The 115343-nt window shown below is 73.8% G+C and carries 96 protein-coding genes, 2 pseudogenes and 1 riboswitch (1 of these 99 running past the window's edge); of the genes and pseudogenes, 52 read left to right on the forward strand and 46 right to left on the reverse strand.

Annotation, left to right across the window (positions count from 1 at the left end; translation table 11 throughout):
* Nucleotides 1-238 precede the first annotated feature (238 nt).
* Nucleotides 239-1417, reverse strand: coding sequence for an endo-1,4-beta-xylanase (locus ACFFHU_RS20490; RefSeq protein ID WP_377341258.1), 1179 nt, complete (start codon nt 1415-1417; stop codon nt 239-241).
* A gap of 415 nt (nt 1418-1832) precedes the next feature.
* On the opposite strand from ACFFHU_RS20490, the gene ACFFHU_RS20495 reads away from it, so the two are divergent.
* From ACFFHU_RS20495 to trxA, 9 genes and pseudogenes are all read left to right on the forward strand, one after another.
* On the forward strand, nt 1833-2807 hold the full coding sequence (locus tag ACFFHU_RS20495) for a zinc-dependent alcohol dehydrogenase (protein ID WP_377341260.1): 975 nt from the start codon (nt 1833-1835) through the stop codon (nt 2805-2807).
* A gap of 4 nt (nt 2808-2811) precedes the next feature.
* On the forward strand, nt 2812-3210 hold the full coding sequence (locus ACFFHU_RS20500) for a 6-pyruvoyl trahydropterin synthase family protein (protein ID WP_377341262.1): 399 nt from the start codon (nt 2812-2814) through the stop codon (nt 3208-3210).
* Nucleotides 3211-3278: 68 nt separating this feature from the next.
* Nucleotides 3279-4364, forward strand: a pseudogene (locus tag ACFFHU_RS20505) (glycosyltransferase family 4 protein); the annotation flags it as partial.
* An 80-nt stretch (nt 4365-4444) separates the two neighbouring features.
* Nucleotides 4445-5263: a methyltransferase domain-containing protein gene (locus tag ACFFHU_RS20510; RefSeq protein ID WP_377341264.1), complete on the forward strand. Its 819-nt coding sequence runs from the start codon at nt 4445-4447 to the stop codon at nt 5261-5263.
* Nucleotides 5264-5381: 118 nt separating this feature from the next.
* Nucleotides 5382-6329: a lysylphosphatidylglycerol synthase transmembrane domain-containing protein gene (locus ACFFHU_RS20515; RefSeq protein WP_377341842.1), complete on the forward strand. Its 948-nt coding sequence runs from the start codon at nt 5382-5384 to the stop codon at nt 6327-6329.
* A gap of 117 nt (nt 6330-6446) precedes the next feature.
* Nucleotides 6447-7094 carry a GTP cyclohydrolase II gene (locus ACFFHU_RS20520; protein ID WP_377341266.1) on the forward strand — a complete coding sequence of 216 codons (648 nt, stop codon included), beginning with the start codon at nt 6447-6449 and terminating at the stop codon, nt 7092-7094.
* An 11-nt stretch (nt 7095-7105) separates the two neighbouring features.
* Entirely contained in the window at nt 7106-7801 is a 696-nt protein-coding gene (locus ACFFHU_RS20525) for a RibD family protein (RefSeq protein ID WP_377341268.1), read from the forward strand.
* 41 nt (nt 7802-7842) lie between these two features.
* A complete protein-coding gene (locus tag ACFFHU_RS20530) occupies nt 7843-8301 on the forward strand; it encodes a MerR family transcriptional regulator (protein WP_377341270.1) in 459 nt (152 codons plus the stop codon).
* Complete coding sequence (gene trxA, locus ACFFHU_RS20535; RefSeq protein ID WP_377341272.1) at nt 8235-8576, forward strand: thioredoxin; 342 nt, start codon at nt 8235-8237, stop codon at nt 8574-8576. Before ACFFHU_RS20530 ends, trxA begins: the two co-directional genes overlap by 67 nt.
* A 134-nt stretch (nt 8577-8710) precedes the next feature.
* Here trxA and ACFFHU_RS20540 read toward each other — a convergent pair whose 3' ends face one another.
* Both ACFFHU_RS20540 and pgi read right to left on the reverse strand, forming a co-directional pair.
* Nucleotides 8711-10456 (reverse strand): serine/threonine-protein kinase, encoded by a 1746-nt coding sequence (locus tag ACFFHU_RS20540; RefSeq protein WP_377341274.1) that lies wholly within the window; start codon nt 10454-10456, stop codon nt 8711-8713.
* Nucleotides 10457-10592: 136 nt separating this feature from the next.
* A complete protein-coding gene (pgi, locus tag ACFFHU_RS20545) occupies nt 10593-12218 on the reverse strand; it encodes a glucose-6-phosphate isomerase (protein ID WP_377341276.1) in 1626 nt (541 codons plus the stop codon).
* A 189-nt stretch (nt 12219-12407) separates the two neighbouring features.
* Here pgi and ACFFHU_RS20550 point away from each other — a divergent pair, with 189 nt between their 5' ends.
* Entirely contained in the window at nt 12408-13361 is a 954-nt protein-coding gene (locus ACFFHU_RS20550) for an NAD-dependent epimerase/dehydratase family protein (RefSeq protein WP_377341278.1), read from the forward strand.
* A 210-nt stretch (nt 13362-13571) separates the two neighbouring features.
* Here the strand turns inward: ACFFHU_RS20550 and ACFFHU_RS20555 are convergent, their stop codons facing one another.
* Complete coding sequence (locus ACFFHU_RS20555) at nt 13572-14597, reverse strand: adenosine deaminase (RefSeq protein WP_377341280.1); 1026 nt, start codon at nt 14595-14597, stop codon at nt 13572-13574.
* A 379-nt stretch (nt 14598-14976) separates the two neighbouring features.
* Between ACFFHU_RS20555 and ACFFHU_RS20560 the strand changes: the two genes are divergently transcribed.
* The 9 genes from ACFFHU_RS20560 (at nt 14977) to ACFFHU_RS20600 (ending at nt 26567) form a co-directional block, all read left to right on the forward strand.
* A complete protein-coding gene (locus ACFFHU_RS20560; protein WP_377341282.1) occupies nt 14977-16293 on the forward strand; it encodes an extracellular solute-binding protein in 1317 nt (438 codons plus the stop codon).
* Complete coding sequence (locus ACFFHU_RS20565; protein ID WP_377341284.1) at nt 16290-17258, forward strand: carbohydrate ABC transporter permease; 969 nt, start codon at nt 16290-16292, stop codon at nt 17256-17258. Before ACFFHU_RS20560 ends, ACFFHU_RS20565 begins: the two co-directional genes overlap by 4 nt.
* Nucleotides 17259-18098 (forward strand): carbohydrate ABC transporter permease, encoded by an 840-nt coding sequence (locus ACFFHU_RS20570; protein WP_377341286.1) that lies wholly within the window; start codon nt 17259-17261, stop codon nt 18096-18098.
* A 32-nt stretch (nt 18099-18130) separates the two neighbouring features.
* Nucleotides 18131-19258 (forward strand): glycoside hydrolase family 172 protein, encoded by a 1128-nt coding sequence (locus ACFFHU_RS20575; protein WP_377341288.1) that lies wholly within the window; start codon nt 18131-18133, stop codon nt 19256-19258.
* Nucleotides 19259-19298: 40 nt separating this feature from the next.
* Entirely contained in the window at nt 19299-20333 is a 1035-nt protein-coding gene (locus ACFFHU_RS20580; RefSeq protein ID WP_377341291.1) for a LacI family DNA-binding transcriptional regulator, read from the forward strand.
* 181 nt (nt 20334-20514) lie between these two features.
* The gene (locus ACFFHU_RS20585) at nt 20515-21630 is read left to right on the forward strand and encodes a glycoside hydrolase family protein (protein WP_377341293.1); all 1116 of its coding nucleotides are present in this window, start codon (nt 20515-20517) and stop codon (nt 21628-21630) included.
* Entirely contained in the window at nt 21630-22571 is a 942-nt protein-coding gene (locus tag ACFFHU_RS20590) for a carbohydrate kinase family protein (protein ID WP_377341294.1), read from the forward strand. Before ACFFHU_RS20585 ends, ACFFHU_RS20590 begins: the two co-directional genes overlap by 1 nt.
* A 243-nt stretch (nt 22572-22814) precedes the next feature.
* Nucleotides 22815-24476 carry a serine/threonine-protein kinase gene (locus tag ACFFHU_RS20595; protein WP_377341296.1) on the forward strand — a complete coding sequence of 554 codons (1662 nt, stop codon included), beginning with the start codon at nt 22815-22817 and terminating at the stop codon, nt 24474-24476.
* 21 nt (nt 24477-24497) lie between these two features.
* Nucleotides 24498-26567 (forward strand): hypothetical protein, encoded by a 2070-nt coding sequence (locus ACFFHU_RS20600; RefSeq protein WP_377341298.1) that lies wholly within the window; start codon nt 24498-24500, stop codon nt 26565-26567.
* A gap of 343 nt (nt 26568-26910) precedes the next feature.
* On the opposite strand, the gene ACFFHU_RS20605 is transcribed toward ACFFHU_RS20600, so the two are convergent.
* Nucleotides 26911-27237, reverse strand: a complete 327-nt coding sequence (locus ACFFHU_RS20605) for a putative quinol monooxygenase (protein ID WP_377341300.1) — start codon at nt 27235-27237, stop codon at nt 26911-26913.
* 211 nt (nt 27238-27448) lie between these two features.
* On the opposite strand from ACFFHU_RS20605, the gene ACFFHU_RS20610 reads away from it, so the two are divergent.
* Complete coding sequence (locus ACFFHU_RS20610) at nt 27449-28414, forward strand: methyltransferase domain-containing protein (RefSeq protein WP_377341302.1); 966 nt, start codon at nt 27449-27451, stop codon at nt 28412-28414.
* Between the two features lie 222 nt (nt 28415-28636).
* Here the strand turns inward: ACFFHU_RS20610 and ACFFHU_RS20615 are convergent, their stop codons facing one another.
* The 3 genes from ACFFHU_RS20615 to ACFFHU_RS20625 form a co-directional block, all read right to left on the reverse strand.
* A complete protein-coding gene (locus ACFFHU_RS20615) occupies nt 28637-29146 on the reverse strand; it encodes an LURP-one-related/scramblase family protein (RefSeq protein ID WP_377341303.1) in 510 nt (169 codons plus the stop codon).
* Between the two features lie 69 nt (nt 29147-29215).
* Nucleotides 29216-29527 carry a GlsB/YeaQ/YmgE family stress response membrane protein gene (locus ACFFHU_RS20620; RefSeq protein ID WP_377341305.1) on the reverse strand — a complete coding sequence of 104 codons (312 nt, stop codon included), beginning with the start codon at nt 29525-29527 and terminating at the stop codon, nt 29216-29218.
* A gap of 158 nt (nt 29528-29685) precedes the next feature.
* Nucleotides 29686-31206 (reverse strand): CehA/McbA family metallohydrolase, encoded by a 1521-nt coding sequence (locus ACFFHU_RS20625; protein ID WP_377341306.1) that lies wholly within the window; start codon nt 31204-31206, stop codon nt 29686-29688.
* A 251-nt stretch (nt 31207-31457) separates the two neighbouring features.
* On the opposite strand from ACFFHU_RS20625, the gene ACFFHU_RS20630 reads away from it, so the two are divergent.
* Complete coding sequence (locus ACFFHU_RS20630) at nt 31458-32522, forward strand: hypothetical protein (RefSeq protein ID WP_377341307.1); 1065 nt, start codon at nt 31458-31460, stop codon at nt 32520-32522.
* 51 nt (nt 32523-32573) lie between these two features.
* Here the strand turns inward: ACFFHU_RS20630 and ACFFHU_RS20635 are convergent, their stop codons facing one another.
* Genes ACFFHU_RS20635 through ACFFHU_RS20645 form a run of 3 tightly spaced genes read right to left on the reverse strand, consistent with a single transcriptional unit; the run spans nt 32574 to nt 34659 of the window.
* Nucleotides 32574-33326, reverse strand: a complete 753-nt coding sequence (locus ACFFHU_RS20635) for a PIG-L deacetylase family protein (protein ID WP_377341309.1) — start codon at nt 33324-33326, stop codon at nt 32574-32576.
* An 11-nt stretch (nt 33327-33337) separates the two neighbouring features.
* Nucleotides 33338-34420 carry a LacI family DNA-binding transcriptional regulator gene (locus ACFFHU_RS20640; protein WP_377341311.1) on the reverse strand — a complete coding sequence of 361 codons (1083 nt, stop codon included), beginning with the start codon at nt 34418-34420 and terminating at the stop codon, nt 33338-33340.
* 35 nt (nt 34421-34455) lie between these two features.
* Nucleotides 34456-34659: a hypothetical protein gene (locus ACFFHU_RS20645; RefSeq protein ID WP_377341313.1), complete on the reverse strand. Its 204-nt coding sequence runs from the start codon at nt 34657-34659 to the stop codon at nt 34456-34458.
* 175 nt (nt 34660-34834) lie between these two features.
* Between ACFFHU_RS20645 and ACFFHU_RS20650 the strand changes: the two genes are divergently transcribed.
* The gene (locus ACFFHU_RS20650) at nt 34835-35821 is read left to right on the forward strand and encodes an acetylxylan esterase (RefSeq protein ID WP_377341315.1); all 987 of its coding nucleotides are present in this window, start codon (nt 34835-34837) and stop codon (nt 35819-35821) included.
* Between the two features lie 151 nt (nt 35822-35972).
* Here ACFFHU_RS20650 and ACFFHU_RS20655 read toward each other — a convergent pair whose 3' ends face one another.
* Nucleotides 35973-36488, reverse strand: coding sequence for a 2'-5' RNA ligase family protein (locus tag ACFFHU_RS20655; protein WP_377341317.1), 516 nt, complete (start codon nt 36486-36488; stop codon nt 35973-35975).
* A gap of 209 nt (nt 36489-36697) precedes the next feature.
* Between ACFFHU_RS20655 and ACFFHU_RS20660 the strand changes: the two genes are divergently transcribed.
* The 3 genes from ACFFHU_RS20660 to ACFFHU_RS20670 all read left to right on the forward strand — a co-directional run bounded on the left by ACFFHU_RS20660 (nt 36698) and on the right by ACFFHU_RS20670 (nt 39183).
* A complete protein-coding gene (locus ACFFHU_RS20660; protein ID WP_377341319.1) occupies nt 36698-37207 on the forward strand; it encodes a mycothiol transferase in 510 nt (169 codons plus the stop codon).
* Nucleotides 37204-38271 carry a glycoside hydrolase family 88 protein gene (locus tag ACFFHU_RS20665; protein WP_377341321.1) on the forward strand — a complete coding sequence of 356 codons (1068 nt, stop codon included), beginning with the start codon at nt 37204-37206 and terminating at the stop codon, nt 38269-38271. The genes ACFFHU_RS20660 and ACFFHU_RS20665 overlap by 4 nt, the downstream gene beginning before the upstream one ends.
* Before the next feature lie 69 nt (nt 38272-38340).
* Nucleotides 38341-39183, forward strand: coding sequence for an SAM-dependent methyltransferase (locus tag ACFFHU_RS20670; RefSeq protein WP_377341322.1), 843 nt, complete (start codon nt 38341-38343; stop codon nt 39181-39183).
* 31 nt (nt 39184-39214) lie between these two features.
* Here the strand turns inward: ACFFHU_RS20670 and ACFFHU_RS20675 are convergent, their stop codons facing one another.
* From ACFFHU_RS20675 to ACFFHU_RS20690, 4 genes are all read right to left on the reverse strand, one after another.
* Nucleotides 39215-39919, reverse strand: a complete 705-nt coding sequence (locus tag ACFFHU_RS20675) for a CBS domain-containing protein (RefSeq protein ID WP_377341324.1) — start codon at nt 39917-39919, stop codon at nt 39215-39217.
* 32 nt (nt 39920-39951) lie between these two features.
* Nucleotides 39952-40992 carry a zinc-dependent alcohol dehydrogenase family protein gene (locus tag ACFFHU_RS20680; RefSeq protein WP_377341325.1) on the reverse strand — a complete coding sequence of 347 codons (1041 nt, stop codon included), beginning with the start codon at nt 40990-40992 and terminating at the stop codon, nt 39952-39954.
* Between the two features lie 303 nt (nt 40993-41295).
* Nucleotides 41296-43185, reverse strand: coding sequence for a gamma-glutamyltransferase (gene ggt / locus ACFFHU_RS20685; protein ID WP_377341327.1), 1890 nt, complete (start codon nt 43183-43185; stop codon nt 41296-41298).
* Between the two features lie 177 nt (nt 43186-43362).
* The gene (locus tag ACFFHU_RS20690) at nt 43363-43872 is read right to left on the reverse strand and encodes a DinB family protein (protein WP_377341328.1); all 510 of its coding nucleotides are present in this window, start codon (nt 43870-43872) and stop codon (nt 43363-43365) included.
* Nucleotides 43873-43965: 93 nt separating this feature from the next.
* On the opposite strand from ACFFHU_RS20690, the gene ACFFHU_RS20695 reads away from it, so the two are divergent.
* Nucleotides 43966-44556, forward strand: a complete 591-nt coding sequence (locus ACFFHU_RS20695) for an MOSC domain-containing protein (RefSeq protein WP_377341330.1) — start codon at nt 43966-43968, stop codon at nt 44554-44556.
* Between the two features lie 24 nt (nt 44557-44580).
* Here ACFFHU_RS20695 and ACFFHU_RS20700 read toward each other — a convergent pair whose 3' ends face one another.
* Complete coding sequence (locus ACFFHU_RS20700; protein ID WP_377341332.1) at nt 44581-45312, reverse strand: hypothetical protein; 732 nt, start codon at nt 45310-45312, stop codon at nt 44581-44583.
* Between the two features lie 147 nt (nt 45313-45459).
* Here ACFFHU_RS20700 and ACFFHU_RS20705 point away from each other — a divergent pair, with 147 nt between their 5' ends.
* Nucleotides 45460-45684, forward strand: a complete 225-nt coding sequence (locus ACFFHU_RS20705; RefSeq protein WP_377341334.1) for a ferredoxin — start codon at nt 45460-45462, stop codon at nt 45682-45684.
* 72 nt (nt 45685-45756) lie between these two features.
* Here ACFFHU_RS20705 and ACFFHU_RS20710 read toward each other — a convergent pair whose 3' ends face one another.
* From ACFFHU_RS20710 to ACFFHU_RS20760, 11 genes are all read right to left on the reverse strand, one after another.
* Nucleotides 45757-48045 carry an ABC transporter permease gene (locus ACFFHU_RS20710; RefSeq protein WP_377341336.1) on the reverse strand — a complete coding sequence of 763 codons (2289 nt, stop codon included), beginning with the start codon at nt 48043-48045 and terminating at the stop codon, nt 45757-45759.
* Nucleotides 48042-48800, reverse strand: coding sequence for an ABC transporter ATP-binding protein (locus ACFFHU_RS20715; RefSeq protein WP_377341338.1), 759 nt, complete (start codon nt 48798-48800; stop codon nt 48042-48044). The genes ACFFHU_RS20710 and ACFFHU_RS20715 overlap by 4 nt, the downstream gene beginning before the upstream one ends.
* Nucleotides 48797-49321 carry a PadR family transcriptional regulator gene (locus tag ACFFHU_RS20720; protein WP_377341340.1) on the reverse strand — a complete coding sequence of 175 codons (525 nt, stop codon included), beginning with the start codon at nt 49319-49321 and terminating at the stop codon, nt 48797-48799. The genes ACFFHU_RS20715 and ACFFHU_RS20720 overlap by 4 nt, the downstream gene beginning before the upstream one ends.
* A 76-nt stretch (nt 49322-49397) precedes the next feature.
* Nucleotides 49398-50753 (reverse strand): uracil-xanthine permease family protein, encoded by a 1356-nt coding sequence (locus ACFFHU_RS20725; protein WP_377341342.1) that lies wholly within the window; start codon nt 50751-50753, stop codon nt 49398-49400.
* Between the two features lie 61 nt (nt 50754-50814).
* On the reverse strand, nt 50815-51648 hold the full coding sequence (locus ACFFHU_RS20730) for a LutC/YkgG family protein (protein ID WP_377341344.1): 834 nt from the start codon (nt 51646-51648) through the stop codon (nt 50815-50817).
* Nucleotides 51645-53063, reverse strand: coding sequence for a lactate utilization protein B (locus ACFFHU_RS20735; protein ID WP_377341843.1), 1419 nt, complete (start codon nt 53061-53063; stop codon nt 51645-51647). The genes ACFFHU_RS20730 and ACFFHU_RS20735 overlap by 4 nt, the downstream gene beginning before the upstream one ends.
* Nucleotides 53064-53170: 107 nt before the next feature.
* Entirely contained in the window at nt 53171-53899 is a 729-nt protein-coding gene (locus tag ACFFHU_RS20740) for a (Fe-S)-binding protein (RefSeq protein ID WP_377341346.1), read from the reverse strand.
* Nucleotides 53900-53949: 50 nt separating this feature from the next.
* Nucleotides 53950-55899: an APC family permease gene (locus tag ACFFHU_RS20745; RefSeq protein ID WP_377341348.1), complete on the reverse strand. Its 1950-nt coding sequence runs from the start codon at nt 55897-55899 to the stop codon at nt 53950-53952.
* A 206-nt stretch (nt 55900-56105) separates the two neighbouring features.
* Nucleotides 56106-56705 carry a DUF6114 domain-containing protein gene (locus tag ACFFHU_RS20750; protein WP_377341349.1) on the reverse strand — a complete coding sequence of 200 codons (600 nt, stop codon included), beginning with the start codon at nt 56703-56705 and terminating at the stop codon, nt 56106-56108.
* A complete protein-coding gene (locus ACFFHU_RS20755; protein WP_377341351.1) occupies nt 56695-57498 on the reverse strand; it encodes a DUF6230 family protein in 804 nt (267 codons plus the stop codon). The genes ACFFHU_RS20750 and ACFFHU_RS20755 overlap by 11 nt, the downstream gene beginning before the upstream one ends.
* A gap of 49 nt (nt 57499-57547) precedes the next feature.
* Nucleotides 57548-58303, reverse strand: a complete 756-nt coding sequence (locus ACFFHU_RS20760) for a TetR/AcrR family transcriptional regulator (RefSeq protein ID WP_377341353.1) — start codon at nt 58301-58303, stop codon at nt 57548-57550.
* 659 nt (nt 58304-58962) lie between these two features.
* On the opposite strand from ACFFHU_RS20760, the gene ACFFHU_RS20765 reads away from it, so the two are divergent.
* The gene (locus tag ACFFHU_RS20765) at nt 58963-59649 is read left to right on the forward strand and encodes a Tat pathway signal sequence domain protein (RefSeq protein WP_377341354.1); all 687 of its coding nucleotides are present in this window, start codon (nt 58963-58965) and stop codon (nt 59647-59649) included.
* Here ACFFHU_RS20765 and ACFFHU_RS20770 read toward each other — a convergent pair.
* The gene (locus ACFFHU_RS20770) at nt 59642-60211 is read right to left on the reverse strand and encodes a hypothetical protein (protein ID WP_377341356.1); all 570 of its coding nucleotides are present in this window, start codon (nt 60209-60211) and stop codon (nt 59642-59644) included. The genes ACFFHU_RS20765 and ACFFHU_RS20770 overlap by 8 nt on opposite strands.
* A 187-nt stretch (nt 60212-60398) precedes the next feature.
* On the opposite strand from ACFFHU_RS20770, the gene ACFFHU_RS20775 reads away from it, so the two are divergent.
* The 3 genes from ACFFHU_RS20775 to ACFFHU_RS20785 all read left to right on the forward strand — a co-directional run bounded on the left by ACFFHU_RS20775 (nt 60399) and on the right by ACFFHU_RS20785 (nt 66028).
* Nucleotides 60399-61907, forward strand: coding sequence for an MFS transporter (locus tag ACFFHU_RS20775; RefSeq protein WP_377341357.1), 1509 nt, complete (start codon nt 60399-60401; stop codon nt 61905-61907).
* 254 nt (nt 61908-62161) lie between these two features.
* Nucleotides 62162-64567: a glycoside hydrolase family 3 protein gene (locus ACFFHU_RS20780; protein WP_377341359.1), complete on the forward strand. Its 2406-nt coding sequence runs from the start codon at nt 62162-62164 to the stop codon at nt 64565-64567.
* 123 nt (nt 64568-64690) lie between these two features.
* On the forward strand, nt 64691-66028 hold the full coding sequence (locus ACFFHU_RS20785) for an acyltransferase family protein (RefSeq protein ID WP_377341361.1): 1338 nt from the start codon (nt 64691-64693) through the stop codon (nt 66026-66028).
* A 221-nt stretch (nt 66029-66249) separates the two neighbouring features.
* Here the strand turns inward: ACFFHU_RS20785 and ACFFHU_RS20790 are convergent, their stop codons facing one another.
* Complete coding sequence (locus tag ACFFHU_RS20790; RefSeq protein WP_377341362.1) at nt 66250-67002, reverse strand: lysozyme; 753 nt, start codon at nt 67000-67002, stop codon at nt 66250-66252.
* A gap of 222 nt (nt 67003-67224) precedes the next feature.
* On the opposite strand from ACFFHU_RS20790, the gene ACFFHU_RS20795 reads away from it, so the two are divergent.
* Nucleotides 67225-67860, forward strand: coding sequence for a hypothetical protein (locus ACFFHU_RS20795; RefSeq protein ID WP_377341364.1), 636 nt, complete (start codon nt 67225-67227; stop codon nt 67858-67860).
* Between the two features lie 394 nt (nt 67861-68254).
* A complete protein-coding gene (locus ACFFHU_RS20800) occupies nt 68255-69040 on the forward strand; it encodes a hypothetical protein (RefSeq protein WP_377341366.1) in 786 nt (261 codons plus the stop codon).
* A gap of 300 nt (nt 69041-69340) precedes the next feature.
* Here ACFFHU_RS20800 and ACFFHU_RS20805 read toward each other — a convergent pair whose 3' ends face one another.
* The gene (locus ACFFHU_RS20805; RefSeq protein ID WP_377341367.1) at nt 69341-69826 is read right to left on the reverse strand and encodes a hypothetical protein; all 486 of its coding nucleotides are present in this window, start codon (nt 69824-69826) and stop codon (nt 69341-69343) included.
* A 393-nt stretch (nt 69827-70219) separates the two neighbouring features.
* A riboswitch (cyclic di-AMP (ydaO/yuaA leader) is annotated at nt 70220-70359 on the forward strand.
* Nucleotides 70360-70715: 356 nt separating this feature from the next.
* Between ACFFHU_RS20805 and ACFFHU_RS20810 the strand changes: the two genes are divergently transcribed.
* The 3 genes from ACFFHU_RS20810 to ACFFHU_RS20820 all read left to right on the forward strand — a co-directional run bounded on the left by ACFFHU_RS20810 (nt 70716) and on the right by ACFFHU_RS20820 (nt 73548).
* A complete protein-coding gene (locus tag ACFFHU_RS20810) occupies nt 70716-71540 on the forward strand; it encodes a C39 family peptidase (protein WP_377341368.1) in 825 nt (274 codons plus the stop codon).
* A 264-nt stretch (nt 71541-71804) separates the two neighbouring features.
* Complete coding sequence (locus ACFFHU_RS20815) at nt 71805-72377, forward strand: hypothetical protein (protein WP_377341370.1); 573 nt, start codon at nt 71805-71807, stop codon at nt 72375-72377.
* 124 nt (nt 72378-72501) lie between these two features.
* Complete coding sequence (locus tag ACFFHU_RS20820; protein ID WP_377341372.1) at nt 72502-73548, forward strand: App1 family protein phosphatidate phosphatase; 1047 nt, start codon at nt 72502-72504, stop codon at nt 73546-73548.
* 89 nt (nt 73549-73637) lie between these two features.
* Here ACFFHU_RS20820 and ACFFHU_RS20825 read toward each other — a convergent pair whose 3' ends face one another.
* The 7 genes and pseudogenes from ACFFHU_RS20825 to ACFFHU_RS20855 all read right to left on the reverse strand — a co-directional run bounded on the left by ACFFHU_RS20825 (nt 73638) and on the right by ACFFHU_RS20855 (nt 83971).
* On the reverse strand, nt 73638-74138 hold the full coding sequence (locus ACFFHU_RS20825) for a YfbM family protein (RefSeq protein WP_377341374.1): 501 nt from the start codon (nt 74136-74138) through the stop codon (nt 73638-73640).
* Between the two features lie 27 nt (nt 74139-74165).
* Nucleotides 74166-76310 carry an MMPL family transporter gene (locus ACFFHU_RS20830; protein WP_377341375.1) on the reverse strand — a complete coding sequence of 715 codons (2145 nt, stop codon included), beginning with the start codon at nt 76308-76310 and terminating at the stop codon, nt 74166-74168.
* Between the two features lie 69 nt (nt 76311-76379).
* Entirely contained in the window at nt 76380-77072 is a 693-nt protein-coding gene (locus tag ACFFHU_RS20835) for a response regulator (protein WP_377341845.1), read from the reverse strand.
* Nucleotides 77069-78238, reverse strand: coding sequence for a sensor histidine kinase (locus tag ACFFHU_RS20840; RefSeq protein ID WP_377341377.1), 1170 nt, complete (start codon nt 78236-78238; stop codon nt 77069-77071). The genes ACFFHU_RS20835 and ACFFHU_RS20840 overlap by 4 nt, the downstream gene beginning before the upstream one ends.
* Before the next feature lie 67 nt (nt 78239-78305).
* Nucleotides 78306-80420 (reverse strand): 1,4-alpha-glucan branching protein GlgB, encoded by a 2115-nt coding sequence (gene glgB / locus ACFFHU_RS20845; RefSeq protein ID WP_377341378.1) that lies wholly within the window; start codon nt 80418-80420, stop codon nt 78306-78308.
* 479 nt (nt 80421-80899) lie between these two features.
* Nucleotides 80900-82999, reverse strand: a pseudogene (locus ACFFHU_RS20850) (alpha-1,4-glucan--maltose-1-phosphate maltosyltransferase); the annotation flags it as partial.
* A 105-nt stretch (nt 83000-83104) separates the two neighbouring features.
* The gene (locus tag ACFFHU_RS20855) at nt 83105-83971 is read right to left on the reverse strand and encodes an FkbM family methyltransferase (protein WP_377341380.1); all 867 of its coding nucleotides are present in this window, start codon (nt 83969-83971) and stop codon (nt 83105-83107) included.
* 176 nt (nt 83972-84147) lie between these two features.
* On the opposite strand from ACFFHU_RS20855, the gene ACFFHU_RS20860 reads away from it, so the two are divergent.
* Nucleotides 84148-85386, forward strand: a complete 1239-nt coding sequence (locus ACFFHU_RS20860; RefSeq protein WP_377341382.1) for a glycosyltransferase — start codon at nt 84148-84150, stop codon at nt 85384-85386.
* Here the strand turns inward: ACFFHU_RS20860 and glgA are convergent.
* Nucleotides 85365-86579, reverse strand: coding sequence for a glycogen synthase (gene glgA, locus ACFFHU_RS20865; protein WP_377341384.1), 1215 nt, complete (start codon nt 86577-86579; stop codon nt 85365-85367). The two genes, ACFFHU_RS20860 and glgA, sit on opposite strands and share 22 nt — an antisense overlap.
* 119 nt (nt 86580-86698) lie before the next feature.
* Between glgA and glgC the strand changes: the two genes are divergently transcribed.
* From glgC to ACFFHU_RS20880, 3 genes are all read left to right on the forward strand, one after another.
* Nucleotides 86699-87931, forward strand: a complete 1233-nt coding sequence (gene glgC / locus ACFFHU_RS20870; RefSeq protein WP_377341385.1) for a glucose-1-phosphate adenylyltransferase — start codon at nt 86699-86701, stop codon at nt 87929-87931.
* Nucleotides 87932-88071: 140 nt separating this feature from the next.
* Complete coding sequence (gene pgm / locus ACFFHU_RS20875; protein WP_377341387.1) at nt 88072-89715, forward strand: phosphoglucomutase (alpha-D-glucose-1,6-bisphosphate-dependent); 1644 nt, start codon at nt 88072-88074, stop codon at nt 89713-89715.
* Nucleotides 89716-89892: 177 nt separating this feature from the next.
* Nucleotides 89893-90864, forward strand: coding sequence for a CgeB family protein (locus ACFFHU_RS20880; RefSeq protein ID WP_377341389.1), 972 nt, complete (start codon nt 89893-89895; stop codon nt 90862-90864).
* A gap of 25 nt (nt 90865-90889) precedes the next feature.
* On the opposite strand, the gene ACFFHU_RS20885 is transcribed toward ACFFHU_RS20880, so the two are convergent.
* From ACFFHU_RS20885 to ACFFHU_RS20895, 3 genes are all read right to left on the reverse strand, one after another.
* Entirely contained in the window at nt 90890-91819 is a 930-nt protein-coding gene (locus ACFFHU_RS20885; protein WP_377341391.1) for an NAD(+)/NADH kinase, read from the reverse strand.
* Nucleotides 91820-91933: 114 nt separating this feature from the next.
* Entirely contained in the window at nt 91934-93787 is a 1854-nt protein-coding gene (asnB, locus tag ACFFHU_RS20890; RefSeq protein ID WP_377341393.1) for an asparagine synthase (glutamine-hydrolyzing), read from the reverse strand.
* 69 nt (nt 93788-93856) lie between these two features.
* A complete protein-coding gene (locus ACFFHU_RS20895; protein ID WP_377341395.1) occupies nt 93857-94621 on the reverse strand; it encodes a class I SAM-dependent methyltransferase in 765 nt (254 codons plus the stop codon).
* A 257-nt stretch (nt 94622-94878) separates the two neighbouring features.
* Here ACFFHU_RS20895 and ACFFHU_RS20900 point away from each other — a divergent pair, with 257 nt between their 5' ends.
* Nucleotides 94879-95595, forward strand: coding sequence for a hypothetical protein (locus ACFFHU_RS20900; RefSeq protein WP_377341397.1), 717 nt, complete (start codon nt 94879-94881; stop codon nt 95593-95595).
* A 69-nt stretch (nt 95596-95664) separates the two neighbouring features.
* Here ACFFHU_RS20900 and ACFFHU_RS20905 read toward each other — a convergent pair whose 3' ends face one another.
* Nucleotides 95665-96720 carry a glycosyltransferase gene (locus tag ACFFHU_RS20905; RefSeq protein WP_377341398.1) on the reverse strand — a complete coding sequence of 352 codons (1056 nt, stop codon included), beginning with the start codon at nt 96718-96720 and terminating at the stop codon, nt 95665-95667.
* A 256-nt stretch (nt 96721-96976) separates the two neighbouring features.
* Here ACFFHU_RS20905 and ACFFHU_RS20910 point away from each other — a divergent pair, with 256 nt between their 5' ends.
* From ACFFHU_RS20910 to wecB, 7 genes are all read left to right on the forward strand, one after another.
* Nucleotides 96977-98239, forward strand: coding sequence for a glycosyltransferase family 4 protein (locus ACFFHU_RS20910; RefSeq protein WP_377341400.1), 1263 nt, complete (start codon nt 96977-96979; stop codon nt 98237-98239).
* 164 nt (nt 98240-98403) lie between these two features.
* Nucleotides 98404-99261 carry an FkbM family methyltransferase gene (locus tag ACFFHU_RS20915; RefSeq protein ID WP_377341402.1) on the forward strand — a complete coding sequence of 286 codons (858 nt, stop codon included), beginning with the start codon at nt 98404-98406 and terminating at the stop codon, nt 99259-99261.
* 143 nt (nt 99262-99404) lie between these two features.
* The gene (locus ACFFHU_RS20920) at nt 99405-100619 is read left to right on the forward strand and encodes an oligosaccharide flippase family protein (protein WP_377341847.1); all 1215 of its coding nucleotides are present in this window, start codon (nt 99405-99407) and stop codon (nt 100617-100619) included.
* A gap of 208 nt (nt 100620-100827) precedes the next feature.
* Nucleotides 100828-102423, forward strand: coding sequence for a DUF8712 domain-containing protein (locus ACFFHU_RS20925; protein ID WP_512699506.1), 1596 nt, complete (start codon nt 100828-100830; stop codon nt 102421-102423).
* Between the two features lie 138 nt (nt 102424-102561).
* Nucleotides 102562-103599, forward strand: coding sequence for a polysaccharide biosynthesis protein (locus ACFFHU_RS20930; RefSeq protein WP_377341406.1), 1038 nt, complete (start codon nt 102562-102564; stop codon nt 103597-103599).
* Nucleotides 103596-104720 carry a polysaccharide biosynthesis C-terminal domain-containing protein gene (locus tag ACFFHU_RS20935; RefSeq protein ID WP_377341408.1) on the forward strand — a complete coding sequence of 375 codons (1125 nt, stop codon included), beginning with the start codon at nt 103596-103598 and terminating at the stop codon, nt 104718-104720. Before ACFFHU_RS20930 ends, ACFFHU_RS20935 begins: the two co-directional genes overlap by 4 nt.
* Nucleotides 104717-105844, forward strand: coding sequence for a non-hydrolyzing UDP-N-acetylglucosamine 2-epimerase (gene wecB / locus ACFFHU_RS20940; RefSeq protein ID WP_377341410.1), 1128 nt, complete (start codon nt 104717-104719; stop codon nt 105842-105844). Before ACFFHU_RS20935 ends, wecB begins: the two co-directional genes overlap by 4 nt.
* 27 nt (nt 105845-105871) lie before the next feature.
* Here wecB and ACFFHU_RS20945 read toward each other — a convergent pair whose 3' ends face one another.
* The gene (locus ACFFHU_RS20945; protein ID WP_377341411.1) at nt 105872-106498 is read right to left on the reverse strand and encodes a GNAT family N-acetyltransferase; all 627 of its coding nucleotides are present in this window, start codon (nt 106496-106498) and stop codon (nt 105872-105874) included.
* A complete protein-coding gene (locus ACFFHU_RS20950; protein ID WP_377341412.1) occupies nt 106495-107736 on the reverse strand; it encodes a glycosyltransferase family 4 protein in 1242 nt (413 codons plus the stop codon). The genes ACFFHU_RS20945 and ACFFHU_RS20950 overlap by 4 nt, the downstream gene beginning before the upstream one ends.
* A gap of 159 nt (nt 107737-107895) precedes the next feature.
* On the opposite strand from ACFFHU_RS20950, the gene ACFFHU_RS20955 reads away from it, so the two are divergent.
* Genes ACFFHU_RS20955 through ACFFHU_RS20965 form a run of 3 tightly spaced genes read left to right on the forward strand, consistent with a single transcriptional unit; the run spans nt 107896 to nt 110718 of the window.
* A complete protein-coding gene (locus ACFFHU_RS20955; RefSeq protein ID WP_377341413.1) occupies nt 107896-109014 on the forward strand; it encodes a DegT/DnrJ/EryC1/StrS family aminotransferase in 1119 nt (372 codons plus the stop codon).
* A complete protein-coding gene (locus ACFFHU_RS20960; RefSeq protein ID WP_377341414.1) occupies nt 109011-109661 on the forward strand; it encodes a sugar transferase in 651 nt (216 codons plus the stop codon). Before ACFFHU_RS20955 ends, ACFFHU_RS20960 begins: the two co-directional genes overlap by 4 nt.
* 49 nt (nt 109662-109710) lie before the next feature.
* A complete protein-coding gene (locus ACFFHU_RS20965) occupies nt 109711-110718 on the forward strand; it encodes a DUF389 domain-containing protein (RefSeq protein ID WP_377341416.1) in 1008 nt (335 codons plus the stop codon).
* Nucleotides 110719-110858: 140 nt separating this feature from the next.
* Here the strand turns inward: ACFFHU_RS20965 and ACFFHU_RS20970 are convergent, their stop codons facing one another.
* The gene (locus ACFFHU_RS20970; RefSeq protein WP_377341418.1) at nt 110859-113408 is read right to left on the reverse strand and encodes a Tex family protein; all 2550 of its coding nucleotides are present in this window, start codon (nt 113406-113408) and stop codon (nt 110859-110861) included.
* A gap of 191 nt (nt 113409-113599) precedes the next feature.
* Here ACFFHU_RS20970 and ACFFHU_RS20975 point away from each other — a divergent pair, with 191 nt between their 5' ends.
* Nucleotides 113600-115343 carry the 5' portion of a primary-amine oxidase gene (locus ACFFHU_RS20975; protein ID WP_377341419.1) on the forward strand. It continues 236 nt past the right edge of the window, so the window shows 1744 of its 1980 coding nt (coding positions 1-1744); it begins with the start codon at nt 113600-113602; its stop codon lies off the right edge, out of view.

Genomic DNA, 115343 nt, shown 5'->3' on the forward strand with positions numbered 1-115343 from the left:
TGACCCGCCAAGGCTACGGCTACCACAACCCACAAGCCCTCATCACCATGGCCATGCTCCGCCGAGGAGGCCTCTGCCCACCCCTACCCGGACGACCATGAACCCACGACAACGTCAGTAGACCCGTTTTTTGTATAGGAGGGGGCCCTTCCTAACGCCGGGACCGGGGGGCCTAACGCCGGGACCGGGGTCGGGGGTCGGGGACGAGCCGGGCCGGGCGCGGGGGACGCCGCGGGGCCTACCGGCGCGGCTTCTGCGGCACGCGCGGCAGGACGTACGGCGGGCCGGCGTAGATCAGGTCACCCCGCAGCACGTTGTACGCGCGCTTCGGCTGGTAGTTCTCGTCGTAGATGTTGGCCAGGCCCTCGTTCGTGAAGGTGCCCGGCACCCAGGAGTGCTTGTCGGTGAAGCCCCAGACGGTGAACGACAGGCAGTGCCGGTCCGCCAGGCAGGCCTGCAGCAGGACGTGGTAGTTGGCGGCCGACGCCTGCAGTCGGGGGTTGATCTCGTTGGACCCCATCCCCTCGGTGACCTCGCTGCGCACGTCGACCTCGGTGAACGCCGTCGCCAGCCCCAGCGCGGAGAACTTCTTGAGCGCCGCGACCACCTGCAGGGTGTCGTAGTTGCCGTACTGGGTGCCGAGGTGGCCCTGGCTGCCGATGCCGTCGATCGGCACGCCCCGGGCCAGCAGACCCTTGGCCATGTCGTACACGAACTGGGTCTTGTCGTTGGCCGGATCACCCGAGCCGAACGCCTCGATGTTGTAGTCGTTGTAGAACAGCAGGGCCTTGGGGTCGGCCGCGCGGGCCCACCGGAAGGCGTCGGCGATGTAGTCGGGGCCGAGGTGCTCGGCCCAGAAGCCCTTGTAGTGCAGGGTCGGCGGGGTGTCCCACGGGTCGCTCACCGCCTCGTTGACCACGTCCCACTGCCAGATCTTGCCCCGGAAGTGCGTGACCACGTCGGTGATGTGCTTGTGCAGCAGGTCCCGCAGCTGCGCGTTGGAGATGGACCCGTCGGCCACGCCGTCGGTCAGCCACTTGGGGAGCTGGTTCTGCCAGGCCAGCACGTGCCCGCGGACCCGCTGGTCGTGCTGGCGGGCGAACGTCACCAGCTCGTCGGCCGCCGCCCAGTCGTAGCTGCCGCGGGTGGGCTCGAGGCTCTCCCACTTCATCACGTTCTCAGCGGTGACGGTGGAGAACTCGGAGCCGACGATCTGCCGGTACCTCGGGTCGGCGGGGTCGTCCAGCGCGGCCATGTCGACCGCGGTGCCGAGGTACAGGTTGTGCCGCAGGCCCAGGTTGCGCAGGCTCTGGTCGGTCGGGTCGTACTGGCGGCCGGCGGCGGCCGGCAGCGTGTTGAGGGTGGCGACGGTCGCCACGGCGACCGCGGCGGTGGCTACCCACCGGCTCAGCTTCATGTGCGTTCCTTCCGCCGGTACGCCGTCGACGGCTCGCGACGGGGCCCGGACAACGAGCGACGCTCCTCGAGTGGTCGAAAGTTTCGAGAAGTTTCCGAGATGTTCTCGAAACACTACGAGCGTCGATCTGCCTGGTCAACCGGCGGCCGGCAAGGGAACCGCCGGCGGATACGCGGCAGCTCCGTCATCCAGCCGAGGACCAAGCGACGGGCGGCGGATGCGGAATCCCACGTTTGACCGGTTCGAACCGGGGACCGGCCACCCGCGTGGCTATGATCAGCGACCCGGCCGGTCGTGCCGGTGGGCCGGGTCATGATGGCCGGGCCGGTGCCGGGCGGTCGAGCCGCCCGACCGGGTGATCGGGTACGAGGTGGGTCGGCCACGGAAGCCGGCGCTGCGGAACGGAGGAGGCGGCATGGGTGAGGCGTCCGCCTTCTGGCTGCGTGCGCCGGGCCAGGGGGAGATCCGCCCGGTGCCGCTGCCGGCGCCCGGCCGCGACGAGGTCCTCGTCCGCACCCGTTACAGCGGGGTCAGCCGGGGGACCGAGACACTGGTCTTCACGGGCCGCGTCCCGGAGAGCCAGTACGCGGCCATGCGCGCGCCGTTCCAGGAGGGCGACTTCCCGGCCCCGGTGAAGTACGGCTACCTCAGCGTGGGCGTCGTCGAGGCCGGGCCGGCACGGCTGCTCGGGCGTACCGTCTTCTGCCTGCACCCGCACCAGACCGCGTACGTGGTGCCGGCCGACGCGGTGGTCCCGGTGCCCGACGGCGTCCCGGCGGAACGGGCGGTGCTGGCCGGCACCGTGGAGACCGCGGTGAACGCGCTCTGGGACTGCCCGCCGCTGGTGGGCGACCGGGTGACCGTGGTGGGCGCCGGGATGGTCGGCTGCAGCGTGGCGGCTCTGCTGGCCCGGTTCCCCGGGGTCCGGGTGGAGCTGGTGGACACCGATCCCGACCGCGCGGGCGTGGCCGCCGCCCTCGGGGTGGGCTTCGCGGCCCCGGACGCGGCGGCCGGCGGCCGCGACCTGGTCGTGCACGCCAGCGCCAGCGCGGCCGGGCTGCAACGCTCGCTCGAACTGCTCGCGCCGGAGGGGACGGTGCTGGAGCTGAGCTGGTACGGCGACCGGACGGTCGAGTTGGCGCTGGGCGGGGCGTTCCACTCGGGTCGGCTCACCATCCGGGGCAGCCAGGTCGGCACGGTGGCGCCCCGGCGGGCCAGCCGGACCTTCGCCGACCGGCTGGCCCTGGCGCTGGACCTGCTCACCGATCCGCGGTTCGACGCGCTGCTCACCGGGCGGTCCCGGTACGCCGAACTGCCCGACACGCTCGCCCGGCTCGCCTCGGGCGACCTGCCCGCCCTCTGCCATCTCATCACCTATGACGGGAAGTGATCGCGTGTTCAGCGTGACGGTCCGCGACTCAATGATGGTCGCCCACAGTTTCCGCGGCGACGTGTTCGGGCCGGCACAGCGCCTGCACGGCGCCACCTTCGTGGTGGACGCGACGTTCCGGCGGCCCGACCTGGACGCCGACGGGATCGTCGTGGACATCGGCCTGGCCACCGAGCAACTGCACGCGGTGCTGGCCGAGCTGACGTACCGCAACCTCGACGACGAGCCGGCGTTCGCCGGGGTGAACACCACGACCGAGGTGCTGGCCCGGACGGTGGCCGACCGGCTCGCCGACCGGGTGCACGCGGGCGACCTCGGCGAGTCGGCGCGCGGGCTGGCCGGGATCACCGTCACGCTGCACGAGTCGCACATCGCCTGGGCGAGCTACGAGCGGACCCTCTGAGCGTGCCCACGGCCACCCCGGCCGGCGGACCGGGCGGGACCGGAGGACCGGGCGGGACCGGAGGACCGGTGGGAACCGGGGCCGGGGGCCGCCGACCGGCCGGCGTGCCGGCCGGGACCGTGCACGTGGTGCTGCCCGGCGACATCGACGATCCCGCCACCCCGAGCGGCGGCAACAGGTACGACCGGCGGGTCTGTGCCGGGCTCGCGGCCGCCGGCTGGACCGTTCACGAACACGCCGTGCCCGGGTCCTGGCCCCGGCCGACCGGGCCGGACCGGGCCGGGCTGGCCGGGTTGCTGGCCGGGCTGCCCGACGGCGTACCCGTGCTGGTCGACGGGCTGGTCGGGTCGGCCGTGCCGGAGGTGCTGGCACCGCACGCGGACCGGTTACGGCTGGTGCTGCTGGTGCACATGCCGCTGTCCTCGGCGGTCGACGCCGCGCCGGCGGACCCGCTCACCGAGGCGGCCGCGCTGCGCACGGCCGCCGTCGTGGTGGCCGTCAGCGAGTGGACCAGGGCCAACCTGATCGACCGGTACGGGCTGCCCGCGGATCGGGTCCGGGTGGCCGCGCCCGGGGTGGATCCGGGACCGCTCGCGCCGGGGTCGGCGACCGGCGACCGGCTGCTCTGCGTGGCCGCCGTCACTCCGCAGAAGGGCCACGACGTCCTCGTCGAGGCGCTCGCCCGGGTGCCCGACCCGGCCTGGCGCTGCGACTGCGTGGGCTCGCTCAGCCGGGCCCCGGACTTCGCCGAGCGGATCCGCGCCCGGGCTCGGGAGCGCGGCCTGGCCGATCGCTTCCGGCTCACCGGCCCGCTCACCGGGCCCGCGCTGGCCGGCGCGTACGCCGAGGCCGATCTGCTGGTGCTGGCGTCCCGCGGCGAGACGTACGGCATGGTGGTGACCGAGGCGCTGGCCCGGGGCATCCCGGTGCTGGCCACCGCGGCCGGCGGGCTGGCCGAGGCCCTGGGCCGGGCGCCGGACGGCGGCCGGCCGGGCCTGCTGGTGCGGCCGGACGACCCGGCCGCGCTGGCCGCGGCCCTGCGCCGCTGGCTCGGCGACGCCGAGCTGCGGCGGCGGTTGCGCCGCTCCGCCCGGGACCGCCGGGACACCCTGCCGGGCTGGACCGACACCGCGGACCGGGTGGCGGCCGCGCTCACCGCGGCCGCGCCGGCCGCGTCAACCGGGCCGAACGCCGCCGCGCCGGCCGCGGCCGCGCCGACGAAGGAGAATCCCGCATGACGACCTCGCTCCCGCCCGACTTCGCGGCCTGGCTGCGGCTCCGGGAACCCGCCGACGCCGCGGCCCGCTCGACGGAGCTGGTGGCCGACCTGCGCGACCGGTTCGCCGGCCGGGGACCGATCACGATCCACGACCTGGGCACCGGCACCGGTTCGATGGGCCGCTGGCTGGCCCCGCGACTGCCCGGACCGCAGCACTGGGTGCTCTATGACCAGGACGCCGGGCTGCTGGCGCGCGCGGCCGCGCAGATGGTGGACCGGGCCGCCGACGGCGCCGCGGTCACCGCCGAGGTCCGGCAGCGGGACATCAGCCGGCTCGAGCCCGCCGACCTGGCCGGCGCCGCCCTGGTCACCAACTCGGCGCTGCTGGACATGCTCACGGCCGAGGAGGTACGCCGGGTGGCGGCGGCCTGCGCCGGCGCCGGCTGCCCCGCCCTGTTCATGATCACCGTCACCGGCGGGGTGGCGTTCGACCCGGTCGACCCGCTGGACGCGGAGATCGACGCGGCGTTCAACGAGCACCAGCGCCGCACGGTGGCCGGCCGTGACCTGCTGGGACCCGACGCGGCGCGGGTCTGCGCCGAGGCGTTCGCCGGGCACGGCGTGCCGGTGCGGCGCCGGCCCAGCCCGTGGCGGCTCGGCCCGGCCGAAGCCCCGCTGATCGCCGAATGGTTCACCGGCTGGCTGGCGGCCGCCGTCGAGCAGCGTCCGGACCTGCGCGGACCGGCGACCGCGTACGCGGAACGCCGCCTCGCGGCCGCAACCGCCGGCCAACTGCGCGTGACGGTCCCGCACACCGACCTCCTGGCCGGCTGAGGGAAGGGTCCCTTCGCAACGGCGTGCCTGCCCGGAATGAACCCGAACGGCGTCCGCTGCGTACAGGCGGGGGGACGTTCTTGCAGGGAGGATCCGGGTGCGAAACGGTACGGGCACACTGTTCAGGCCGGCGGTCGGCATGGCTCGGCGGATCTGGCCATGGGCCAGGACCCTCAGTGGGCTGGGAATGCTCGGCGTGCTGCTGTGGTGGCTCGGCACCGGACCCTTCCTGACCGGCCTCCGGCTGATCAACGGCCCGGCGCTGGCCGCGGCGCTCGGCATCGGCGCGCTCACCACGGTCTGCTGCGCCTGGCGCTGGAGCCTGGTGGCCGGCGGCCTCGGCGTACGCCTGCCGCTCGGCACGGCCGTGGCGCACTGCTACCGGTCGGTGTTTCTGAACGCCACGCTGCCCGGCGGCGTCATGGGGGACGTGCACCGCGCGGTGCGGCACGGCCGGGACGTCGGCGACGTGGGCCGCGGGATCCGGGCCGTGGTGTGGGAGCGGACGGCCGGGCAGCTCGTTCAGGTCGTGCTCTCGGTGGTGATTTTGCTCGCGTTCCCGTCACCGGTCCGCCGGTACCTGCCGGTCGTGCTGGCCGTGGCCCTGGCCGGCGTGCTGGTCTGCGCGGTCGTGGCCCGGGCGCTGCCCCGGCCCGGCACGGCCCGCTGGGCGCGGCCGCTGCGGACCGTGGTGGCGGACGTCCGCGCCGGGCTGCTGGCCCGGCGCACCTGGCTGGGCGTCCTGCTGGCCTCAGCCGTGGTGGTGGCCGGCCATCTGGCCACGTTCCTGGTCGCCGCCCGGACGGCCGGCGCCACCGCCCCGCTGTCCCGGCTGGTGCCGCTGACGCTGCTGGCCCTGGTCGCCATGGGCCTACCGCTGAACATCGGCGGCTTCGGCCCGCGGGAGGGGGTGGCGGCCTGGGCGTTCGCCGCCGCCGGCCTCACCGCCGACCAGGGCGTGGCCACCGCCATGGTGTACGGGGCGCTGGTGCTGGTCTCCAGCCTGCCCGGCGCGGCCGTGCTGGTGGCGCGGCGGCTGCGGGTGCCGGTCCCGGCCACCCCGTAGCGCTGGGTGTCACCTCCCTAACCCCGGGCGTCTGTCACAGTCGCACCCGCACCACGGGCGCCCGTCACACCCACGCAATAGGGTGGAACGGCATTACCCCTCAAGGTCAGGAGCCACATGTCCGACGCACTGCCGATCGCCTCGATCCGGACGCAGGTCACGGTGCCCCTCCAGTTCCCCGACGGATACGCCACCGAGGCGCGGGTCTTCTCCTTCGACGGTCTGGTGGACGGCCGTGAACACCTGGCGCTCGGCCTGGGTGAGTGGCGGGCGGCGCTGGACCGGCAGGCGGACGAGGCGCCCCTGGTCCGGCCGCATAGCGAATGCCTCACCGGGGACGTTTTCGGCAGCCAACGCTGCGACTGCGGTCCGCAGCTGCGCGAGGGCGTGGAGCGGATCGCCGACGCCGGCGGCTTCCTGCTCTACCTGCGCCAGGAGGGGCGGGGGATCGGGCTCTACCCGAAGCTCGACGCGTATGCGCTGCAGGACACCGGGCTGGACACCTACCAGGCCAACCTGGCGCTGGGCCACCGCGCGGACGAGCGGGACTACACCACCGCCGCGCAGATGCTCACGGCGCTGGGCGCGCAGCGGGTCCGGCTGCTGACCAACAATCCGGACAAGGCGGAGCAGCTGACCCGGCTGGGCGTGAGCGTCGTCGGGTGCGTCCCGACCGGCATCTACCTGTCCGAGGCCAACGCGGGCTACCTGGCGGCCAAGGCCAGCCACCACGCCCGCCCGTCCGACGTGCCGTCGGCGCGCTGAAGCGGCCCGACGTGCCGGCGACCGCCAGGCCGTACGTCCTGCTCAGCTGCGCCACCTCGATCGACGGCTACATCGACGACGCCAGTGAGCAGCGGTTGATGCTGTCCAACGCCGACGACCTGGACCGGATCGACGAGGTCCGGGCGGGATGCGACGCCATCCTGGTCGGCGCGGCGACCGTGCGCCGGGACAACCCCCGGTTGTTGATCCGCGATCCGGACCGGCGCGCCACCCGGGTGGCGCGCGGCCTGCCGGCCTCGCCCGCCAAGGTGACGCTCACCGCCCGGGGCGACCTCGACCCGGCGGCCAGGTTCTTCACCGAGGGCGAGGCCGAGCGGCTGGTCTACTGCCCGCCGGCGGTCGCCGAGCGGACCCGCGACCGGCTGGCCGGCCTGGCCACCGTGGTGGCGGCCGGTGACCCCGTCGACCCGGCCGCCGTGCTCGCCGACCTCGGCAACCGGGGCGTACGCCGGTTGATGGTCGAGGGCGGCGGCCGCGTGCACGCCCAGTTCCTGATGGCGGGGCTGGCCGACGAGCTGCACCTGGTGGTGGCCCCCTTCTTCGTGGGCGACGGCCGGGCGCCCCGGTTCGTCCGGGACGGCCGGTTCCCGTGGCATTCGGAGCGGCGGGCCCGGCTGACCGAGGTCCGGCAGATCGGCGATGTGGTGCTGCTCCGCTACGGGCTCTCCGACCGCTGCGGCGACTGACCCCGGGCACGCTTGCCTTGACACCGGCGACAAGGTTTAGCGTGACTGGCGAGCGCGGCGAGGGGGAGCGGATGCGGATCGGTGAGCTGGCCGAGCGGGCCGGCACCAGCACCAGGGCGCTGCGGTACTACGAGTCGCAGGGACTGCTGCGGGCCAACCGCACGACCAACGGCTACCGCCGGTACGACGACGCGGAGCTGCGGATCGTCACCGAGATCCGGGCGCTGCTCGCCGTCGGCTTCGACCTCGACGACATCCGCCCGTTCGTCGCCTGCCTGCGGGCCGGCCACACCTCCGGGGACGTCTGCCCGGACTCGGTGGCCATGCTGCGGCGCAAGCTGGCCGAGGTGGACGCCTGCCTCGATCGGCTGGACGGGGTCCGGCGACGGTTGCGGACCCAGCTCGACCATGCCATCGCGTACCGGGAGGACCCATGCCGAACCGAACCGACACCGCCATCCCCGTCGTCACCGACGACTCCTTCGGCGCGGAGGTGCTGAACAGCGAGCTGCCGGTCCTGGTGGACTTCTGGGCGGACTGGTGCCCGCCGTGCAAGGCGATCTCGGCGAGCCTCACCGAGCTTGCCGGAGAGTTCTCCGGCCGGGTCCGGGTGGTGACCCTCAACTCCGACGAGAACCCGGCGGCGACCCGGGCGTACGGCGTGATGTCGCTGCCCACCCTGCTGGTGTTCCGCGAGGGCGAGGTCGTCGGGTCGCTGGTGGGCGCGCGGCCGAAGAGCCACCTGCGGAACTTCCTGGACCGGTACGCCGGCTGACCGGCCGCCCGGCCGGGCGCCGCTACCCGGCGTCACCCGACCGGAGGCGACAAAAAGGTCGGTCCTGGGTCTGGTCGATGCTGGGTCTGGCCGGTCCTTGATCTGGTCGGGCGCGGGTCTGGCCGGTCGCGGGTCTAGCCGGCGCCGGCGGCGCGGCCGGCCGCGGCGATCCCATCCAGGCCCGAGTCGAGCTGCTGGACGAAGCGGTCGCTGATCGCTCCCTCGCGGCTCCGGTCGGCGACCTTCTGCCGTAGGTTGCGCACCCCGGCGTCCACGTCCGTGGAGGTGCCCGTGCCGAGCGGGGCGGCCACCTGGGCCAGATCCTGCCCAGCGTCGCCGCGGATGCCGCCCCGGGCCACCCCGACGGCCACCAGGTCGGTGAACGCCCGGACGGCCGCGGGCACGTCTCCCCGGACTGCGGCATCGGTGGGGGCCGGCGCAAAGGGCGCCGACCGTTCCGCCGGCGGGACGGCGCCGGTCGGGTCGGTCGACGCCGGTCCGCCGGTGGCCGCCGGCTCGCCGGTCCCGCCGGTGGCCGCCGGCCCGCCAGTCCCGCCGGTGGCCGCCGGATCGGGCGCCGGCCCGGGACTCGCCGTGCCGGCGCCGGCGCTGGACGGCCCACCCGGGCCCGCCACCGGCGGATCGGGGTCGAGTCGCGGGGCCAGCAGCGCCAGTCCCAGCGCCGTGAGCACCGCTACGGCGGCGCCGGCCGCCATCGCCAGTCGCCGCCGCCCGTTCGGCGCTCCGCCGGCCCGCGCGGCGGGAGCGCCCGAGGTATCGCCCCCCGCCGGCGGATCCGACGCGACCGGCACGGCCGCCTGGCCCGCGGCGGGGTCCGCCCGGCCCGCGCCCAGCGCGCCGGCAAGGTCCGTCCGACCGCCGAGGCCCGCCGCGCCGGACCGAGCGCCGGATCCGGGCACCGGGCCGGAGCCATCCGCCGCCCCGGATCGAGCGCCGGACCCGGCCACCGGGCCGGAGCCATCCGCCGCGCCGGGCGTGCTCGCTCCGCCGGCTGCCGCCATTACCGCGGGGGCGGTGTCCGGCACCGGGTAGCCGGCCGGCAGGTGCGAGCGGAGCACCCCGGCCACCTGCTGGGCGGCGAGCCGCGCGTACGGATCCCGGGACAGGCAGATCCGGCACGCGTCCGCCACCGCGGGCGGCAGCCCGGGCACCGACAGCGGCGGCGCCGGCCGGTCCAGCGCGGCGGCCAGCTCGTCCCAGGTGTCGGCGGGGTGCGGGACCCGGCCGGTGAGCGTCTCGTACAGCAGCACCCCGAAGGAGTACATGTCGCCGGTGGGGCGGGCGGGCCGGCCGTCCAGGCGTTCCGGGGCCACGTACGCCGGGGTGCCGAAGGTTTCGCCCGTGTCGTCGTCGTCCGGCGCGTCGACCCGGGTGGCGATGCCGAAGTCCAGCATCTTGGCACCCACGGCCGTCAGCATCACGTTCCCCGGCGTCACGTCCCGGTGCACGATGCCCAACCGGTGCGCGGCCGCCAGCGCCTCCGCCACCTCGGCGCACACCCGGACGGCCTCCGGCCAGGGTAGTGGCCCGGCGGTGAGCCGGGCCTCCAGGCTCTCCCCGGACAGCAGCTCAAGCACCACGAACGCGACGACCGAGCCGTCGGCGGCCACCGTCTCGCCGTAGTCGTGCACGGCCGTGACGTGCGGGTGGACGAGCTGGGCGGCCGAGCGGGCCTCGGCGCGCACCATGGCCCGGAACCGCGCGTCCGCGGCCAGCGCCGCGGCCAGCACCTTGACCGCCACGAGCCGGTCGAGCACCTCGTCGTGGGCCCGCCAGATCACCGACATGCCGCCGGCGCCGACCGGATCGATCAGACGGTAACGACGGGCCAGCAGGTCGCCCGCGCGCAGAGCCTTCATCGTGAAGCCACCACCTGTCCGGGGCGGGGGTCCCCTCGCCGGTTGCGGATGCGCAGAGGTCTGTCGATCCGATGCTACCCGCCGTCGAGCTGCCCGAACCCACGCCGGAGCCGGCGCGGGTTCGGTGGCAGGACGATCACCGCCGATGGCGCTCGCGGCGATACCGATCGATCAGCGTGGCCGTGGAGGAATCCAGGTCGCCGAGGTCGCCGTCGCCGGTGAGCAGCGGCGCCAGCTGGTTGGCCATCACCTTGCCCAGCTCCACGCCCCACTGGTCGAAGGAGTTGATGTCCCAGATCGCGCCCTCGGTGAACACGATGTGCTCGTACAGCGCCACCAGCTGGCCGAAGGTGGCCGGGGTGAGCTTCGGGCCGATGATCGTGGTGGTCGGATGGTTGCCCGGCATCACCCGGTGCGGCACGATCTCCGCGGCCGTGCCCTCGGCCTCCACCTGCTCCTTCGTCCGGCCGAATGCCAGGGCCGCGGTCTGGGCGAAGAAGTTCGACATGAACAGGTCGTGCATGCCGTCGAGGTCGTGGTTGGGCTCGCTGAAGCCGATGAAGTCGGCCGGGATCAGCTTCGTCCCCTGGTGGATGAGCTGGTAGAAGGCGTGCTGCCCGTTGGTGCCGGGCTCACCCCAGAAGACCTCGCCGGTGGAGTACGACACCCGGGTGCCGTCCCGGGTCACCGACTTGCCGTTGCTCTCCATGGTCAGCTGCTGCAGGTACGCCGGGAAGCGGTGCAGATACTGCGAGTACGGCAGCACGGCGTGCGACTGCGCGCCGAGGAAGTTGTTGTACCAGACGTTCAGCAGGCCCAGCAGCGCCGGCACGTTCCGCTCGATCGGGGTGGTCCGGAAGTGCTCGTCGACCGCGTGGTAGCCGGCCAGCATCTCCCCGAACCGCTCCGGCCCGATGGCCACCATCACCGTCAGCCCGACCGCGGACGGCAGCGAGTATCGGCCACCGACCCAGTCCCAGAAGCCGAACATGTTCTCCGGGTCGATGCCGAAGTCGCGGACCCGCTGCTCGTTCGTGCTCACCGCCACGAAGTGCTTGGCCACCGCGCTGTCGTCACCGCCCAATCCGGACAGCAACCAGTCGCGCGCCTGCGCCGCGTTGGTCAGCGTCTCCTGGGTGCCGAACGTCTTCGAGACCACCACGAACAGCGTGCTGGCCGGGTCGAGGTCGACGGTCGTCTCGTACAGGTCGGTGGGGTCGATGTTGGAGACGAACCGGCAGGTGATCTCGCGGTCCGCGTACGCCCGCAGCGCCTCGTACGCCATCACCGGGCCGAGGTCGGAGCCGCCGATGCCGATGTTGACCACCGTGCGGATCCGCTCGCCGGTGTGGCCGCGCCACTGGCCGGACCGCACCCGGTCGGCGAACGCGGCCATCCGGTCGAGCACGCCGTGCACCTCGGCGGCCACGTCCTGGCCGTCAACCTCGAGCGACGCGTTCCGGGGCAGTCGGAGCGCGGTGTGCAGCACGGCCCGGTCCTCGGTCGAGTTGATGTGCCGGCCGGCGAACATGTCGGCGATCCGGTCGGCCAGCCCGACCCGCTCGGCCAGCCCGGTGAGCAGCCCGAGCGTCTCGTCGGTGACGAGGTTCTTGCTGTAGTCCACGTACAGGTCGGCCAGCTGCGCCGCGAGCCGCTCCCCGCGCCGCGGATCGGCGTCGAACAGCTCCCGCAGGTGTACGTCGCGGGTGCTGTCGGCGTGCTTGCGCAGGGCCTGCCACTCGGCCGTGGTGGTGACGTCCATCCGGGCGCTCTCCTGGGTCTCGGGGTCCTTCTCGCACCGTACCGGCCGCCGCGGCAAGCCGTCCCGGTGAGCCTTACCCCGGTCCGGCCGATCAAACGCCGTCCCGTGGTCCCATGATCGACACGGGCGGGGTGGGTGGGGTGGCCGGGGTCACCGTCACGTTGGGGGCTGGCGGGGCGTCCGGGTGGCATGAGCGCTAACCAGGGAGCCGACACGGGCCCCGAGCTGACCATCATCCTCGCCGGGGGCACCGGCGTCTTCGGCCGGCATGTCACCCGGGCCCTGACCGGGGCCGGGCATCGGGTGATGTCCCTTGGCCGGGGCGCCGGCAACGACATCGTGGCGGACATTCTCGATCGCAACGCCCTGCTGCGGGCCGTGGACGGGCGGCACGCCGACGCGGTCGTGCACGCGGCCACGGCGCTGCGGAAACCTCCGATCCGGCACCGCGACATGTACCCGACCGACGACCTGCGGACCGCCGGCACCACCAACCTGGTGGCGGCGGCGCGGGTGGTCGGCGCCCACCGCTTCGTCGCGGAGAACATGGTCTTCGGCTACGGGTACGGCGATCTGGGCGACCGACCGCTCACCGAAGACGCGCCCTTCGGGCGGCCGCATCCGGACCCGGCGTTCGACCGTCACCTGGCCGGCATGCGGGCCAAGGAGGACCTGATCTTCGATGTGCCGGAGCTGGCCGGCGTGTCCCTGCGGTTCGGGCTGTTCTACGGGCCCGGCGGGGCCACCGAGGCCATCCTGGACATGCTGCGTGGCCGCCGGATCCCGGTCATCCCGGACGACGGCCGGGTCGTCCCCTGGGTGCACCTGGCCGACGCGGCCGACGCGGTGCTGGCGGCGGTCGAGCGGGGCCGGCCCGGCGCGGCGTACAACATCGCCGACGGGTCGCGGGTCGGGTTCAACGAGGCGATGGTACGGACGGCCGCCGCCTTCGGGCTGCCCCGGCCGCCGCGGGTGCCCGGCTGGCTGTTCGGCGCCGTCCCGTACGCCCGCGCGGTGATGCGGATGAACCTGCGGGTGTCGACCGAGCGGGCCGCCCGGGAACTCGGCTGGCGACCGCGGTTCCGCACCCTCGATGAGGGCCTGCGGGCGATGGCCGCGGCCCGGGTCGGCGCGGCCCGCTGACCACGGCCTGCGGGCGGTGGCCGCGGCCCGGGTCGGCGCGGCCCGCTGACCACGGCCTGCGGGCGGTGGCCGCGGCCCGGGTCGGCCCGGCCCGCTGACCGCGGCCGTCCGCCGGGCCGCTGACCGCGGCCGTCCGCCGGGCCGCTGACCGCGGCCGTCCGCCGGGCCGCTGACCGCGGCCTACCGCCGGACCGTTGACCGCGGCGCCCGCTACCCGGCGGTCGCGGTGTACGCGTCGATCTCGGCGATCAGCTCGGCCTTGCGGGCATCGGGCAGGAACGCGTACCGGACGCCGGTACGGGCCAGCTCGGCCACGCCGGCGCGGTCCAGCCCGAGCAGCTCGGCGGCCACCGCGTACTCCCGGTTGAGGGTGGTGGAGAACATCGGCGGATCATCCGAGTTGATCGTGACCGGCACGCCGGCCGCCACCAGGGCCGGCAGCGGGTGCTCGGCCAGCGACGGCACCGAGCGGGTGCACACGTTCGAGGTCGGGCACACCTCCAGCGCGATGTCCCGGTCGCGCAGCTCGGCCAGCAGCCCCGGGTCGCGGGCCGCCGCGATGCCGTGGCCGATGCGTTCGGCGCCGAGGTGGCGCAGCGCGTCCCAGACCGTTTCCGGACCGGTGGACTCGCCGGCGTGCGGGGCGCTGCGCAGCCCGGCCGCGCGGGCCGCGGCGAAGTGTTCGGCGAACGCGCCGCGCGGCACGCCGATCTCGGGACCGCCGAGCCCGAAGCTCACCAGGCCGTCCGGCCGCAGCCGCAGCGCCACGTCCAGGGTGACGTCGCCGGCCGGCACCCCGGCCTCGCCGGGAATGTCGAAGCACCAGCGCAGCTCGATGCCGTGCTCGCGGGCCGCCTTCGCGCGGGCGTCCTCCACGGCCTCGCAGAACGCCTCGGCCGCCATGCCGCGGGCGATCGACGAGTACGGCGTGAGCGTCAGTTCGGCGTACCGCACCTGCTGGCCGGCCAGCTCGCTGGCCACCTCGTACGTCAGCGTGGCCACGTCCTCGGGGTCGCGGATCAGGTCGACCACGCTCAGGTAGACCTCGACGAAGTGCGCGAAGTCGGTGAACGTGAAGTATTCGGCGAGCTTGTCGACGTCCGCCGGCACCGGGGTGGACCCCGCGTGCCGCTCGGCCAGCCGGGCCACGGTGGCCGGGGTGGCGGACCCGACGTGGTGTACGTGCAGCTCGGCCTTGGGCAGGCCGGCGATGAAGGCGGTGAGGTCGGCGTCCATCGTTCCCTCCTGACTGTCCGGGGAGGGGGCCCGGGAACCGGCCGCCGCGCGGGCGCCGTACCGAGGGTCGCCTCCCGATCGTGTGGGAGGCGCCCTTCTGCGATCACGGGCTGGTCGAGCGTGGCGGATGGTGATCCGTCGCAGCGCCTCTCGGCCAGCCCAACGCCGCGAGATTCCAGCGTTCCCGCGACCGTAACAGCACCTCCGGCGGCCGGACAATCCCGGCGGCCGTGGCCGCGCCGTCACCGAATTGGTACTTGACCAGCATCCGAGGACGTTCCTAGGCTACGCCAAAACCTTTTGCCAAAAGGTTTTGTCACCCCCGAGCGCCCGGTTCCCCCGGCCCCGGCGCACCCCGTGAAAGCGAACGGAGCAGTCGATGGACTCCCTTCGAATCCCCGCCGTCAACCGCCGCCGATTCCTCGGCCTCACCGCCGGCGCCGGTGGCGCCCTGCTGGCCAGTGCCGCCTGTGGCGCCGGTGGCGGCGGTAGCACCAGCGCGAGCGGCGCCGACAAGTCGCTGACCGTCGTCTGTGAGGGCGGCGGCAAGATCGAACTCCAGCCGATCGTCGACAAGTTCAAGCAGGACACCGGCGCCACGGTCAACCTGGTCGAGCTGCCGTACGAGGGCCTGTTCAACCGGCTCAGCAGCGAGCTCGCGAGCGGCCGGCCGTCGTTCGACGTCTGCGCCATCGACGCGGTCTGGATCCCGCTGCTCGCCCCGAAGCTCGCCGCGCTGGACGCGCTGTTCACCCCCGAGGTCCGGGCCGACCTGTTTCCGGCCCTGGTCAAGGAGCCACAGGTGAGCGGCAAGTTCATCGGCATGCCGGTGTGGACGAACAGCGAGATCCTGCTCTACCGCACTGACCTGTTCGGCGACGCCAAGGAGAAGGCCGCCTTCCAGAAGAGGTACGGCTACCCGCTGGCCCCGCCCACCAACTGGCAGCAGTTCACCGACGTCGCCCAGTTCTTCACCCGGCCCGGGCAGAAGCTCTATGGCACCGACGTCAAGGGCGGCGTGGAGACCGAGTGGCTGGCCCACGTGCTGCAGGCCGGCTCGCCCGGCGTCGTGCTCGACGACTCCGGCGCGGTGATCATCGACAACGCCCAGCACCTCGCGGCGCTGACCTTCTATGCCGACCTCAACAACAAGCACAAGGTCGCCCCGGCCGGCGCCGCGCAGACCGACTGGAACGCCGCGCAGAACCTGTTCAACCAGGGCCAGACGGCGATGACCCGGTTCTGGGCGCACGCCTACCGGCAGATCCCCAAGGACGCCAAGGTGGCCGGCAAGGTCGGCACCGCGCCGATGATCGGCGGCACAGCGGGGGTGGCCGGCATCCCGGGCCCGTGGTACCTGTCGGCGCCCGCCGGCGGCGCCAAGAACGAGCTGGCCACCCAGTTCATCAAGGCCGCGTACGACAACAACGCGCTGAGCCTGGACACCAGCCTGGGCCTGGCGGCCCGCAAGTCGGCGTACCAGCAGGACGCCGACAAGCCCGGCTTCGAGTCGTTCGGCCCGCTGCTGACCACCCTCAACGCCGGCGCCACCCGGGCCCGGCCGGCCAACCCGCACTGGCAGCAGATCGTGGACAAGGCGCTGGTCCCGATGCTGCAGAAGGCGCTCACCCCGGGCGCCGACTACGCCGCGCTGCTCAAGTCGGCCCGTACCCAGATCGAGGGCATCATCAAGTGAGCCCGACAGCGCAGGCGGCGCCACCGCGGACGGGCCCGGCGCCGTCGCGGACCGGCGCCGCCCGCCGGCCGCGGGCCCGTCGCCGGCTGTCCGACCGGGGGTACGCCACCCTGCTGGCCGCCCCGGCCGCGGTGGTGCTGCTCGCGCTGGTCGGCTGGCCGCTGGTCAGGCTCGCGGTGGACAGCCTCTACACCGGCTCGGGGCTGGGCGATGGCCGGCGCTTCGCCGGGTTGGCCAACTACGTGACCGCGCTGACCGATCCGGCCATCCGCGCGGCGGGCGGCCGGACCCTGGCGTACACGGTGATCGTGGTGACGGCGGAGCTGGTGCTCGGCCTGGCCGTGGCGCTGCTGTTCCACCGGCTCGGGCCGCGGGCCCGGCTGCTGCAGACGTTGTTCCTGTATCCGCTGATGATCGCGCCGGTGGTGGCCGGCCTGCTCTGGCGGTTCCTGATGATCGACAACGTGGGCATCGTCAACGAGCTGCTCGCCCGCGTCGGCATCCTGGACAGCCCCGGCGACATCTCCTGGCTGAGCGACCCGCGCCTGGTGCTCTGGTCGGTGGCCCTGCCGGACATCTGGCTGACCACGTCGTTCATGACCCTGGTGCTGTACGCCGGGCTCCAGGCCATCCCGCCGGACCTGTACGAGGCGGCCCGGCTGGACGGCGCGGGCGGGCTGCGGATGCTGTTCCGGATCACCCTGCCGCTGCTGCGCCCGATCATCGCGGTCGCGCTGATCATCCGGGGGGTGGACGCGGCGCGCGCCTTCGACGTGATCCTCATCCAGACCGACGGTGGACCGCAGTCGGCGTCGGAGACGTTGAGCCTGACCATCTACAAGACGATGGTCAGCTACAACGAGCCGGGGACGGCCGCCGCCACCAGCACGATCTTCATGATCATCATGATGGCGGTCGCCATGGTCGCGGTGCTGACCATCTGGCGACCCGGTAGGGAGTCCTAGATGGCCGGCCGTCGTCCCGGCGAACGGGCGCGGACCGCACTGCTCTGGGCCGCCGCCGTGGCGGTCGTGGTGGTGTACGGGTTCCCCTTCGTCTACCTCGTGCTCACCTCGGTCAAGCCGGCCGTGGACGCCATCGCCGTACCACCGACCGTGCTGCCGCAGCGGTTCAGCCTGGACAACTACGTCACGGCGCTGAGCCGGCCGGGGGTGACCGCGTCCTTCATCAACAGCGTGACCACCGCGGTGCTCACCACGTTGCTGTCGATGCTGCTGGCCATCCCGGCGGCCTGGGGGATCACCCGCTACCGCAGCCGGACCGGCCGGCTGCTGATGGCCGGCTCGCTGCTGGTCCGGATGACCCCGGCGGTGGCCCTGGGCGTCCCGCTGGTCACCATCCTCGGCGCGCTCCGGCTCACCGACACCCCGACCGGACTCGCGCTGGCGCAGACCACCGTGGCGCTGCCGCTGTCCATCTGGCTGCTGGCCAGCTTCTTCGAGGGCGTGCCTCGGGAACTGGAGGAGGCCGCGCTGGTCGACGGGTGCGGCCGGTTCCGCGCCCTGCGCTCGGTGATCCTGCCGGTGGTGGCCGGCGGCGTCGCGGTGACCGCCATCTTCGCCTTCCTCGCCTCGTGGAACGAGTTCCTGTTCGCGCTGCTGCTCACCTCGATCCGCGCGCAGACCACGCCGATCGCCATCGCCAACTTCCAGAGCCAGTTCGGCCTCGACTGGGGACCGATGACCGCGCTGGCCACCCTCTATTCGATCCCCGCGGTCGTGCTGACCCTGCTGCTGCAGCGCCGCATCGTCGCCGGGCTCAGCCTCGGCGCCGTCAAGGGCTGACCGCCCGTTCCGTCCGTCAAGAAAGGATCTCCATGTCGTTCTGGCGACCCACCAGCCCACTCGGCGGCCTCGCCCGGGTCAAGCCCGGCCGGTCCCGGCGCGAGTCCAGCTGGGACCGCACCGGCGGCAACCGGGACTTCGCGGTCGTGCCGCCCGGTGCGACGCACGTGCTGGCCGACATCACCGGCAACGGGGTGATCGAGCACATCTGGCTGACCACCCGCTGCTACTCGCCGATGTACCTGCGCAAGCTGGTCATCGAGATGTACTGGGACGGCGAGGACACCCCGAGCGTCCGCAGCCCGCTCGGCGACTTCTTCGGCGTCGGCCACGCCACCTGTACGCACTACGTCTCGCTCCCGCTGAGCATGGTGTTCGGGCCGCGCCGCGGACCCAAGGGGCCGTTCGCGGCCGCCATGAACTCGTACTTCCCGATGCCGTTCGCGACCGGCGCGAAGATCGTGATCCGCAACGAGAGCGATCAGCCGATCGAGAACCTGTTCTACTACGTCGACTACGAGCTGACCGACGAGCCGGTCCCGGACGACATGGGCCGGTTCCACGCGTACTACCGGCAGGAGAAGCCGTGCCAGCCGGTCGCCACCGGGCTGGCGCCGGGGGAGAAGCCGGCCCCGTGGGACCTGCCCGGGGTGAACCTGACGGGCGACGACAACTACGTCATCCTGGACACCGAGGGCGGTGCCGGGCACTACGTCGGGTGCATCCTGTCCATCGACAACCACAACGCGTCGAACCAGCCGTACAGCTGGCCCGGTGAGGGCGACGACATGATCTTCATCGACGGTGAGCAGTGGCCGCCGTCCCTGCACGGCACCGGCACCGAGGACTACTTCAACGCGGCCTGGGGCTTCCCGAGCGGCGCGTACGCCGGTCCGTATCACGGGATCAGCCTGGCCAGCAGCCCGCAGGAGCACTTCGGTCTGTGGAGCATGTACCGGTTCCACATCGAGGACCCGGTACGGTTCTCCAAATCGATCAGGGTCACCATCGAACACGGTCACGCGAACGACCAGGGGAACGACTACTCCAGCGTCGCGTACTGGTACCAGCTAAACCGGCACACGCCGCTCGCCGAGCTGCCGCCGGTCGCCGACCGGCTGCCGCGGCGCTGGCCGGAACACGGGCTCTGGGACGAGTGACGGTCGTGGCGGTCGGTGGCGAGGACGGGAGGGGGCGGCGATGGCCCGCAGGGTCAGCATCCGGGACGTGGCGGCCGCGGCCGGCGTGTCGGTGACGACCGTGTCGCACGTGCTCAACCGCGTCGACGGCACCCGGGTCAGCCCGCAGACCCGGGAACGCGTCGAGGGCGCCGCCCGCCGGCTCGGGTACGCGGCCAACGGCCTGGCGCGCGGGCTGCGCCTGCAACGGTCGCAGACCCTCGGCCTGCTCAGCGACCGGATCGCCACCACCCCGTACGCGGGACGGATCATCCTGGGCGCCCAGGAGACCGCGTCGAAGCACGGCCTCGTGCTGTTGCTGCTGCACACCGGCGACGATCCGCGGGTCGAGCAGCGCGAGATCCGTGCCCTCGCGCAGCACCGGGTCGACGGGGTGCTGTACGCCACCATGTACCACCGCCGGGTCGAGCTGCCCGCCGAGCTGCGCGGCCAGCCGGTCGTGCTGCTCGACGCCAGCTCCGCCGACGACACCGTGCCCTCGGTGGTTCCCGACGAGCGGGCCGGCGCCGCGGCGGCGGTCGGCGAGCTGCTCCGGCACGGCCACCGGCGGATCGGCTTCTGCACCAACCGGGACGACATCCCGGCCACCACCGGCCGGCTCGCCGGCTACCGGGACGCGCTGGCCGGCGCCGGTCAGCCGTACCGGGAGGACCTGATCGTGGTGGAGGAGTCCGACACCGCCGGTGGGCACCGGGCGGCCCGCCGGCTGCTGGACTCCACCGACCGGCCCACCGCGCTGTTCTGCTTCAACGACCGGATGGCGATGGGCGCCTACCGGGCCGCGGCCGAACTCGGGCTGCGGATCCCGGAGGATCTCTCGGTCGTCGGCTTCGACAATCAGGAGATCATCGCCGAGGGCCTGCACCCCGGGCTCACCACGATGGCGCTGCCGCACTACGAAATGGGCGCCTGGGCCGTGCAAACCATGGTGGAGCTGCTCGCCCGGCCGGCGGACGCCCCGCCGCAACCCGCGGCGCACGTCGTGATGCCGTGCCCGCTGATCCGGCGCGCCTCGGTCGCCCCGGCCCCGGGCTGAGCCCGGCCCGGTGCCCGGCGCCGGGCTACCGCCCACGCCGGTCCAGCGCCCGTACCGGTCCACCCACCAGCCGGTCCACCCCACCACGCCGGTCCTCCGCACCACGCCGGTCCTCCGCCGACGGCCGGTCCGACAACCACCGGACCGGCGCCCCCGCACATCCACGATCGAAGGGCTTGCCGTGTTTCGCCTCGCCGACGCCTGGACCTGGGACTTCTGGTTCGCCCAGCAGGATGACACCTACCACCTGTTCTTCCTGCGCGCCTCGCGGGCGCTGCTGGACCCCGATCGGCGGCACTGGCGGGCCGGTGTCGGCCACGCGATCTCCACCGACCTGCGCGAGTGGCGGCTGACCGCGGACGCCCTCGTCACCGCCGACCGGCCGGCCTTCGACGACGTCGCCACCTGGACCGGATCGGTGCTGCGGGGTCCGGACGGGCGGTGGCGGATGTTCTACACCGGCGCCGGCAGCGCGGAGCGTGGCCTGGTGCAGCGGATCGGCCTGGCCGTCTCGGACGACCTCACCGTCTGGCACCGCCACGCCGACGGTCCGGTGCTGGAGGCGGACGGCCGGTGGTACGAACGGCTCGGCGACTCCAGCTGGCCGGATCAGGCGTGGCGCGACCCGTGGGTGTTCCCGGATCCGGCCGGCGACGGCTGGCACATGCTGGTCACGGCGCGGGCCAACGAGGGCCCGGTGGACGATCGGGGGGTGATCGGGCACGCCCGCTCGGCCGACCTCGTGCGCTGGGAGGCGCAACCGCCGCTCACCCCGCCCGGATCCGGCTTCGGGCATCTGGAGGTGCCGCAGGTGGAGCTGGTGGAGGGCAGGGCGGTGCTGCTCTTCTCCTGCCTGCGTAACGAGCTGGCCGACCGGCGGCGCGCCCCCGGAGTGACCGGCGGTGTGTGGGCCGTGACGGGGGACTCGATGCTCGGCCCGTTCGACCCGGCCGACGCCGTACCGCTGACCGACCACGGCCTCTACAGTGGTCGGCTGATCCGTGATCCGGCGGGCCGGTGGGTGATGCTGGCCTTCCGCAACGACGACGGGGCGGGCGGCTTCGTCGGCGAGCTGAGCGACCCCATGCCGCTGACGCTGGACGCGACCGGGCGGCCCCGGCTGTCCGGCGGACAAGCTCCGGTCCGGCCGGCGCCCGACCGCGCCGACGCGTCGGTTGCGGCCCGTGGTGCTGGGCCGGTCCGCGACCCCGGCGGCGTGCCGGCTCCGGGCGGCGTGCCGGCTCCCGGCGGCCAGACCCGGCCGGTCGCCGATCCCGCTCCGGCCCCGGGCCGCTGATGTTCACCGTGCTCGGCGAGACGGTCGTCGACCTGCTGCCCGACGGACCGGACCGGTACGCGGCGCGCCCGGGCGGCAGCCCGCTGAACGTGGCCGTGGCGCTGGCCCGGCTCGGGCAGCCGGCCGCGCTGCTGGCCCGGCTGTCCGCGGGGCCGCTGGGCCGGCGGATCCGGGACCACGCGCTGGCCAACGGCGTCGACCTCGCCGGCTGTCCGGCCAGCTCCCGACCCGCCACCCTGGCGGTGGCCACCGTGGGCGCCACCGGCGCCGCCGATTACGACTTCTACCTGTCCGGCACGGCCGACTGGCACTGGCGGCCGGCCGAGCTGGCGGCGCTGCCGGACGGCACGGCCGTGCTGCACACCGGCTCGCTGACCGCGTTCCTCGGCGTCGGCGCCGACCTGGTGGCCGCGACCATGCGCCGGGCCGCCGAGGCCGGGGTGCTGGTCAGCTTCGACCCGAACGTCCGGCCGGCGGCGCTCGGCGACCCGGCCGCGACGCGTTCCCGGCTGGAGTGGCTCGCCGGGTACGCCCACCTGGTCAAGGCCAGCGACGAGGATCTGCGCTGGCTCTATCCGGACCTCGACCCCGGGGCGGCGGCGGACCGGCTCGGCGGGCTCGGCCCGGCCCTGGTGGTCGTCACCCTGGGCGGCGCCGGAGCGCTCGGCCGGACCCGTACCGTGGAACTGGTCCGACCGGCGCGGGCGGTGACCGTCGTCGACACCGTGGGCGCCGGCGACGCCTTCACGGCCGGGCTGCTCGCGGCGCTCGCCGCCCGCGGGCTGGCCGCGCCCGACCGGCTCGCCGACATCGCCCCCGCCGCCCTGGCCGAGGTGCTCGACCACGCCTGCCTGGTCGGGTCGCTCACCTGCGAACGGCCCGGCGCCGATCCGCCGTACGCGGCCGACCTCCGCCGTCGTGCGGAGGCCGACCTGGCGTGACCCACCGGCGGGCCGACCCGGCGTGACCCTCTCGACCTGACCCTCCCGGCGGGCCGACCGGGCGTGGCCGACCCGGGCCGGGAGGCCGTGGCCGCGATGTGCCGGACCCGGCGGCACGCTGGACGTACGGAGGTGGGAAGCCGGACCGTTGTGCCGATGGCCGGGCCGCCGACGTCGACGACAATCGACGCGACGTGGCTGGGGGGTCGCCTCGAGCCCGCCCGCGGTCGTGGAGGCGAGCGGATGGACGGTGCCTGGCGGGTATCCGGGTACACGCACGTGCGGGAGCTCGGGTCCGGCGCGTCCGGCCAGGTCATCCTGGCCGTGCACGACGGCACCGGCACGCCGGTTGCCATCAAGTATCTCGCCCCCCGGTTGGGCGGCGCCGGGGACTTCCTGGCCCGATTCCGGGACGAGGCCCGGCTGCTCGGCGAGGTCGACGACCCGCACGTGGCCCGGCTGTATGAGTACGTCGAGTCGGTCGCCGGCGCGGCCATCGTGATGGAGCTGGTCAACGGGGTCTCGCTGCGCCGGGTGCTGCACGAGCACGGGCCGACCGAGCCGGAGTCGGCGCTCTGCGTGCTGAAGGGCTCGCTGCTCGGCCTGGCCGCCGCGCACGAGCGCGGGGTGGTGCACCGGGACTACAAGCCGGAAAACGTGCTGGTCACCGCCGAGGGCGCGAGCAAGCTCGCCGACTTCGGCATCGCGCTGCCGGCCGGGGAGGGATCCGGCGCGCTGGTCACCGGCACCCCCCGGTACATGGCGCCGGAGCAGTGGACGGGCGAGCCGGCCAGCCCGGCCTGCGACATCTACGCGGCAACCGCGACCTTTTTCGAATGCCTGACCGGGCGGCCCCCGTACCCCGGGCGGGGCCTGCTGGAGCTGCGCGACCAGCACCTCAACGCGCCGATCCCCACCGACCCGGCGCTGGGCGCGGCCGCCGAGCTGGTACGCCGGGGGTTGGCCAAGCGGCCGGCGGACCGGCCGCAGCCGGCGAGCGCGTTCGTGGCGCTGCTCGACGCGGTGGCCGGCCGGGCGTACGGGCCGGACTGGGAGGAGCGCGGCTGGCGGCAGGTGGCCGAGCGGGCGGCCCTGCTGGCGGCGCTGTTCCCGTTCGCGGATCGGGCCGGTGGCGGAACGGCGCTGGCGGGCTCGGTCTTCGGCGCGGGCGCCGGCACCGCCGCGGCGGCCGGTCCGGCCGCCGACGGCGCGGGGGGACCGGGTCGGGGCCGGGGCCGGCGCATCCTCCTCATCGCCGGGGTCACCGCCCTGCTGCTGGCCGGCGGGGTGGGGGTCGGGTACGCGGCCCGGGACACCCCGGCCGCCCTGGTCGGCGGGCTGTCCGTCACGAGCACCCCCGGCGGGCCGGCCGGCGTCGGCCCGGCCGGGCCGACGTCCCTGACCGCCGACCCGGGCGGCTCGCCGTCGCCGACGCAGTCCGGCTCGGTCGCCGCGGCCGCCCCGCCGCCGACCCGCGCCGCCCGGCCGCCGGCCCGGACATCGAGCCCCACCCCGCGGACGTCCCCATCCACCAGCCCGCCGCCACCGCCGGACACCGTGGCGCCGGTCGTCCGCGGCGTGGACACCGACGTCACCGTGCTCGACCCGAAAGGCTGTCCGTACGGCGCCCGCACGGCCACCGTGACCGCCACCGCGACCGACGACCGGACCCCCGCCGGGAAGCTGCGGGTGAGCTTCGAGTACGTCCTGCAGGGGCAGTCCGCAACGGTCCGGATGGCGCCCGCCAGGCCGGACACCTTCACCGGCGTGCTGGGTGAGCTGGCCGCGCCGGGGAACACCACCCGCATCCCGATCCGGGTCACCGCGGAGGACGCCGCCGGGAACCGGTCCCCGGCTGCCGGCCCGGTGTACGTGACCCTTCAGTCGTACTGCACGCCCGGCTAGACCTCCCAGGTGGTGGACCAGATGACCCGACCGACCCTCGCCGACCTGGCCGCCGCCGGCGTGCGCCTCGACGCCGCAGCGATCGCCACCGTGGCCGACGACCTGGCCCGGCTGCTGGCCGCGCGGCACGAGACCGGCCGGCCGCACGGCGCGATCGGCGCCCGGACCGTGTGCCTGACCGACGACGGTACGGCCGTACCGGTCGATCCGGCACGGGCCGACGACCTGATCTCCCCGCGAGCGGGCTACCCCGCGGACCGGCGCGGCTGGGCGGACCTGCTCCGGACGTTGCTGGACCGGTCCGGGACGACCGACGTGGCCGGCGCGTTCCTACAGGGCTGCGCGGCCATCGGCGAGCGCGATCTGACGGCGGCCCGCCGGGCGCTGGCGGCCGGGGCGCCCGTCATGGGGGTACGGCTGCCGGACCGGGCGGCGCTGGTGGCGGCGCTCGACGCGTACCGGGGGACGGGACCCGACCCGACCGCCTCGACGGTCGCGCTACGAGCCGGGGACGGGTCCACGGACGCCGGGCCGACGGTCGCGCTGCGCGGTGAGGGCGGGTCCACGGACGCCGGGCCGACGGTCGCGCTGCGAGCCGGGGGCGGGTCCACGGACGCCGGGCCGACGGTCGCGCTGCGAGCCGGGGGCGGGTCCACGGACGCCGGGCCGACGGTCGCGCTGCGAGCCGATCTTGTGCATGGGGCGCCGGTGGTTGCCTCGCCCGTCGATCGGGTGCGCGCGGACTCCGCGTCGACGGTTGCGCTGCGCGGCGGCGTCGGGTCGGTGGATGCGGGGTCGACGGTGGCGCTGCCCACGGGCGTCGGGTCGGTGGATGCGCGGTCGACGGCGGCGCTGCCCACCGGCGTCGGGTCTGCGGATGGGTCGTCGACGGTCGCGCTGCCCGTCGACATCGTGCCCACCGAGCCGGTGCCGACGTGGATGCCGTCCGGCGAGGCGCAGTGGACCGACGCCGTACCGTCGGAATTCACCCCGACCGTGGCGCTGCCGGCGGGTTCGACCGCGGTGGGGGAGTCGCCGGCCGACTCCACCGCGACCGTGGCGCTGCCGGCCGGGCGCACTCCCAGCGCGTGGCCGTCCGCGCCCAGCGCGCCCCCGTCGGGGCTCGGCGCGCCCCCGTCGGGGCTCGGCGCGCCCCCGTCCGCGCCCAATGCGCGCCCGTCCGCGCTCCCGTCTCCGCCCAGCGGGTGGCCGTCCGTCGTCAGCGCGCGGTCCGACGCTGCGATCGGCGCGGGGTCCGACGCCACGGTCAGCGCGCGGTCCGACGCTGCGATCGGCGCGGGGTCCGACGCCACGGTCAGCGCGTGGTCCGAGGCCGCGGCGGGGCGTCCGGGCGCGGGCTCGGCCACCGGGCGCCCGGGGCCGGTCGGCTCGGGCCTGAGCGGTCGGTGGGGTGAGTCGACCGGGCCGGTGACGGCCGGGCCGGGGATGGGCGGCCAGACCGGGCCCGCCACGACGCCGGCCCGGGCCGTCCCGACGGCGGGCCGGGCCGTCCCTGCGCCGGGTCGGCCAGCCACGTCGCCGGGCTGGCCGGATGGGATCGCGGCCGGCGGTGCGCCGATGCCGGGCGGCGATCCGGCCGGGACGGAGATTCGGTTCGGACCCGGCGTGCCGGCCCCGGCTGTACCGGGCTGGCGGAAGCCGGCGCCGGCCGCCCGCCGCAGGGCGCCGGCGCGGATCGTCGCCTCGGTGCTGTCCACGGTGCTGACCCTGGCGCTGGTCGTGATCGTCGGGCTGTACCTGTGGGAACGGATCCAGCCGCTGGAGGTCGACTCCGCGACGGTGGCCGTGCCGGCACCGCCCGGGGACCGCTGCGGCGTCGTCGTGGACGTGGTCGGCACGGTGCGGACCAACGGAAACGCCGGCACGCTGCGCTACCAGTGGCTGCGCTCCGGCGCCGAACCCAGCGCCGTACTCACCGAGCACCTTGCCCGGGGGCAGCGGACGGCGACCCTGCACCTGCGGTGGACGTTCGACGGCGTCGGCGCCGCGACCGAGACGGCCACGCTGAACATCACCGAGCCCACGCCGGCGCAGGCGTCCACCACCTTCCGGTACGTCTGCCGCGGCTGACCGCCGCGCCGCGGGTCACTGGCGGCGGCCCGACCCCGATTGAGCGGCGCGGCCCGGTCACCGCCGTCTGCGCCGGCCTGGTCACGCCGGCTGCGCGGCCCGGCTGCGCGGCCCGGCCAGTGCCCGGCTGCGCGGCCCGGCTGCGCGGTCCGGCCAGCGCCCGGCTGCGCGGTCCGGCCGGTGCCCGGCTGCGCGGCCCGGCCGGTGCCCGGCTGCGCGGCCCGGCCGGTGCCCGGCTGCGCGGCCCGGCCGGTGCCCGGCCGCGCCGGTCCAGTTTGCAGCTCAGCAGCCTGACCCGGCCCCGGTTGGAAGAGGCCCGCGGCCAGGCTCGGTTGGGTCGCGGTCAGTCGGAGACGGCCATCTCGCCCAGTTCGGACCAGTCGTCCTGCGGGATCGAGAAGTTGACGACCCGGGGCGTCTCGGTCAGGTGCGGCGGCAGGTCCCGCTGGGCCTGCCGGAAGTGGTCCGACTGCACGTGCGCCCCGCCGGCCTCGCCGTCGCGGAAGGCCTCGACCAGGACGTACTCGGTGGGGTCCTCGACGCTGCGGGACCAGTCGAACCACAGGCAGCCCGGTTCGGCGCGGGTGGCCCGGGTGAACTCGCCGGCGATCTCCGGCCACCGGTCGGCGTCCTCGGGGCGTACCCGGAACTTGGCGGTAATGAAGATCATCTCATTCTCCCGGCTGCCGTACGGCGGACGTCCCGACGCGATCCTAGAGCGCGCGCTCCGCCGCGGCCCGCTGGCCGAACGTCCGTGGCGGCAGATTTTGGCCCGAAACCGTCCGAATCAGAACGGTTTCGGTCCAAGATCTCCGGGAGAGGCGCCCACCTGATGGTCGACGCCGTCGGGGTCCGGTGTCGATCGTCTAGCTTGCGTTGTCATGGCGCGATACACGCACGGGCACCACGAGTCGGTGCTGCGCTCGCACCGGTGGCGGACCGCTGAGAACTCCGCGGGCTACCTGCTGCCGGTCCTGCGGCGCGGCATGACCGTGCTGGACGTCGGTTGCGGGCCCGCCACCATCACCGCCGACCTGGCCCGGCTGGTCGCCGGGCCGGCGGGCCCGGCCACCGATCCAACGAGCGCCGGCGCCGATTCCGGCCGTGGCGCCGATGCGGCGGATGCCGGCGTCGATTCCGGCCGTGGCGCCGATGCGGCGGACGGCGGTGCCGATTCCGGCCGTGGCGCCGGCCGGGCGGACGGCGGGGTCGGGCCGGCGGGTCGTGGCCGGGTGACCGCGCTGGAGCTTACGCCGGAAGCCCTGGCCACCGGGAGCGCGGAGGTGGCGGCGAGCGGCCTGGGCAACGTCGACCTGCTGGTGGCCGACGCGCACGCGCTGCCGTTCCCGGACGACCGGTTCGACGTGGTGCACGCCCACCAGGTTCTCCAGCACGTGGCCGATCCGGTACGGATGCTGACCGAACTGCGCCGGGTGTGCCGGCCCGGCGGTCACGTCGCGGTGCGGGACAGCGATTACGCGGCGTTCGCCTGGCATCCCCGGCTGCCGGAGCTGGACGACTGGCTGGCGCTGTACCGGCGGTTGGCCCGGGCCAACGGCGGCGAGCCGGACGCCGGGCGGCGGCTGCTGTCCTGGGCCCAGCAGGCCGGCTTCACCGAGGTGACCGCGACGTCGAGCACCTGGTGCTTCGCCACGCCCGCGGACCGCGCCTGGTGGGGCGGCATGTGGGCGGACCGGGTGACCCGGTCCGCGGTGGCCGATCAGGCGCGCGCGGCCGGTGTGACCGACCGGGAGTTGCGGCGGCTCGCCGACGGGTGGCGGGCCTGGGCGGACAGCGACGACGGCTGGTTGTCCGTCCTGCACGGCGAGGTGCTGGCCCGGCCGTGACGGCCGCCGGCCGCCCGCGCCGTGCCGCTCGCCCGAGCCGTGACGGCCGCCGCCGGCCCGCCCGGGTCGTGCCGGCCGCCGCCCGCGCGGCCACGACGGCGGCCGGGTGGCCGCGGCCGGATCGCGCCGGACGGGCCGGCGGTAGCGGCCGGCCCGGTGACCGCGACCGGGCCGGCGCGGACGGCGGAGCCGTCGGCAGCGGCCGGGTCGCGGCGGCCGGGGTCAGTCGTTCCGTTCCTTCTCCTCGCGCTCCTTTTCGGCCCGGGACTGGGCCAGGTCCAGGGCCAGCACGGAGGCGAGGATCAGCAGATGGTCCTCGCCCTCGGCCACGTCCACGGCGTACGTGTCGCGGATCGTGAACCACCGCTTGGACACCGTGGCCACCGTCCGGCCGCCGCGCTCGACCGTGTATTCGTGGTCCAGCAGGTCGCCGCGCAGTTCGAGGTCGTCCGGGCCGGGCACGTCGACCGTGTACCGGTCCCGGAACGGTGTGATGAGCTTCTTGCGCATGTCGGCGGCCTTCTCGCCGCCGATGCTGATCGCGTAGGTCCGGCGCAGCGCCACGAGCCGCCGGTGCACCGAGGCCACCTCGCGGCCCTGGGCGTCCTCGATGACCAGCCGGTCGCGGAGGGTGAGTACCTTGCCGTCCACGTGATAGACCCGCCGGCCCGACTCGTCGGTGATGTCGAAGTCGTTGCCGATGTCGAAGATGCGTTCCCGGATGAGATACATGCCGTCGATCCTGCTCCCGTCTGGCCGCCCGTCAGCGGGCGGCATCTCCGTCAGCGGACGGTGTCCTCGTCAGCGGGCGGTGTCCTCCCGCTCGGCGATGACCGTGTGGGCGAGCGCGCTGGCCAGGCCGATGCCCACGAGCGCGAAGGCGACCTGGATGCCGAGCAGCACCCAGTCCCAGCTCAGCCGCCACCAGTGCGCCGGGTGGTCGTTGTCGAGCCCGAACCGGTGCGCGACGTACGAGCCGAGCGCCGCCGCTCCGATGCCGATCAGCACGGTCAGGATCGCGCCGATGCGCTGCCGGCCGGGCAGCAGCACCCGGGCGAGCACGCCGATCACGATCCCGATGAGCACCGCGCTGAGGTAGCCGGTGATCTCCACATCCGCTCCCTTCGCCGCCGCCTGATCCCCAGCATGCCCTGCCCGGTCCAGCCCGGCCGCACGCGCCGGAACGGTAGCGTGCCGGCCGCCGCGATGGAAGGGGCCCGGGCCGGCGCGGTCGGCGGCGCGTCCGGCCCGGGGGCGAAGGTCCGGGCTCGTCAGCCCCGGCCGTGCTCGTCGACCCGTCCGGGTCGGCCGAGGAAGATCGGGTTCGTCAGGGCCACCATCGTGTCCGGCGTGGTCTGCGTGGGCTGGGCCCGCCGTACCTCCGCGCGGACGTACCGGGAATTGCGCGGGGTGGTCACCCAGGTGAAGGTGCCCGGTCCGTCGGCCGGCAGCGTGGTCTGGGTCCGCTGGCCCTGGTCGGTGATCAGCCGTACCGTGCAGCCGGGCGCGCCCGAGACGGTGAGCGTGACGGTGACCGCGGCGTCCTCGGCCACCTCCAACCGGTCGCCGATGCCGGCGCGACGCGTCCCGGCGGCGGCGGTGAGGGTCAGGTCCACCGCGGCCGACTCGGCGATCCACAGCCGGCCGGCCCGCACCCCGGCCAGGATCGAGCGCCGGTCCAGATCGTCGGCCAGCACGACGTTCTGCGGGAGTCCGATGACCTGCGGCTCGCTGTGCGCGTCGCTGTCACCCACCGCCGGCAGCCACCGGCCGGTACGCGCGCCGGCGACCAGCAGGTTGTCCCAGCTCGCCACGACCGCCTCGTCGTCGGCCGTCCACGGGCCGTTCCACACCTCCACGGCGTCCATCCCGGCGTAGCCGAACTTCCAGCCGCAGGCCACGCAGGTGGCCAACGGGTGGGCGGCCACGGCCAGCCCGCCGACCCGGTGGATCTCGTTGACGAACCGCACCAGGCCGCCGTCCGCGGCTCGGTACCGCCAGTCGATCCAGGTCCCGGCCGGCAACCCGAGCGCCGTGTAGTGGCCGTTGCGGGTGGTGATCTCCTCACCGTCGATGATGAGCAGGTCCGGGCCGGCGTACTCGCCCCAGATCAGCGACGCGCTCGGCGTGTTGTGCTCGGTGGAGACGATGTAGTCGAGCTTCGCGGCGCGCGCCCCGGCGGCCACCTCGGCCGGAGTGCGGCGGCCGTCGGAATGCACGGTGTGCAGGTGCATGTCGCCGCGGTACCAGGCCCGGCCGCGGCCGGCGGCACGCTGCGGGGCCGGCTTCGGCACGAACGGCGCCCCGGCCGGACCGAACTCCAGGGTGACGGTCACCGTCCAGTTGAGACCCTGCGGCGCGACCTTGTACGGGCCGACGATGATGTGCCAGGTGCCGGGCTCGATGGGACCGGGCAGGTAGCCGGGGGTGGCGTCCGAGGCGCTGATCGTGAAGTTGTCCCGGAAACCGCCCGACCAGCCGCGGAAGCCCCGGGCGTTGCCGAGGTCGTACCCGCTGGCGTCGAAGATGCCGATGTCCAGCGCGTTGCCGTCGTACCCGGCCGGCGGGGTCGGCCGGTCGTAGGAGTACCGCACGCTGATCCGGCTCACCCCGCGGGGCACCCGTACCGGGATGTACACCCAGTCCGGCGCGCCGTACGGGATGGTCCCGGTCAGGGTCTGCGTCTGGGCGCCGGCGTCTGCCTGGGCGAAGCTCATCGGCTCCAGCACCACCGCGGCGCCGGCGGCGGTCACGGCGGTCAGCAGCAGCCGACGGCGGTCCAGCTCGGTCATCGTGTCGCTTCCTTCCCCCGGGCGAACGTTCGCGGCTCAGCCTCGACCGCCGGGGTGGCCGCCGGCTGGCCGGCGGGCGACGGTCCGATGACATCACCCGCGGTGGCGACTCCGCCGCGGCAGTCCGGGAGGTTCGACGGCCCCGGCTGTTACCGCAATCGCCACCTGCCGGGCACCGGCAGGAGCCGATCGGTGCACCGGGCCGGGCTTACGGTTCGGCGGCATCCAGATCCAGATCGAAGGGCACGGTTATGTACTCCATCAAACGGGCCTTCGCGGCCGCCGCCACGGTCCTGGCCACGGCCGTCGGCGCGGGCGCCACGCTGACCGGCGGGAGCGTGCTGGCCAGCGGCGGCGACGACCGTCGGCATGATGGCGCCTACACGGTCGCGCTGTTCGGCGACATGCCGTACGGCGCCGCCGGCAAGGTGGAATATCCCCGCCTGCTGGCCGACGTCAACCGGTCACACGTCGCGTTCTCCATCTTCGACGGTGACCTCAAGGCCGGCGGCGACGGCGCCTGCACCGACGACCTCTACACCCGGTCGCGGGACTGGTTCAATTCGCTGCACAGCCCGCTCATCGTCACGCCGGGGGACAACGACTGGACCGACTGCTGGGGCCGGTACGGTCCGGGCACCGGCGGCTACGACCCGCTGGAGCGGTTGGACCACGAGCGCTCGGTGTTCTACCCGACCGACCAGAGCCTCGGCCGGCGCACCCTGACCGTGCGGCGGGAGAGCGCCGAGCCCGGGTACGAGAAGTATCGGGAGAACGCGCGCTGGACCGCCGGCCCGGTGCTGTACGTGACGCTGAACGTCCAGGGCTCCAACGACAACCTGCCGCACGCGGGCGTGGACGGTGAGACCCGGTCGGCGGAGGAGATCGCCCGGATGGCCGCCGAGCACGCCGATCGGGAGCGCGCCAACATCCACTGGCTGTCCGAGTCGTACGCCGAGGCGGCCGCCCGGGGCCTGAAGGGTGTGGTGGTCACCTGGCAGGCGGACCCGAACTTCAACAACGAGCAGCACCTGCGGCCGGAGCAGTACGACGGGTTGACCGCGATCGCCGCGGAGCTGCGCCGGCAGGTGATCGCCTTCCCCGGCCAGTCCGTGCTGGTGCACGGCGACAGCCACTACTACAAGGTCGACAAGCCGCTCAACTTCGACAACGGCCAGGTGGTCACGAGGTTCACCCGGGTCGAGACGTTCGGCTCGGCGAACACGCACTGGGTGGCCGCCACGGTCGATCCGCGCGACCCGAACCTGTTCGAGTTCAGCCCGCGGATCGTGGCCGGCAACGTCAACGACCGCTGAGGATTGCGCGCCGCCGGCGGGGGACAGGGATCAGCCCTGCCCCCGCCGTACTCAGAACAGGTCGAAGTGGAACACCTCGAAGGCGGCGCCGTACCGTCCGCCGATCCGAGCCCCCGCGGGCCGGCTGACCCCCTCCAGGAACTCCTCCGGGTCGAAGTCGCCGGCGCCGAGCCCCCGCAGGTACGCGTCGTGCGCCCGCAGCGAGTCCACGCCGAGCCCGAAGGTGTCCGTGACGTCGACGCCGTGCCGCGAGTCGGGCGAGCCGGCCGCCCAGACCTGCTTGACCCCGCCCCACCGCTCCAGGTCGCCGTCCAGCTGCTCGGGAAACACCCACCGGTTGCCGGCGTCCCGGACCGCGTCCAGCACCGCCCGGCCGGTGGCGATGTGGTCGGCCTGGTTGAGCGCCACGGCGCCGTCCCAGGTGTCCCGGAAGTTGTTGGTGATCACGATGTCGGGCCGGTGCCGGCGGACCGCCGCGGCAATGTCCCGGCGCAGCGGGATGCCGTATTCGAGCACGCCGTCCGGATGCCCGAGGAACTCGACCTCGGCCACCCCGACCACGGCCGCCGAGGCGCGCTGCTCGGCCTCCCGGACGGTCCTGGTCTGCTCCGGGGGCATCCCGTCGATGCCGGCCTCGCCGCTGGTGACCAGGCAGTAGACGACGTGCTTGCCCTGGGCCGTCCAGCGGGCGATCGCGGCCGCGGCGCCGAACTCCAGGTCGTCGGGGTGGGCCACCACCGCGAGCGCGCGTTGCCAGTCCTCGCTGACCGGCTCGAGTGGCGCCGGTTGCTGGGTCTCGGACATTCGACCTCCGGTCAGGGTCGCTGCTGCGGTGGGGGCGCCGTGCTGGCCCGGACCACCAGCTCGGTGGGGAGCGTGACCTGCCGTGGTCGGGCGGCGCCGCCGGTGCGGGCGGCGGCGATGGCCGCGGTGAGCGCGGCGGCGGCCGCGTGCCCCTTGGCCTCCAGGTCCTGCCGCACGGTGGTCAGTCCCGGGCGCATCCGGTGCGCCAGCGGGTTGTCGTCGAAGCCGACCACGGACAGGTCGGCCGGCACCCGCAGGCCGAGGTCCTCGGCCACGTGCACGACGCCCTGCGCGATCGCGTCGGAGAAGCAGAGCACCGCGGTGGGCCGGTCCGGCCGGTCCAGCAGCACCCGGGCCGCGTCGTACGCCTCCTCGACCTGGCAGTGGTGCTGGCGGATGATCCGCGGCCGCACCCCGGCGGCGGCCAGCGCCCCGGTCCAGCCCAGCAGTCGCTGCGTGGAGACGTGCGCGTCCCCGGCCGGCGGGTCGGCGTCGGTGAGCAGCACGCCGTGCGGGCCGGTCAGGCTCAGCGTGATGATGCCGATGTCGCGGTGGCCCAGTTCGAGCAGGTGCCGGGCCGCGGCGCGGGCCCCGGCCCGGTCGTCGACATTCACACTCGACACGTCGGGCGCCGGATTCTGGTCCACGTAGACCAGCGGGATCCGCCGCCGCCGCAGCACATCGAGGGCGGGCAGCTCGGGGGTGCACGAGTAGACGAGCGCGCCGTCCATGGCCACGTCCCGGGCCGGCGCCACGTCCTCGCGGTAGCCCTCGGGTAGCAGCGTGAGGGCCAGGCCGGTGGGGGCCAGCTCGTCCACGATCGCCCCGAGGAAGTTCGTGGCCACCTCGTCGGTGAACGCGTACCGCAGGGTTCCGGTGAGCAGCACCCCGACGGTGCCGGTGGTGCCGCGGGCCAGCGCCCGGGCGGCGGCGTCCGGGCCGCCGTAACCGAGTTCGGTCGCGGCGGCCAGGATCCGTTCGCGCAGCGCCGTGGACAGCTGGTCGGGTTTCGAGAACGCGTTGGACACCGTCATGCGGCTCACGCCGACATGATCGGCGATGGTCTGCAGCGTCACCCGACCCACCGGCGTCACCCCACTCGTGTCCGTGGTGATGACGCTACCTCGCCTCAGCGGGCGAGCGTGCACTCGGCCGGCTCGACCGCCCGGGCGGCGCGGTGCAGCAGGTCGGCGAGCGCCGTCCGCGCCTGCCGGCTGGTCGTGCCGCGCGGGCTCTGCTCCCGGTACGGCAGGACCGGCGCCTCGGGGCGGGCGCTGAGGATCTCCCGCTTGGCGGCCTGGACCGAGATGATCATTGCGAGTTCGCCGGGCATCGGACTCTCCTCCGTGTCGTTGCCTCTTGACCGGTACAGTAACCACTTCGTCTGTACCGGTCAAGTGAATAGGGCATTGTGGCCGGGCGGGTGAGGCGTTAGGAAGGGTCCCCGGTACATCGGAAAGCGATAACAGGGGGCCCTTCCTTGCGCGGGCTCCGGAGGAGGAGAACGGATGCTCGTCGACGGGACGCTGGCGGAGGTGCGCGACTACCGCCCCGACCGGACCGAGCCGGCGGACTTCGACCGGTTCTGGACGCAGACCCTGGACGCCTCCCGGGAGGCCGCCTGGCCGGCCCGGTTCGAGCCGTACCCGGCGGGGCTGGCCACCGTCCAGGTGTTCGACGTCACCTTCGCCGGATACGCCGGGCAGCCGGTCCGGGCCTGGTTGCTGCTGCCCCGCGCCGGCGCCGAGCGGCTGCCGTGTGTGGTCGAGTACATCGGGTACGGCAACGGCCGGGGGCTGCCGCACGACTGGCTGTTCTGGAGCGCCGCCGGCTACGCCAACCTGGTGATGGACACCCGGGGGCAGGGCGGGCACGGCGCGCTGCCCGGCGACACGGCGGATCCCGACGGGCCCGGGACGCCGCAGGGGAGGGGCTTCCTCACCCGCGGCGTCGAGGACCCGGCCGGCTACTACTACCGGCGGGTCTTCACCGATGCCGTCCGCGCCGTGACGGTGGCCCGGGAGCACCCCCGGATCGATCCGGACCGGGTGCTGGTGGCGGGGGCCAGCCAGGGCGGCGGCATCACGATCGCGGTGGCGGGCCTGGTCGACGGGCTGGCAGCGGCGCTGCCGGACGTGCCGTTCCTGTGCCACTACCGGCGGGCGCCGGAGATCACCGACGAGCACCCGTACGCGGAGCTGACCGAGTTCCTGCACGCCCGGCGCGACTCGACGCACCGGGTGTTCGAGACGCTGGACTACTTCGACGGGGTCAACTTCGCGGCCCGGATGAGCGCGCCCGCGCTGTTCTCGGTGGCCATGATGGACGCCGTCTGCCCACCGTCGACGGTGTTCGCCGCGTACAACCACTGCGCCAGCCCGGACCGGGAGATCACCGTCTGGCCGTACAACGGCCACGAGGGCGGCGCCGCGTTCCAGCGCCGCGAGCAGCTGCGCTGGCTGGCCGACCGGGTGCCCGCGAAGACGTCGGGGTAGCGGCCGGGCGGCCGTGCGTGCCGGTGGAGCGGCCGGGCCGCCCGCGAGGGTGCCGGTGGGGCGCCGGGCGGGTGCCAGGGGAACGGCCGGCGCGCGGCGGGTGCCAGGGGAGCGGCCGGCGCGCGCGGTCGCGGGGCGCACCCCGGGGGTCTCAGGGGAGCGGCCGGGTGATCCCGCGGGCGTGGTCGGCGACGGCCGCGGCGGTCACCGTGGCCTCGATGGGCAGCACCTCCAGGCAGCGCCGCACGGCGATCGCCATGAGCGCGTTCGGCACTCGCATGGAGAGCGTGCAGTGCGGCACCCACCGGTCCGGGCGGTAGACGTCGGCCACCGGCACCCCGGCGCCGACCAGCCGGTCGTACACGGCCCGCTGGTGCGCCAGCAGCTCGCCGGTGGGCGCGGGCCCGAGCCAGAGGACCCGGCCGACGAACTGCCCGGCGTGCTGGAACGACAGCCCCAGCGGCGCCGCCACGGTGGTCCCGGCCAGCGCCTCGGCCACCCGGGCGGCGTCCAGCTCGGGCGCCACGGCCAGCGACACGTGCGGCCGGTGTCGTTGCTCCAGCAGCGACCGGAGGCTCTGCACCCCCTCGGCCTCGAGCGCGTCCCAGAGGGCCCGGATCCGCCGGGTGGCGTCGGTGTCCAGGTACAACTCCAGTGCCGCGACCATCGACCCAGCGTACGGTCCGGCCCGCGCCGCCCATGATCCCGGCCGCCGGGTTGTCGGCGGCGGCGTACCCGCTGCGGCCGGCGCCGGCGTGCCCGCTGCGGCCCGGCGGCGGCGTGCCCTTCGGCGGTGCGGCGGCGTTTAGCCCGATCGGGTGGCGGTAACCGAGTACCAGGAAACCGGACCGGCCCGCGGGCCGAAGGAGGAGACACGTGGACGTGCGCGACCTGCTGATCGAGGCGTTCGACCGGCTGCCGGACCTGGTCCGGTCGGCGGTCGACGGGCTCTCCGCCGACCAGCTGCGCTGGACGCCGGGGCCGGGCGCCAACTCCGTCGGTTGGCTCGTCTGGCACCTCACCCGGGTGCAGGACAGCCACCTCGCGGAGCTGCTCGACGCCGACCAGGTCTGGGTGTCCGGCGACCGGGCCGCCGGGTTCGGGCTGGACCCGGATCCGCGCAACACCGGGTACGGGCACACGAGCGAGCAGGTCGCGGCCGTGGCGCCGCGCGACCCGCAGGTCCTGATCGACTATCACCGGGCGGTCACCGAGCGCACCCTGGAATACCTGCGCGGGTTGCAGCCGGCCGACCTCGACCGGGTGGTCGACGAGAACTGGGATCCCCCGGTGACCCTGGGCGTGCGGCTGGTCAGCGTGCTGGAGGACGACTTCCAGCACGTCGGCCAGGCCGCGTACGTCCGCGGGCTGGCCGAGCGGGCGTGACCGCCGCGCCCAGCCTCCCGCCGGACCGGGCGCCGACCGCGGCGCCGGAACCGGTCGCCGCCCACCTGGACGCGGTGCTGCTCGCGCTGCTGGCCATGCAGCGGCAGTCCTGGGAGCAGGGAGTGGCCGCGCAGGCGCTGCTCGACCTCGGGCGGACCGACCTCGCCCTGCTGCTGGCGGACGCGGCCGCCACCCGGCAGGCCGCCGACGGCCGGCTGGGCGAGGTGTCGGACGACATCGGCGCGGTCAACGGGGCCGCCTGCGCCGAGTCGGTCTTCCGGGCCGCCGAGCTGACCGGCGAGCGGCGCTGGACCACGGCCTTCGACCGGCAGCTCGGCTGGCTGGTGGAGCGCGGCCCGCGAGCCGACGACGGCACCCTCTACCACCTGGTCACCGGGCGTCAGGTGTGGGCCGACACGATCTGGATGGTGCTGCCGCCGCTGGTCCTCGCCGGCCGGGCCGACCTGGCGCTCGAGCAGGTGGCGGGGCACCGGCGCCGGCTCTGCGACGAGCGGACCGGCCTGTACGCGGCGCGCTGGGACGACGACCGGGCCGAGCTGGTCCTCGGCGCGCACTGGGGCACCGGCAACGGTTGGGTGGTCGGCGGCATCGCCCGGGCCCTGCGCCTGGGCCGGGATTGGCCGCCCGGCGGCCGCGACGAGCTGGCCGCGCACGCCCGTGGCGTGCTGGACGCCTGCCTCGGGCACCGCGGCGACGACGGGCTGTTCACCGACATCCTGGACGATCCGACCAGCTTCCCGGAGACGAACGTCGCGCAGATGCTGGCGTACGCGTCGCTCACCGGGGCGGCCGACGGCTGGCTGCCGCCGACGTACGCGGAGCTGGGCCGCGACCTGCTCGCGGCGGCCGAGCGGCGGGTGGACGCCCGCGGGTTGGTGACGGGGGCCTGCGGCGCGCCGGACTTCACCCGGGCCGGCACCTCGGCCGAGGCCCAGGCGTTCCACCTGCTCGCGCACGCCGCGGCCGGCCACCGGTCCAACCGGCTGACCGCGGCGCGGCCGGGCCGCCCGGGCGGCGCCGGGCGCGGGGCACCGTCCGGTTAGGACCCGCCACTACCATGTGCCGGTACGGGCGGCCGCCCGCGCCCGTACCCGGAGATTCTGGAGGCCCTCGTGACCGTGCCGTCCCGTCCCGACCAGGTGCCCGGCGTGGCGGCGGGCCGGCTGGACACCTCGGTCATGCACCCCGCCCGGCGGTACAACTACTGGCTCGGTGGCAAGGACAACTTCGCGGCCGACCGGGAGTCCGGCGACCAGATCGCCGCCGTCTACCCGGCGATCCGGACAGTCGCCCGGGAGAACCGCGCCTTCCTGCGCCGCGCCGTCCGGTTCCTCGCCGCCGAGGCGGGCATCCGGCAGTTCCTCGACATCGGCACCGGGATCCCCACGGCCGACAACACGCACGAGGTGGCCCAGGCCGTCGCGCCCGACTCCCGCATCGTGTACGTGGACAACGACCCGATGGTGCTGGTGCACGCCCGCGCGCTGCTGACCAGCTCGGTCGCGGGCGCCACCGCGTACCTCGACGCGGACCTGCGCGACCCGGACCGGATCCTGGCCGATCCTGAGCTGCGCCGGATCCTCGACCTGTCCCGGCCGGTGGCGCTGATGCTGATCGCCGTCCTGCACTTCCTCGGCGACGACGACGGCCCGTACGACGTGGTGGCCCGGCTCGTCGACGCGCTGCCGTCCGGCAGCTACCTCGCGCTGACCCACTTCACCACCGACTTCCTCGCGGCCGACGTCACCGAGCGGGCGTCCACGCAGTTCGCCGGCGGGCGCCGGCCGGACGGCAACCCGCGGAGCCGGGCCGAGATCGAGCGGTTCCTCGGCGGCCTGGCGCCGGTCGAGCCCGGGGTCGTGCCGGCCAGCGAGTGGCGGCCGGAGGTCCCGGCGGATCAGCTGCCGCCGCTGCACGAGGCGTCGATCTACGGGGTCGTGGCCCGCAAGCCCTGACGCCGGCGCGGGCCACGACCGCCCGCAGGCGTCAGGCGATGTCCATCAGCGTGGTGCGGCCGGCCCGCAGCGCCGCGCCGGGAGTGTCGTCGAAGGCGTAATCGAGTTCGTTCCGCACCTCCACGACCCCGCTCACCTGGGCCGCCAGCCGGCCCGCGATCTCGACCGAGGTCGCCCGGTCCAGCCGGCCCACCAGCCGGACCACGCCGTCGTTGACGGTGACCTCCACCATGCCGTCCTCCACGGCCAGCACCCGGCGCAGGACCTCGTCCACCACCTCGTGCCGGATGTCGGCGTCGGGCCGCAGGTGGACCCGCAGCAGGTCGCCGCGGGACACGATGCCGACCAGCCGGCCCACGTCGTCGACCACGGGGAGCCGCTTGACCCGTTCCCCGCTCATCCGCCGGGCCGCCGCCACCACCGAGGCCCGGGCCAGGACGGTCACGGCCGGCGCGGTCATCAGATCGGCCGCCACCAGCCCGTCCGCCTTGACCCGCGCGGTGCGCCGCCGGTTGCCCTCGAAGACCCGCCACTCGTGCGGCTCACCGATGAGCTCGACCTTGTGCAGCAGGTCCGCCTCGGAGACCACGCCGAGGACCCGCCGCTCGTCGTCCACCACCGGCGCCGCGCTGACGTGCCGGCTCGCGAGCAGGTCGACGATCCGCCGGTACGGGGTGTCCGCCCGCACCGTCGCCACGTCGCCGCTCATGACGTCCTGTACCCGCCATCTGCGCATGACGGACTCCTTTCCGCACCCGGTCGTGGCCGTCAGGCCCGGCTGAGCGCGACCTTGAGGGCCCCGGAGCGCGCGGGGTCGGCGAAGGTCTCGTACGCCTCCGCCATCGCGTCCAGCGGGAACCGATGGGTGATGAGGTCGCCGACCTCGAGTTGACCACCGGCGAGCATTCGCAGCAGGGTCGGCGTGGAGCTGGTGTCCACCAGCCCGGTGGTGATGGTGACGTTGCGGATCCAGAGGTCCTCCAGGTGCAACGTAGCCGGCTTGCCGTGCACGCCGATGTTCGCGAGGTGCCCACCGGGGCGGATCAGCGTGGCGCACAGCTCGAAGCTGGCCGGCGTGCCGACCGCCTCGATCACCACGTCCGCGCCCAGCCCGCCGGTGAGCCGGCCGATCGCCGCGAGCGGGTCCTGGTCCGGCTTCAGCGTGAGGTCCGCGCCGGCCCGCTTCGCCGCCTCGAGCCGGCTGTCGGCCCGGTCGATCGCCACGATGTGCCCGGGGGAGAAGAGCCGGGCGGTGCGGATCGCGGCCAGGCCGATCGGTCCGGTGCCCACCACGGCCACCGTGTCGCCCGGGCGCACCCGGCCGTTCAGCACCCCCACCTCGTACGAGGTGGGCAGGATGTCGGCCAGCAGCACTGCCGCCTCGTCACTGACGCCCGCCGGCAGGAGGTACGTGGACAGGTCCGCGAACGGGATCCTGGCGTACTCGGCCTGCACGCCGTTCACCAGGTGGCCGAGGATCCAGCCACCACCGCCGCGGCACTGGCCGTAGCTGCCCTCCCGGCAGTAGCGGCAGCGGCCGCACGCGGAGATGCAGGAGGCGAGCACCCGGTCGCCCGGGGCGACCGTGGTGACGGCCGGCCCGACGGCGGTCACCGTGCCGACGGCCTCGTGCCCGAGGACGCGGCCGGGGGCGACCGTCGGGACGTCACCGCCCAGGATGTGCAGGTCGGTTCCGCAGATGGTCACCGTGTCCACCCGGATGATCGCGTCGGTGGGGTCGACGATGGCCGGATCCGGAACCTCGGCCCAGGATCGCTGTCCCGGTCCGCCGTAGACGAGAGCCTTCATGGTTGGCCTCCTCGGGTCGGTCCGCTCCGTCCCTCCCATCCCACCCCCGCCCCGCCCGCGAGGTCAGGGCCATACGTCCCGCAAGGAAGGGCCCCTTCTTATCGCTTTCGGTAGAGGAAGGGCCCCCTGTTAACGACGCCCGCACCGCGCGCCCGCACCGCCCGCACCGCGCGCACCGCGCGCCCGCACCGCGCGCCCGCACCGCGCGGGCGGTGCCGCCGGGCGGTGCCGGGCCGTTAAGAAGGGCCCCTTCCTATACGAAAAACGATAAGAAGGGGCCCTTCCTTGCGGGCTGGCCGGGCGCTAACGGACGACGGCCGCCGAGCCGCCGCCGCGGCGGACCGGTTCGGCCGCGGCGAGCAGCCGGCCGTGGCCGAGGAACTCGATGCCGGTGGCCGCGCCGATCTCCGGCGTGCTCGTGAAGGCGTGCCCCAGCGCGGCCAGCGCCCGGCCCTGCGCCGAGTCGATGAAGGCCGGTTCCGCGCTCACCGTTGCGGTGTTGCGCTGGCTGGCACGGGGCGCGGCGATGGCCGCCGGCAGGTCCAGCCCGAGATCGAGCCGGCCCAGCAGGATCTGCAGCACCGTCGTGATGATCGTCGAGCCGCCCGGCGAGCCCACCGCGAGGAACGGCCGGCCGTCCCGGAGCACGATCGTGGGGGAGATGGAGCTGCGCGGCCGCTTGCCCGGGCCGGGCAGGTTGGGGTCCGGCGCGTCGCCCTGGGTGGGCGTGAAGTTGAAGTCGGTCAGCTCGTTGTTGAGCAGGAACCCGCGCCCGGGCACCACCATGGCGTTGCCGCCGGTCTGCTCGATCGTGAGCGTGCACTCGACCACGTTGCCCCACCGGTCGGCCACGGTGAGGTTGGTGGTGTGCTGTTCGTTGCCCCCGAACGCGCCGCCGGAGACGGTCGGGCAGCCGCCGTACGAGCCGTCCGGCACGCCCGGGGCCACCGGCTTGGGCAGCGCCCGGGTCGGATCGATCGCGCAGGCCCGCTCGCCCGCGAAACCGTCGCTGAGCAGTTGGTTGAGCAGCGGACGCGGGGTGTCGTCACCGACGTACCGGTTGCGGTCCGCGAACGCCAGCGCGCTGGCCTCCAGATACCGGTGCAGCGCCTGGGTGGCGTCCAGGTGGCGCAGGTCGGAGCGTTCGAGGATGTTCAGCGCCTCGCCGACCGTGCTGCCGCCGCTGGACGGCGTGGCCATCCCGTACACGTCCAAGCCGCGGTAGTCGACGTGGGTCGGCGCCGGCCGCCGGACCCGGTAGTCGGCCAGGTCGCGCGCCGTGAGGGCGCCGGGCCGGATCGGGTACGCCCACCCGGGCGCCGGGTCCGCGGCCACCGGCGGGTGCTGGACGGTACGCACCACGTCCCGGCCGATGTCCCCACGGTAGAACGCGTCCGTGCCCCGCCGGGCGATTTCGGCGTACGTCCGGGCCAGGTCGGGGTTGCGGAACGTCGAGCCCACGGCCGGCGGCTGGCCGCCGGGCAGGTAGAGCGCGCGGGTCGAGGTGAACTGGCCGAAGTCGGCCGCGTTGTCGGCCACCTGGCTCCGGAACGTCTCATCCACCGTGAAGCCGCGGGACGCCACGCCGATGGCCGGTTGCAGCGACCGGCCGAGCGAGCGGGTGCCCCAGCGGCGCAGCGCCTCCTGCCAGGTGGCCAGCGTGCCGGGCGTCCCGACGGACAGCCCGCTGACCCGCGCCTCGTTGAAGCTGTACGCCTTCCCGGTGGCCGGGTCGACGAACAGCTTGTCGGTGGCGGTGGCCGGCGCGGCCTCCCGACCATCCAGCGTGGACACCCGGTGGCTGCGGGCGTCGTAGTACACGAAGAAGCCGCCCCCGCCGATGCCGGAGGAGAAGGGTTCGGTCACGCCCAGGGTGGCCGCCGCGGCCACGGCCGCGTCGACCGCGTTGCCGCCCCGGCGCAGCACCTCCAGCCCGGAGCGGGTGGCGTCCAGGTCCACCGTGGCCACCGCCCCGCCGTGCCCGACGGCCGTGGCCTGTTTCTGCACGGCGCCGGTGGCCGCGCGGTCGGCCCGCGCCGCGCCCGCCGTGCCGGCACGCGTCGCGTTCGCGGCGCCTCCGCCTGCGGCGCCGGCGCGGCCGGTGACCGCCGGGCCGGCGACGGCCGCCGTGGGGGCGGCCACGAGGGCGCAGACCGTGAGTGTGACGAGCGAGAATCCCCGCCGTTTCCGCATCGAGGCCTCCGAGGGGTGATCGATGTCCTTGCCCCTGCCTACCGCCGCCGGCCGGCGGGCACAAATCGAGCGGCGGAGGGCGCCGGCCTTGGCGCTCGGGCCGTCGCGGGGGTGTCAGCGCAGGTGCCGAGGGTGCGGTCGGGCGGTGACCGGCCGCCCCGATGGCGGGAAACGGACCTACTCGCCGATCGGGCCGCCGGCGAGTTCGGTGACGATGTCGAGGTGTCCGAGGTGCCGGGCGTACTCCTGCAGGAGGTGGAACAACACCCGTTCCAGCGGAGGCGGTTCCGCCCCCTCCCATCTCGGGCCGGGAACCCCGACGGTCGCCAGGTCGGTGCCGGCGATCACGCTTGCGGTGTGTACGCCCTGCGCCCGCAGCGCCGTCACCAGGGTGTCGCGGGTCTCGTCGGGCGCCACGTGCCACCGGTCCCCGCGCTGGTCTCCCCACGGCTCCGCCACCTCCCGGCCCTGGAATCCCCACTCGATCCAGCGCAACTCGACGTGGCGCAGATGCTTGATCAGCTCAAGCGGGGTCCATCCCGAGGGAAGCCTGCTCCGGCGCAGCTCGTCCTCGGGCAGCGCCGCCACCTTCGCCAGCACCATCTCCCGGAAGTGGTCGAGGTAGCGCAGGAAGACCTCGGCTCGTCCCGCTGCCGGAACCGTCGGTTCAGGGAACTCCATCGTCATCCCGGCATTGTCCGTCACCGCCGCCGCGCGCCGGCTTCCCGCGTTTCGAGAACGGCTTGGACGCCGCTTGCGCGCGTCGGGCACAGTCGGGTCGTGGCAAACTCCAGCACCGTACGCCATCGCACCCTCGACGAGATCATGGCGGGCCTGCCCCTCGTGCGGTGCTCCCCGCGCGGTGTCGGCACCCTCGAGCTGGCCGTCCGCCGGCCCGCCGTCGACGCCCGGGAGGTGCTGGCCCGGGCCGAGCTGGACCCCGACGCGGGGCTGGTCGGCGACACCTGGCGCCAGCGGTCCAGCTCACGAACGGCCGACCGGTCGCCGCACCCCGACATGCAGCTGAACGTCATCAACTCCCGCTTCATCGAGCTGATCGCCGGTCCCGACCGGGACGCCTGGGCGCTGGCCGGTGACCAGCTCTACCTCGATCTCGACCTGAGCGTCGACGCCCTGCCGGCGGGTTCCCGCCTGGCCATCGGCGACCGGGCCGTGATCGAGGTGACCGATCAGCCGCACACCGGCTGCGCCAAGTTCGCCGCCCGGTTCGGGCGCGACGCCCACAAACTCGTCTGGACCGACGAGGCCAAGCGGCTGCGCCTGCGCGGCCTCAACGCGAGGGTGATCGTCGGCGCGACGATCACGCCGGGCGACACCGTACGGCAGCTCCCCGCCGACGGCCTCCGCTGACGACGCCGGCCCGGGTCCCAGCGGTCAGGTGACGAGGTCGGGTTCGCGGTCGAGGCAATCCGAGGTGCGCGTTCGGCGTTGCCGCGACAGCCGGTACAGCGGGGTGAGCGCCATGCCGGCCGCGAAGGCCCAGCCGTGATGGTCGCCGATCCCGATCAGCACCGCCGCGGCGAGCACCGCGACCCCGATCAGCGCGAGGTCGGCCCGGCGCGGCCAGCGGCCGCGGGCGAACTGGTAGAGCCACCCACCGATCACGATGACTGCCACGGCCGCGATCCAGCTCGTGAGGTTGGTGAGGGTGATCGCGGCGAGGAAGTAGCCGACGAACATCAGCGAGACCGCCGGCGCGGGCGCCCCCAGCGCGACGGCCATCGCGAACAGCGCCGCCACGCCGAGGATGGCGACCGAGGTGCCGCCGCCAGGCGGTTCCAGCCAGTAGCCGGTGGCCTGCCCGACGACGCCGCCCACGACATAGCCGACGAGCCACCACCGCGGGCCCAGCACGCGCTCGGCGCCGACGCCGATGACCGCGAGGAACACCATGTTGCTGACGAACTGCGCGGTCCCCGAGACGCCGGGCGAGGCCATCTGGGTGAGCAGCGGCGAGAACAGGCGCCACCAGTGCGACCAGGCGAGGCCGTTCGGATCTCGCTCCAGCGCCGGTCCCCAACCCCGCACCGTCCACTGCAGCAGCTCCGCGACCGCGGTCAGCCCAAGAACGATGGCGGTGACGATCGGGAATCGGCGCTGCCTCATGCGATCAGCGTATGGAGGGCCGCCGCCGCCCCGGTACGACAAGTGTCATGGAATTCCCGAGCCGTCGCCGCGGCGCGGCCAACTGCGGACGTGGTGACCGGCTCGGGCGCTGGGTACCGTGACCGACCTCGGACGAGGGGGTCCCGGATGGCCGACGACGTGCTCACCGGTCCGCGCATCGAGCTGGATCGGGACGCCTGCTGCAGCTCCGGCAACTGCGTCGGGGCCGCGCCGGAGGTGTTCGACCAGGACGAGGCGGACGGCCTGGTGATGCTGCGCATCCAGCGTCCGCCGGCCGACCTCACCCCCGGCGTCCGCCGGGCTGCCCAGCTGTGCCCTTCCGGGGCCATCCGGCTCGTCGAGCCGGCCTGATCGAGCGTCGGGACCGGCCCAGCCTGGTCGAGCGTCGGGAGGGGCGAGCCCGTCCTGATCAGCCGCCGAGCGTCATTCCGTACGCAGGCCGCCCGGCCGGGTCAGCCGCCAGAGCGCCGGCAGGCTGCCCGCCGTCACCAGCAGCACGGTGCCGGCAGCCAACCCAGCGGCGGCGCCCACCACCGGCCAGGACACCGCGAACGGCACGGTGACCAGGCGCAGCAGGATCGCGCCGAGCGCCAGTCCGAAGCCGACCGCGAGGACCAGGCCCAGCCCGACCGGCACGGCGGCCTGCCAGAGCACCGACCAGCCCAGGGTGGACCGCCGGGTGCCCACCGCCACCAGCATGGCCAGTAGCCGGCGCCGCTCGCGCAGCTGTTCCAGCACCGCGACCAGCATGCTCGCGCCGATCAGCAGCAGCGTGAGCACCGCGCCGGCGTACAGGCCCCGGCGGATCGAGTCGAACTTGCCGACCTCCCGGGTGGCCGACAGCTGGTTCACGGCGCCACCGTCGTACCGGTCGAGTTCGGCCGCGATGTTGCGGAGCCGCTCGATGGCGTCTCGGTCGGCCGGATCGGTGCGCAGGAAGGCGCTGACTCCCGCGATCAGAGCGATCCGACCGACATCTATGGCCCCAGGTGTGACCAGCAGCTGCGTCTCGGCCCAGCCGGCCGGGTCGGCCCGGGCCGGCACGTGCGGCACCGCCGCCGGCACGGTCCAGGCGACGTCCTGACCGACCAGCAGCCGCTGGCCGGGGCGCAGCTCCAGCGGCGCAGCTCTCTGCTCGGGCGGCCCGTCGGCCGCGAACACCTGGCCGTCGGCGCAGCCCGGCAGCACGGCGAATTCGGACAGCGCCGCGCAGTCCCCGACGCGCAGCCCCAGGAGATCGCCCGGACCGGTGGCGTCGCGCGCGTCGACCCGCAGCGTCGCGGTGCCGCCCGTCACGCCTGGGGCGCCGAGCAGACGGTCCTCGACCACCCGCGCGCCGGACGCGGCCGGCACCTCAACCTCAACCTCGAGGGTGGCCCGGGAGGGATCCTGGCCGGTGCGGGTGGTGGACTCGGTCTGGGCCACCGCGAACAACATCTGCAACCCGATCACCCCGGCCACCGCCACGGCGAGTCCGCCGACCAGCCGCGCCGAGCCGCCGCTGTCCGCCTGCAGTCGCCGGACGGCGAGCTGCCAGGCCACCGGCCCGCCGCGCAGCGGGCGTACGACCGCCTCGACCAGCCAGGGCAGCAGGGTGACGGTCCCGATCAGCAGCAGCGCCGCGCCGGCCGCCACCTGGTAACCGGCCCGGCGTCCGTCGCCGTCGCGGATCGCACCGAGCAGCGGGTACAGCAGCGCGAGCCCGCCGGCGACCGGCAGCAGCCGCCACCCCAGCCGGCGCCGCCCCGTGCCGGCCCGGCGGGTCACCCCCAGCGGCTCGACCAGCACGCCGCGCAGCGCCACCAGCGAGGCCGCGACGGCCACCAGCGGCACCGCCAGCGCGATCACCGCCACCAGAACCGGCGCGGGCCGCACGTCCGAGGCGTACACGCTGATGTCCCACAGGGTGACCAGCGGCACGAGCTGGCGGCCGAGCGCGAAGAGCGCGCCGCCGACCAGCAGCCCGAGCCCGGCCGCGGCCGCCGCCTCGCCCGCGGCGATCCGGCGGGTCATCGCCGCGTCCGCGCCGACCAGGCGCAGCGCGGCCAGCCGGCGGTCCCGGCGCTCGCTGCCGAATCGCACGGCCGCCGCCAGGAAGACCGCGATGGGCAGCAGCAGTACGACGAAGACGACGGCCACCAACAGGATGAGAACCGGGCCGAGTCCCTCCCCGGAGTCACCGCCGCCGAACGAGTCCACCCGGCTCGCCCGGTCGGTCGTCAGCGCGTCGCTGCCCAGATAGAACACCAGCTCACCGGGGCCGGCGAGACCGTCCCGGCCGACCGTGCCGACCACCTTGGCGCCGCGCAGCCGGGGCGCGAACAGCGCGCCCTCCGGCGAGGCGAGCAGCCGACGGAGCGCGGGGGACACGACCGCCTCGCCGGGCCGGGGCAGCGCCGTGAGCCCGGGCGGCACTGGGGCGTCCGGGCCCTCCGCCTGGAAGATCCGCCCACGCACGGACCGGTTCCGGAAGGGCGTGTCCACGTTGGCCACCAGCAGGGTGTTCGCGGCCCGCGGGATGGGCTCGCCGAACCGCGTGTTGTCGCGCGCGTCGGTGCGGGCGCCGTGCGCGCTCAGCGCGCCCGGTACGGCGGCCGCGAGCAGCAGCAGGGCCACCCCGATCCCGACGCCGAGCGCCGTGAGCACCGTGCGGGTCCAGCCGTCCCGGCCGCCGGTCACCGCGAGCCGGGCCCCGAGCAACAGGTCGGTCACGCCCGCACCGCCAGGTCCGCGCGGGTGCGGCCGTCGCGGACCACGACCTCCCGATCGGCGTACGCGGCCACCCGCGCCTCGTGGGTGACCAGCACGACGGCGGCACCGGTGTCCCGGGCGGCCGCGGTGAGCAGCCGCATCACCCGCTCGCCGTTGAGCGAGTCCAGCGCGCCGGTCGGCTCGTCGGCGAACACCACCCGGGGGGCGGTGACCAGCGCGCGGGCCACGGCCACCCGCTGGGCCTGACCGCCGGAGATCTCGCCCGGCCGCTTGCCGGCCACGTCGCCGACCTCCAACCGGTCCAGCCACTCGGCGGCCCGGCCTTCGGCGGCCCGCCGGTGCACCCGCTCCAGCCGCAGCGGCAGGGCCACGTTTTCCAGGCAGGTCAGCTCGGGCACCAGCTGGCCGAACTGGAAGACGAAGCCGAACTCGCGGCGGCGCAGCGCGCTGCGTTCGGCGTCCGGCATGGACCGCAGGTCGCGACCCCGGTAGCGCACCTCGCCGGAGTCCGCCGGCACGATCCCGGCGAGGCAGTGCAGCAGGGTGGACTTGCCGGAACCGGACGGGCCCATCACGGCCACCATGTCGCCGGCGTCGACCCGCAGCGAGGCGCCGGCCAGCGCGGCGGTGGTACCGAAGGACTTGTGTACGTCCTCCCCGACCAGCAGCGGCTCGGCGCCAGCCGGCGCGGACCCGGGCTCGGCGGGCGCGGACCCGGGGCCGGGCGGCGCGGACCCGGCGTGCGGGGCGGTCATGCCTTCACCCGCGCGGCCAGCTCGTCGAGGCGGGCCGCGGTCAGCTCCAGCCACCGCAGGTCGGCCTCCAGGTGGAACAGCGCGTGGTCGCAGATGAGCTGCTCGGCGAGGTCGTCTGCGGACTTGCGCCGGGTCAGCTCGCGCATCATCCGCAGGTGCTCGGCGCGCTGCACGTCCAGCAGGTCGGCCGCGGACCGGCCGGTGAGCAGCGCGAGGACGACCTTCGTGTAGAGCACGCTCTGCAGGTACGCGTCGGGCTTCTCCGGGACGGACAGCCAGCGGGCGACGTCGGTGACCCCCGCGTGGGTGATCGCGTAGCGCTTGCGCTCGGGGCCGCCGCCCGGCTCCACCGCGTCCACCTCGACCAGCCCGCTGCGCAGCAGCCGGGACAGCGTCGCGTAGACCTGGCCGAACGGCAGCGGCCGGGCCTGCCCGAACCGCTCGTCGTAGCTGCGCTTCAGGTCGTAGCCGTGCCGGGGACCGGCCTCAAGCAGGCCGAGGAAGGTCTGACCGATCGTCATGCCGACCACTATACACATCGCGTATACACATCGCGTGTAGTTCCCCGGCCCGGTCCGTCGAGGGAACCGGAACGGCTCAGATCGGGGCTTCGGGCACCTCGGTGTCGGGGGTGGGGTCCGGGCTAGACCGGCCGCGCAGTCGGGCGACCAGCCGCATCAGGTGGTAGACGGCCAGGGCCGCGGCCGAGCCGAGCGCGATGCCGTTGAACGACAGGTCCCCGGCGGTCAGGGTGTAGTTGGCCGCACCGATGATGACCGCCACGGCCGCGGTCATCAGGTTCACCGGATCGTGGAAGTCGACCCGGTTCTCCAGCCAGATCCGCGCGCCGAGCACGGCGATGAGGCCGTACAGCACCGTCGTGGCCCCGCCGAGCACGCCCGCCGGCACGGTCAGGATCAGCGCGCCGAACTTCGGACTCAGCCCCAGCAGCACGGCGGCCGCGCCGGCCACCCAGTAGGCGGCCGTCGAATACACCCGGGTCGCCGCCATCACCCCGATGTTCTCGGCGTACGTCGTGGTGCCCGAGCCGCCGCCCGCGCCGGCCAGCATGGTGGCCAGCCCGTCGCCGAGGAACGCCCGGCCCATCTCCCGGTCCAGGTTGCGCCCGGTCATCGCGGCGACCGCCTTGACGTGTCCGGCGTTCTCCGCGATCAGCACCAGGATCACCGGCACGATCAGCGCGATGGCCCGCCAGCCGAAGCTCGGGGCGTGGAACCGGGGCAGCCCCACCCAGGCGGCCTCGGCCAGCCGGTGGGTGGCGGCCGGGTCGAGCCCACCGACGGCGGCCGCGAACAACCAGCCCAGCACCACACCGAGCAGGATCGACAGCCGGCCGAGGAAGCCCCGGAACGCCACCGTGGCCAGCAGGATCGCCGCGATGGTGACCACCGCGACGCCGGGCTGAGCGCGTACCCCGCCGTTGCCGCCGCCGTTCCAGGCCGTGGGCGCGAGATTGAGGCCGATGAGCGCGACGATCGCGCCGGTCACCACCGGCGGCATGAGCGCGTCGATCCACCGCGCCCCCACCGCCTGCACCAGCAGGCCCACCACGGCCAGCAGGGCGCCGGTGACCAGGATCCCGCCCAGCGCCGGGCCCAGATCGCCGCCGGCCTTCGCCGCCAGCACCGGCGCGATGAACGCGAACGACGAGCCGAGGTACGACGGCACCCGGCCGCGGGTGAGCAGCAGGAACAGCATGGTGCCCAGGCCGGAGAAGAACAGCGTGGTGGCCGGCGGGAAGCCGGTGATCAGCGGAACGGTGAAGGTGGCCCCGAACATGGCGACCACGTGCTGGACGCCCACCCCGACGGTGCGCGGCCAGGACAGCCGCTCGTGCGGGCCCACCACCGCCCCGGGTCGGATGGTCCGGCCGTCGCCGTGGACCGCCCAGCCGAACGGTCGGGCGGGGGACTCGCTGGTGGTCTCGCTCATCTGGCGCGCACGCACCCTTCTGGTTCCGGATCGATGGGGGCGCGGACGACCCGTACCGTTTCTAGCAGCCCCGCCCCGGCCGCACGAGGAACAGGTGCAGGTTGCGCGGGCCGTGCACGCCCTCGACCCGGTCCAGTTCGATGTCGCTGGTGGCCGACGGCCCGCTGATCCAGGTCTGCGGACGCCGCGGATCGAGCCGGGCCAGCGCCTCGGCCACCGTGCCCACCACCTGGTCGGCGCGGATGACGCACAGGTGCAGGTCGGGCAGCAGGCTGATGGCCCGCCGCCCCTGCCCGGGACCCGCGTCGAGGACCACCGTGCCGGTGAGGGCGATCGCCACGGCCGCCGCGGTGAGCACCCCGGCGGCCCGGTCCAACCGGTCCGCCGGCAGCGGCGGGTCGTCCACCTCGACGGCGAGCCCGGCGTGCCACTCCGGCGGCAGGCCGGGCGGCACGACGAGCCGGCCGTGGCCCGCTCGCCCCGTCCCGGCGTCGGCGATCCCGGCGTCGGCCGTCCTGGTCGCGGCCGTGCCCGCTTCGGCCGTCCTGGTCGCGGCCGTGCCCGCTTCGGCCGTCCTGGTCGCGGCCGTTTCGGCGTCCGCCGTCTTCGCCGTCGCCGGCGTCCCGGGCGTGGCCGCCTCCGCCACCACCGCGGCCAGCGCGGACGGCAACTCGCGCTCCGTCACCCGGTGCACGGTGGCCCGGTAGTCGGCGGCCCGCTCGGCGAACAGGTCGAGCACGTCCACGCCGGGTCCGAGGGCCCGGCGGTAGTCCCGGGGCACCTCGGCCGGCCGCGGCCGATCGGCCAGCGCGCCCCGGAGCCGGCGCAGGATCTCCGCCCGCGCATCCCCGCCAGCCGGATGGCGCACCGGGCGGTCACGCGTCGGGTCGCTCATCCCCGGTTCCTCCGCCACCAGCGCCGGAACGACTCGCGGGCCGGCGGGGCCAGATCCCGGGCCCCGAACCAGGCGCCCAGCCAGCCCGGGCCGCGCAGCCGGAGCCGCCGCCGGCCGCCCAGCAGCCCGCCGGCCACCCGCTGCACCGCGGCGAGCCGGCCGGGCCGGTCCAGCGTCGCGGCCGCGGTGGCCAGCGCGGCCCGCTCGGCCAGGTGGCCGCGCTGCCGGTCCACCACCCGGGCGCGCAGGTGCAGCAGCACCTCGGGGATGTCGATCCGTACCGGGCAGGCGTCGAAGCAGGCGCCGCAGAGCGAGGAGGCGAAGGGCAGCGAGGCCGTCTGCTCGTCCACCGCGTGCTGGTTGATGCCGCGTAGCTGCGGGGTGAGGATCGCGCCGATCGGGCCCGGGTAGGCCGAGCCGTACGCCCGGCCGCCGGTGCGCTGGTAGACCGGGCACACGTTGAGGCAGGCGGAGCAGCGGATGCAGCGCAGCGCCTGCCGGCCGACCGGGTCGGCCAGCGTCCCCGACCGGCCGTTGTCCAGCAGCACCAGGTGGAACACCTGCGGCCCGTCGCCGGGGGTGACCCCGGTCCAGGTCGAGGTGTAGGGGTTCATCCGCTCGGCCGTGGACGCCCGGGGCAGCAGCTGGAGGAAGACCTCCAGGTCGCTCCAGGTCGGCACGACCTTCTCGATGCCGAGCACGGTGACCAGCACGGGCGGCAGGGTCAGGCACATCCGCCCGTTGCCCTCGGACTCCAGCACGACGATCGTGCCGGTGTCGGCCACCGCGAAGTTCCCGCCGGAGACCGCGACCGGCGCGCGGAGGAACTTCTCCCGCAGGTGCAGCCGGGCGGCCTCGGCCAGCTCGGCCGGCCGGTCGCCGATGCCGTCCGGGGCGGGCCGGCCGACCCGGCCCATCTCCCGGACGAAGACGTCCCGGATCTGTCCCCGGTTGTAGTGGATGGCCGGAACCAGGATGTGCGACGGCAGGTCGTGGCCGAGCTGCACGATCAGCTCGGCCAGGTCGGTCTCCCACGCCTCGATGCCCTCGGCCGCCAGGGCCGCGTTCAGCTCGATCTCCTGGGTGGCCATCGACTTGACCTTGACGACCTCCCGGGCGCCGTGCGCCTTGGCGATGCCGGCCACGATCGCGTTGGCCTCGGCGGCGTCCCGGGCCCAGTGCACCGTGCCGCCGGCCGCGGTGACCGCGGCCTCCAGCTGTTCGAGCAGCTCCGGCAGGTCGGCCAGGACCCGGTCCTTGATGGCCGCGCCGGCCCGGCGCAGCTCCTCCCAGTCCGGCAGCTCCGCGACCGTGCGTTCGCGCTTGGCCCCGATGGTGGCGGTGGCCCGGGCCAGGTTGGCCCGCAGTTGCGGGTCGGCCAGGGCCGCCCGGGCGGTGCGCGGGAACGGCGGCATGCCGAGGAACGTCGGATGCCCGCCGCCGGTCGCGCCGCCGCCGCCGGTCGCGCCGTCGGTGGTTGCGCTGGTCGCGCCGCCGGCGCCGCCGCCGGTCGCGGCCGCGGTCATGGCGCCGGCTCCGTCGCGGCCAGGATCTCCGCCAGGTGTACGGGCCGGACGGGCGCCCCGCGCCGGGACAGCAGCCCGCCGATGTGCATGAGGCAGGAGGTGTCCGCGGCGGCCAGCAGCTCGGCGCCGGTGTCGAGCACGTCGTCGGCCTTGTCGTCGCCCATCGCCACCGAGGTGTCCGGGTTCTTGACGCTGAACGTGCCGCCGAACCCGCAGCACTGCTCGGGGTGGGTCAGCGGCAGCAGGTCCAGGCCGCGCACCTCGGCCAGCAGCCGCGCCGGCCGGTCGCCGATCCGCAGCATCCGTCGGGAGTGGCAGGTGGTGTGCCAGGCGACCCGGTGCGGGAACGAGGCGCCCACGTCCGTCACCCCGAGCACGTCGACGAGGAACTCGCTGAGCTCGTACACCGGGGGCGGCGTGCGGTCCGGCCGCAGCACCGGGTGCTGGTGCCGCACCATGGCCGCGCAGGACGCGGATGGGGTGACCACCGCCGGGTAGTCCGCGAACACCTCGGCGAACCGGTCCACCAGCGGCTCGCACTCCCGGCGGTAGCCGGAGTTGAAGTGCAGCTGGCCGCAGCAGGTCTGGCCGAGCGGGAAGTCGACCGTGACGCCGAGCCGTTCCAGCAGCGTCACCGTGGCCCGGCCGACCTGCGGGAACAGCGTATCGTTGAAACAGGTCACGAAGAGAGCGACCCGGTCGGGCGGTTGGTCCGCGGTTGCCACGTCGTCACCTCCCGGCGCCGGTGGCAGGTGATCGCCACCCTACGTCCGGTTCAGCCGACGTGCACGTGCGGCCGCCGGCGGCGGTCCGGCTCGGCCTGCCGCAGCACCTCGCGGGTCACCACCGCCACCTCGCCGTCGCCGAAGAAGAGATAGCGCAGCAGGTGGGCCACCGGGTTGCCCTCGGCCCAGTCGAAGTAGACATGCGGCAGCCGGCCCGTACGGTCGCGCAGGTGCAGCAGCAGCGCGGCGATCGCGTTGGCCACGCTCGGCCCCTCGATCCGCAGGATGTGGTACCCGTACCGCTCCTCGCCGTGCACGGTGAGGTGCGCCTCGAACTCCGACGGGTCCCGCACCGTCACCTCCATGAACAGCACCGGCTGGTTTGGCCCGAGGTTGTTGTCGGCGCACTCCTCGGCCGCCTTTGCCCGGTATTCGGACTCGTCCCGTCCCTGCGGCTCGTTCGCGAAGATCCGCAGCTCGCCGTGGGCCGCGGCCTCGTCGACCAGCCGGCGCGCCGGTTTGCTCAACGACACCTCGCTGATCCGCAGCTCGGTGGCGCGCAGCGCGCGGGACAGCAGCGAGGTGCCCACGATGCCGAGGATGAACAGGGACGCGATCTTCACCCCGTCCGGCCGTTCGAAGACGTTGGCGGCGGTGGTGTAGACCAGCACCGCCGTGATGGCCGCGAAGGCGATCACCTGCCGCCGCTGCCGGCGCCGCCGGGCCGACAGCGTGACCGCCACGGCGGCCGAGGTGATCAGCACCAGGACTCCGGTGGCGTACGCCCCGCCCTGCGCGGTGACGTCGGCCCGGAAGACGATGGTGATCAGGAACGAGATGCCGGTGAGCACCAGGGTGAGCGGTCGGACCGCCCGGGCCCAGTTGGGCGCCATGCCGTACCGGGGCAGATAGCGGGGGATGAGGTTGAGCAGGCCGGCCAGCGCCGAGGCGCCGGCGAACCAGAGGATCAGCACGGTGCTGAGGTCATAGACCGTGCCGAACCCGTTGCCGAGATAGGCGTGCGCCAGGTACGCGAGGGCGCGGCCGTTGGCCCGCCCGCCCGCGGCGAACTCGGGCGCCGGGATCAGCATGATGGTGACGACGCTGCTGGTGACGAGGAAGACGCACATGATCAGGGCGGCCGTGGTGAGCAGCCGGCGGGCGCCGCGGATCCGGCCCTCGGGACGGCGTGGCTGCTCGCCGCGCTTCCCCCGGATCAGCGGCATCACGGCCACGCCGGTCTCGAACCCGGAGAGCCCGAGCGCGAGCCGGGGGAACACGACCAGCGCCACCAGCGCGATGCCCAGCGGGTGCGGGTGCTGCCGGAACAGGGCGACCTTCCAGGCGGCCAGCGCGGCCGGGTGGGTTAGCAGCTGCCCGAGGGACACGGTGATGACCACGGCGTTGAGCGCGAGGTAGACCCCGACCAGCGCCACGGCGATGCCGATGGCCTCCCGGAAGCCGCGCAGGAAGACGGCGCCCAGCAACGCGATGAGCAGCAGCGTCAGCGGCACCTGGGCGCCTCGCAGCCCGCCCGGCAGGTACGGGTTCTCCAGGACGTGCGCGGTGGCGTCGGCGGCCGACAGGGTGATGGTGATGATGAAGTCCGTGGCCGCGAAGCCGAGCAGGACCAGCACGAAGAACTTCCCGCTCCACCGCGGCAGGATCCGTTCCAGCATCGCGATCGAGCCCTGGCCGTGCGGGCTCTCCAGGGCCACCCGGCGGTACACGGGCAGCGCGCCGAGCAGCGTGAGCGCCACGAGCACCAGGGTGGCCAGCGGGGCGACCGCGCCGGCGGCCAGCGCCGCGATGCCGGGCTGGTAGCCGAGCGTGGAGAAGTAGTCGAGGCCGGTCAGGCACATGACCTGCCACCACCGCCGCTGGTGGGCCGGCTCGGGCGCCGCGTGCGGGCCGCTGTGCTCGGGGCCGAGTCCCTGCAGCAGCCAGCGCTGGACGGGTCGGGCGGGCCGGCGGGCTCGGCGCGCCTTCGTCCGATCCACCCGTCACGCCCCCGTCGCCGCCCGCCGGCCCGCCGCCGGCCGCCTACCCGGCCAATCGTCACAAACCGGAGGCGGCGGGGGAGCCGAAACGCGCGGGGCCGACGTAGCCCGCTTTGCCCTTCGATAGGAACAACCGCGACCTCGCGCGCGAGCCGCCCGCCACTCGCGCAGGATCGCGCTCGCGCAGGATCGCGGGGAGCTATGGATCAGGCGGGGTCGGCGCGGTGCGCGCCGGCGGTGTCGCGCCTGCCGGCGCCACCGGGGCCCGGGATCGGGGTCCACGCGAAGGCGAGCGCGCCGCCAAGGATCCCCAGCAGCAGGCCCACGAGGAAGCCGCCGAGGTTGGAGGTGAGCCAGGAGGCGAGGGCGAGCACGACGGCCAGGACCGAGTAGAACAGTCGCTGTGCGGGGTTCACCAGCAGCAGGACGCCGCAGAGCAGCAGCATGAGCGGCACCAGGTAGGCCGCCAGACCCTGCGGGCCGACGTGCAGGATCACCGGCAGCGGCGCGCGGACCGAGGTCAGGATCTCGGCCGCGCCCAGGATGACCAGCAGCGCCCCCCAGAAGGGCCGGGACCGTCGCCAGGAGCGCCAGGCCAGCCGGACGCTACCCGACCCGGTGGTGGCGGCCGGGTGCCCGGCGCCGTCCGGCGGCTTCGCGTCACCCGCCGCTTCGGCGGCTGGCGGGTCGCCTTCGGCTTGGGTGGCCGGCGGGTCGGCCGCGGCATCGCCGGCCGGCGGGTCGGCCGCGGGCTCAGGGCGCGGGTCGACCTCGCCGGGGCGGCCGTCCAGGGGCTCAGCAGCCACTGTCGGTGAAGCTCATCCGCAGGTGCGGCAGGCTGAACGCGGCCGCGGTCGTGGCGTAGTTGTTCTGTCGCAGGTCGAGGATGGTGACCGTCCGGGCCTGCTGGGCGAAGACCCCGGGGTTGCCCTTGACGCCCGGCACCCGGTCCAGGGTGCTCGCGTCCTGGCCGATGTCGATGTCGTCGAAGGACGCGTTGCCGGTGATCGAGTCGGAGTCGACCACCAGGGTGTGCGCCGTTACGGCCTTTCCGTTGTCGCCCGCCGTGATCTTCAGGTTCATCCCGCCGAGGCTTACGCTCTGGCAGAGATTGGTGAGTTCGGCCCGGTCGATGGCCGACACGATGAGCACCAACTGCCCTCCGGTGTCGCCCTCGTTGGGGCTGTTCTCGATCATGTGGTCGAGCGTGGCGAACTGTTCAAAACCCGTTCCTGACAGCTTGTCCGCGGTGACCGTGAACGGCATGCCGGAAACCGAGAACTGGGCGGCCAGGACGCCCTGCGCGGTCAGCATCGCCAGTGCCCCGCCGGCCACGCCGGCGGTGAGCAGCATGCCGGCGAAGCGCCGCCAGCGCACCTTGCCGGGAGCCCTCGATCCGGAAACATCGGCGGAAGACATGAGGCCCCCTTTGATCACTTTCACGGCAAGGATCGGCGGGGTCGTCCGGAATGGTCGTCGGCCGATGCGGTCCTTGTGGTTTCGGCGGCGCTTCCGAGCGACTCCAATACGCTGGAAGTTACCGCTCGGTACCACGTCGGTCAATAGCTTGAAACAACGATCAAACAAGATCGCGATCAATTTTAAAATGATCAGAAACCTCGCTGATTTCTGACCTGCGACGATATCGTCAGGACGGCGCGGCGCACGGGGCGGTGGCCGGGGAACCGCCGCCGTCCGCCGCGGTGATGGCCTCTCGGGCGGCGCCCGACCGGCCGAGGAAGGGCACGGCCATGAAGTAGGTCAGCGTCGGCAGCAGCGCTGGGAGGTCCGCCACCCGGCCGGCCGCAACCCGCCGGTGGATGGTCGCGTAGATCCCGCCCACGACGGATCCGACCAGCTCGTCCGGCGCCGCGACGTCGGGCCTGGGCCGTGCCTCCGCGAAGAACGCGTGGAACTTCTCGAGCAGCGCGTCCCGCTCCCGCCGGGCCGCGGGGCCGACGGCATCGATCTCGACGATGGCCATGGTGGCGAAGGCGGGCACGCTGGCCAGCACGTCGAGCAGCACCCGCAGGGCGCGGCGGGCGCCGTCCCGCCAGTCCGCCGCCTCCGCGTACGCCGACTCCATCATCCGCAGCAGCACCCCGGTCCCGTGCCGATAGGTGGCCAGGAAGGCGTCCTCCTTGCCCTCGAACAGCGCGTAGAAGGCGGGGCGGGTGACGCCGGCGGCCTGGCAGATGTCGCTCACCCGGGCGTTCGCGTACCCCTTCTCGGCCACCGTGTGCACCAGGCCGTCGAAGAGGCGGTCCCGCTGCGTGGCGGCGACGACCTCCGCCGGCTGGCGCCGCGGCCCGCGCTTGATCGCCCGGCTGGGGTCCCGCCCCTCGCGGGCGCCCGGCAGGGGGGCGGTCGAGTCGGAGGCGCCGCTGAAGATGGCCGTGGACATCGATCTCCCTGAGTCTGATGTGCTTGACTTTGCGACTCTCCGAGGTTTATAACTTCCCCACGGTCAGTCCCGGAGGCGACACCAGTGGTAACCGGGGACCGGGACCAACATGTGCCGAGGGAGGGCTGATGGTCCTCAGTATGGCCGACGGTCTCTCGACCACCAAGGCCGGAAAGCGACAGGTGACGCGGCGCAGCCGCGGCGCCACAGCCTGAGCCCACGGTCAGTCCCGCGGCGGCTTCCGACACGCCAACCAGCTCATCCGGGCCCGGACACGGGCCGGCTCCGCCCTGCGCTGGCCGAAACCCGCCAGCCTGCCGAGCCGGCGCAGCGGATCCCGACCGCCCTGAACCGGTCCACCCGCCCGGCCGCGATGCCGCACGTCCAGGGGCAGCCCGGCCGGGCCCGCCATCGCGCACCCAGCACAGGTGAGGAGCGAACATGACAGTGGGCCTTCGGGCTGCCCTCCGCGGACGGTCGCAACGCCGTCGTCTTCGGCCCGAACAACACCTCGCTGGCCATCGACCCGAGCCTCGCCGAACTCACCGCCGCGATAGCCGCCTCCGGCGGCTGACGTACACGTCCCGGCTCGACCGCCTGCGGCCGCACCGGGCCGATCACCGCCGCTCCATCCAGCCCCCGGACGAAGGGAAGACATCATGCAACGGTACGGACGCCTCGCCGCCGTCGCGGCGGGCACGCTCCTCGCCGTCGTGGCCGCCGGTCCGGCGGTCGCCGCCGGCGGATCCACCCAGGCGGTCGACGTGCTGACGTACGGCAGCGCCGGCGGGACGAACGTCCCGGTCGGCGACGTGGCCAACGCCAGCCTGAAGACCGGCACCACGGCAAACTTCTACTCGTCGGCGACCGGCACGACCGGGATCAAGTGCTCGGCGTCGAGCTTCTCGGCCACCATCACCGCCAACCCGCCGGCCCCCGGCACGGCCACCGAGTCGCTCACCTCGCAGACCTTCACGGCCAGCAGCTGCACCAGCAACGTGATCGGCACGACCGGCGTCGCCAGCATCACCGTCGGCAACCTGCCGTACGCCACCACCGTGGCCAGCGGCGGCACCGTGAAGATCACGGGTACAGCCGCCAAGCCGATCCAGACCACGATCGTGCTCAAGACGCTGCTCGGCAACATCACCTGCGCCTACCAGGCCAACGGCAACACGTTGACCGGCGCCGCGTCCAACGCGTCGCTGTCGATCAGCTTCACCAACCAGCAGTTCAACCGGACCTCCGGGCCTGGCACCTGCTTCGCCAACGGCTACTTCACGGCCAGCTACGGGCCGATCACGGACGTCAGCCGTACGGGCAGCCCGAACATCTACGTCAACTGACACCCGGGCGGTCCTCCCCGGGCTCCGCTCCGGCGCCGAACAGGCCGTCCTGTTCGGCGCCGGCCGGGGCCGGCCCGGTGTGCGGGGGCGGTGGCCGGTCGGTCGCCGGGACCCGGGAGTACCGCCGCTCCCCGGCGACCGACCGGCGGCCGGTCACCGGCACGGTGACCAGGCGGACCGGGTCGGGTGGCCGCTCGGCCGGGCGCTCGCCCCAGCGGACCCACACGGCCACCCGGCCGGCGGCCGCCTCGGCGAGCAGCTTCGCCACCGACCGGCGCCGGCTCCCGTGGTCGATCTCGATCACCACGGGCCGCCCGTCGGGCCGGGCGCAGGCCACGTCGACCACGGACCGCCGGTGCTCGTACGGCGGCGGCAGCGGCAGCACGCTGGCGGCCCGGCGGTAGACCCGCCAGCCGCGTTCCCGGCCCCAGCCGGCCACCGCCTCGGCCAGCAGTTCGGTCACCTCGTCGGTGCTCCGCTCCAGGAACGTCAACCGGGACAGCCGCTCGGCGAGCGAGGCCGCCACCTCGGCGCCGTCGTCCGGGCCGCTCGTCGTGTCCACCGGAGCATTATGCCGGCGCCCGGCGCCGCACCTTCGGTGGCGTTTCGATCGCTCTCTGTGATCTGGGCCGACGGACGATTAGCGCGAGCGTGAGCTGGGCAACTGCCCCGGTCATGAACGAGCTGAGCGCGCCGGCCGCCCGCGACGGGGCGGGGCCGGAGATCATCGAACCCGTTGGGGCGTCGCGATGAGCGACGCATCGACCGGCACAATCCGCACCAATGTGCCCGCACGGTTGGACCGGCTGCCCTGGTCCCGCTGGCACTGGATGATCGTCATCGGCCTGGGCACCGTCTGGATCCTCGACGGCCTCGAGGTGACGATCGTCGGTAACCTCTCCGGCGCGATCTCCAAGCCCGGCAGCGGCCTGTCGATCAGCCAGTCGCAGATCACCGGCCTGGCCGCGGCGCTCTATGTGGCGGGCGCCTGCGTCGGCGCGCTCTTCTTCGGCTGGCTGACCGACCGGCTCGGCCGCAAGAAGCTCTTCCTCATCACGCTGGCCGTCTATCTGGCGGCCACCGCGCTGACCGCGCTGGCCTTCAACTCCTGGTGGTTCTTCCTGTTCCGGTTCCTGACCGGCATGGGCATCGGCGGCGAGTACGCGGCCATCAACTCGGCCATCGACGAGCTGATCCCGGCCCGGCACCGCGGCCGGATCGACCTGATCATCAACGGCACGTTCTGGGCCGGCGCGGCGGTCGGCGCGCTGCTGACCGTACCGCTGCTCAACGGCCTGCCGGTGAACGTGGGCTGGCGGGTGGCCTTCGGCCTCGGCGTGGTCCTCGGCCTGGTCATCCTGCTGGTCCGCCGGCACGTGCCGGAAAGCCCGCGCTGGCTGTTCATCCACGGCCGCGGCGACGAGGCCGAACAGCTGGTCACGGGCGTCGAGCGGGAGGTGGAGCGGGAGACCGGCAAGGACCTGGCGGAGGCCGACCAGACCATCACGATCCGGCAGCGCAAGTCGATCGGCTTCCTCACGATCGCGCACACCCTGTTCGCCCGCTATCCGCGGCGCGCGATCCTGGGCTTCTCGCTCTTTATCGGGCAGGCGTTCCTCTACAACGCCATCACCTTCGGGTTCGCGCAGATCCTCGAGACGTTCTTCAAGGTGCCGTCCGGCAAGACCGGCTACTACTTCGCGGTGATCGCGCTGGGCAACCTGGCCGGCCCGCTGCTGTTGGGCAAGCTGTTCGACACCGTCGGGCGGCGGATCATGATCGCCGGCACGTACATCCTGTCCGGTCTGCTGCTGTTGGGCACGGCGCTGCTGTTCAACGCCGGGGTGCTGAACGGCACCACGATGACGGCCTGCTGGTGCGTGGTGCTCTTCTTCGCCTCCTGCGGGGCGAGCGCCGCCTACCTGACGGTGAGCGAGATCTTCCCGATGGAGACCCGGGCGCTGGCCATCGCGTTCTTCTACGCGCTGGGCACCGCCGCGGGCGGCATCACCGGCCCGCTGATCTTCTCGAAGCTGGTGAGCACCGGCAAGGTGGGAGACACCGTGCTGGCGTTCGTGGTCGGCGCCCTCGTGATGATCGCCGGCGGGATCGTGGCCGCGTTCCTCGGCATCAACGCCGAGCGGAAGTCGCTGGAGGACATCGCCACGCCGCTCAGCGCGGAGGACGCCGGCGACGACGTGCCGCGGCAGCGGACCGGCTCCTCCACCGACCTGCCCTCGGGGGCGGCCCCGGCCTGACCCCGGCGGCCGTACCAGCTCGGAAGCGGCCCGCGCCCCTCGGCGCGGGCCGCTTCGCCGCGCCCGGCCGATACTCGGCGTGTGGGGCGGCCGACGCGCCGGCGACGGCCGCGTGGTGGGAGCGCGCCCGAAATCAATCGGCAAGAATGTTGACGGATTCCGGAAACGGTGGCAAAGATCGATCGGTAGCGGGGGAGGGTTGGTCCGGCACCGCAGGGGTCGCCGGGCGTCCGCCACCCCCGGAGAGGACCGACATGCGATCACCCTTCGGGTGGCGTCCCAGGCGCGGACTTGCCGCACTGGTCGGCATCGGCGCCCTGGTCACCTCGCTGGTGCCGGCGCAGGCCGCCGGCGCCGCGACCGGACCGACCGCCACCACCGGCGCCGCTGGCGCCGGATCCCCCCTCTACCTTGACGCCCACCGCCCGGTCGACCAGCGGGTCGAGGACCTGCTGCGCCGGATGACCCTGACCGAGAAGATCGGCCAGATGACCCAGGCCGAGCGGGCCGCGGTGGACGCCGATCCGACGCTGGTCGCCCAGTGGCAGCTCGGCTCGGTGCTGTCCGGCGGGGGCTCGACGCCGGCCAGCAACACGCCGGCCGCCTGGGTCGAGATGGTCAACCGGTACCAGGAGCAGGCGCTGAGCACCCGGCTGCACATCCCGATGATCTATGGCATCGACGCGGTGCACGGGCACGGCAACGTGTACGGCGCCACCGTATTTCCGCAGAACATCGGCCTCGGCGCCACCCGGGACCCCGGGCTGGCCGAGCGGGTGGGGCACGCCACCGCGGCCGAGGTGCGGGCCACCGGGATCCCGTGGGACTTCGCGCCGTGCGTCTGCGTCACCCGCGACGAGCGGTGGGGCCGCAGCTACGAGAGCTTCAGCGAGGACCCGGCCCTGGTGGTGCGCATGGAAAGCGTCATCGACGGCCTCCAGGGCAGCCGGCCGGGCCAGCTCGACGACGCCGACCGGGTGCTGGCCACCGCCAAGCACTACGCGGGCGACGGCGACACCGAGTACAACACCGAGATCGCCCAGTCGAACGAGGGCAAGCCCTGGTACGACCAGAAGTATCCGATCGACCAGGGCGTCACGGTCACCAACCGGGCCGACTTCGCCCGGATCGATCTGGCCCCGTACGTGGCCGCGGTGCACCGGCACGACGTCGGCAGCGTGATGCCGTCGTTCTCCAGTGTGGACTGGACCGAGGACGGGGTGGGCAATCCCACCAAGATGCACGCGAACCGCGAGCTGATCACCGACGTGCTCAAGCGGAAGATCGGCTTCGACGGCTTCGTCATCTCGGACTGGGAGGGCATCCACCAGATCCCGGACCCGGCCGAGCCGGACAACGGCGGCCTCACCGCGTACAAGGTGCGGACCGGGGTGAACGCCGGCATCGACATGTTCATGGAGCCCAACACCGCCAAGCAGTTCGAGGACCTGCTGTTGGCCGAGGTCAACGCCGGCCGGGTCAGCCAGGCCCGGATCGACGACGCGGTGCGCCGGATCCTGCGCAAGAAGTTCCAGCTGGGCCTCTTCGAGCACCCGTACGCGTCGGCCGACAACGTCGACCAGGTGGGCAGCCCGGCGCACCGGGCGTTGGCCCGGGAGGCCGCAGCGAAGTCGCAGGTGCTGTTGAAGAACAGCGGGAACGTGCTGCCGCTGCGCCGCAACGCCAAGCTGTACGTGGCCGGCCGCAACGCCGACGACCTGGGTAACCAGGCCGGCGGCTGGACCATCACCTGGCAGGGCCAGTCCGGCCAGGACGCCATTCCGGGCACCTCGATCCTGGAGGGCATCCACCAGGTGGCGCCGGGCGCCCAGGTGACGTACAGCGCCGACGCCTCGGCGCCCACCGCGGGCGCCGACGTGGGCGTCGTGGTGGTGGGGGAGACCCCGTACGCCGAGGGCTACGGCGACGTCGGCGGTCCGGAGTGCGGCTGGTGCACCACGCCGCAGCAGGAGGAGAAGTCGCTCAGCCTGCAGCCGGGGGACAAGGCCGTGGTGGACAAGGTCTGTGCCGCCATCGCCAAGTGCGTCGTGCTGGTGGTGTCCGGGCGGCCGCAGGTGCTGAGCGACCAGCTCGGCGAGATCGACTCGCTGGTCGCCTCGTGGCTTCCGGGCAGCGAGGGCGCCGGGGTGGCGGACGTGCTGTTCGGCCGGCGGCCGTTCACCGGCCAACTGTCGGTGACCTGGCCACGGGACGCCGCGCAGGTGCCGATCAACGTGGGTGACGCCAACTACCAGCCGCAGTACCCGTACGGCTGGGGCCTGCGGACCGACGCGGCGCGGGACCGGCTCACCGAGGCGGTCCGCAACGCCCGGAGTGACTCCCGGGATCGGGCGGTCCGCGCCGCGCTTCGGGACCTCACCGACGCGCTGGGCCGCAACGGGTGGACCTCGACCGGTACGCCCCGGCCCGCGACCCTGCGGTCGCTCGCCGCGGCGCTGGCCGAGCTGCGCTCGGCCCGGACGGACACGTCGGCGCTGGCCGCGGCCATCGTCTCGGTGGCCAGGGACCAGGCGCAGGCCGCCGTGGTCAACGGGATCGCGCCGGCGAATGCCGCCAGCCTGATCGCGGACGCCGACCACGCGCTGCAGTCCGGAGACGCGGTACGGGCGTTCACCCTGCTGCGGCGGGTGTCGGCATAATCACCTGTTGGTGACGATCATGGAGTTGTGGTGCCTGGCGAATGCCGCACACCGGTGTTCAACGGACACCACAACTCCATGATCGACAACACGGAGGCGGCCGGCCCGTTAGGGTGACCCGCCATGGGCTCGACCACCCCCGACACGCGCTCGACGGTTCCCGCTGGGCGCCCGACCACCCCCGCCAGCCGGCTGCCCTCGCTGACCGGACTTCGCTGGATCGGCGCCATGCTGGTCTTCGGCTTCCACGTCGGGACCATGCACGTGATCGCCGACCCGGGGATCAAGGTGGTCAGCGACAAGGTCTTCACGCTCGGGCTCTCCGGCGTGCAGTTCTTCTTCATCCTCAGCGGCTTCGTGCTGGTCTGGTCGGCCCGGCCGGGGGAGCGGTGGCGCACCTTCTGGCGGCGCCGGTTCGCCAAGATCTATCCGAACCACGTGGTCATGTGGGCCGTGGTGCTCCTCTTCGGACTCTATCTGGGCCGCGCGCACGACCCATGGGTGGCGCTCACCAACCTGCTGCTGCTGCAGACCTGGACGCCCAGGCTGGGCTGGTTCTACAGCATCAACACCGTGAGCTGGTCGCTGAGCTGCGAGCTGTTCTTCTATCTGTGCCTGCCCCTGGCGCTGCCGCTGGTGCGCCGGGCCCGGGTGGGCGTCCTCTATGGCGTGGTGGTCGCCGTACCGCTGCTGATCCTGGCGCTCTGGCCGGCCCAGCACCTGCTGCCCGCGGCCGACCGGTGGTGGTTCACCCAGGTCTTCCCGCCGGTCCGGTCGCTGGAGTTCTGGCTGGGGGTGGCCGCCGGTGAGCTGATGGCGCGCGGCCGGTGGCGCGGGCCCGGTCTGTGGCCGGCGACGGGGGTCTTCCTGGCCACCTGGGTCGGGTGCGCCACGCTGGTGCCGGCGCAGCTGTGGACCACCCTGCTGGCCGTGGCGTACATCCTGGTCATCGCGGCCGCGGCCGACGCGGACGTCCGCGGCGCCCGGTCCCCGTGGCGCTCCCGGCCGATGCGCTGGCTCGGTGAGGTCTCCTTCGCCTACTACCTCGTGCACGTCTTCGTGGTCACCACCGTGCTGGGCCAGCTCGGCCGGCCGCGCGGCTTCCCCGGCTGGTGGGGCCCGCTCGCCGCGGTCGGCTTCCTGCTGCTGAACCTGGCGCTGGCCGCGCTGCTGCACCGGTTCGTCGAGACCCCGATGATGCGCCTGCTCGGCCCGCGCCGCCGACCGGCGCCGGCGGGCCGGTCGGCCGGGTCGACGCCTGCAGCGGCCGCCGTCTCGCCGCCCGAGCCCCACTCCGTGGCCGCCCAATCGCCCAGCGCGCGTCCCGTGGTTGTCGAGTCGCCGGGCTCGCGTCCCGTGGTTGTCGAGTCGCCGGGCTCGCGCCTCGTGGCCGCCGAGTCGCCGGGATCACCGTCCGTGCCGTCCCCGCGCCGGGCCGCCGACCCTCTCCCTCTCCCGTAACCCCATCCCCACCCCGCGCCCCCGGGCCCACCCCGTGTTGATCACGAGGTTCGCGTCACCGGACGGCGTTCTTTGGCCGCAGCTCTCTTGACCAACGCGCCGCCGGGCGCCGCCGGGCGCCGCTGCGCGCCGTGGAGCGCCGCGGGACCCCGCGGGGCCCCGGGGGCACGAAGGGGCGGGCGCCGCGATCGTCGCGGCGCCCGCCCGGCGGAACGCGGATGTCAGCAGGCGCCGTTGCAGGCGAGCACCTTCAGCCGGTCCAGCGTGCCGTTCCAGACGTCCTGGTCGCCGGGGAACGTCCCCGAGGACGCCCACTGCCAGAAGGAGTACGTGCCCCAGCCGGCCGGCAGCGTGCCGACGCTGCTGGAGTACCGCGCGATCCACAGCGGGTCGTTGGCGGCGAACTGCGAGGTGTTGCCGGTGCAGGTGCTCCACCAGTCGGTGGTGGTGTAGATGGTCGCCCACCGGCCGGTGCGGGCGTGGTACTCGTTCACGAACGAGGCGATCCAGCTGCGCATGCTGGCCTGCGAGAGGCCGAAGCAGGTGGCGCCGTACGGGTTGTACTCGATGTCGAGCGCGCCCGGCAGCGTCTTGCCGTCCTTCGACCAGCCGCCGCCGTGGTTGACGAAGTAGTCGGCCTGGGTGGAACCGGCGGACCGGTCCGGCAGGGCGAAGTGGTACGCCCCGCGGATCATGCCGACGTTGTACGACCCGTTGTACTGCTGCGCGAAGTACGGGTTGGTGTAGCCCGTACCCTCGGTCGCCTTGATGTAGGCGAACCGTGCGCCGTTGCTGTAGGCGGCCGACCAGTTGACGTTGCCCTGGTAGCCGGAGACGTCCATGCCCGGCAGGCCGCCGGGTGCGGCCTGAGCCGGGCCGGCGCCGAAGGCGGTCGCCGCGGCGGCCGTCAGCGCGACGAGCGCCGTCGACAGTCCGGCTCGGGTGAACCGGCGCAGTCGGTGGAACGAGACCATTGAAGCCTCCCAGATGGGGGTGGGCCGCCGGAGCGGCTGCTGGGGGTGAAAGGATCCGCCAGCAATTAGGTCACGCTTGGAACAAAATTTCAATAGTTACATTGAAGATTTTCCCTACGACGATGTGTGGGGCGCGGTCGACCCGGTGACGGCCACGCCGTTGCCCGCGCGGCGCGGCGTGGCGACGCTGCCGTCCGGTCCGGTTCGCGGTAGGTTGGCACGATGAACCGCGCCCTGGCCGACCGTCCGGTCCCGATCGGACGGACGGCGATGCCGGAGCTCGGTTCCCTGATCCTGCGCGCGATCCGGTACGCCACCGGGTTCGCCGCCGCGGCCCTGCTGTTCGCGTTCGGGGTGGACGCCGGCCAGCTCGAGGCCGATCGCGCCGACGCCGCCCGGTCCGCCCCGGCCGCCGGGCAGCCGGCCGGCGCCGCGGCCGTCCTGCCGGGCGGCTGGCTGACCGCAGCGGCCACCGTGGCCACCGTGACCGCCGACGCCGACCGCTCCCTCGCCACCGCCTTCGCCGGGACCATGGTCCGGCCCGTCGTCGTTGCGGTCCGGCCCGCCATCGTTGCGGTCCGGCCCGCCGTCACTGCGGCCCGGCCCGCCGTCGTCGCGGCTCGGACCGCCGTCGTTGCGGTTCCGACCGGCGCGTTCGGCGCGTCCGGCGTGACCGTCCGGTCTGGTGCCGCCAACCGCCATTCCGAGGTCGGACCGGGTCACCCGATTCTGCCGGCCACCGACCGGTCCGCGCGGATCGGCGCCGCCGCACCGTCCGGCACGCGCGTCGGCACGTCGTCCGCCCCCGGGCGTGACCGCTCCCGCCCCGACACCCAGCGGGCACCGCCGCTGCGCTGAGCGGGCGGGCGACCACCGGCCACCGGCCACCGCCGTCACGCCGAGCGGGCGGTCATTGGCCACCGCTGTCGCGCCGCGCGGGCTGTCATTGGCCTCCGCCGCCGCGCCGAGCGGGCTGTCGTTGGCCTCCGCCGCCGCGCCGAGCGGGCTGTCATTGGCCTCCGCCGCCGCGCCGAGCGGGCTGTCGTTGGCCTCCGCCGCCGCGCCGAGCGCGGCGGCCGGCAGCCGTCCGGCGGCCGCCGCACCCGCATCCCGGATCCCCTTGCGTTCCGCGACGTCCGGCCCGCCGGTACGCCGCAGCGGGCGCCCCCCCGTGCCCCGCAACCCGTGCGGTCGATCCCCCATCAGGTGGAGGACCGCTGTTGACCGCCTCATCGAGCCAGAGGTGTCGAAGATGGAAAAGGCCCTGTTCACGTTCGCGGAAAACGTCGCCCAGGCGGCGATGATCTGGCTGGCCCTGATGGGGCTGATCGGCACGCTGGCCCTGTCCCTGTCTCGGCGGGCCGGCCGGAGATCGGGCGGCGACGCTCGGCCCGGCCCCGCCACCGCGGAAGCCGCCCGGTACGCCGGCGAGGTCGCGGTGGCCGCCGAGCGGGCAGCGGTGACCGCCAGCCGGCGCCGAGCGGCCTGGCTGACCGCTCAGGAGGTGCTGGACCGGTCCTGGTCGGCCGTCGAGGAGTCCGCGGCCGAGCTGGACCGGCTGTCGGCCGTACCCGCCTTCCCGGCGCCGGCCACCCTGCGCACCCCCGCCGAGTACGCCGACCGGGAGCGGTACCTGCACCGGGCCGCGATGGCCGCCTACTGGCGAGGGGAGCTGTCGGCGGCGAGTGCCATCGACGCGCTCAGCAACCGCAACGGTTGGGACCCGCGGCTGCACCCGGCCGATCAGGAGCTGGCCCTGCGCCGCGCGATCCACGCCGACCTGCTGACCACGTACCGCTCGGCCGCGGAACGGGAGCGGTCCACCTGGCGGGAGGCCGGCACGGCCCTCGCGGCCGCCCGCAGCCTGCGCGCCGAGGCGTACGCGGCCGCCGAGCGGGCCCGCACGCCGGTCCGGGCCCGGCGGCGGCTCCGGCCGACGCCCGTCCTCCAGCCGGCGTCCGCGAGCCCTACGCCGTCGCCGTCGCCGGCTTCGGCCGGCTCGGCTGCCGCCCGTTGGCGCGCCGCCCGGGCTGGCTGATCCCGTGCCGCTGGCCCGCCCGGGCCGGCTGGTCCCGTGCCGCTGGTCCGCCCGGGCCGGCTGATCCCGGGGCCGCTCGCCGCCCGGCGCCCGGCACGCCGCTCGCCGAACCCCGCCGCCCCTCCCCGCCGCATGCCGGCCCCACCGCCGCCCCGCCGGCCGCCCGGCGATCTTGCACTTTTGGCCGGCCATATGCGCCGAAAGACCCGTTTTGCCGGGGCCAAAAGTGCAAGATCGCGCGGGCGGGGCGGGCGGGCGGGGCGGGCGGGGCGGGTGGGTGGGGGCGGGCGGGGGTGGGGGTTAGCGGCGGCGGGGTGGGGGTGGGGGGCGGCGGGCGCGCAGGGCCAGTTGTCGCAGTCGGCGCTCGACCACCCGGTCGCTGTGCCAGGCGATCCACAGGCAGAGCGCGGCCAGGGGCAGCTCGACTCCCAGCGCCAGCAGCACCGACACCAGCAGGTCCGGGCCGCGCGGGGTGGTCGTGACGTCGAACCAGGCGTCCACGACCAGCATGGTCGCGGTCGCGGCGGCGCCCAGCGCCACCCGGCGGTGCCCGTTGTAAGCCTGGACGGCGGTCAGGGTGAGCGCGAGGACGAGCCCGGCGTCGAAACCCACCCAGGCCAGCCGGTAGTGGACCGTCACGGTGTGCGCCGGCAGGGTGGCGGCGAGGTACGCCACCCAGGGGAGGGTGAACGCGGCCAGCAGGCCGAACACCGGCGCCACCCAGCGGGGAACCGGCCGCACCCCGCCGACCCCGTCCGAGTCGAGGCGTACGCCCGTCTCGCTCATCCCGTGCACCGCCGTTCCGCCGCCGGTGCGAACCGATCGGCACCGCCAGCGAATTCTACTCGGCCGTACGCGTGGCCGCCCGGTGCCGGCGTTACGCCGCGGACGGGTGTGACGGAACGAATGAGCTGTGACGGATGTGGCCGGCGATGCTCCCGTACCGATTCTGCCCGGTCATTGTGATCTCGACGCCTTCGGCCGGATGTGGCCCTCGATCAATCGGATAAACCAACGCCCGAAATCAATCTGGGCAGGCGGTGGAAAACCGGCGGTCTTTCCTTCTCCGACGCGACCCCCGTCACTGTTTTAGCAGCTGGGTGGGGTTGGCAGGAATAAGAGGGGCCAGTAGTGTCGTCGCGTCTGGCCGGTGTGCAGGTCGCCGATCCGGGGACCGCCGGCGCAGATCCGCTTAGTCGTTCACACGAGCCGGGGACCCAATTATTTCGGGGTGAATCCATGGGCATCGCGCCCGTGGTAGGGCGATCTTTCCCGCCCGAATCCGTCAGCTAACCCGGTAGGCGGTTGTGGAAGGAGAACGTTGGTGCACCGCTCGCCCCCGCGGGTTCCCCCGATCCTGATCGCTGTGTCCGCGTCCGTGTCCGAGACCGCTCCGGCCGGAGTGGCGTCCTGATCCGAGGCTGATCCGCCGAGCCAGCTACCCGACGCGAACACGGCTGTTCCACCCCCGCGGCGGCGCTCCCCCCGGACCCCCGCAACTCTGACCTCCCGCCGCCGGCCATCCGGTCCGCGGGACGTTCGAACCGAGCCAATCGAGGTCCGCCCCGGGCACCGTCGCGTGCCCGTGCCGGCCCCGGTCGCACGCGTTTCCGGTACGTGGTCCCGGCGGGGCCGCCGACCCACCCCCGGGTCGGCACGTCCCCTGGAGGAATCCGTGAACCATCCCCGTCCCCAGTTCCCCAACGCGCTGCGCCGGCCCCTTGGCCGGGTCGCCCTGCTCGCCGGCGGCGTCGCCGTCGCGGCCGCCGTGACCGGCGTGTCCGTGACCCTGGCCGGCGGAGCGCCGAACCCGCCCGGCTCGTCGACCGTGGCGGCGGCCGAGATCGCCGCCCCCACCAGCGCGGCGGCCGCCCCCAGCGCCAGCCAGCCCGGCGCCCCCGCCTCCTCGGCGGCGCCCGCGCCCACGACTCCGGCCAGCAAGCCGGCGCCGAGCACGGCCGCGCCCAAGCCGAAGCCGAAGCCCAAGCCGCCCGCGGCCAGGTCGTTGAAGTACGACTACGAGGCCCAGATCACGGGCTGGTACTGCGGCCCGGCGGCCACCCGGATCGCGCTCACCGTGGCCGGCCTGCACCCCAGCCAGGACGCCGTGGCGGCGGCGCTGAACACCACCGAGAACGGCACCGACTCGGCCGAGGACACCACCCGGGTGCTCAACCGGCTGATCAAGACCGACTTCTACTCCACCCGCGAGTTCGCCGGCACGCCGACGTCCGCTCAGGTCGGCCGGCTGCGGACCGACGTGGTGCAGGCGATCACGAGCGGCCACGCCGTCGTGGCCAACATCGTGGGCAGCCAGGTGGACACCGAAGGTGGCTGGCACTACTACGACGGTGGCCACTACCTGACCGTGGTGGGCTACAAGGACAACGGCCGGACGATCAAGATCGCCGACCCGGCGTACGTCAACGGCCAGAGCGAGTACTGGATGGACACCACCGACTTCGCCAACTGGATGGCCAGTCGCGGCTACTCCGCCTGAACCTCCCCGACCCGCCCTCCCGCCGCCCCCTGCGTCGATCATGGGCTTACCGCGGCGCCGAACTCGACAGCTCGCGGTAAGCCCATGGCCCGTCCCAGCGGAGGTGCTCTCGGCGCCGGGCGGCACCCTGGTCCGTGCCGGACCAGCGGATCATGCTTGGATACCGATATGTCTGTTCAGCGTGGCGTGAGTCCCGCCGGCGGCCGGCGGCCGGGTCCGAGCGGCGGCCCGGCGCCAGCGGCCGGAGCTGGACGGTGGGTGTCGGTGGCGAGCCTGCCCGCGCTGGCCCGGGCGTTGCTCAGCGAGGACCTCGGGGGCCGGGATGAGGTGCCCCGGCACGTCGCCGACCGGGTCAGCACGGAGGCCCGCCGGTGGGCGGAGCACGGGTTCGGCGCCGAGGACGTACGGCCGTGGCTGGACCTGCCGCCGGACGCCGCCGCCTACCTGGCCGAGCGCGGCGTCTCGCCCCGGGTGCTGGACCTCCCGGTCTCGCTGGCGCCCGCGCCCATGGCGCTCAAGCTGGCCATCACCAGCGGACGGCTCCCGGTCGAGCGGGCGTACGAGCTGCTGGTGGCCACCGGCGAGCACCGGCCGGCCATGGCGCCGGCGTCGGGGGCGCCGTTCGGCGACGCCGCCCGCACCGTGCCGAACGCCAACGCCATCAGCGCCGCGCCGGGGACGGGCGGCACGCGTGGAGCGCCCACCCGGGACGCCACCGGCGGCGTACCGGCCGCGCCGGCCTGGTCGGGCGAGCCCGATCGGGAACGGCAGCCGGGAGAGCGGCGTCGGACGCCGGTGGCACCGGTGATCTTCTCGCACGGAACGCCCGAAGGTTAGGCGGCGCCGCCCGCCGGCCCGAAGTGAGCCGGGGGATCCCTTTTCCTCGCCTTCCGGGGCGGTCGAGGCCCCCTGTTAACCCGCCGGATGTGCCGGAGCCGCTGGTCTGTGGCAGGGTGGCAGCGTGTCGCTCACTCCCGTCGGCGAGGCGGTCGTACCGAGCCGGCTGCACCGCGCGGCGCGCATCGAGGATGCCGTCCATCAGGTGGTCGCGCGGCGGTTGCAGCGCCGGGGCTGGCGTCCCCAGATCGTGGCCTACACCGGGTACGGCGGGTGCGACTGGGCCCGCGTGATGGGCCGGGTGGTGCTGGGCCGGATCGAGTCCCGGCCGGATCGCCGGCCCGAGTCGGTGCGCGGCTGGCGCAGCTTTGCCAGCCTGCCGGCCAAGCACACGCCGGTGGTCATCGAGGCCGGCGGGCGCCGGCACGAGGCGCAGACCGACCGTAGCGGGTTCATCGACGTACGCGTCGATGGCCGGTTCTCCTCGGGCTGGACGACCGTCCGGATCAGCACGGCCGACGCCGACCCGGTGGAGGCGCCGATCCGGACCATCGATCCGGAGGTCCGGTTCGGCATCCTCTCCGACATCGACGACACGGTCATGGTCACGGCCCTGCCCCGACCGCTGCTGGCGGCCTGGAACACCTTCGTGCTGGACGAGCACGCCCGGATGGCCGTGCCCGGGATGGCGGTGCTGTTCGAGCGGTTGGCCACGGCGCACCCGGGCGCGCCGGTGTTCTACCTGTCGACCGGCGCCTGGAACGTCGCGCCGACGCTCAGCCGCTTCCTCTCCCGGCACCTCTACCCGGCCGGGCCGCTGCTGCTCACCGACTGGGGGCCCACGGCCGACCGGTGGTTCCGCAGCGGCCGCGAGCACAAGCGGGCCACGCTGGCCCGGCTGGCGCGGGAGTTTCCGGACGTCCGGTGGCTGCTGGTGGGTGACGACGGGCAGCACGACCAAGAGATCTACGCGGAATTCGCCGCCGCGCATCCGCAGAACGTGGCAGGCGTGGCGATCCGCCGGCTGTCCCCGACCCAGGCCGTGCTGGCCGGCGCGTTCCCCACCCCGCCCGGCCATCCCGCCGACAGCGGGCCGGACGGCCAGCGCTGGCTGTCGGCCCCGGACGGCGCGGGCCTGTTCCGCCTGCTGCACCGCGCCGGCCTGGTCTGAGCGGGCGCGCGGGGCCGGCCTGGTCTGAGCGGGCGCGCGCGGGGCGGCCTTCGCTGGCGAGGGCGAGGCCGCCGGCAGGGACGGCCGGGTCAGGTGAGGGCCAGCAGCACCGCCTGGCCGTTCGAAGCGGCCGCCTCGTAGAACCGGCGCAGTTCGGCCAGGTTCGGCATGAGGTAGCTGTCGAGCTCCTCGACGCCGTTGGCCCAGATGGCCGGGTAGATGTCGGCGGCCGACATGGCCTGCGGGTCGAACCGGGCGCGTAGCGTCTGGACGTCCACCGCGCCGAGCGCGCCGGCGATGGTGCGCACGGCGTCCGGGCGCACCAGCCGGGCCGGGCCGTAGCCGTTGTCCTCCCCGACCTCCTCGCCGCCGAGGATCGCCGCGCCGGCCCCGTCGCCGATCTCCCAGGCGGTGCCGGTGAGCAGGTAGTGGATGCCGTGCCAGGACTTGTCCAGGTCGAGCTCGGGTTCGGCCGCCTCGTCGTCGTCGTCGCCGTACAGCAGCGTATCGACCTCCGCCGGGTCCGCGAGCACCGCTGCGAGCTCGACGGCATCGCGCGGGGCTGCGGTGCCCGGCGCGATGCCGGGCACCGCAGCTGCCTCATCCGTGCCGACCGGCTAGGGGATCATCGCCGGCGCCGTCCGCGAAGCCTCGTCGACGGCGGGCCGTACGTCCGTCTCGAGCCGCACCCTCGGCATCCGGCGCTCCAACCAGCGGGGCAGCCACCAGTTGTACCGCCCGAGCAGTTCCATCGAGGCCGGCAGCAGGACCAGCCGCACGACGGTGGCGTCCACGGCCACGGCGGCGGCCAGTCCGAGCCCGAGCTGCTTGACCCCCAGGTCTGCGCCGAGCATCACGGACAGGAACACCACGATCATGATGGCCGCCGCCGCGCTGATCACCCGCGCGCTGCGGGTCAGCCCGTCCCGTACCGCGCGCCGGGTGTCCCCGGTCAGGTCGTACGCCTCCCGGATGCGAGAGACCAGGAACACCTCGTAGTCCATCGACAGTCCGAACAACACCGGGAACATGATCAGCGGCACCCATGCGGTGACCGGCATGGTGGTGGGGAAGTTCAGCGCGCCGCCCAGCCAGCCCCACTGCACGACGGCGACCAGCACCCCGAACGACGCCCCGATGGACAGCAGGTTCAACAGGCCCGCCTTGAGCGCGAGCAGGAGCGACCGGAAGATCACGATCAGCAGCAGCAGGGAGAGCGCGACCACCACGACGATCACCAGCGGCAGCCGGCGAGCGGTCAGTTCGGCGAAGTCGATGGTGGCCGCCGCCGCCCCGCCGATGAGGACCGGTTGGCCCGGGGTGGCCGCCCGGAGCCGGTGCACCAGGTCGATCGTGGCCGGATCCTGGGTCCCGGTGTCCGGTCGCACGGCGAGGACCGCGACGGCCCCGTCGGGACTACGTCGGGGCGGGCTCACCGACGCCACCCCGGGCTGTGCGGCGAGGGTTCGCGCGACGCCCTCCGGATCGCCCCCGGGCAGGGTGATCACCGCCGAGAGGGTGGCGTCGAAGCCCGCCCCGAAGCCGTCGGCCAGGATCTGGTGCGCCCGGTATGCGCTGGTGTCCCGCGGCTGGGTGCTGGCGTCCGGCGTGCCGAGCCGCAGCGCGAACACCGGCGCGGCCAGCACGAGCAGGACCAGCGAGGCCAGCACGGTGGCCAGCACCGGCCGCCGAGCCACCGTGCCGGCCCAGCGCGCCGACCACGGATTGGCCGAGGCGCGTCGCCGGTGCACCGACAACCGGTCGATCCGGGCACCGATCAGGCCGAGCAGGGCCGGTAGCAGGGTCACGGCGGCGAGCATGGTCGCCGCGACGGTGGCCGCGGCGCCCACCGCGAGGCCGCGCATGAAGTCCAGCCCGGTGAGCAGCAGGCCGGCCAGCCCCACCACCACCGTGCCGCCGGCGAACAGCACCGCCCGGCCCGCCGAGGACGTCGCGGTCACCACCGCCTCCCGCGGGGCCTGACCGGCGGCCAGCGCCTCCCGGTAGCGGGTGACGATGAACAGGGCGTAGTCGACGCCGATTCCCAGACCGATCATGCTGGCCAGCACCGGAGCGAATCCCGGGACCGGCAGGACGTTGCCCAGCAGCGCCATGGCGGACAGCCCGATCGCGATGCCGAAGAGCGCGGTGACGATCGGCAGCGCCATCGCCAGGACCGAGCCGAAGGCGATCAGCAGGACCACCGCCGCGGCCAGCAGCCCCACCCCGTCGGCGGCGCCCCCGCCGGGCGTCTCGACCGCGTCCACCGCCGCGCCGTCGAGGGCGAACGTGACACCGTCGCCGCTGGCTGCCCGTACCCGGTCGAGCAGGGCCGTCGTCTCGGCCGGCGGCATGTCCTCGGACGGCACGGTGAGGGTTGCGACGGCGTAGCCGGTCCGGCGGTCCGCCGAGACCTGACCCGGCGAGTCGTACGGGGTGGCGACCCGGCCGACGTGCGGCGCCGCGTCGAGCGCCGTCACCAGATCGGTGACCCGACGCCGGACGGCGGGGTCGTCGAGGCCGGCGTCGGCGCGGACGGCCAGCGTGACGGTGTCGCCGGCCAGATCGGGCAGGTGCTGCCGGACGAGGTGCTGCGCGGCTCCGGACTGGGTGGTGGAGTCGCTGAAGTCGTCGGTGGTCGGACCGCCGAACCGGGCGCCGAGCAGCACCGCGAGCACGGTCAGGGCGAGCCAGGCGAGCAGGACCGGCAACCGGTGCCGGTGGCAGGCCGCGGCGAGGCGGGAAAGCCAGCTGTTTTCCATGCCCCCGATCGTGCTGGCGGCGCCCGGCCCGGGCGGCCCACCGGCGGAGACTCTTCGCCGGTCCAGCTGCTACCGCGGCGTACTCCCAGGGTGGTACGCGTCCGGGTCAGCCAGGCCGGTCCGGTACGCGAAGACCACCAGCTGCGCCCGGTCCCGCGCGGCCACCTTCGCCATTGCCCGCGCCACATGGGTCTTGGCGGTGAGCGGGCTGACCACCAGCCGGGCGGCGATCTCCTCGTTGCTCAGGCCGGCGGCGACCAGGGCGACGACCTCCCGCTCCCGGGCGGTCAGCGCGGCCACCTCCGGCGGGGTACGTCTCGGGGCGGGCGCCGGCTCCGCCCGTACCGACCGGTGGATCACCGCCCGGGTGACGGCCGGCGACAGCAGCGCGTCGCCCCGCGCGACGATCCGCAACGCCCGCAGCAGCTCGTCGGGCTCGGCGTCCTTGACCAGGAAACCGCTGGCGCCGGAGCGCAGCGCCGCGAACACGTCGTCCTCCTCGACGAAGGTGGTCAGCACCACCACCCGGACCGAGGAGAGCCGGTGGTCCTCGGTGATCCGCCGGGTGGCCGTCACCCCGTCGACGTCCGGCATCCGCAGGTCCATGAGGACGATGTCCGGTCGCAGCTCGCGGGACAGCGCGACGGCCTCGCCCCCGTTGGCGGCCTCACCGATCACCTCGATGTCGGGGGCGTCCTCCAGCAGCGACCGCAAACCGGCCCGGATCAGCCCCTGGTCGTCGGCCAGCAGTACCCGGATCAGGATTCCTCCCTGGGAAGCTCGGCCCGGACGGTGAAGCCGCCCGCGGGGTTGGGGCCGGCGTGCAGACTACCGCCCACCGCCTCGACGCGGTGCCGCATTCCGGCCAGGCCGCGACCCCCGCCGGGGCCGGCGGGCTCCGCGGCGGCCCCCACGCCGTCGTCGGTCACCTCGATCGTGAGCGACCCGGGCGTGGCCCGCAGCCGCACCTCGGCCCGCGCCGCCGGGCCGGCGTGCCGCAGCACGTTGGTCAGGGACTCCTGCAGGACCCGGTACGCGGCATGGTCGACCTGCCGGGGCAGGACCGTTCCCTCGTCGAGCCGGTCGGGCGCTTCGACCCGGAGCCCGGCGGCGCCGACCGCCGTCAGCAGGTCGGGCAGCCGGTGCAGGCCGGCGTCGCGGGAACCGACCGGTTCGGCGGCACCGTCGTGCAGGGCCTCCAGGGTGCCCCGCAGCTCGGTGAGCGCGGCCTTGCCGGTGCTCCGGATGGCGGTGAGCGCCTCGCGGACCCGTTCCGCATCCCGGTCCACCAGGCGCAGCGCCGCCGCGGACTGCACGGTGATGGTGGCGATCGCGTGCCCCACCGTGTCGTGCACCTCGCGCGCGATCCGCAGGCGTTCCTCGGTGACCCGACGCGCCGCGTCGCTTTCCCGGTCCCGTTCGACCGCGGCCAGGCGTTGCCGCACCTCGGCGGCGTATGCCCGCCTGCTGCGCACCAGGGCGCCCAGCAGCATCGCCACCACGACCACCGCGACCTGCGGCAGGAACACCGACGCGGTGTCCAGGGCCGGCAGGCCGTGCCGGACGCTGACGTCGGCCCCGGCGGCGAGGAAGAAGGCCGGAACGGGCATGGCCGGCCACACGTGGCCGAGGAGCGTCGCGGCGTACAGCGGCGCGGCCAGCACCAGCGCCGGCGGGAAGCCCGGGTAACCCACCGCGTAGAAGACCAGCAACGCCGCGCCTACCAGGTACAGCGCGGCCAGCGGGTGCCGGCGGCGGGCCAGCAGCGGCGCCGCCATCGCGACCCCGAGGGCGTACGCGAACCAGTTACGGGGCGACGCTCCCGCCTCCCGGCCGGTCGTGATCGCGAACTCGGCGACGGCCAGCACGCCGAGCACGACCGCGAGGTCGGCGATCCGCCCGCGCCCTACCGCCCCGATCCGGTGCACGGGCACACCCTACGCACATCCGCTCCCGCCGCGGCCTGCCGCCGGGCGCCGATCGTCTGCCGTCCGGTCAGGCGGGTCGCAGCCAGATGGCGCCGAGCGGCGGGACGCGCAGGGCGACCGAGGCGGGCAGCCCCTGCCACGGCACGCTCTCGGCCTGCACCGAGCCGAGGTTGCCGACGCCGGAGCCGCCGTACACCTGGGCGTCGGTGTTGATCACTTCAATCCACCGGCCGGCCAGCGGCAGCCCGATCCGGTAGTCCTCGCGGGGCACGGCCGAGAGGTTCGCCACGCACACCAGCGGCGAGCCGTCCAGGGCGATCCGGATGAACGCCACCGTGTTGTTGGTCTGATCGTCCGCGACGACCCACCGGAAGCCGGCCGGCGACGTGTCCTGGGACCACAGCGCGGGGCTGTCCCGGTAGGCGCGGTTCAGGTCGGCCACCAGCCGCTGCACCCCGGCCCTGGCGGGGTCGTGCAGGACGTACCAGTCCAGGCCCCGGTCCTCGCTCCACTCCCGGTCGTCGGCCAGCTCGCAGCCCATGAACAGCAGCTGCTTGCCGGGGTGCGCCCACATGAGGGCGAGCAGCGCCCGCACGTTGGCGAGCCGCTGCCAGGTGTCGCCGGGCATCTTGCCGGCCAGCGACCCCTTGCCGTGCACCACCTCGTCGTGGCTGATCGGCAGCACGTAGTTCTCGCTCCACGCGTACACGAGCGAGAAGGTGAGCTGGTTGTGGTGGTACTTGCGGTAGACGGGCTCCTTCGACAGGTACGTGAGCGTGTCGTGCATCCAGCCCATGTTCCACTTGAAGCCGAAGCCCAGTCCGCCCTCCGAGGTGGGCCTGGTGACCCCGGGCCACGCGGTGGACTCCTCGGCCACCATCACCACCCCGGGGTGGTGCCGGTAGACCGTCGCGTTGGTCTCCTGCAGCAGCGTGATGGCCTCGAGGTTCTCCCGCCCGCCGTACCGGTTGGGCAGCCACTGGCCCTCGCTGCGGGAGTAGTCGAGGTAGAGCATCGAGGCGACCGCGTCCACCCGCAGCCCGTCGACGTGGAACTCGTCGCACCAGTAGAGGGCGTTGGCCACCAGGAAGTTGCGGACCTCCGGCCGGCCGTAGTCGAAGACGTACGTGCCCCAGTCCGGGTGCTCGCCGCGGCGCGGGTCGGGATGCTCGTACAACGGCGTGCCGTCGAACCGGGCCAGCGCCCAGGCGTCCCGGGGGAAGTGCGCCGGCACCCAGTCCAGCAGCACCCCGATGCCCGCCGCGTGCAGCCGATCCACCAGGTGCCGGAAGTCGTCGGGGTCGCCGAACCGGGCCGTCGGGGCGTAGTAGCCGGTCACCTGGTAGCCCCAGGATCCGCCGTACGGGTGCTCCATCACCGGCAGCAGCTCCACGTGCGTGAAGCCCATCTCGGTGACGTACTCGGTGAGCTGCTCGGCCAGCTCGCGGTAGGAAAGGCCGGGCCGCCACGAGCCCAGGTGGACCTCGTACACGCTCATCGGCTCTTGGTGCGCCGGCCGCTGCGCCCGGCGGGCCAGCCAGGCGGCGTCGCCCCACTCGTACCGGGACTCGTGCACCACCGACGCGGTGGCCGGCGGCGTCTCCGTGCACCGGGCCAGCGGGTCGGCCTTCTCCCGCCACTGCCCGTCGGGTCCCAGGATGACGAACTTGTAGCGTTGGCCAACCTCGGCGTCCGGGACGAAGACCTCCCACACGCCGCTGCCGCCGAGCGAGCGCATCGGCCAGCCGCCGTGCAGATCCCAGCCGGTGAAGTCGCCCACCACCCGGACGCCGCGTGCGTTGGGCGCCCAGACCGCGAACGACACCCCGGTCGTGCCGGCCAGCGTCCGCACCCGTGCGCCGAGGACCTCCCACAGCCGCTCGTGCCGGCCCTCACCGATGAGATGCAGGTCCAGCTCGCCGAGGGTCGGGGGGAAGCGGTACGGGTCGTCCCGCAGCTCGCCGTCGACCTCGATCCGGTAGTCGACGACCTCGCCGGGCAGGGTGGCCTCGAACACCCCGTCGGGGTGGATCGGGCGCATCGGTTCCCGGTGCCCGTCGGCCACCACCGTGGCCGCGTCGCAGCCCCGGCGGAGCGTACGGATCACCGTGTGCCCGTCGGCCGGATGCGCGCCGAGCAGGGCGTGTGGATCGTGCGCCCGCCCGGCGATCAACTCGTCCATGGTCATTCCTCGGGTCCGTTCATCGACCGGGTCGAGTGGGCCGCGCCGGCGCTCCGGCCGGACCGCTGGGCGGGCGCCTTCGCCGGCATCAGCGCCGGGGTGGGGCGCGGCTTCGCCACGAGGCCGGGCCGCGGCGGCGTCGCCCCCACCGGGCCGGAAGCCCGGGAGCCCGGGGAGGGCGACGGGCCGGGCGCTGGCGTAGGCGACGGGCCGGGCGCTGGCGTGGGCGACGGGCCGGGCGAGGATGCCGGTACGGGTGACGGCCGGGGCGCGGGCGGCGGCTCCGGCGAGGTCACCGGCTCCGGCGAGGTGACCGGCTCCGGTGAACGGGCCGGCTCCGGTGAACGGGCCGGCTCGGGCGGGGTCACCGGCTCCGGCTCGGGCGACGTCACCGGCCGAGGCGCGGGAGCCGGCTCGGACGCGGGGGTCGGCTCCGGCGCGGGGGCCGGCCGAGGCGCGGGGGCCGGCTCGGCCGCGGGGGCCGGGTCCGGCGCGGCGGCCGGCGTCGATGAGGACGCGGGCGGCGTGCCGCCCGGGCCGGTCGGCGGGGTGACCGGCGTCGGCGCCGGGACCGCCGGCATGGCGTACGCGGTGCGGGCGATCTCCGGGTCGGTGCCGGCCGGGTGGACGGTGAAGACGTGCGCGGGCTGGAGGTACGGGTCCAGCCGCACGGCGTTGCGCTGACCCCAGTCGTAGTGGACCCCGGTCAGCTCGTCGACCACGGTGAACCGCTCGTGCCAGTCGAGGCCCAGGGCCGGCATGTCCAGCGTGGTGTTCCCCCACTGCACCTGCGCCGGGTCGAACGAGCAGATCACCAGCACGGTGTTCCCGGTCTGCGGATCCCGCTTGGACCAGCACAGCAGCGCCGGGTTGTCGATCTCGTGGAAGCGCAGGTTGCGCAGCCAGTGCAGGGCCGGGTTGGCCCGGCGGATGGCGTTCAGCCGGGTCAGGAACGGCGCCAGCGACCGGCCCTGCGCCTCGGCCGCCGCCCGGTCCCGGGGCCGGAGCTGGAACTTCTCGTTGTCGAGATACTCCTCGGCGCCGGGCCGGGCCACGTGCTCGAACAGCTCGTAGCCGGCGTAGAGGCCCCAGGAGGGGGAGAGCAGGCTGGCCAGGACCGCCCGGATCTTGAACATCGGCGGCCCGCCGTGCTGCAGCGTCTCGTGCAGGATGTCCGGCGTGTTGGGCCAGAAGTTCGGCCGCATGTGGTCGGCGGAGGCGACCAGCTCCTCGCAGTACTGGCGCATTTCCCCGGCGCTGGTCCGCCAGGTGAAGTACGTGTAGGACTGGCTGAAGCCGACCTTGCCGAGGCCGTGCATGATGGCCGGCCGGGTGAACGCCTCGGCCAGGAAGATCACGTCCGGGTCGACCTTCTTCACCTCGGCGATCAGCCAGTGCCAGAAGTCCAGCGGCTTGGTGTGGGGGTTGTCCACCCGGAACGCCTTGATGCCCTCGCCCACCCAGTGCAGCACCACCCGCAGGATCTCCGCCCGGATGCCGTCCGGGTCGGTGTCGAAGTTGAGCGGGTAGATGTCCTGGTATTTCTTCGGCGGGTTCTCCGCGTACGCCACCGAGCCGTCGGCCCGGATGGTGAACCACTCCGGGTGCTCCGCCACCCACGGGTGGTCCGGCGCGCACTGCAGGGCCAGGTCCATGGCCACCTCGAGGCCCGCCGCCGCGGCCGCGGCCAGAAAGGCGCGGAAGTCGTCCGGCGTACCCAGATCGGGGTGGATGGCGTCGTGCCCGCCCTCGGCCGCGCCGATGGCCCACGGCGAGCCGACGTCGTCGGGCCCGGCCACCAGGGTATTGTTCCGGCCCTTGCGGTTGATCCGGCCGATCGGGTGGATGGGCGGCAGGTAGAGGATGTCGAAGCCCATGGCCGCCACCTCCGGCAGCCGCCGGGCCGCCGTGGCGAACGTGCCGGTCCGGTCCGGCCGGCCGGCCGCGCCGAGCACCGCCCCCTCGGACCGGGGGAAGAACTCGTACCAGGCCGAGAAGAGCGCGCGCTGGCGGTCCACCCACAGCTCGTACCGGTCCGAGCGGGTGACCAGGCGGCGGACCGGATGCGCCCAGAGCAGCTCGGCCAGCTCCAGCGCGGGCGCCACCCGGGCGCCCAGCTCGAGCGCGGGGTCGCGCAGCGCGGCGGCCGCGGCCTCGACTGCGGCGCGGGCATCCTCCGGTACGCCGGCGGCCGCCTCGTCCAGCACGGCGGCGCCCTCGGCCAGGTCGTTGGCGAGATCCTCGACGCCCTGGCCGGCGGCCAGCTTCTTGGTCACCGCGTCGCGCCAGGTCAGGTACGGGTCGTCGAACGCCTCCACGGCAAAGCTCCACGAGCCCGTCGCGTCCGGCTGGATGAACGCGTGCCAGCGGTCGTCGCGGTGCTCACCCGGCCGCATCCGCACCGCCGGGCGCGGCGTGGAGTCGGGACCCTGCCAGACGACCATGCAGCCGAGCGCGTGGTGCCCCTCCCGGTACGACAGCGCGGACACCGGCACGAGCTCACCGACCACCGCCTTGGCGGGGTACCGGCCGCAGGCCACCGAGGGCGAGACCGCTTCGATCGGAAACCGTCCAGTCACGGTGCCCAACCTACTGCCCACCGGCCCGCCCCGCGCGATGAGATCACCGAGCGCGGGTGTCCCCGTACGGCGGTCCGGGATGGTCAGCCGGCGGGGCGCCCGGCGTCAGCCGGAGGGCGCGACGGCGAAAACGTCCGGGCCGTAGCCGGACGCGTCGGACGGGGCCAGTTGTCCGGTTTCGTCCGGGCGGGTCAGCCGGTAGCCGTACTCCGCCAGCAGCCGCGCGACCGGTTCCCGGCTCTCCCCGAGGACCCGCTCGCTCATCCGGTTCCACTCGAGCTGGAGCACGGTGATCCGCCGGTCGGCGAGGGCCGCCCGGGCGCCCTCGAGGACCAGCCGCTCGGCGCCCTCGACGTCGATCTTGACCCCCGCGGCCACGCGGTCCCCGAGCACCTCGTCCAGCGTCCGGACCGGGACCGGTGTGCCCCCGTGGCCGTGGCCGTGGCCGTCGCCGAGGACCAGATGGTTCATGGTGTCGTTGCCCGAGGTCAGCCGCAGGGTGCCCGGTTCGGCCGCGAGGGCGCACTCCAGCACCTCGATGGGATATCCGTTCAGGCCGACGTTCCGGCGCAGCTCCTCGGCCGCCTGCCGATCCGGCTCGACCGCCACCACGGTCGTGCCGGACTCCGCCGCCCACAGGGCGTAGGTGCCCACATTGCTGCCCACGTCGACGAACAGGTCGCCCGGCCGGAGCAGCCGGCGCCAGGCGTGCATCTCCGGCCAGTCCGGCGGGTTTCCATAGACCACCAGCCCGGCCGCGGCGTGGTGCGGGCGGGCCAGGATCCGGGAGCGCTCCCCGAGCCGGGCGACCGTCGGGCGGCCCAGCCGGCCGCGTACCTGGTAGCTGACCGCCCGCAGCACGCTGCGCAACCGCCGGTCCCGGTTGGCCGGGTGGCGCCAGACATGCGTCAGGACCTGGCCCGAGATGCTGATGGCGCCGAGCACGCCCGTGTTCTTCGTGGATTGCGACATGGTGACTTTCGGCTCGTCGGGCCGTGTTCCGGCGGGTGGATCGCGGGCGATTCCCTGTCTCCAACGACGGGGCCCGGCCCGAGGGTTCGCCGGTGTTGGCGCCCGCGACGTGACGGAGGCGCCGGTCGGCTCGTTTCCCGGATGAAACCGCGAGGCGTTCAGGCTGGAGGACTGCCATGCGACCACCCGGGCGGCGCCGGCCGCCGGCCGTGCCCCTCGGCATCGTGCTGATCGACCACCCGATCCAGTACGTGGCGCCGGGTCTCCGGAGGCTCGCGGAACAGTCCGGGATCCGGACCCGGACCTACTACCGCCGGGCGTTGCTGAACGGGTTCCACGATCCCGGGTTCGACCGGTGGGTCAGGTGGAAGACCGACCTGCACTCCGGGTACGACTGGTGGGCGCCGCCGGAGCGGCCGGGCTGGCAATCCGCCCTGGCCGTGGCCCGCCAGCTCCACCGGGACCGCCCCGACGTGCTGTTGAGCTTCGGCTGGACCAGCCTCGTCGCCCGGGTGGCCTTCCTCTATGCGCTGCTCACCCGTACCCCCGTGCTCTTCTTCTCGGACGCCAACATCCGGACGCCGCGCCCGCCGACGTGGCGCAACCGGCTGCGGCGGCGGCTGTTGCGGGCGGGCTTCCGCCGGGCCGCCGGCGCGCTGACGGTGGGGGCGGCCAACCACGCCTTCTACGTCGCCCACGACATCCCGGCGCAGCGGCTGTACCCGGGGGTGTTCTGCGCCGAGGTCGACCGCTTCGTGGCGGCGGCCGCCCGCCGGCACGACGCCGGTACGCCCGGGACGGACCGCCCGTTCGTCATCGGGTTCGTCGGTAAGCTCATCGGGTTGAAGGCCGTCGACGACCTGGTCGAGGCGTGCGCCGCGCTCGGCCTCGACCGGCGCTGGGAGCTGTGGCTCGTCGGGGACGGCCCGCTCCGCGACGAGATCACCGCGCTGGTGGCCCGGCGCGGGCTCACCGACCGGGTACGCCTGTTCGGCTTCCGGAACACCGACGAGGTGCCCGACCTGGTGGCCGCGATGGACGTGCTGGTGCTGCCATCCCGGTCCGAGCAGCGCGGCTTGGCGGCCCTGGAAGCCCTGGCCGCCGGGGTCCCCGCGGTGGTCAGCTCGGTCACCGGGGTGTGGGGACCGGGCGACGTGATCGAGCCCGGTGTGAGCGGCCTGGTCTACCCGGTGGGGGACATCGACGCGCTGGCCGGTTGCCTCCGCCGGCTGATGGACGACCCGGCGTTCCGGCGTGGCCTCGCCGCCGAGGGCCGGGAGCGGGCGGCCCGGCTGGGCGCCGAGGGGTTCGGCGCGTCGGTCGCGGCCGCCCTCCGGACGGTCGCCGCCAACGGACGGCGGCCGGTCCCGCGCCCGGCGACGAAGGAACCCGCTCAGCCGAGCGTCGAGCGGTAGACCTCCACCGTACGGGCGGCGATCGAGTCCCAGGAGAAGTGCTCGACGGCCCGGCGCCGGCCGGCCCGACCGAACTCGGCGGTCCGCTCGGGGTCGGCCAGCAGCGTGCCGATGGCCGAGGCCAGGTCGGCCACGAACCGCTCCGGCTCCAGCGGCGTCCCGCTGCCGTCGCCCGCCTGCTCGATCGGCACCAGCAGCCCGGTCTCGCCGTCGGCCACCACCTCCGGGATGCCGCCGGTGGCCGTGGCCACCACGGCCGTCTCGCAGGCCATCGCCTCCAGGTTGACGATGCCCATCGGCTCGTACACGGACGGGCAGACGAAGACCGTGCTGTGCGTGAGGATCTGGATCACCTCGTGCTTGGGCAGCATCTCCGGCACCCAGACCACCCCGGTCCGGCTGGCCCGCAGCTCGTCGACCAGCCCCCGCACCTCGGCCGCGATCTCCGCGGTGTCCGGGGCGCCGGCCAGCAGCACCAGCTGGGTCTCGGCCGGCAGCGACCGGGCCGCCCGCAGCAGGTAGGGCAGCCCCTTCTGCCGGGTGATCCGCCCGACGTACACCACGCTCGGGCGGCCGGGGTCGATCCCGAGCCGGTCCAGCACGTCGGTGCCGGCGTCCGGGGCGTACTGCCGGGTGTCGATGCCGTTGTGCACCACGTGGATGCGGTCCGGGTCCACGGCCGGGTAGGCGGCCCGGACGTCCCGGGCCATCCCGGCCGAGACGGCGATCACGGCGTCGGCCGCCTCCAGCGCGGTCCGCTCGCACCAGGACGACAGCGCGTACCCGCCGCCGAGCTGCTCGGCCTTCCACGGCCGCAGCGGCTCCAGGCTGTGCACGGTGGCCACGTGCGGCACGCCGTGCAGCAGCTTGGCCACGTGGCCGGCCAGGTTGGCGTACCAGGTGTGGCTGTGCACCACGTCGGCGCCGGCGGTGGCCGCGGCCATCTCCAGGTCGACGCCCATCGTCCGCAGCGCCGGGTTCGCCCCGGCCAGGCCGGGCGGGTCGGCGTACGCGGTGACGCCCGGCTCGGTGCGCGGCCCGCCGAAGCAGTGCACCCGCACGTCGGCGTGCGCCCGCAGCTCCCGGGCCAGGTATTCCACGTGCACCCCGGCGCCGCCGTACACCTCCGGCGGGTACTCCCGGGTGAGCAGGTCGACGCGCAGGTCGCCGTCGGCGGCGGTGGGATTGGTCACCTCCGGAACCCTAGGGCGTCGTCCGGCCCGCTACAACACGGGACCCGCCGCCACCAGGGGCCACAACCGATTGCCCGTACGAGTGGTGAACCCGCACGGCTGTGGCTAGCGTCAGGTGCATGGCTCCCAAGGTCCTCGCGATCGTGCTGGCCGGTGGGGAGGGCAAGCGGCTCATGCCGCTCACCGCCGACCGCGCCAAGCCGGCCGTCCCGTTCGGCGGCATGTACCGGATGATCGACTTCGTGCTGTCCAATCTGGCGAACGCCGGATTTCTCAAGATCGTCGTGTTGACCCAGTACAAGTCCCACTCGCTGGACCGGCACATCACGAAGACCTGGCGGATGTCCAACCTGCTGGGCAACTACGTCGCTCCGGTGCCGGCGCAGCAGCGCCGCGGTCCGTGGTGGTTCGCCGGCTCGGCCGACGCCATCTACCAGAGCTTCAACCTGATCAACGACGAGCAGCCGGACCACGTGATCGTCTTCGGCGCCGACCATATCTACCGGATGGACCCGCGGCAGATGCTGGACCACCACATCAGCTCCGGCGCCGGCGTCACCGTGGCCGGCATCCGGCAGCCGCTGGACCAGGCCGACCAGTTCGGGGTGATCGAGGTCGGCGCGGACCGCCAGCAGATCAGCGCGTTCCGGGAGAAGCCCACCGACGCGGTGGGGCTGCCCGACGCGCCCGACGAGATCTACGCCTCGATGGGCAACTACATCTTCAGCACCAAGGCGCTCTGCGAGGCGGTCGAACGGGACGCCGCCGACAAGACCAGCAAGCACGACATGGGCGGCAGCATCATCCCGATGCTCGTGGAGCGGGGCGAGGCCAACGTCTACGACTTCCGCGAGAACGACGTGCCGGGCAGCACCGACCGGGACCGGGGCTACTGGCGGGACGTCGGGACGCTGGACTCGTTCTACGACGCGCACATGGACCTGATCTCGGTCCACCCCGTCTTCAACCTCTACAACACGCAGTGGCCCATCTACACCGACTACCCGCCGTGGCCGCCGGCCAAGTTCGTGCACGACTGGCAGGAGCGGGTCGGCCGGGCCGTCAACTCGATGGTCTCGCCCGGCGTGGTGATCTCCGGCGCGCTGGTGGAGAACTCCGTGGTCTCACCCAACGTCCGGGCGCACTCCTGGGCCCAGGTGGAGGGCTCGGTGTTGATGGAGGGGGTGGAGATCGGCCGGCACGCCGTGGTCCGCAACGCCATCCTCGACAAGAACGTCGTCGTGCCCGAGGGCGCGGAGATCGGCGTGGACACCGAACGCGACCGGGAGCGGTACACGGTCTCCCGCAACGGGATCGTGGTGATCGGCAAGGGCCAGCGGATCGAGCCCTGATCCGTCGGCCCGCCGCGCGCCGGGCCGCAGGCCTGATCGCGGCCGGCCGTGCGCGGCCCGCCCGCGCGGCGGGCGCAGGCATGACCGGGAACCATCGCGGGTACGCAGCCCGGCCCGCAGAGATCAAAAGGAGACGCCCGATGGCTCACCCCCGCGCCGGCCAGCCCGCCGAGCCGAGCGACCTCGTCGACGTGCCGCGGTTGATCACCGCGTACTACGCCGGGCACCCCGACCCGGAGGATCCGGCCCAGCAGGTCGCCTTCGGCACCTCCGGTCACCGCGGGTCGAGCCTCGGCGCCGCCTTCAACTCCGACCACATCGTGGCAATCAGCCAGGCCGTCTGCGACTACCGAAAGGCCAACGGCGTCGACGGCCCGCTGTTCCTGGCCCGGGACACCCACGCGCTGTCGGAGCCGGCCACGGTCGACGCGGTCGAGGTGTTCGCGGCCAACGGCGTCAACGTGCTGCTGGACAGCCGGGACGGCTACACCCCCACGCCGGCGCTCTCACACGCCATCCTCACGTACAACAAGGGCCGGGACGCCGGCCTGGCCGACGGCGTGGTGGTCACCCCGTCGCACAACCCCCCGGCGGACGGGGGCTACAAATACAACCCCACCAACGGCGGTCCGGCCGACACCGACGCCACGCGGTGGATCCAGGACCGGGCCAACGAGCTGATCCGGGCCGGGCTCGCCGGGGTCCGGCGGATCCCGTGGGCCCGGGCCCGCGCCGCCGACACCACCGGCACGTACGACTTCCTCGGCCGGTACGTCGACGACCTGCCGGCGGCGTTGAACATCGAGGCCATCCGGTCGGCCGGCGTCCGCATCGGCGCTGACCCACTGGGCGGGGCGAGCGTGGCCTACTGGGGCGAGATCGGCGACCGGCACCGGCTGGACCTCACCGTGGTCAACCCGCTGGTCGACCCGACCTGGCGGTTCATGACGCTGGACACCGACGGCAAGATCCGGATGGACTGCTCGTCGCCGAACGCGATGGCCTCGCTCATCGGTCAGCGGGACCGGTTCCAGGTGGCCACCGGCAACGACGCGGACGCCGACCGGCACGGAATCGTCACCCCGGACGCCGGCCTGATGAACCCCAACCACTACCTCGCGGTGGCCATCTCCTACCTGTACGCCAACCGCGACGGCTGGTCCGCCGACGCCGGGATCGGCAAGACGCTGGTCTCCTCGTCGATGATCGACCGGGTGGCGGCCGACCTCGGTCGCCGGCTGGTCGAGGTGCCGGTCGGCTTCAAGTGGTTCGTCCCGGGCCTGCTGGACGGCTCGGTCGGGTTCGGCGGCGAGGAGAGCGCGGGCGCCTCGTTCCTGCGCCGCGACGGCGGGGTCTGGACCACCGACAAGGACGGCATCCTGCTCTGCCTGCTGGCCTCCGAGATCATCGCGGTGACCGGGCGGACCCCCAGCGAGCACTACGCCGAGCTGACCCGCCGGTTCGGTGACCCGGCGTACGCCCGGATCGATGCGCCGGCCAACCGCGCGGAGAAGGCCGTGCTCGGCAAGCTCTCGCCGGACCAGGTGACCGCCACCGAGTTGGCCGGCGAGCCGATCACCGCCACCCTGACCCGGGCGCCCGGCAACGACGCCCCGATCGGGGGGTTGAAGGTGACCACCGAGTCGGGCTGGTTCGCCGCCCGCCCCTCGGGCACCGAGGACGTCTACAAGATCTACGCCGAGTCCTTCCGCGGGCCGGACCACCTGACCCGGATCCAGGACGAGGCCCGGGACCTCGTCTCCGAGGTGCTCAAGCGGGCCTGAGGACGGGCCCGGTCCGGGTGGCTTCCCCGGACGGTTCCCGCCGGCCGTCCGGGGCCGCGCGCGCACCAGCGTTTCCATTCGACACTCCAGGCGTTAGACCGGTGGACGCCGCTGGGCTCGTCCACCGGCGCGACAGGTGCGACGGGTGGCACGGAACGGATGTCGATGAAGATCGGGATGATCGGTCCGCATGGTCCGGACATGTTCGCCACCAACATCGGCGAGTCGCTGCGGGAGATGGGCCACCAGGTGCACATGCTCGGCCCGGCGGTGCCGAGGCCGCGCAGCCGGATCGGCATGGGTGCCGTCGGCCTGGCGGTGACGACGCTGCCCGCCGTGGAGTCCCGACTGCACCACGCGCCGGCCAGGGCCGCCATCGAGCGGCAATGTGACGCCGTGATCAGCGTGGACCACAACATCGTCCCCGAAGCCGTCGCGGAGTTGCGGCGCAACCGCATCGCGGTCGCCCTCTGGTACCCCGACCATGTGGCCAACATCGGCCGGCAGCGGATGATCGCGTCGCCGTACACGGCGGTGTTCACCAAGGAGCCGCTGCTCGCCGAACGGTTGCGGAACACGCTTGGGCTCCGGGCCTTCTACCTGCCGCAGGCCTGCAACCCGCGCTGGCACCGACCGCTCGCCGAGCCCGCCGAGGAGCGGACCATCGTGGTCGTCGGGAACATGTATCCCAGCCGGCTCTTCCTGCTGCGCAGGCTGCACGAGGCCGGCATACCGCTGACCCTGTACGGCGGGAAGCTCCCCGGCTATCTCCGCCGGCTGATGCCGCCGGCGTTGCGCGTACATCCGCCCGTGTTCCGGGAGGCGAAGTCACGGGTGTTCCGGCGGGCCGCGGCCGTGCTCAACAACCTGCATCCGGCCGAGATGGACGGCGTGAACCTGCGCCTGTTCGAGGCCACCGCCGCCGGGGCCGCGGTGCTCTGCGAGGACCGGCGGGTGGTCGCCGACCTCTACGAGCCGGACCGGGAGGTGGTGCCGTTCACCACCTTCGACGAGCTTGTCGACCGAGCGTCCGAGCTGCTGGACAACCCGGCGCTGACCCGGGAGATCGGTGACGCGGCGACCAAACGGGCGCACGCCGAACACACGTACGAGCAGCGGCTGCCCCAACTGCTGGACGAGCTCTGCTGACGGGTACTCCCTCCCGCCGGCCGGTTCAGTCCGGCAGCGCGTCCTGACGCCGCTTCACCTCGCCCCGCAGCGATTCGGGCAGTAGCTCGCGGAGCTGCTCGGGCAGCAGGGGCAGGTCCAACAGGCTGAGCTTGAGCTGGCTGCGCTCGCGGTACCGGCGCGCATCGAAGCGGACCACCTGCCCGGCGCCACGCTGGAAGCGCAGCTCCAGCGTGCCGCCGCCCTCGACGTGCCGGGCCACGTGCCCGTCCACCTCCACGGCCACCCGACCGCTGTCCGGGCGCAGGTCCACCCGGATCCGCTCGGTGGGGGAGAGCACCACCGACCGGCCGATCCCGGCCATCGGCGCCGAGGGGGTCAGCACCACCGCCTCGGTGGCGGGAGACACCAGGGGACCACCGGCCGCATAGCTGTAAGCGGTGGAGCCGGCCGGGGTGCTCATCACCAACGCGTCGCAGCGGTAGTAGCCGTATTCCTCGTCGTCGACGGCCAGGGTGGCGTTCACGAAGCCCTCGCCGGGCTGGCGGGCCAGGGCGATGTCGTTGAACGCGACCACCCGGTCCTCGCAGACCGCGCAGCGCAGGCAACTGCGCGGCTCGACCGTGAAGTCGTGCGCGGCCAACCGGTCCAGTGCCCGGGGCAGCTCCGGCGGATCCACCTCGACCAGGAACCCCAACTGGCCCAGGTGCACGCCCAGCACCGGCTTGGGCCGGTCGACGGTCATCCGCAGCGCGCCGAGCATCGTCCCGTCGCCACCGATGCTGATCAGCGCATCGCACTCATCGACCAGCACCGCCGGATCGACCGGCAACGCGCCGGCCGGCACCCGCTGCCGCTGTTGCCGGTCGACCAGGATCTCCACGTGGTGGGCGTGTGCCCAGTCCAGGACCGTGGTGGCGATGTCGGTGACGTCCCGGGTGGGGTGCAGGACGAGGCCGAGCCGATTGTTCCGCATGGCTCTACCTCATCATCTCGGACGGAGCGCCGCATGATTCGACGCTGGGCGGGGCGCCGTTGCGGCGTCCGTCGCCAACGGTAGCCGGTAGACCGGACCGGGATCGGGCATCGCTCAGCGAAGCTCGGCCGGCCCGACCCGCGAGGCCACCCCGACCGGCGTTCCCTCGACGGCGCTCGGGGCGGCGTCCAGGCTGCGCAGCCAGGCGTCCAGGGCGACCAGGGACCAGGCCCGGGGCCAGCGAACCCGGCCGGCCCGCCAGCCGGCGAAGACGGCGGCGATCCCGGCGGGCCGCAGGATGCCGGTCACCGGGGCGTCCGGCGCCTGCGCCAACCGGACCGCCGGCGCCAACGGCCCGCTCCGCATCCACCGGTCCATGGGCAGGCTGAATCCCCGCTTGGGCGCCCGGACGATCCGCTCCAGGACGGGATGGCCGACGGCGTCGGCGAACCGCCGCTTGCCCAGCCCCCGGCGAGGGTCGGTGCCCAGCGTGGCCCGTGCGAGCGGCAGGTCCACGAACGGCACCCGCACCTCGACGGACCAGGCCATCGAGTAGGTGTCGCAGTCCGGCAGCAGCGTGCCGCCGAGGTAGTGCTCCAGCTCGTACCGGGACAGGGCGAGCGCTGGCACGGACCCGGCGCCGGGCGGGGCCGGCGGCTCCGCCGGCCACCCCGGTCCGGCCAGCAGGTCGGTGATCTGTTCCTCGAAGGCCACCCGGCGAACCAGGGCGCCGATGCCGGGCGCGTCCCTCGGACCGGCGCTGGTCAGCATTTCAGCGATCTTGCGGCGCCGGCTGCCGCAGGCCCGGGCCAGGCCCCGCGGCAGCCGGACCGGGCCGGCCGCGCGGAGCAGCGGCAGATGGCGCAGCATCCGGAAGTGCGGGTAGCCGGCCAGCACCTCGTCGCCGCCGATGCCCGACAGCGCCACCTTGATGCCGAGGTCGGCGATGGCCTTGCTGACCAGGAAGGTGTTCAGGCCGTCGATCGACGGCCGCTGCATGGCGGCGAAGAAGCGGTCGACGAGGCCAGCGTCCGGGGCCACCGACACCAGCTCATGACGATGCCCGAACGCCGTGGCGATCATCCGGGCCGCGTCGCCCTCGCCCATCCCCGTTCCGGTGTCCACCGTCACACAGGTGAGCGCGGCGCCCAGCGTCGAGGCGGCCCAGGCGATCGAGGCGGAATCCAGCCCCGAGGAGAGCAGCAGCGCTACCGGCACGTCGCTGAGCAGGTGATGCGACACCGAGTCCAGGAAGCGGTCCCGCAACTCCGGCAGCGGGGTGGCCGGAAGCGCATCGAGCGGGTCGGGATGCACGGCCCCGGCGGACCGCGTCAGCGCCCGGTCCCAGCGGATCCAGCTGTTCGCGGGCACGGACTCGACGTCGGCGAAGGGCGACTGGTCCCGACCCAGGGCGCCGAACGCCAGGTAGCGGTGCAGGGCCAGCCGGTCCAGCCGGGGCGGCCCGTCGAGGGCGGCCAGCGGCCGTGGCTCGGAGGCGAAGACCAGCGCGCCCCCGGCCAAGCGGCGGAAATGCAGCGGTTTGATGCCGAAGGGGTCCCTGGCCAGGACCACGCTCCCGGTCGCGGCGTCCACGACCGCGATGGCCCACATGCCGCGCAGCTCCGCGAACATCCGGATGCCGAGCAGCCGCCACAGGGCGGGCAGGATCGCCCCGTCGCACCGTTCCGGGACCGTCAGCCCGTGCCGGCGCCGCAGCTCCGCGTGGTTGTAGATCTCGCCATTGAAGACCACCGAGATCGTGCCGTCCGCCGAATGGAACGGCTGGTGGCCGCCGCTGCCCAGGTCGACAATGGCGAGGCGGGTCTGGCCGAGCACCGCTGTGCCGCCGGACCACTGGCCGACGTCGTCCGGGCCGCGGTGCCGCTGGTCGCGGTTGAGCGCGGCGACGAGGCGCTGATCTCCTTCGACAACTCCCGACGCCCTGACCAGCCCGGTGATTCCGCACATCGCTACCGTCCTGTCTCCGTTTGCCGGGCCACCCGTGCGGGCCCGCGACGATCCGCCGGATCGCCGCGGTCAGCCCGAGCCCACCCGCCGAGCGCCGTCGGCGCCCGTGGCCCGGGCCACGAACGTCAGGTTCTGGGTGACGATGTGGTTCCTCAGCTGGCCCGTCTCGACGATCAGGGCGCCCTTGTAGCCGGCGCTGACCAGCCGCCAGGCCGCCGCCCGGATCAGACTCAGCACGCCGTGGACCGGTGGCGGGCACGCGAAGCAGGCCACCGACCCGAACCCGGCGACGGCGGCGAGCTGGGCCACGCTGCGGGGGGTGAACCAGGTCCGATGGGTGATGTCCCCGTACATGATGTGGCCGCCCACCGGGCTGGTGGCGTTCGGCACCCTGGCCACGAAGACGCCGCCGGGCCGCAGCGCGTGCAGCACGCTCTCGAACGTTCGCAACAGGTCGTCGGTGGCCAGGTGCTCCAGGACGTCGGTGGCCACGACCGCGTCCCACCCGCCGGCCTCCGCGTGCAGGCGGTCGTGGAAGTCGCCCTCCAGGACCCGGACAAGCCCGCTGTCCCGGGCCAACCGGACCTGCTCGGGACTGACGTCCACGCCGAACGCGTCCAGCCCGTCCGCCAGCATCAGCCGGACCAGATCGCCCTGCCCGCACCCGATGTCGAGGACCCGTGCCGGCTCGCCGGGCCGCAGCAGGTGGGGCCGGATGTCCCGCCGGTAGACGAGGGCGGCCGCACGTCCGTCGCCAACGCCGGCGTGGGTGCTCGCGTACGACTCGTAGAGCCGTGCCTGGGCCGAACCCGGTGAGGTACGTGCCGCAGTCATCCGGGCGGCTCCAATCTGCTGCTCGAGGCGGGGACGCAGCACCAGCGGCGCACCGATGGGCGCGACCTGACTAACGAGAGCCCCTCGGGCCGGTCACGCCGGACGGGCCGCGACCTGGAACCGGCGACGCTGGTGCGGCGCCGGCGCGTGTCCTCGCGGCGAATCGGACGTTCTTCATCGCGGGGACTGGCGTCGGCTCTCGTCGCGCCGGGCTACCGAGCAGGGCTGTCCAGGGCAGGCTCGACGATGGGGACGACATGAATGCCAGCGCCATCAAGCGGTCGCTGCGGAAGGTGCCGCTGCTCGGTCCGGCCGCCCGGCAGGCGTCGATCAGCCTGCAACGGCGGCGATTTCCGGGCTCGGCCCAATACTGGCAACGGCACTACGCGGCGGGTGGCACGTCGGGGAACGGATCGGCCGGTCGGCTCGCCGAGTTCAAGGCCGAGATCCTCAACGACCTGGTGCAGCGGAACCGGATCCGCTCGGTTGTGGAGTTCGGCTGCGGGGACGGCCAGCAGCTGGCCCTCGCCAGCTATCCGCGCTACCTCGGCCTGGACGTCGCACCGGCCATCCTCGATGGCACGATGGCCCGCTTCTCGGCCGACCCGACCAAGAGCTTCCTGCGCTACGACCCGCACCGGTTCGTTGATCCCGCCGGCTTCGTCACGGCCGAGCTCGCGCTGTCGCTCGACGTCATCTATCACCTCGTCGAGGACGACACCTACGCGCTGCACCTGCGCCACGTGTTCGGCGCAGCCAGCCGGATGGTCGTGCTCTTCACGAGCGACGCCGACACTCTCACGCTGCGGGAGCGCACCGCGCCACACGTCCGGCACCGCAGCGTGGTGGCCGACATCCGGGCCCGCCTGCCGCACTGGACGCTGGTCGATCGGATACCCAACCGCTTCCCCTACCAGGGGTCGGGGACGGAGACGTCGTTCGCCGACTTCTTCGTCTATCAACGGGTCGACTGACGCCACGCAGGGCCGCACATCCCGATGCCCGGCCAAGGCGCATCTGGACGGGCGGCCCCGGCCAGGCAGTCAGCCGCCGACCTCGGGCGCCGACGGCGCCGCCCGGATCTCCTCGACCGCTTCGCGCTGCGTCGCCGGGCGACGGCCCGTGCCGCTGTCCACGCTCGCCGCCCGCGACCGGTCCAGCAGAGATGCGAAATAGCCGTCCCGGTCGAACGCGTCGGGCTCGGCGGTCGGTGCTTCCGCCGAGCCGGCCAGGGCCGCCTCCAGGGTGTGCGGGTCGCTCGGGTGGTAACCCCGCAGCGCCGCACCGGCCAACTCCCGCGACTGCGATCGGTCCGGAGCGATGATCGGTACGCCGTAGACCCTCGCCTCGGCAAGGGGGTACCCGAAGGACTCCAGCGCGGACGGGTAGAACGCTGCCCAGCAGGACCGCCACAGCCGTGCCAGTGGTTCGGGCGGCATCGTGCCGACCGGCGTGACGCGGGGGTTGGCGCTCAGGTCGGCGGGGAGATCGCGGGGCCGAGCGGTGACCAGAATCCGGGCCGGGTGCCCGATCCGGTCCGCCACCGAGGCGAGCAGGCGGAGCTGCGGGATCAGGTTCTTGTACGGCCCGGGAACGACCGGCGCCAGGATGAACGCCTCCGGGTTGGCTCGCCGCGCGCCCATCGGGCTCACCGGGTGAGGCCGGACAACCAGCCGGGTGGCCAGCGTCGGCAGCCGGCGGAGCACCCGCTCGGCCATGGTGGACGTGGGCACGACCACCAGGTCCGCGCGGGTCGCCAACCGCCGTACCACGGCGATTTTGATCCGAAAGGCCCGCGGCATGCCGGCCAGCAGCCGCTCCTCGGACCGGTCCAGGAAGTGCAGCGCGTTGCGCAGCAGGAGCCGACGCTCGGCGCCGGCGGTGACGAACGAGATGTTGTTCGCGGCGATCACCAGCCGGCGATCCCGCGCGAGCCGGTCCCGACGCAGCAGCCAGGCCGGAGTGATCCGCTGACCGAACCCGACGGGATCCGCCGCGCCGGGATGCTCGGACAGGTAGCCCTCCAGCTCGATCCGCCATCTCGCCGCCCCGCCCAGTTCGCTGCCGGCGATGTCCACGAGCGGCACATCCTGTGACATGTGGCCTCCCGCTCGCCGGTTCCCCGGCGTGGTGGTGGTGGCAGACGCCGCCAGAAGCGCGCCTCGACCGGGCCGAGGACGTCGACAAAGGCCCTAACGACAACGACGACGGCAGGTCACGTCCGCGTCGGCCGCGTGCCGGGCGGAGGACGTCACCGGCGGCGGTACGCGTCGTTTGGCTCGGTGTGAGGGTGCGCTGCGCTGGAGGCCCGGTCGCTGGAGTCCCGATGATGCTCGTCAGGCCGGAGCCGTCGAGGTGACCGCACGGCTCGAGGTGACGCCCCGGCGCATCGCGCTGCTCAGCCACGGCATCGACGGCGGAGGTGGCGTGCCCGAGGTGGCGCGATGGCTGCTCGACGGCCTGCGCTCCCTGGGTCACCGCGTCGATCTTCATGATCTCGCCGGTTCGCGTGTCGACCCGTACAGCCGGCGGCTGACCCGACCGCGATCCTGGACCCGGCCCAGCCTGCGAGCGGCCCGTACCGAGCCCGTGCCACACGACCACTGGGGCGCGGATGCCGTCGAGGTCGAGGTCATGCGATACCGGCCGCGCCCGGAGTTGACCCGGGCGTTGCGGGGTTACGACCTTGTTCAGGTGGTGGCCGGCGCGCCGGCATGGGCCGCGCCGGCGTTGTCGGCCGGGCGTCCGGTCATCCTGCAGGTCGCCAGCACCGTCCGGTGGGAGCGCGAAGACCGCCCGCGGGACCTGCTGTCCGCCGCTCGGCTCTGGCGGCAGGGCATGACCGTTCTCACCTCTCGCGTCGAACGCCGGGTGCTCCGCCGGGTGGCCGCGGTGCTGACGGAAAACGGGCAGATGTTCGAGCACGTGCGTGGGGTGGGGCAACGGCACGTCCGGCTGGCCCCGCCCGGCATCGATGTGGACCTCTTCGCTCCGGACCCGGCCGGCTGGCGCCGGCAGGGACCGCTGCTGTCGGTCTGCCGCCTCAACGATCCCCGCAAGGGCCTCGATCGGATGATCCATGCCTACGCGGCGGTGCGTCAGCGGCTCGGCCCGGACCGGTGCCCGCCGTTGGTGCTGGCCGGGCAGGGCCCCGTGCCGGAGGCGCTGCCCCGGCTGATCGGCCAGCTCGGGCTCGCCGCATCGATCGACATCCGCGTCGACGTCCCGCGGAACGATCTCGGCCCGCTCTATCGGGCGGCGTCGGTGTTCCTGCAAACCTCGTACGAGGAGGGTCTCGGATTGTCCGTCCTGCAGGCCATGGCCAGTGGCCTGCCGGTCGTGTCCACCGACTCGGCCGGCGCCCGACAGCTCGTCCGTTCCGGACTGACCGGCTGGCTCGTGCCGCAGCGCCCGGCCGTCGACCTGCCCGGCCTGGTGGCGGAGCGGACCATCGACCTGCTGACCGGGCCCGGCGGTCAGTTCGGCGCCCGGGGTCGCGCCTGGTCCGTCGAGCACTACTCCGCCAAGCGGGCGCTGGAGCCCTTCCTCGAGACCTTCGACGAGGTGCTCGGCCGGGCGATGCGACCGGGGGCCCTCGGCGCCGGCCCGCCGGCGTGACCCGGCCATCGATCCGTCGTTGTCCAGGGTGAGTGTGCCGAGCTGCGGTCCGCTCCGGACCGCCCACACCGGCCCGGTCCGCGGGACGCCTCGGAGCCGCTGGATGCGGGACGCTCCGGCGCCGGTGGACGGTGGCTCGGCCGGCCCCGAGTGATGGGAACACCATGGTCTCTACCCCGCACAGGGCGGCGGCGCTGGCCGTCGACACCCTTTGTGGCGTTGTCGGCAGACGGCAGGCGGTCCGCGCCGCCCGGTTCGCCCTGCGCCGGGCCCGTCTGGACCTGCCCAACTCGCCGTACCTCAACGGCGAGTACGCATTGCAGCGTTGGATGTTGCGGACCGCGGCGCCGGACCAACCGTTCACGGCCTTCGATGTCGGGGCGAACATCGGCGAATGGAGCCTCGCACTGCTCCGGCAGGCCGCCCAGGCGGGCCGGAGCGAGCCCCCGCGAATTCACGCCTTCGAGCCGGCCGGGGCCACCTTCGCGATGCTGTGCCAGCGGGTGCCGCCGGAGGTGCGGTCGAACCGGCTGGCCCTTTCGGACGATGCCGGCGAGCGTCCGATGTTCATCGTGGGCCCGGGCGCCGGCCGGAACTCCCTGCACCCGACGGACGGCTTGGCGGCCGTCACCGCGACCGAGCGGGTCGCCACCGGCACGATCGACGAGTACGTCCGGACCGCCGGGGTCGAGCGGATCGATCTCCTCAAGATCGACACGGAGGGGCACGACTTCGCCGTGCTCTCCGGTGCGGGGGGTTGCCTCGCCGCACAGCGGATCTCGGTCGTCCAGTTCGAGTACAACCACCGGTGGGTGTACCCGCGGCGCTTCCTCAAGGATGTGTTCGATCTCGCGCAGCCGCACGGATACCGGGTGGGCAAGCTGACCCCGCGTGGGGTGGAAGGCTATCCCGGCTGGGATCCTGACCTGGAGACCTTCATCGAGGGCAACTACGTGCTGTGTACGGAGGAGGCGGCGGAACGGTTGCCCCGGGTGGCTTGGTGGAAGTCCGGACGGCGGTGATCGGCCCGACCGTCAGGAGGGTCCGGCATCGCCACCGACGACCGCGCCTGTCGCTCCGGCTTCGCGGCACCGAGCTGCGCGTCGGCATCGCCCGTACCGCGATTGTCAACGCGGTTTCGGTAGGCAGCGCCGGCCTCGGCGGGGTGTTGGCGGCCCGGTCGCTCGGTCCGGCGCCCCGGGGTGAATACGCGGCCATCATGACCTGGTTCGGGACGCTGCTCATGGTCGGCCAACTCGGTCAGACGGCCGCCGTGGCCTACCACGTGGCGCGGGAACCGCGCCGCGCCGCCGACCATCTGGCCACCTCGCGCAACATCATGCTGGTGACCGGGCTGCTCGCCATCGGCGCTGGACTCGTGGCCGCGCCGATGCTGGGGCGGCACCACGGCGAGGCGGTCTGGGGATACCGTCTGGTGTTCCTCACCTGCCTGCCCACCTTCGTCGGGGCCAGTTACACGTTCGCGTTGCTGGCCACCCGGTTGGCGTTGTGGAACCTGGTCCGGATCAGCCAGCCGCTGGCCTACCTCGCGGTGCTCGGGCTGCTCTATCTGACCGGCGGGTTGACCCTGACCACCCTGGTCTGGACGCTGTGCCTGACCATGGTGGCGCAGACCGTTCTCGCGTACGCCCTCTGCCGCCGGCACGGTCTCGCCGGCGGACGCGGCCGGGCCGACCTGGCCCGTCCGTTGCTCCGGTACGGCGTCAGCCAGGTCACCGCCGCGGTTCCGACCACCCTCACCGGCCGGCTGGACCAGTTGGTCCTGTCGATGGCGGTCGCCCCGGCCGCCCTGGGGCACTACGCCGTGGCGACCTCCGTCACCAACCTGGCCCTTCCGTTGGTCGGCGCGGTCGGCAGCGTGGTCTATCCGCGGATCGCTTCGCACACCATGTCCGCCCAGGGCGCCCTGGCGCTGCAACGCCGGGCGGTGTGGACCAGCGCGGTCCTGTCCGCCGTCCTGCTGCTCGCCGTCGCGGCCTCGGCGCCCTGGGTGGTGCCGTCGGTGTTCGGCGCCGGCTTTCGCGGCGCGGTGCTGTTGATCTGGCTGCTCTCTCCCGGCACCGCCCTGCTGGCCTGCGGAATGGTGTGCGCGGACCTGCTTCGCGGCCACGGCAGGCCGCTCGCGGTGGCTCGGGCGCAGGGGATCTCGGCGGTGGCCGTGGCGGTGCTGCTCGCCGTACTGCTGCCCACGATGGGCCTGCCCGGTGCGGCGCTCGCCTCCACGGTGGCGGCGGGAGTGGCGCTGATTCTCATGCTGCGAGCCCTGCCCGGCCGGTCGGCCGTGGCGGACGGGGGCGTCGTCGATTCCCTTGTCGAGCCGCGCGCAAGGACCGAGACGGCGGCCAGGACCTCGGCGTGACGGCGGCCCTGCCCGCAGCCCGGCCATGGCACTCGAGCACGACAACCTCCCGGCATTCCGCTCGTTCTACTTCGGGGGTTCGCAGCCCCTTGCTGAACTGCGGCACCGGGTGTGCCGGGGGTCCGCCGGAGGGGGCCGGCGGGGGAGCATCGAGCGCCCGGACGAGCCGGCTGCCTTCGACGTGCTGTGAGGATTGACCTTGACCTTGATGAGGCCGCCGGAGTCGGTCCGGCAACCGGTGCGGGCCGCCAAGCCGACACCCGCGCTGCTCTCCCTCCCCCCCGACGCGGCCCCGCCCGCCCGCGACTTCGCCCGGCTGGCCGGCCTGGTGCCGCTGCTCGGCGCCGCGGCCATGATGCCCTGGCTGATGATCGGCCTCCTGCACCCCCCGTTCGCCATTCAGCTCGTGCTCGGCGTCGTCTCGGTGCTGCTGGTCCTGACGGCCGCCATGCTGGTGGTGGCCGGCGTGGCGAGGTCCGATCTCGGGATCGCGCGATGGCGCATCGGTTCCTGGCACCTGCTGTGGTCCTCGCTGGTCCTCGGCGTGCTGTCCCTGCAGTGGCTGGAGAACGATCCCAGCGCCGGCTTCAACTGGGTCTCCCTGATCGACCGGTCGAGTGTCATCGGGGCGCTGGCCATGGTGGCCGTCGCCTATGGCGCCTGGGCGGTGGGATATCGACTGGGTCCTCCCCGGCTCATCGTCGGGTTGGCCACCACGGCGCTGTCCACGGTGTTGGGTGGTTCGCGGTCCGTGCTCCGCGGGCCGGCGATGCCGTGGCTGGTCTACGGCCTGGGCACCGCGGGCTACCTGGTGAACTTCGCCCTCACCGGCCGGTACGGATACGTCGGCGATCCGACGGTGTCGCTGTCCAATCCGATGGCCACCACCCAACCCGTGTACTTCGTCTCCCAGATGACCCTGGTCGGCGTCGGTGGCGCGGCGTTCCGCGCCTTCGACCCGATGATCCGGGGCGGTCGCGCGACCCTCTGGACGCTCTTCGCCATCGAACTTCTCACCGGGATGCTGCGGGGTTCCAAGGAGGCGTTCTTCCTCACGATGCTGGCCGTGCTCATCCCGTACGGCGCGGTGCGCCGCCGGCTGCCATGGCATCTGCTGGCCGCCTCCGTGGTCCTGCTGTTGGCGGTGGCCGTGCCGTTCAACGCGGCCTACCGGGAGATCGTGCGGCAGAACAATCCGACCGGGGGGGTGGACTCCGCCTCCCTGTCGTCCGCCCTCAGCTCCGCCCCGAACGTCCTGTCCGACTCGCTGAAGTCCGCGGACGGGAGGCAACGCTCGAACGACGTCTTCCTGTTCCGGATACGCATGATCGACAGCGTGGCCATCGTCTGGCAACGGACCCCGACGCAGATTCCCTACCTGGATCCGGTGCGGTTCCTGCGTGCTCCGTTCATCGGTATGGTTCCCCGGGCGATCTGGCCGGACAAACCCGTTGAAAATCCGGGGTGGATGTTCGGCCAGGTGTATTTCGACCAGCCACCCACTATTTTCTCCGCTTCCGCGGTCACGCCCGTCAGTGACCTCTACCGGAGCGGAGGTTGGCCGATCCTGCTTCCCGGAATGCTCATCATGGGCATGGGCTACCGGATGTTCGACGGGCTGTTCCGGCCGGAGGCCGACCCCAGGGCCTTCGCCTTCATCATCGCCGTCTTCCCATCCGCCGTCAAAGCGGAATCGGATTACTACACGATGCTGACCTCCCTGCCGGCCCATCTGGTCATCGGAATCCTCGGCGCCTGGCTGATGTGTCGGTCGAGCAAGCGGTTGCCTCTCCCCGGCGGCTGAGGGCGCCCGGGCACTCCTCCCGCCGCGGCGCGACCTCGCCCGGGCCGGGTCGTTGTGCACGTGGGCGGCCGTTTGCCCAGCGTAAGGCCCATCGGTAGCACGTTCGTTTCTCGTGAAATGGAAGCGCGGAGGAGCAATATGACACTCGCCTCTGTGGGTCGCCGGGTGCTCGTCACCGGCGGCACCGGTTCGTTCGGCCAGGCGATGATCCGCCGCCTGCTCGACGCGGAGGTGGATGAGATCCGCGTTTTCAGCCGGGACGAGGCCAAACAGGACGCCATGCGGCGTCAGCTGGGCTCGGACCGGGTGCGCTATTACGTGGGTGACGTACGGGACTTCGACAGCCTCGTGACGGCCACCCGGGGGGTCGACCACATCTTCCACGCCGCCGCCCTCAAACAGGTGCCGTCGTGCGAGTTCTTTCCGCTGGAGGCGGTCCGCACCAACGTGCTGGGCAGCGCCAACGTGATCGAGGCGGCCGAGCGCAACGGCGTGCGGTCCGTGGTCGTTCTCAGCACCGACAAGGCGGTCCATCCGATCAACGCCATGGGCATGAGCAAGGCCATGATGGAAAAGGTGGCCCAGGCGCACGCCCGCAACAGCGCGGGCAGCGAGACGACCGTCTGCTGCGTCCGGTACGGCAACGTCATGTACTCCCGCGGCTCGGTGATCCCGCTCTTCGTCGAGCAGCTCAAGACCGGCCGGCCGCTGACCGTGACGGACCCCGGGATGACCCGCTTCCTGATGTCGCTCTCCGAGGCGGTCGACCTGGTGGAGCACGCCTTCACCCACGCCCGCCCCGGTGACGTGTTCATCCGCCGGGCCCCGGCCTGCACCATGGGGGACCTCGCGGAGGCCGTCTGCCAGCTCTTCGGCGGGCCGTCGAAGATCGATGTGATCGGCGTACGGCACGGGGAGAAGCGCCACGAAACGCTGGCCAGCCGCGAGGAGTTGTCGCAGGCGGACGACTTCGGGGACTTTTTCCGGGTGCCGGTGGACGCCCGCGATCTCAACTACGCGCTGTACGTGAGCGAGGGTGATCGAGAGGTCATCGCCCACCAGGACTTCACCTCGGCCAACGCGCGCCGGCTCGCCGTACCGGAAGTCGTGCGGCTGCTGGCGGGCCTGCCGGAGATCCGGGCGGAGCTGGCGCTGCGGGACGTGGTGCCGGCGTGACGCGGCTCGCCCTCACCGGGGCCGGCGGGTTCCTCGGCTGGCACGTCCGGGTCCTGGCCCGGGCGCTCGGCTGGCCCGAACCGGCCGTCGTGGGCCGGGCCGACCTCGACGATCCCGTCCGGTTCGCCGCGCTGGTCGACAACGCCGACCTGCTGCTGCACCTGGCCGGGGTCAACCGCGGCGCACCGGCCGACGTCGCGGCCGGCAACGTCCAGCTCGCGGCCGCGGTGGTCCGGGGGATGGCCCGCTGCGCGCGGCCACCCCGGATCGTGTTCGCCAACTCGGTGCAGGTCGGCAACGGCACCCCGTACGGCGACTCCAAGGCCGCCGCGGCGGCCACCCTGGCCGGCGCGGGGGAACTGGACGACGTCCGGCTGCCGAATCTGTACGGCGAGCACGGCCGGCCGCACTACAACTCGGTGGTGGCGACCTTCTGCCGGGTGCTCGCCGACGGCGGCCGCCCCGAGGTGCTCGCGGACCGCCAGCTGGAGCTGGTGCACGTGACGGACGCCGCGGCCCGGCTGATCGGCGCGCCGGCCGGCGGTTCCTGGGACGCGGCCATGCCGGCGTTGCGGATCGGGGTGCGGGACCTGGCCGACCGGTTGACGATGGTGGCCGCCGGATACCGGGCCGGTGAGCTGCCGCCGCTGGCCGACCGTCATTCGGTACGGCTGTTCAACGCCTACCGCTCGCACTGCTTCCCCGCGCACTACCCGTTGCCGCTGGTCCGCCGCAGCGACGCCCGGGGCGACCTGGTGGAGGCCGTAAGGGCCGACGGCGGGCCGGGGCAGGCGTTCTGCTCCACCACCCGGCCGGGCGCGGTCCGGGGTGAGCACTTCCACCTGGCCAAGGTGGAACGCTTCGTGGTGCTGCGCGGTACGGCGGAGATCGCCCTGCGCCGGGTCTGCCACGGTCCGCGGCTCGTGCGGTTCGCGGTGCGCGGGGACGATCCCGTCGTCGTGGACATGCCGGCGATGTGGGCCCACCGGCTGGTCAACACGGGCTCCACCGACCTGCTCACGCTGTTCTGGACGAACGAGCTGTTCGATCCGGACCGGCCGGACACCTACCCCGAACGGGTCGAGGCGGTCCTGCCGGACCCGGTGGTGGTGCCCGCGTGACCAGGGTGATGACGGTCGTCGGAACGCGGCCGGAGATCATCCGGCTGTCCCGGGTGCTGGCGCGGCTGGATGAGACCGTCGACCACACGCTCCTGCACACGGGCCAGAACTACGACCCCACGCTGTCGGACGTGTTCTTCACCGAGCTGCGGCTGCGGCCGCCGGACCGGTATCTGCGGGTGGACACCGGCTCGTTGGGCCGGATGCTCGGCGGCGTGCTGATCGCCGTGGAACAGGCGATCACCGAGCTGCGCCCGGACGCCCTGCTGGTGCTGGGCGACACGAACAGCTGCATCGCCGCGCTGATCGCCCGGCGGATGCGGATCCCGGTCTATCACATGGAGGCCGGCAACCGGTGCTTCGACCTCAACGTGCCGGAGGAGACGAACCGCCGGCTCGTGGACCACGTGGCCGACTTCAACCTCGTCTACACCGAGCACGCCCGGCGGAACCTGCTGGCCGAGGGGCTGCATCCGCGCCGGATCCTGCATACCGGCTCGCCGATGCGCGAGGTCCTGGAGCACTATCGGCCGGCCATCGACCGGTCCCGGATCCTCGACCAGCTCGAGTTGGCGCCGGGCGGCTACCTCCTGGTCAGCGCGCATCGGGAGGAGAACGTCGACGACCCGGCGCGGCTGGTCCGGCTGCTCGACTGCCTGCGCGCGGTCCGGCGCGCCGCCGAACTGCCGGTGCTGGTCTCCACGCATCCCCGGACGCGCAAGCGGCTGGAGGCGCTCGCGCCCGAGCCGACGAGCCTGGAGGGCATCTCCTTCCACGAGCCGTTCGGCCTCCTCGACTACGTACGGCTGCAGTCGCAGGCCCGCTGCACGCTGTCGGACAGCGGCACGATCAGCGAGGAGGCGGCGATCCTCGGCTTTCCGGCGGTGACCCTGCGGGACTCGATCGAGCGGCCGGAGGCCCTGGACGCCGGGACCATCATCATGACCGGCCTGGACCCCGCGGGGGTGGTGGAGGCCGTGGCGGTGGCGGTCCGGCAGGCCCGGGTCGAGGGGGTGCCCTGTCCGGCCGACTACCTCGTGCCGGACACCTCCCGGCGGGTCGTCGACTTCATCCTGTCGACCGTCCGCCAGCATCACTCCTGGGCCGGTATCCGCCCGCGGTGAGCGCCTCCGGACAGGGCGCGGCCGGCCTCACCGGCGGTCGAGGACCGACCGCCGGTAGCGGTTCATCCGCCGTCCCTCCGGGGTGGTGTACGCGTCGACCAGTGTCCAGCCGGCCCGCCGATAGAAGTCGTTGACCCGGTCGTTGCCGGTGGCGTCGGTGACCAGGAAGGCGGACGTGGCGCCGCGCTCCCGGGCCCGGTCCCACCAGGCGGCGATGAGCCGCCGGCCGTGGCCGGCGTGTTCCGCGGTGGGATCGACGCAGATGGAGTTGAGCAGTGCCCCGGACGCGTCGCCGGGCACCTCTCCCCGGTACGCGACGGCGCGCAGCAGCCGGACGGCGGTCCGCGGGCGACGCACGGCGGCCAGCGCGCCCACCGCCGCGAACCGCAGGCCGCGTCGCCGGAGCAGCCGGCCGAAGAACCGGCCGGGGTCCAGCGTGCCGACCACCACCCCGAGCAGGCGGCCGTCGTCGGCCCGGCCGACCACGGTCACCGCGTCGGGGTCATCGACGAACCCGTGGTAGAACTCGCGCAGGAACGGCGCGCCAAGGCTGGCCATGAAGAACGCGGGAAAGGCGCGCAGGTGCAGCGCCGCCGCGGCGGGAACATCCGGGCGCCGCAGGTCGTCCCCGGGCCGGAGCACCGTCTCGCTCATCGCCGCCTCCCGGTGGCGGCGGCGGAGGTCAGCGCCGCCTCGATCCGCCGGACGCCGGCCGCCACCGAGAAGGCGCGTTCGTAGTGGGCGCGGCCGGCCCGGCCGAGGAGTTCGAGCTTCTCCCGGCCCAGTTCGCAGAGTTCCCGGAGGCCGTCGGCGACCGAAGCGGCGTCACCGGGCCGGGCGGTGAGGCCGGCGCCGCTTTCCCGGGCCACCGCGGCCACGTCACCGTCCGCGGCCGCCAGCATGGCCCGGCCGGCGGCCAGGGTGGCCTGCACCTTGCTCGGCATCGTGTACGCGGCCATGACGCTGCGCCGCAGGCTGACGAAGCAGGCGTCGGCGGCGGCCATCAGGGCCGGCATCCGCTCCCTCGGCAGGCGGCCGAGGAACCGGACATTCGTCAGGCCCGCGGTCGCGGCCTGAGCCCGCAGCCGGTCCTCCGCCACGCCCGAGCCGGCGATCAGCACCGTCAGCCGGGGATCGGCCAGCCGGGCGCAGGCGTCGAGCAGGGTGTCCAGGCCCTGCGCCGCGCCGAGAGTCCCGGCGTACACGAGGACGACCTGGTCGGCCCCGATGCCGAGCTCGACGCGGAGGTCACCGGAGGTCGCCGGCCGGTTCTCGTCGGCCCACATGGGCACGTAGCGCAGCTTCTCCGCCGGCACGCCGCGCCGGATCAACAGGTCGCCGACGCCGGGGGAGATGTGCGCGACCCGGGCCGCCGAGCGGTACATGGCGGAACACCAGGCCGACATGCAGCCCTCGACGATCCGGCGCCCCGGTCCGCCCCAGCCGAAGCCGGTGGCCTCGGCGTGTTCGGGCCACACGTCGAGCACATGAAGCACCAGTGGAATCCGTTGCGCGTACCGGGCGTACCACATCGGCAGCGCCACGGTGATCGGGGAGTTGCTCACCCAGAGCACGTCGAGGCCGCGCAGGGCGTCCATGCCGGAGACCAACGCGGAGCTCGCGAACGACGCGTACGTCAGCAGTCGCCGGGCGGCCGACGCGTCGTGGCTCGGGTAGAGCGCCACCCGACGGACGCGCACCCCGTCGCGGATCTCGTCCATTCGCCGGCTTAACCGGTATCCGGCGGCCAGCCGGCCCGTTGGATAGTTCGGAAAACCGGTCAGCACCCGCACCTCATGACCGCGGTCGGCCAGCCCGCGGGCCAGCACGCCCGGCAGGCTCGCCGGGCCCGGCTCGGGATCGAACCACTGGGTGAGCAGGCCTATCCGCACGGATCACCTCACGAGGCTAATTCGCAAATCACCTATCACGGGTTATTGCCGTCAATACCGGAGAAAGAAGCATATCCTCACGAGTGCCGGAACCGGCGCGAAACCCCGAGCAGGAGGAACGGAATGCCCGACGGTTGGCTGCCATTCGCATTACCCGACGTGAATGACGAAGAAGTTTCGGCGGTCGTGGACGCGCTCCGTTCCGGTTGGTTGACCACCGGTCCGCGCGTCCGCGAATTCGAGACGCGTTTCGCGGAAAGCTGCGGCGGCGGCGTCACGGCGGTGGCCGTCAACTCCGCCACGGCGGGGCTGCACCTGGCGCTGGAGGCGCTCGGCATCGGTCCCGGGATGGAGGTCCTGGTCCCTACCTGGACCTTCACCGCGACCGCGGAGGTGGTCGTGCACGCGGGCGCCGACCCGGTCTTCGTCGATGTCGATCCGGTGACCCTCCAGATCGACCTGGCCGACGCGGCGGCAAAGGTGACCGGGCGTACCGCTGCGGTGCTGCCGGTGCACTTCGCCGGGCAGCTGGTCGAGGACTCGGCACTGACCGCGTTCGCCCGCCGGCACGGGCTGGCGGTGGTGGAGGACGCCGCCCACTCCTTCCCGGCGAGTCGGGCCGGCGTAGCGGTGGGAACCGGCGGCAGCGCCGCAACGGTGTTCAGCTTCTATGCCACCAAGACCATCACCACCGGTGAGGGCGGCATGGTGGTGACCCGGGACGCGGCGCTGGCCACCCGGATCCGGACCATGCGGCTGCACGGCTTCGACCGGGACGTCTTCGCCCGGTACCGCAGCGATCGGCCGGCCTGGCAGTACGACATCGTGGCGCCGGGTCACAAGTACAACCTCACCGACCCGGCCGCCGCGCTCGGGCTCGTCCAGCTGGGCCGGGCGGCGGCGATGCGACGCCGACGCGAGGACATCGCCGACCGCTACCGGGAGGCCTTCGCCGACCTGCCCCTGGAGCTGCCCCGCCGGGCCGACGAGGGCGACGTCCACTCCTGGCATCTCTTCGTGGCCCGGCTCCGGCCCGACGCGCGGCTCGGCCGGGACGACTTCGTGGCCGAACTGTCCCGGTTGGGCGTCGGCACGGGCGTGCATTTCATGCCGCTGCACATGTTCACCTACTGGCGCGAGCGGTACCGCCTCAGCAACGAGATGTTCCCGGTGGCCAGCCGCGAGTTCCCCCGGGTGGTCAGCCTGCCGATCTTCTCCGCCATGGACGACGGTCAGGTCGACCAGGTCATCCAGGCCGTAGCCAAGGTGTTGCAGTGATCAAGAGACTCTTCGACGTGGTCGTCTCCGCGGCGGCCCTCCTGCTGTTGCTGCCGGTCCTGCTCGTGCTCGCCGCCGCGGTGAAGCTCGACGACGGCGGTCCGGTCATCTTCCGGCAGGAGCGGGCGGGCCGACACGGCCGGACCTTCCGGATGCACAAGCTGCGGACCATGCGGTCGGGACCGGGCCCGCAGGTGACCGCCGATTCGGACGACCGGATCACCCGGGTCGGCCGCTTTCTACGGGCCACCAAGCTGGACGAGCTGCCCCAGTTCTACGACGTGCTGGTCGGGCACATGAGCCTGGTCGGACCGCGACCGGAGGTCTGGCGGTACGTGATGCACTGGCCCGCGGCCGCCCGGCACCGGATCCTGTCGGTCCGGCCGGGGATCACCGATCCGACCCAGATCGCCTTCCGGCATGAATCGGCCGAACTCGCCGCGGTGGAGCGCCCGGAGGAGTACTACCTCTCGGTGGTGCTGCCCCGCCGGGTCGAGATGTGCCTGCGGTACGTCGAGAACCGGAGCTTCCTCGGCGACATCGTCATCCTGCTGCGCACGGCGCAGGCACTGGTCCGCCCGCGGCCGCCGGTTGACCGGGGCCAGGTTGCCCCGGCCACCGCCGGGGCCGGCGGGTCCGCCGCATAGGGTTGCCCCCGACCGCGCCGCCCGGCGCGGGGAATGGGGGTACGCGGCGGTGCTGCACCTGCGGATCATCGTGCCGCGGTCGCGGACCGACGATGTCGTCGAGCTGCTGACCGGGGACGAGGCCGTGGCGCACCTGGCGGTGCTGCCGGGGGCGGCCCGGCGGCCGGAGGGCGACCTCGTGCTCTGCGACGTCGCCCGGGAGGGCGCCGACGAGGTGCTCGGTGGCCTGCAGCGGCTGGGCATCGACTCCACCGGCGCCATCAGCGTCGAGGAGGTGGACATCTGCCTGTCCAGCTCCGCCGAACGGGCCGCCCGGGCGGCGCCGGGGCTCGGCACCGACGCCGTGGTGTGGGACGAGATCGCGCACAAGACCGGCGAGCAGACTCGGCTGTCCGCCACGTACCTGGCGCTGTTCACCGTGGCCACGATCATCGCGGGCATCGGGGTGCTGCTCGACCAGCCGATCCTGATCGTCGGCGCCATGGTGGTCGGACCCGACTTCGGCCCCCTGGCGGCGCTGTCCGTGGCGCTGGTCCGGCGCAGCCGCGCGGTGATCGGGCGCTCGCTGACCGCCCTGATCGTCGGATTCCTGGTCGCGATCGCGGTCACCGTGCTGGCCACCTGGCTGCTCACCGCGCTCGGCCTGATCGACCGCTCGATGCTGTCCGACGATCGCCCGCTGACCAGCTTCATCTGGCGGCCCGACGCGCTGTCCTGGGTGGTCGGTCTGCTCGCCGGGGTGGCCGGGATGCTGTCGCTGACCTCGAACAACGCCGGGCCGCTGGTCGGGGTGCTGATCTCCGTGACAACGGTCCCGGCCGCCGCGAACGTCGCGGTGGCCACCGCGTACGGCGTCACCCACGAGGCGGTCGGCTCGGCCCTGCAGCTGCTGATCAACGTCTCGGCGATCGTGCTGGCCGGCGTGCTGACCCTGCTGATCCAGCGGGCCTGGTGGTCCCGGATCAGGTCGCGCCACCCCGATGTCGCCCGGCCCCGCCCGGACGCGGTCCGGCCCCGCCGCCCGCGACCGGCCCGGCCGCGCGCCCCGCGGGGCTGACCCGGACCACCGTATGCACGCCGACCGGGCGGTGTTCCGGCCGCCTCGCCTGTTCCCGCCGGTCGCGCCGAAGCCCAGCGGTTAAGACGGGCCCCTTCCTATACCGAAAGCGATAAGGAGGGGCCCTTCCTTCCGGCTGCTCAGCGGAGGCCCTTGTCCAGGCCGGCCCGGCGGAGCGCGTCGGCCATGGCGCCGCCGCCGGCGAAGCCCCCCGAGCCGCTCCCGCCCGAGCCGCTGCCGCCGGAGCCGCCGCGGCGGTCCGAGTCGCGCCGATCCGCGCCGCCGCTACCCGCCCCGCCGCGGCCCGCGCCGGCCCGATCGCCGCCCCGCCCGTCGCGGTCCGCGCGCCGGCCCCGCTCCGCGCCGGCGTCGTCGCCGCGCGGCCGGCCGGTCCCGGCGTCGCCGCCACGCTGGCCGCCGGTCCGGTCACCGCGCTGCCCGGTGGCGGGCCGGTCGCCGCGCTGCCCGCCACTGGTCCGCTCGCCGCGCTGCCCGCCGCCGGCGCCGGGCTCGTCCTCGAGGCGCAGGGTCAGCGAGATCCGCTTGCGCGGTACGTCGACGTCCAGCACCTTCACCCGGACCACGTCGCCGGACTTGACCACGTCCCGAGGATCCTTGACGAAGGTCTTGGACATGGCCGACACGTGCACCAGTCCGTCCTGGTGCACGCCCACGTCCACGAACGCGCCGAAGGCGGCCACGTTGGTGACCACGCCCTCCAGCAGCATCCCGGGGGAGAGGTCACCGATCTTCTCCACGCCGTCGGCGAAGGCGGCCGTCCGGAACGCCGGCCGCGGATCCCGGCCCGGCTTCTCCAGCTCGGCCAGGATGTCGGTGACCGTGGGCAACCCGAAGGTGTCGTCGACGAAGTCGGTGGCCCGCAGCCCGCGCAGGATCGCGCTCCTGCCGATCAGCGACCGCAGGTCGCCGCCCGTCGTGCCGAGGATCCGGCGCACCACCGGGTACGACTCGGGGTGCACGCCGGAGGCGTCCAGCGGGTCGTCGCCGTTGGCGATGCGCAGGAAGCCGGCGCACTGCTCGAACGCCTTCGGTCCCAACCGGGGAACCTGCTTGAGCGCCGTACGGGTCCGGAACGGGCCGTTGGCGTCCCGGTGCAGCACGATGTTCTCGGCCAGCCCCGCCCCGATCCCGGACACCCGGGCCAGCAGCGGCGCGGACGCCGTGTTCACGTCCACCCCCACCGCGTTGACGCAGTCCTCCACGACCGCCTCGAGCGACCGGGAGAGCTTGGTCTCGGACAGGTCGTGCTGGTACTGGCCCACCCCGATGGACCGCGGGTCGATCTTGACCAGCTCCGCGAGCGGGTCCTGCAGCCGGCGGGCGATCGAGACCGCGCCGCGCAGCGAGACGTCCAGGCCGGGCAGCTCCTGTGACGCGTACGCCGAGGCCGAGTAGACCGAGGCGCCGGCCTCGGAGACCATCACCTTGGTGAGGCCCAGCTCGGGGTGCCGCTTGATCAGGTCGCCGGCCAGCCGGTCGGTCTCCCGCGATGCGGTGCCGTTGCCGATGGCCACCAGGTCCACCCGGTGCGCCGCGGCCAGCCTCGCGAGCGTGTCGAGCGAGGCGTCCCACTGCCGGCGCGGCTCGTGCGGGTAGATGGTGTCGGTGGCCACCACCTTTCCGGTCGGGTCGACCACGGCCACCTTCACCCCGGTGCGCAGGCCCGGGTCCAGGCCCATGGTGGCCCGCGTGCCGGCCGGCGCGGCCAGCAGCAGGTCGCGCAGGTTGGTCGCGAAGACCCGCACCGCCTCCTCCTCGGCCGCCTGCCACAGCCGCATCCGCAGGTCGGCAGCGAGGTGGATGAGGATCCGGGTACGCCAGGCCCAGCGGACCGTGTCGGCCAGCCACCGGTCGGCCGGTCGACCCCGGTCCGCCACGCCGAACCGGGCCGCGATCTCGGCCTCGTACCCGCTCGGTCCGGTCGCCGGATCGGCCTCGTCGGCGGCCTCGGGCTGCATGGTCAGCTCGAGCACGCCCTCCTTCTCGCCGCGCAGGACCGCGAGCACCCGGTGCGAGGGCAACCGGGTGTATGGCTCGTCGAAGGCGAAGTAGTCGGCGAACTTCGCGCCCGCCTCGGCCTGTCCCTCGCGTACCCGGGAGGAGAGCCGGCCCCGCGACCACATCCGCTCGCGCAGCGATCCGATCAGGTCGGCGTCCTCGGCGAAGCGTTCGATGAGGATGGCGCGGGCGCCGTCGAGGGCCGCGGTCGGGTCCGCGACGCCGCGCTCCGGATCGACGAACGCCGCGGCCGCGGCCCGCGGGTCCTGCGACGGGTCGGTGAGCAGGCCGTCGGCCAGCGGCTCCAGGCCCGCCTCCCGGGCGATCTGCGCGCGGGTCCGGCGCTTCGGCTTGTACGGCAGGTAGATGTCCTCGAGCCGGGCCTTGGAGTCGGCCGCCATGATCTGCGCGGCGAGCGCCTCGTCGAGCTTGCCCTGGGCGCGGATCGACTCCAGCACCGCGCTCCGGCGTTCCTCCAGCTCGCGCAGGTAGCGCAGCCGCTCCTCGAGGGTGCGCAGCTGGGCGTCGTCCAGGGCGCCGGTGGCCTCCTTGCGGTACCGGGCGATGAACGGCACGGTGGCGCCGCCGTCGAGCAGGTCCACGGCGGCCCGCACCTGTCGCTGCTGTACCCCGAGTTCCTCGGCGATCCGCTGGTGCACTGCGTCGGTCACGTTTCTCCTCCACCCCGGTGTTCCGGTTGCATTGTGCCGGCATCCGGCCGCGGCCGACCCGTCGCCCCACCGGCCACGGGCCGCCCGGCTGCTGACCGTCCGCAGCCGGACGAACGCGAGACCGACTCTGGACACGTTCCAAACTTTCCGGTTAGGTCGGAGGGGCGTCGATCTCTAGCGGAGGTGCAGCGATGACGAGCCTTGCCGCCGACCAGCCGGCCGGGGCCGCGCCGGAGGGGGCCGCGACCCACCCGCTGAGCCGGCTGACCGCCGCCGAGATCGACGCCGCGCGCGACCTGTTCGACGCGCACGGGCTGCTCGGCCCGACCGTGCGCTTCGCGCTGCTGGCCCTGGAGGAACCGGCCAAGGACGAGGTGCTGGCCCACCGGCCGGGCGCCGAGCTGGACCGGCGGGTCCGCGCGGTGCTGCTGGACGTGACGACCGGGGCCTGCCGCAGCGCGGTGGCTTCGCTGGGGCGCAAGGCGCTGGACGAGGTGGTGGAGATCGATCCGGCGGTCGACGGCCAGCCGCCGATCCTGCTGGAGGAGTTCATCGCGGTCGACGAGATCGTCAAGGCCGACCCGGCCTGGCGGGCGGCGCTGGCCCGGCGCGGCATCACCGACTTCGACCTGGTCCGGCCGTGCCCGTTGTCGGCCGGCAACTTCGACTTTCCCGGGGAGCGCGGCCGGCGGATGCTGCGGGTGCTGTCCTTCGTGGCGCACCGGCCCGAGGACCACTGCTGGGCGCACCCGATCGACGGCGTGGTGGCCTACGTCGACCTGATCGAGCGTCGCGTGGTCGAGCTGATCGACCACGAGCTGCTGCCGGTGCCGGAGGAGGAGGGCAACTACGACGACCCGGAGTACGTCGGCCCCATCCGGACCAGTCTGAAGCCCATCGAGATCACCCAGCCCGAGGGGGCCAGCTTCACCGTCACCGACGACGTGGTCAGCTGGGAGAACTGGACCTTCCGGGTCGGCTTCGACCCGCGCGAGGGGCTGGTGCTGCACCAGCTGTCGATCCGGGACGGTGACCGGGACCGACCGCTGATCTACCGCGCGTCGGTCGCCGAGATGGTCGTCCCGTATGCCGATCCGTCCCCCGTACGGTTCTGGCAGAACTACTTCGACGCCGGCGAGTACCTGCTTGGCCAGCAGGTCAACTCCCTGGTCCTCGGCTGCGACTGCCTCGGCGAGATCCACTACTTCGACGCCGTGCTGGCCGACGGGGAGGGGCGGCCCCGGGTCGTGCCCAACGCCATCTGCATGCACGAGGAGGACTACGGGGTCCTCTGGAAGCACACCGACCTGTTCACCGAGGCCGCCGAGACCCGCCGGCAGCGCCGGCTGGTCATCTCCTTCTTCGTCACGGTCGGCAACTACGACTACGGCTTCTACTGGTACCTCTACCTCGACGGCACCATCCAGCTGGAGGTCAAGGCCACCGGCGTCGTCTTCACCTCGGCGTACGCGCAGGACAGCGAGTACGCCACCCAGATCGCGCCGGGGCTCGGCGCGCCGTACCACCAGCACCTGTTCAGCGCCCGGTTGGACATGATGCTCGACGGCACCGGCAACGCGGTCGAGGAGCTGGACGTGCGCCGGGTTCCGGTCGGCCCGGACAACCCGTACGGCAACGCGTTCACCCGCAAGGTGACCCGGCTGCGGTCCGAGTCGGAGGGGGCCAGGCTGGCCGACGCGACGGCCGGGCGGGTCTGGCGGATCCTCAACCCGACCAGCACCAACCGGCTGGGCCAGCCGGTCGGCTACCTGCTCCGGCCCGAGAACGCGCCGGCGCTGCTGGCCGACGCCGGGTCGTCCATCGCGCGCCGCGCGGCGTTCGCGACCCGCCACCTCTGGGTCACCCGGTACGACCCGGCCGAGCGCTATCCGGCCGGTGACCAGGTCAACCAGCACCCCGGCGCGGGCGGGCTGC

This window comes from Plantactinospora siamensis (genome assembly GCF_042434095.1).
Classification (GTDB): Bacteria; Actinomycetota; Actinomycetes; order Mycobacteriales; family Micromonosporaceae; genus KBS50.

Bases quoted from the DNA above. Each gene is read 5' to 3' on its own strand.
- ACFFHU_RS20520 (WP_377341266.1), top strand. From the start codon at position 6,447: ATGTCCGACGCACTGCCGATCGCCTCGATCCGGACGCAGGTCACGGTG.
- ACFFHU_RS20900 (WP_377341397.1), top strand. From the start codon at position 94,879: ATGAATGCCAGCGCCATCAAGCGGTCGCTGCGGAAGGTGCCGCTGCTC.
- ACFFHU_RS20715 (WP_377341338.1), bottom strand. From the start codon at position 48,800: ATGACCGCCCCGCACGCCGGGTCCGCGCCGCCCGGCCCCGGGTCCGCG.
- ACFFHU_RS20540 (WP_377341274.1), bottom strand. From the start codon at position 10,456: ATGAAGGCTCTGCGCGCGGGCGACCTGCTGGCCCGTCGTTACCGTCTG.
- ACFFHU_RS20630 (WP_377341307.1), top strand. From the start codon at position 31,458: ATGTACTCCATCAAACGGGCCTTCGCGGCCGCCGCCACGGTCCTGGCC.
- ACFFHU_RS20705 (WP_377341334.1), top strand. From the start codon at position 45,460: ATGGCCGACGACGTGCTCACCGGTCCGCGCATCGAGCTGGATCGGGAC.
- ACFFHU_RS20790 (WP_377341362.1), bottom strand. From the start codon at position 67,002: ATGGTCTCGTTCCACCGACTGCGCCGGTTCACCCGAGCCGGACTGTCG.
- ACFFHU_RS20805 (WP_377341367.1), bottom strand. From the start codon at position 69,826: ATGAGCGAGACGGGCGTACGCCTCGACTCGGACGGGGTCGGCGGGGTG.
- ACFFHU_RS20780 (WP_377341359.1), top strand. From the start codon at position 62,162: ATGCGATCACCCTTCGGGTGGCGTCCCAGGCGCGGACTTGCCGCACTG.
- pgi (WP_377341276.1), bottom strand. From the start codon at position 12,218: ATGGACGTCACCACCACGGCCGAGTGGCAGGCCCTGCGCAAGCACGCC.
- ACFFHU_RS20560 (WP_377341282.1), top strand. From the start codon at position 14,977: ATGGACTCCCTTCGAATCCCCGCCGTCAACCGCCGCCGATTCCTCGGC.
- ACFFHU_RS20905 (WP_377341398.1), bottom strand. From the start codon at position 96,720: ATGTCACAGGATGTGCCGCTCGTGGACATCGCCGGCAGCGAACTGGGC.
- ACFFHU_RS20925 (WP_512699506.1), top strand. From the start codon at position 100,828: ATGAGGCCGCCGGAGTCGGTCCGGCAACCGGTGCGGGCCGCCAAGCCG.
- ACFFHU_RS20580 (WP_377341291.1), top strand. From the start codon at position 19,299: ATGGCCCGCAGGGTCAGCATCCGGGACGTGGCGGCCGCGGCCGGCGTG.
- ACFFHU_RS20680 (WP_377341325.1), bottom strand. From the start codon at position 40,992: ATGAAGGCTCTCGTCTACGGCGGACCGGGACAGCGATCCTGGGCCGAG.
- ACFFHU_RS20690 (WP_377341328.1), bottom strand. From the start codon at position 43,872: ATGACGATGGAGTTCCCTGAACCGACGGTTCCGGCAGCGGGACGAGCC.
- ACFFHU_RS20730 (WP_377341344.1), bottom strand. From the start codon at position 51,648: ATGAGCGACCCGACGCGTGACCGCCCGGTGCGCCATCCGGCTGGCGGG.
- ACFFHU_RS20915 (WP_377341402.1), top strand. From the start codon at position 98,404: ATGGTCTCTACCCCGCACAGGGCGGCGGCGCTGGCCGTCGACACCCTT.
- ACFFHU_RS20675 (WP_377341324.1), bottom strand. From the start codon at position 39,919: ATGCGCAGATGGCGGGTACAGGACGTCATGAGCGGCGACGTGGCGACG.
- ACFFHU_RS20625 (WP_377341306.1), bottom strand. From the start codon at position 31,206: ATGACCGAGCTGGACCGCCGTCGGCTGCTGCTGACCGCCGTGACCGCC.
- asnB (WP_377341393.1), bottom strand. From the start codon at position 93,787: ATGTGCGGAATCACCGGGCTGGTCAGGGCGTCGGGAGTTGTCGAAGGA.
- ACFFHU_RS20495 (WP_377341260.1), top strand. From the start codon at position 1,833: ATGGGTGAGGCGTCCGCCTTCTGGCTGCGTGCGCCGGGCCAGGGGGAG.
- ACFFHU_RS20570 (WP_377341286.1), top strand. From the start codon at position 17,259: ATGGCCGGCCGTCGTCCCGGCGAACGGGCGCGGACCGCACTGCTCTGG.
- ACFFHU_RS20590 (WP_377341294.1), top strand. From the start codon at position 21,630: ATGTTCACCGTGCTCGGCGAGACGGTCGTCGACCTGCTGCCCGACGGA.
- ACFFHU_RS20830 (WP_377341375.1), bottom strand. From the start codon at position 76,310: ATGGAAAACAGCTGGCTTTCCCGCCTCGCCGCGGCCTGCCACCGGCAC.
- ACFFHU_RS20610 (WP_377341302.1), top strand. From the start codon at position 27,449: ATGGCGCGATACACGCACGGGCACCACGAGTCGGTGCTGCGCTCGCAC.
- ACFFHU_RS20735 (WP_377341843.1), bottom strand. From the start codon at position 53,063: ATGCCGCCGTTCCCGCGCACCGCCCGGGCGGCCCTGGCCGACCCGCAA.
- ACFFHU_RS20575 (WP_377341288.1), top strand. From the start codon at position 18,131: ATGTCGTTCTGGCGACCCACCAGCCCACTCGGCGGCCTCGCCCGGGTC.
- ACFFHU_RS20490 (WP_377341258.1), bottom strand. From the start codon at position 1,417: ATGAAGCTGAGCCGGTGGGTAGCCACCGCCGCGGTCGCCGTGGCGACC.
- ACFFHU_RS20880 (WP_377341389.1), top strand. From the start codon at position 89,893: ATGATCGGTCCGCATGGTCCGGACATGTTCGCCACCAACATCGGCGAG.
- ACFFHU_RS20855 (WP_377341380.1), bottom strand. From the start codon at position 83,971: ATGTCGCAATCCACGAAGAACACGGGCGTGCTCGGCGCCATCAGCATC.
- ACFFHU_RS20795 (WP_377341364.1), top strand. From the start codon at position 67,225: ATGAACCGCGCCCTGGCCGACCGTCCGGTCCCGATCGGACGGACGGCG.
- ACFFHU_RS20645 (WP_377341313.1), bottom strand. From the start codon at position 34,659: ATGCCCGGCGAACTCGCAATGATCATCTCGGTCCAGGCCGCCAAGCGG.
- ACFFHU_RS20635 (WP_377341309.1), bottom strand. From the start codon at position 33,326: ATGTCCGAGACCCAGCAACCGGCGCCACTCGAGCCGGTCAGCGAGGAC.
- trxA (WP_377341272.1), top strand. From the start codon at position 8,235: ATGCCGAACCGAACCGACACCGCCATCCCCGTCGTCACCGACGACTCC.
- ACFFHU_RS20615 (WP_377341303.1), bottom strand. From the start codon at position 29,146: ATGTATCTCATCCGGGAACGCATCTTCGACATCGGCAACGACTTCGAC.
- ACFFHU_RS20550 (WP_377341278.1), top strand. From the start codon at position 12,408: ATGAGCGCTAACCAGGGAGCCGACACGGGCCCCGAGCTGACCATCATC.
- glgB (WP_377341378.1), bottom strand. From the start codon at position 80,420: ATGGACGAGTTGATCGCCGGGCGGGCGCACGATCCACACGCCCTGCTC.
- ACFFHU_RS20720 (WP_377341340.1), bottom strand. From the start codon at position 49,321: ATGACGATCGGTCAGACCTTCCTCGGCCTGCTTGAGGCCGGTCCCCGG.
- ACFFHU_RS20775 (WP_377341357.1), top strand. From the start codon at position 60,399: ATGAGCGACGCATCGACCGGCACAATCCGCACCAATGTGCCCGCACGG.
- ACFFHU_RS20860 (WP_377341382.1), top strand. From the start codon at position 84,148: ATGCGACCACCCGGGCGGCGCCGGCCGCCGGCCGTGCCCCTCGGCATC.
- ACFFHU_RS20555 (WP_377341280.1), bottom strand. From the start codon at position 14,597: ATGGACGCCGACCTCACCGCCTTCATCGCCGGCCTGCCCAAGGCCGAG.
- ACFFHU_RS20945 (WP_377341411.1), bottom strand. From the start codon at position 106,498: ATGAGCGAGACGGTGCTCCGGCCCGGGGACGACCTGCGGCGCCCGGAT.
- ACFFHU_RS20510 (WP_377341264.1), top strand. From the start codon at position 4,445: ATGACGACCTCGCTCCCGCCCGACTTCGCGGCCTGGCTGCGGCTCCGG.
- ACFFHU_RS20785 (WP_377341361.1), top strand. From the start codon at position 64,691: ATGGGCTCGACCACCCCCGACACGCGCTCGACGGTTCCCGCTGGGCGC.
- ACFFHU_RS20760 (WP_377341353.1), bottom strand. From the start codon at position 58,303: ATGTCCACGGCCATCTTCAGCGGCGCCTCCGACTCGACCGCCCCCCTG.
- ACFFHU_RS20595 (WP_377341296.1), top strand. From the start codon at position 22,815: ATGGACGGTGCCTGGCGGGTATCCGGGTACACGCACGTGCGGGAGCTC.
- ACFFHU_RS20765 (WP_377341354.1), top strand. From the start codon at position 58,963: ATGCAACGGTACGGACGCCTCGCCGCCGTCGCGGCGGGCACGCTCCTC.
- ACFFHU_RS20885 (WP_377341391.1), bottom strand. From the start codon at position 91,819: ATGCGGAACAATCGGCTCGGCCTCGTCCTGCACCCCACCCGGGACGTC.
- ACFFHU_RS20895 (WP_377341395.1), bottom strand. From the start codon at position 94,621: ATGACTGCGGCACGTACCTCACCGGGTTCGGCCCAGGCACGGCTCTAC.
- ACFFHU_RS20800 (WP_377341366.1), top strand. From the start codon at position 68,255: ATGGAAAAGGCCCTGTTCACGTTCGCGGAAAACGTCGCCCAGGCGGCG.
- glgC (WP_377341385.1), top strand. From the start codon at position 86,699: ATGGCTCCCAAGGTCCTCGCGATCGTGCTGGCCGGTGGGGAGGGCAAG.
- ACFFHU_RS20725 (WP_377341342.1), bottom strand. From the start codon at position 50,753: ATGAGCGAGACCACCAGCGAGTCCCCCGCCCGACCGTTCGGCTGGGCG.
- ggt (WP_377341327.1), bottom strand. From the start codon at position 43,185: ATGCGGAAACGGCGGGGATTCTCGCTCGTCACACTCACGGTCTGCGCC.
- ACFFHU_RS20650 (WP_377341315.1), top strand. From the start codon at position 34,835: ATGCTCGTCGACGGGACGCTGGCGGAGGTGCGCGACTACCGCCCCGAC.
- ACFFHU_RS20700 (WP_377341332.1), bottom strand. From the start codon at position 45,312: ATGAGGCAGCGCCGATTCCCGATCGTCACCGCCATCGTTCTTGGGCTG.
- pgm (WP_377341387.1), top strand. From the start codon at position 88,072: ATGGCTCACCCCCGCGCCGGCCAGCCCGCCGAGCCGAGCGACCTCGTC.
- ACFFHU_RS20655 (WP_377341317.1), bottom strand. From the start codon at position 36,488: ATGGTCGCGGCACTGGAGTTGTACCTGGACACCGACGCCACCCGGCGG.
- ACFFHU_RS20930 (WP_377341406.1), top strand. From the start codon at position 102,562: ATGACACTCGCCTCTGTGGGTCGCCGGGTGCTCGTCACCGGCGGCACC.
- ACFFHU_RS20605 (WP_377341300.1), bottom strand. From the start codon at position 27,237: ATGATCTTCATTACCGCCAAGTTCCGGGTACGCCCCGAGGACGCCGAC.
- ACFFHU_RS20600 (WP_377341298.1), top strand. From the start codon at position 24,498: ATGACCCGACCGACCCTCGCCGACCTGGCCGCCGCCGGCGTGCGCCTC.